Below are 83,159 nucleotides of genomic sequence, written 5' to 3'. Positions count from 1 at the left end.
ACATCTCATGAATCAGACGGTTCATGAGGGGCCGAGACTTCCGGTCATTGTTGCGCAGCAGAACGGTGTAGCGGGTCTTGCGTTCGACCAGCGTCGCCACATTGGCATCGCCTTGAGTTCGCTCAAAGATCATCAAGTCGCCTTCCCAATTCCCAAACTGGCTGCGATCGTTGATCTCGGACGGCCGGTTATGGATGCTTGTTTCCGCAGGAAAAACCCGGTTGCGGGGCGTGCGGGCATAGCGCGGCTTCCGCTTTCGGCGCCGCTCGGGCAGGAGGCGCGCCAATTGCGCTGACTGGCCTTCGGCAGAATAGACATACTGGTAGATTGTCTCATGGCAGAGCCGGTGCGGGGCACCGGGTTCTATCCTGAGCCGACCTGCAATCTGTTCGGGAGACCAGCCTTCCTGAAGGCAGTGGATCACTTCGGCGCGTAAGTCCGGAAGACGCTCGAGCTTGCGCCGGCGGGAACGCCTGCGGTCGGCCTGGGACTGAGCCGTCACATGCCAGTAGCCATCAGCCTGCGGGACATCCTTGTCATGCCACCAGTTCCTTTTGACCTCGCGGGTGATGGTCGAGCGACTGCGGCCGAGCATCTGCGCAATCTTCGTCTTCGGCACCTTGGCCTGCAACAAACGCGCAATCACGCGGCGTTCGTCCAGCGTCAGGTTGGTGAAAGGGCGCCTCATCACATCCTCCTGAATAGCTTCAGGAAACTATCGAGTGATGCATTCCAGAATGGAATGTGCCCCGCTATATACCTTATTCGCTATAAATTTCAAGCGCTGTCACGCTGGATCGTCTTTCAGCAACGTCCAGCTCTGAACGCCGAAGCCCTGCGCCACCCTGTACAGGTTGTCGATAGAGATGTTTTGTTCCGACCGTTCGACCGCGCTGAGGTAGGTCCGGTTCAACCCGCACTCGTTCGCAAGGTACTCCTGCGACCAGCCACGTTCGGCCCGAAGCCTGCGCATGTTGCGCGCTACGATGTCTCGCAGTGGGCTTTTGGGGGTCGCTTTCATGCACAATGTTATTGTGCGTCGACGCTTTTAACTCTACCTGTTTTAACATTCATCCGGCATTTGCGAGCCTGATATGCCCCTACAATTTCCGCATTGCATGAACGAGATACACACCGAGGCGACAACCTGTCCGAGCTGTGGCGCACAGCGCGGCATCCTGAAGCCGGGCTGGTCGGCCGAAAGATGGCGGGGTGCCGCGCAGCTCATGTTCATTGGCGCAAGCATCGCGGCCCTGATCGGCCTCGTCCTCGGCTACTCGGCGGCCACCAGCTCGTGGCAAGTGAACTGGGGCGTCGGCCGAAAAGTGAACTCGTAGCGGATTACATAAGGCGCTTTCAGCAGGTGACGCGAGGGGGCCTCTATGTGGATGGTTTTGCAGCACCACAACGGCGGAACGCCCCTGAGGCCTGGTCAGCAAGGCGGGTGCTTGAGGTAGAGCCAAAGAGGATACGCGGTTTTTGGCTCTTTGATATCGATCCAGGCGGTGTCGAGATGCTCCGAGAGTTGAAATCCCTCCATCACCGTAGTCCCATCTCACGCAAGGTTCGTGTGTTCGAAGGAGATTTCAATAAAGAGGTATTCCACTTTCTCCAGGCCAAGGAACTGCGGCGGGATACGGCGGTTTTTGCCCTCCTGGATCAGCGAGCGACCGAATGCCACTGCGGACGGTTGAACTTCTGGCCCGGCGACGGGGGCGCAGGACTAAAATCGAGATCATGTATTTCTGTCCGACTGCATGGGTCCATCGGATGATCAAGACTCGCACCAAGGCTTCAAGCATCGAGGCGTTGAACTTATGGTGGGGCAACAGCAGTTGGGAGGCGTTAGCTAACCTTACCCAGATGGAGACAGTCAGAGTTTTGGTGAACCGCTTTAAAAGCGAACTCGGATACAAGCATGTGGTGCCATATCCCATTCCACTGCGTCTTAATAGGCGGCGCATTTCCTATCATTTAATCCACGCATCTGATCACGATGAAGCCCCTCGCCTGATGGCTGCAGCCTTTAACGACCGTGTGAACGCCCAAGAGCACGCCGGTCAAATTTCGTTGGCTTTGTAGTCCGGGCACCGGAAAGAAAATGCTGTGGACAGCTGGAGCCTACTGGAGTTGCCGCCGCATCGCGACGAGGAACTGGACGGCTACAGCGAGCAGTATCAGGCGATCGATAACCTTGCAGACATCGATGAGCAGCAGAATACGGTTCGATAGACTTTAGGTGTGCTTCTTCTCAGATGGGCATACTACGTGTTCGGGATCGAACCACAAAACGTCCAGGGTGCCTTCCCGATGGACGAAGAACACCCTCTGTTTTCCAGTCACCCGTATAGAATATACTTCGTCTAGGTCATCAAGCCTGATTTCGGCAAGACGATCCCGCGCCTCCTTCGAAAGCTTCGGGGTTTCGATAAAGTGGCATCCTCGCTGGCCTAACTCGGCTTCCGTCATCGTTTCCAAGGACGCCAGAGATTCGATTACAGATTTGTGATGATGACCATCGTGGAGGTTTGTCCACGCGAAGGGCCCATTTTTGTCAACGGCGCTGAAGCGCCATGCAATAGGCTTCCCACGAAATGAAGGGACCGCGACGCGCGGCGCGGGAACACGCTTTTGGGGAAGTGGCGAAATAACCGTTTTAGGGGTCTTCGCCCCCGTCCCTTGCCCTTCCCCATTTACAGAGAGCCGTAATACTCTGCCATTGCCGCGCAGCTAATAACCCGATTACTGCGGTCGCCAGGGTCCAGCCCCTCCCGCGTCTCCATCCAAGGACGCTCTGAATGAGTGAGATCACTCAGCCATTTTGCGGGCTTATCACCATAGAAACGCAAGACGGCATCAACCGTCTCCCGGGCATCCTTATCGAGGACTTTGGGGTCTCCAGGAATGTCCCCTGGCGCAACAGTGAACATCCCACGATGCGCAGCATACAAATCTGGAACCACAGGGCCGTTCGTCCCAAACTAGCGACCATGCCTGTGCGTAGTAGCACAGCTTTTGTAGCTTCATAGCCGTCATGCCCCCTGCGGCATTCAGAACATATGCAGCAACATCAAAGACAGACATCTTGGCCCCCATTACGTCGCCTGATCTGAACCATTTTCGCTAGATCGTCAAATCAAGTTGTATGTCAGAACTTAGGATCAAGAGGCAAAATGCAAAGACCTTAAGTGCCTCAAAGTAGCATAGAAAACCACTAAACTGATGTAAACCTGACGTGTCAAACGCCAGAAAACTTGGTCTCATCAACGCACAAGCATAGAACACAGACTGGGTGTCAGAAAGGACGCCCGGCATTTTCGACCACGTCCCACTCAGCAAAACCAAACAGCCAACGGCGGAGCAGCGGTCAAAGCTCCCGCCGCACTCCTGACGTCGCCACCCCGCCTAGTCCGCAGTGCGGGGCTCTCTGTCAGATCACCCCGGCGACCGCCAGCACGGCCAGCGGGACGACCACGAACCAGTAGAGAAGCTGGGCATTTATGGGCACGGCCAGAAGACCAAATACCAATGCCGCCGGAAAGATGACAAACCCCGTAGCGATCACGTTCTGCATTCTCCCAGCCCCGCTCTGCCGCTTAGCCCAGCGATCAGTCCCTGACGATCACACGGCCGCGCCGTTCTTCCAGGTAGATACGCACCATCTCCGGCCGCGTGGGCTCAGGGTCCAGCTTTGCGCGTTCGGCGTCCAGCCACGCCAAGAGGTCCGGCTCTATCCTAACACCAACAAGAGTAGCCCCTGTTCGAGGGCGGCCACGGGGTTTTCTGTTGACAGGTATTGTTTCGCTCATGATTATCTGATAACAGATAAGCAGGCCGAGCGAAAGTCCTACCTTTCGCCCGGCCCTGACCGAAACCCGATTGCTGAGGAAATCGAGAATGGCTGACGTTTACGATATCACCCCGCGCTTGCCGAGAAAAACCCAATTTGAAGCCGTAGCAATGGACGCCGGCGCCTTCGATGGAGAGCGCGAGAAGCTTTTCGGGGCGCGAGCCCGTATCACGGCATTGATGCTCGCCAAGACGCAGGCCGAGTTGCGGCACGACTTCGAAGACGACCCGGAAGCCCTTGCCGATCTGGCTGAAGTCTTCTCAGCCCTGTCGGACGAATGCAAGGCGGTCCAGGCGATTGTGGACGCCGCATTGGCCCGGTTGCTGATCGTCGGGAACGAAATGATCTGCGCAGACGCCTGACAACCGCGCCCGGCTTCTGCCGGGCCTACCTCCCGCCCTGCCGTCGGGGGAGACATATCAGACCGAACAAACCCGCATTATTTCTAAGCCGCCTGCTTACATATCGCTTACATGGCTGAGCCGACATGCTTCATCAGAAGCATCATATCACCACCTAAGTCTTTGAAATTTAAGTGGTGGGCGACCCTGGAATCGAACCAGGCATGGGTCTCCCCGGCGGAGTTACAGTCCGCTGCCGCACCTTGCAGCACGTCGCCCGCCGAGCCATCGGCGTGGGGGGTCATTAACGGCCGGGGCGCGAGGCGTCAAGCGGATTTCCGGGCCTTGCGTCCGGGCCTCGGGACGCGCGATGAAGGGGGCTAGCGACAAAGGATCCAGCGCATGACCGAGCGACCGGGCAAGCCCAAGAAACCCGCCTGGGTGATCGACAAGGAACGCGCCCGCCGCGCCGGAGCCGCGGAAACCGTGTGGCTGTTCGGCCTGCACGCCGTGCGCGACGCGCTTGCCAATCCGGCGCGGGAAAAGCTGCGGTTGGTCGCAACCCCGAACGCCGTGGACCGGCTGGGCGATCTGCATGGCATCGCCCCCGAAATCACCGATCCCCGCGTCTTCGGCAAGGCGGTGCCGCTGGCGCCCGACAGCGTCCACCAGGGCGCCGCGCTGGAGGTGAAGCCGCTGAAATGGGGTGGTCTCAGCGATGTGGTGCTGCGGCAGGCGCCGGGAGAGCGGCGGCCGCTGCTGGTCGCGCTGGATCGCGTGACCGACCCGCACAACATCGGCGCCATCCTGCGGTCGGCCGAGGTATTCGGCGCCCGCGCCGTCATCGCCCCCGCCAGGCATTCCGCGCCTGAAACCGGCGCGCTGGCCAAGACCGCCTCGGGCTCGTTGGAGCGCCAGCCCTATCTGCGCGTCCCCAACCTGGCCGAGGCGCTGTCGCAGCTGAAGGGCATGGGCTTCACGCTGGTCGGTCTGGACGGCACCGGCGACCAGCCCCTACCCGACCTGCTGGCCACCCTGCACGGCCGCGCCCTGTGCCTGGTTCTGGGCGCCGAGGGGCCGGGGATGCGCGAACTGACGCTGAAAAGCTGCGATCATGTCGCGCGGATTCCCTTTGCCGCCGATTTCGGGTCTCTGAACGTCTCGAACGCGGCGGCCGTGGGGCTGTATGCGGCCAGCATGGCATAGGGATCACATCCCTGCGACAATAGGCGCGGCGGCGTTGAGAATCGGGTCCGGTGCTGCCAATGAGGCATCCTGCCGTCATAAAACCGCCCGATCCATGAAAACGCTGCTTCTTTCGCTGATCCTGACCTCGGCCCCCGTCCTGCCGGCAATCGCCCAGGACTGGGCCATCGACGGGCTGGATGCGGTAGGCTTCCTGGAAAGCGGCCGCCCGGTCCCTGGACGGGGCGACATTTCGACGCTGTGGAAAGGCCAGGTCTGGCATTTCGCGTCCGAGGAGAACCGCAGCCGGTTCGAAGCCGATCCACGCAGCTTTGCCCCCGCCTTCGGCGGCCTTTGCCCCGTTGCCCTGGCCGAAGGACGGCGGGTCGCGGGCGATCCCCGACATTTCCTGATCATCGGCAACCGGCTCTATCTGGTGGGCTCCGGCAGGGCGGCCCGCAAATTGCAGCAGGCGCCGCGCGACATCCTGGCGCGCGCCCAGGAACGCTGGGACCAGTGAAGCCATCCAGCCGATCGTCCATCACGAATTCGCGATATAGCTGGAACTTTTGGGGGGTGTTGCCCATTTACCATCTGGAACATGACCCCGGAACCGTCATGTTCAGATCACTGTCCCTCGTTCCGCGACTTGCGCCCGGCCAGAATTCTGGACCGGGCGCCTTTTCTATGTAATGGTGCCTACAACTTTTAGACGAGGAGGGGAGACCCGTCATGGAAGTCGATTTCAAGGACGACGAAGATATTGCCCGGATTGCCCGTGGCGTGAAGGTCATAGCGGTTGTGGGCCTGTCGCCGAACGAGGCGCGTCCCAGCTGGGGCGTGGCGCGCTACCTGCAAGCGAACGGCTATCGCGTCATCCCGATCAATCCCGGCCAGGCAGGCGGCAAGATTCTGGGAGAGACCGTCTATGCCCGCCTGTCGGACATTCCGCCGATGATTCCCGTGCAGATGGTTGACATCTTCCGCAAATCCGAGGCGGTCGGTCCCATCGTGGACGAGGCCCTGGCCCATCTTCCCCACCTGAATTCGATCTGGCTGCAACTGGGCATCCGCAACGATGCGGCCGCGTCGCGGGCCGAGGCGCGGGGGATCACCGTGATCCAGGACCGCTGCCCCAAGATCGAATTCCCGCGTCATCTGTAGGACGCGGAACAAGGCCCCGGCGATGCGCTGACCCATTCTGCGCTGTAGAGCACGGATTCTTCCGAAAGTTCGTTTGTAAACCGAACGAAGGCGACGCAAGCGCGTCGCCCTTTCCGTGCATCGACCAACGGAACCTCTGCATGCTGCCGGTCGAAACCTCTCGCCATAATGCGCGCTTGCAGGCCGGGATCGTGCCCTTCTAATGCCGGGCACTCGCCGGGAGGGATGGTGGCATCGGCCCTTCGACGTGCGATGGCGTCATGGCAGCAGACCGGAAGCCTATAGCTCGATCCGTGGGCCGGAAAACAGGGCAGGCTTGCTCATGAGGCTAACCCGACCCGCCGACTTACAAACAGGAATCCCTGAACCGATGGCGTAGTGCAACAAGACCGCTCAACGGTCACGTCTGCATCCCGGAATGAAACTATAGGTTCCCAGACCCTCTCTATCCCGCCGCCTGCAAATCCCCCGTCAGCGCCGCCAGATCCCCCCGCCGGGCGGTCAGCATCGCGGCGATCTCGGCGCGTTCGCTGGCCAGCATGTTCACGCCCTCGATGATGATGTTGAAGAACCTGTCCTGGCCGGACTTGTTCGACACATGCCATTCGACCTCCATCGGCGCCCGGCCGTTCAGATAGGCGACCGAGGTCACGGCGAAGAAGCTTTTCAGCGGCCGGGCGCCCGTCACCTCGATCTTCGATCCGATGAACTCGCGGAACCGCTTGCCGTATTTGCGGCCGATATAGCCCTGGAAAGCCTGGGTATAGGCAGCCAGGGCGCGCGGATCGGCCTGCCGCGCGGCGGGACCGAGCGCGGAACGCGCGATCACCGGCACATCGGCATAGCGCACGAAGATCGTCTCGAACTCGCGATACATCTGCGCCGGCGGGCGGCCGGAATTGATGACCTGATAGACCTCGCCCAAGGCGGTGTCGATCAGCGACCGGGCCTGGACCGCGTCCAGCGCCCAGCCGCGCAAGGGCATCAGCGAGGCCGCCGACGCGCCAGCGAACAGCGCCAGGACGCCGCGGCGGTCACGGGTCGTAAGGGTCGATGACGTCATCTGCGGCGGCGTCGGCATAGGGGTCAATCTCGGTCCCTCCCTGGTTCAATTCGTGGCGGCGGTGCATCAGATAGATCAGCCGCAGTTGCGCATAGCTATCCGCACTGTCTTGCAGAACGCTATCCACCGTGTCCCCGAATCGCGCCCGATCACCGGCTTTTGACGCCGCGCGTAGGCCAAATGCCGCCCATGCCGCATCCCGGTGCAGCAGGTGATAGACAGGGTCGATCAGCAGATCCACGACCTTGCCCGCCGCGTCCCGCTGGGTCGAGGGGCCAAGGACCGGCAGCTCCAGATAGGCGCCTTCGGGGACGCCCCAGACCGCCAGCGTCTCGCCGAAATCGGTGTCGACCTCGGGCAGCCCGAAATCGGTTCCTGCGGGATCCAGCAGACCGCCCATTCCCAGCGTCGTGTTGACGGCAAAGCGGAAAAAATTCTGGATCGCGGGTTCGGGACGCCCTTGCAGCAGGCTGTTGACGACCTTGCCCGGCAGCGACAGGTTCGCCCCCGCGTTGATCACCAGGTCCATGGCACCCGGTTCACCTGCCTCATTCCCGCCCGCCGAGACCCGCCTGGCCACCGGCGCAACCACGCGTTGATCAAAGCCCTTGTTGAAGGCATGGATGCGCCGGTTGCCCGATTCAAACGGGTCGTTGACGCGAATGCCGTCCTGCATCACAGGTTCCGACGTGCAGCCCGCCAGAATCACGCCCAGGGCCAGCGGAACGACAAGGGACAAGGGACGAAGCAAAGGATCTCCTAACCTTTTCGGGATAACACAGAGTCAAGACCGCGATCAGCGATCCTCGAATACTGGCGCACGGGGCCTGAGGCAAGGCGGCACCGATGGCCGAAGATGAAGGATGAAGGAATGAGCAAGTCGCCCGCTTTCCAGGACGGCGCCAAGGAATTACGCAAGGCACGCGCCGCGGGGCTGCCCCTGTTCGCGGCCGTCGCGCTGTTTTCAGCGGTCGTGAACCTGTTGATGCTGACCGGACCGCTGTTCATGTTGCAGGTCTATGACCGTGTTCTGGCATCGCGGTCGGTCGAAACGCTGACCGCGCTGTTCGTGCTGGTGGTGTTCCTGTTCGTGCTGATGGGCTTCGTGGACTTCATCCGCAGCCGGGTGATGCAGCGGATCGCCGCCCGCTTTCAGGACCGGATGGAGGGACGGGTCTTCACCGCCGCGCTGCGCGAAGGCGCGATCTCGGGCGACGAATCGGCGGCGGCGGCCAGCGGGATGCGCGATCTCGATTCGGTCCAGCGACTGATCGCCTCGCCGGTGCTGCTGGCGGTCTTCGACCTTCCCTGGGCGCCGCTGTTCCTGGCGGCGGTCTATATCTTCCACCCGCTGCTGGGGGTCGTGGCGACCATCGGCGGGGCGATCCTGGTGGTCTGCACCCTGGTCAACCGGACGCTGACCAAGACGCCGTTGCAGCAATCCAACATCGCGTCCGCCCAGGCGCAGCGCATGGCGGATCTGTACCGGGACGAGGGCGAGGTGATCGGCGCCCTGGGAATGCGCAGCGCCACCTATGCCCGTTGGCGCAAGGCGCGGGCCGAGGCGCAGGAACAGGCGGTGCGCGGCGCCGACCTGTCGTCGGGCTTCACGGTCTTCTCGAAAAGCTTCCGGCTGTTCCTGCAAAGCGCGATGCTTGCGGCGGGCGCCTGGCTGGTGCTGCAACAGGCGGTGACGCCCGGTGCGATGATCGCCAGTTCGATCATGATGGGCCGGGCGCTCGCCCCGGTCGAACAACTGGTCGGCGGCTGGCCGATGGTGCAGGCGGCCCAGGACGCCTGGGAACGGCTGGCCCGGCTGCTGTCGCGCCAGCCCGCGCAGACGGCCCACACCCCCCTGCCCCGCCCCGAGGCGGTGCTGGAGGTGCGGCAGCTTTCGGTGGCGCCTCCGGGCCAGAATGTCGCGATCGTGCGCGGCGTGTCCTTCGCGGTGGCGCCGGGCCAGGCGCTTGGCGTGATCGGGCCGTCGGGCGCGGGGAAATCGACCCTGGCCCGCGCGCTGATCGGCGCCTGGCCGGTCGGCGCGGGTTCGATCCGGCTGGGCGGCGCGACGCTGGACCAGTACGATCCCGATGTTCTGGGCAACATGATCGGCTATCTGCCGCAGCAGGTGACGCTGTTCGACGGCACCATCGCGGAAAACATCGCCCGGCTGTCGCCCGACATGGATCCCGCCCGCGTGGTGCGCGCGGCCCAGGCGGCGGCGGCGCATCAGATGATCCTGGATCTGCCGCAGGGCTATGACACGCGCATCAGCCAGGCCACCGGCCGCCTGTCGGGCGGACAGATCCAGCGCGTCGGGCTGGCCCGCGCGCTGTATCCCGACCCGGTGATGCTGGTCCTGGACGAGCCGAACTCGAACCTCGACAACGAGGGGTCGATGGCGCTGAACGCGGCGATCCGCCGGATCAAGGCGCAGAACGGCTGCGTCATCATCATGGCCCACCGGCCCGCCGCGATCAACGAATGCGACCTGCTTCTGGTCATGGAACAGGGCATCCGCCGGGCCTTCGGGCCGCGCGACCAAGTATTGCAGGAAATGGTGCAGAATTCCGCGCAGATCATGAAATCGCAGGAAACCGGACGCGCAGGGGGCGTGGCATGAGCGACGAGACCAACAAGCCCGGCGGCCAGAACCCCGCCCCCCGCCCCTCGGGGATCCAGACGGGGATCCTGTCCAGCCGCATCGCCCCGCCGGTCGATGCGCCGATCCCCGGTCCCGCGCCCCGGCAGGCCGCGCCCGCGCAGCCGCTTCCCCCGGTCGAACCGCCCTCGCCACCGGCGCCGCCCCGGCCCATCGCGCCGCCCGACCCGTCCCGCTGGTCGGTGCGCGGCGCCTTGCTGACCGGCTTGATCTCGATCGCGGTGCTGCTGGGCGGCTTTACCGCCTGGGCGATGCAAAGCCGCATCGCGGGGGCCGTGGTGGCCCATGGCCAGGTCGAGGTCGAACAGCAGCGCCAGGTCGTCCAGCACCCCGACGGCGGCGTGGTCGAGGAGATCCTGGTCAAGGACGGCCAGACGGTCGAGGCGGGCCAGCCGCTGATCCGCCTGGACGGCAGCCTGCTGCGCACCGAACATGCCATCGTCGAAGGCCAGTATTTCGAGATCCTGGCCCGCCGCGGCCGGCTCGAGGCGGAACGCGGCGACGCCGAAACGATGCAGATTCCCGACGAGTTGCTGGCGGCAGCCGAAGGCAATGCCGATCTGCAAGCCCTGATCGCCGGTCAGCGCAGCCTGTTCGAAACCCGCCGCGACACCCTGCGCCAGTCGATCGAGCAGTTGGAGAAACAGTCCGAACAGGTCCGCCAGCAGGTCGACGGCATCGACGCGCAGATCGTGGCGCTGGACCGGCAGCGCGAACTGATCGGCGAGGAACTGGAGGACCAGCAGTCCCTGCTGGATCGTGGCCTGGCCCAAGCCTCCCGCGTGCTGGCCCTGGAGCGCGAGGCCGCCAGCCTGGACGGGCAACTGGGCGAGTTGAAGGCCAGCCGGGCCTCGGCCGAGACGCGCCAGACCGAGCTGGACATCCAGCGGCTGCGCCTGGGCGCCGAACGCCGCGAGGAGGCCGAGACCGAGTTGCGCGACCTGGGCTATCGCGAACTGGAACTGGCCGAACGCCGCCGGGGCTTGGCGGAACAGATCAACCGTCTGGACATCCGCGCGCCGGCGGCGGGCGTGATCTACAACCTCATGGTCACGACGCCCCGCTCGGTCATCCGTCCCGCCGATCCGGTGCTGTATGTCATCCCGCAGGATCGCCCGCTGGTGGTCAGCGCGCGCCTGGCCACGATCAACGTGGACGAGGTGCAGGTGGGCCAGCCGGTGGTGCTGCGATTCTCGGCCTTCTCATCGCGCACGACACCGGAAATCGACGGTGTGCTGGGCCGCGTGTCCGCCGATGCGCTGATCGACGAGGCGACGCGCCAGCCCTATTACCGGGCCGAGGTGACGATCCCCGCCGACCAGTTGGCCAAGCTGGGCGATCTGGCGCTGATCCCCGGCATGCCGGTCGAGGTCTATATCCAGACCGGCGAGCGCAGCCCGATGGCCTATCTGGTGAAGCCGCTGGCGGACTACTTCAACCGGGCGTTCCGGGAAAGCTGAGGCCGTGGGGGCTTCGCGCCCCCACGCCCCTGCTGGACATGTCAATAAGGAAGGGTGCGGCTATTTCTTCCGCCGCCGCTTGGTCGCGCGCTTGATCTCGGCCAGCCGCGACTTGGTGGACATCGGCCGGGGGCTGCGGCCGCGCCTGCCCTTTTGCGGACCGCGCGGAAGCGGCTGGCCGTCCAGTTCCAGCAGATCCAAGGTCAGCCCGCCGGTCATCGGGATCGCCTCGGCCAGGCGCACGGTGACACGCTGACCGATGCCGATTTCCAGGCCGGTATCGCTGCCGATCAGCATCTGCGCATCGGGATCGAAGTGGAAATACTCTTGCCCGATGGCGCGGATCGGCAGCAACCCGTCGGCGCCGGTCTCGTCCAGCTTGACGAAGGCGCCGAATTTCTGGACGCCGCTGATCCGGCCCGTCATCTCGGTTCCCACGCGATCGGCCAGGAACGCCGCCAGATAGCGGTCGGTGGTGTCGCGTTCGGCGGCCATGCTGCGGCGCTCGGTCTCGCTGATATGGGTCGCGGTTTCGGGCAGCCGCTCCAGGTCCTGGGGCGACAAACCGTCGCCGCCCTTGCCACCGCCGCCCCAGCCGTGCCCCGAAATCAGCGCGCGATGCACGATCAGGTCGGAATAGCGCCGGATGGGCGAGGTGAAATGCGCATAGCTTTTCAGCGCCAGCCCGAAATGGCCGAAGTTTTCCGGGTGGTAGTAAGCCTGCGTCATCGACCGCAGGGTGCTGATGTTGATCAGCTCGTCGAAATCGGTGCCCTCGGACTGGGCCAGCAGGCGGTTCAGGTGGCTGGTATGCAGCACCTGCCCCTTGGCCAGCGTGAAGCCCGAAGCCTGGGCGACCTCTCGCAGCGCGTCGATCTTGGCGAGGCTGGGTTCCTCGTGGACGCGGAACAGCAGCGGACGCTGGCGGCGGGTCAGTTCCTCGGCGGCGGCGACATTGGCCAGCACCATGAATTCCTCGATCAGCTTGTGGGCGTCGAAGCGTTCGCGGAAATTCACGGATTTGACGCGGCCGTCCGGGGTCAGTTCGATCCGGCGTTCGGGCAGGTCCAGATCCAGCGGCTGGCGGCGCGCGCGGGCCTCCTTCAGCAGGCCATAGGCGTGCCACAGCGGGCGGATCACGCTGTCCATCAGCGGTTCCGTCTGCGCATCCGGCTTGCCGTCCGCCGCCGCCTGGGCCTGCTCATAGGCCAGCGAGGCCCGGCTGTTCATCATGCCGCGATGGAAGTTGTGGCCGATCTTGTTGCCCTGCGCATCCAGCCGCATCCTGACGGCGATCACCGGGCGGTTCACGCCTTCGTGCAACGAACACAGGTCCGCCGACAGCGCCTCGGGCAGCATCGGCACCACGCGGTCGGGAAAATAGGTCGAATTGCCGCGCAGCCAGGCCTCTCGGTCCAGGGCGGAACCGGGGGTAACGTAATGGGCCACGTCGGCGATGGCGACCCAGATGGTGGCGCCGCCGTCTTCCTCGACAAAGGCCGCCACGGCGTCGTCATGGTCGCGCGCGTCCGAGGGGTCGATTGTCACCAGGGCCAAGTCGCGCAGATCCTCGCGGCCCTTCATGGTGGCGGGTTTCGCGCCCTCGGCCTCGGCGATCACGGCGTCGGGGAAATCGTCGGGGATGCCATGCTGGTGGATGGCGATCAGGCTGACCGCGCGCGGCGCGGACGGGTCGCCCAGCCGGTCGATGATCCGCGCCATGGGCAGCCCCAGCCGGCCCTTGGGACCGGCGTGTTCGGCCTGCACCAGTTCGCCGTTCTGCGCGCCCAGGGTGGCGTCGGGGCGGACGCGCCATTCGCGGTCCTGGCCCTTGTCGATGGGGACGATGCGGCCGCCCTCGGCTTCCTTGCGGAAAATGCCGGTAATGCGATGAGGCGCGGCGGTGATGCGGCGGATCAGGCGGGCCTGATATTGGTAATCCTCGCCCTGCACCTCGACCAGGCGGCCTAGGAAGCGGTCGCCCCGGCCAAGCGCGGGGTCGCTGTCGCGGGGGACATAGTGGATGCGCGGCATAGGCCCGTCGCCATGCCATTCCAGCGGTCGCGCGAACAGGTCGCCCGACCCGTCCGGCGGCAGCAATTCCAGCACCGTAACGGGCGGCAGACGCTCGGCATCCAGATAGTGGCGGCGGCGGCGTTCCAGATGGCCCTCGCTCTCAAGCTCTTTCAGCAGGCGCTTCAGTTCGATCCGTTCGGCGCCCTTGATGCCGAAGGCCTTGGCGATGTCGCGCTTGGAATTGGCGTCGGGATGGTCCGCGACCCATTCCATGATCTGTTCCTTGCTGGGAATCTGGGCCATCTTGCGGTCCCCCTTACAGATCGCGGATCATGTCACGATGCGGGATCCCCGCGTCGTCGTAAACCGGGCCGAACGCGGTAAAGCCCAGCTTTTCGTAAAAGCCCAGGGCGTGGGTCTGCGCACCCAGCTTGGCGCGGGTGATGCCCGGCCGGTCCCGCAGCGCGTCGAGCGCGGCCCGGATCAGCGCCGCGCCCAGTCCGGTGCCGCGCGCCTGCGCCAACACGCAGACGCGGCCGATCTTGCCGGTGTCGCCTTGCAGCAGGATCCGCGCGGTGCCGACCGGGCGGCCGTCCCGGCGGGCCAGCAGGTGAATGGCGCCCGCGTCCTTGTCGTCCAGTTCCTCGGCCTCGGACACGCCCTGTTCTTCGATGAACACGGCGCGGCGCAGGGCGTGGCAGGCGGCAAGGTCGTCGGTCTGTTCGATCTTCATTCGAAATATTTTTCCAGAATCCGCTGGTAGATGGTTTTCAACTGCTGGACCTGTGCCACCGGCACGCGTTCGTCCACCTGGTGCATATAGGCGCCGACCAGGCCGAATTCGACCACCGGACAGTGGTTCTTGATGAAGCGCGCGTCGGACGTGCCGCCGGTGGTGGACAGGACCGGCTGGCGGTTGGTTTCCTGCGTGACCACGCTGCGGACCAGATCGACGAAGGGGCCGGGCGCGGTCAGGAACGCCTCGCCCGTCACCTGGGCGGCAATGGTCAGCGACACGCCGGTCGCCTGCGCCACGCGGGCGGCGCGGGCGGTCAGGTCGGCCTCCAGGCTGACGGCGGTGTGCAGGTCGTTGAAGCGGATGTTGACCACCGCCCGCGCCGTTTCGGGGATCACGTTGGACGCCGGGTTGCCGCAGTCGATGCTGGTGATCTGCAAGCCGGTCGGATCGAAATGCTCGGTCCCCTGGTCCAGAGGCGCGGCGATCAGGTCATTGAGGTAAGCCGTCAGCGCGTGCAGCGGGTTCCGGGCCTTGTGGGGATAGGCGGCGTGACCCTGCACCCCCTTGGCGGTGACGGTGAAGGTGACGGAACCGCGCCGTCCGATCTTCATCATCTCGCCCATGATCTCGGGGTTCGAGGGTTCGCCGACGATGCAGGCGTCCATGCGTTCGCCATGGGCCTCCATCCAGTCCAGGATCGCGGTGGTGCCGTCGCGGGACGGGCCTTCCTCGTCCCCGGTGATGGTCAGGATCACGGCGCCGTCGGGCGGCGTTTCGCGCACGAAGTCGATGGCGGCGGCGACGAAGGCCGCGACGCCGGATTTCATGTCGGTCGCGCCCCGGCCCCAGATCACGCCGTCCTCGACATGGCCGCTGAAGGGGGGATGGGTCCAGGATCCCAGGTCGCCGGGCGGGACGACATCGGTATGGCCGTTGAAGCCGAAGCTGCGCGCGCCCTTGGCGCCCCAGCGGGCGAACAGGTTGGGGGTGCCGTTGCGGTCGACGCGGCGAACCTCGAACCCCGCCTGGGCCAGCAGGTCTTCCAGCAGGATCAGGGCGCCGCCTTCATTCGGCGTGACAGAGGGGCAGCGGATCAGGCGGGCGGTCAGGTCGGCGGCGTCGATCATCTCATATCCAGTCGGAAAGGGCGCGGCGGACAAGGTTCAGGCCGGTGACGACCAGCAGGATCAGCGTCCAGCGGCGGAATTGTGCGACATTCATGCGGTCCTGCAAGGCCTGGCCCGCGAACATTCCGGCAAAGGCGGGAATGCACAGCGCGGCGGACAGCGGGATGGTCTGGGCGTTCAGCACGCCCGACATCAGATGCGCCGCCGTCAGCCCGGCGCTGCCCAGCAGGAACACCACGCCCTGCACCCGCATCTGTTCGCGCTTCTCAGCCCCCAGGGACAGCAGCAGGACCACCAGCGGCGGCCCCCAGATGCCCGAGACGCCGCCGTACAGACCGCCGACGATGCCGGTCACGATCTCGGCCCGGCGGCGGTGATGGATGGGCAGCGCCAGCGGCGTCCCCGACAATTGCCACAGCGCGAAGCCGACCACCGGAAAGCCCAGCAGCGCATACATCGCCTGTTGCGGGATCGCCGTGGCGAAGCCCGCCGAGATCGCCATGAACACCAGCACCATGCCGATATGCCAGCGATAATCCCGGATCGACCGCGCCGCCGCCCCCACCCCCTGGCGCAGCGCCTGGTTCACGTTGGTGGTCAGCACCGGCAGGATCAGCGCGGCAAGCGCCGTCTGCGGCGGCAGGATCGACGCGAAGGCCGAGGCCATGATCAGCGGCATGGCAAATCCGATCGCCCCCTTCACGAAGCCCGCAAAGGCCGTGACGGCGAAGATCGTCCAGAATTGCCAGGGATCCAGTCCAAACATGCGCGCACGCTAACGGCTTGTCCGGGAAATGGGAATGGCGGGCACGCTGCCGCAGGGCAGACATATTCGTTCGCACGACACCTTCACAGCGCATAATTGTTGCGCTGCGACTGCGAAGGCGTTACCCATGCTGCAATGCCGCAAGGGGGATTTCCGATGAAAGACATGCCGCAACAGTTCGATCTGGTCCTGTCCGAACTGGCCGACCTGCAAGCCCGCGCCACCGACGCGCTGCGCGCCAGGGTCTCGCCCGGCGGCAAGGTCGATGCCGAGGCGCTGGAGCAGCACCAGCACGCCGCCCATGCGCTGTCCTGGCTGGCGACCTATGTCGAATCGCTGCGCCAGCTTGCCGCATGGTCCACCCGCGTCGGCGGCGAGATCGAGGATCTGATCGCCCGGATCGGGTTCGGCGAATACCTGACCCAGATCGCCGGGGGCATCCCGATGAGCCAGACGGAATTCGCCCGCCTGTCCGATCTGGGCGTGGACTGGCAGCCCTCGGACACGGCGCGCGCGCTGATGGCCGCCAACACCCCCGACGCCCGCGCCCGGCTGGCCGCCCTGATGGCCGAGAACAGGGGCAGCGCGACTTTCGGCGCCACCGGCCTGGACGAGGATCTGGAAATGATCCGCGACCAGTTCCGCCGCTGGGCCGACGACAAGGTGGTGCCCCATGCCCATGAATGGCACCTGAAGGACGATTTCATCCCGATGGAGATCATCGAGGAACTGGCCGAACTGGGGGTTTTCGGCCTGACCATCCCGGAAAACCTGGGCGGCCTGGGCATGTCCAAGGCGGCGATGGTCGTCGTCTCCGAGGAATTGTCGCGCGGCTATATCGGTGTGGGCAGCCTTGGCACCCGCAGCGAGATTGCGGCCGAGCTGATCCTGGGCGGCGGCACCGACGATCAGAAGACGCATTGGCTGCCGCGCCTGGCCAGCGGGGAAATCCTGCCCACGGCGGTCTTTACCGAACCGAACACCGGCAGCGACCTGGGCAGCCTGCGCACCCGCGCGGTCAGGGACGGCGATGTCTGGAAGATCACCGGCAACAAGACCTGGATCACCCATGCCGCGCGCACCCATGTGATGACGCTGCTGGCCCGCACCGATCCGGACACCACCGATTATCGCGGCCTGTCGATGTTCATCGCCGAAAAGACGCCGGGCGATGATGCCGACCCCTTCCCCACCCCCGGCATGACCGGCGGAGAGATCGAGGTGCTGGGCTATCGCGGCATGAAGGAATACGAACTGGCCTTCGACGGGTTCGAGGTGAAGGCGGAAAACCTGCTGGGCGGCGTCACCGGCCAGGGCTTCAAGCAGTTGATGCAGACCTTTGAATCGGCGCGCATCCAGACGGCGGCGCGGGCCATCGGCGTGGCGCAGAACGCGATGGAACTGGGCCTGCAATACGCCCTGGACCGCAAGCAGTTCGGCAAGCCTCTGATCGCCTTCCCGCGCGTGGCCGACAAGCTGGCGATGATGGCGGTCGAGATCATGATCGCCCGGCAGCTGACCTATTTCAGCGCCTGGGAAAAGGACCACGGCCATCGCTGCGACCTGGAGGCCGGGATGGCCAAGCTGCTGGGCGCGCGGGTCGCGTGGTCCAGTGCCGATAATGCCCTGCAAATCCACGGCGGCAACGGCTTTGCGCTGGAATACCAGATCAGCCGTGTGTTGTGCGATGCACGCATCCTGAATATTTTTGAAGGGGCGGCGGAAATTCAGGCTCAAGTGATCGCCCGGCGGCTGTTAGGCTGACGCGATTTCGTCTAGGGTGCCGCAATTCATGCGGAAATTGCCGCACCCCGTTCGATGATCGCCTCAAGGAGTTCCATCATGCCCCGTCTCGGCACATTCGGCGCGCTGGCCGCCGCAGCCCTTGCCCTTGCCGCCTGCGAACAGACGCCCCCCGTTTCCCCCGACGATCGCGGCTTCATTCCGGGCGGCGACTATGCCTTGGTGGGGATGGACGGCGCGACCGTGCCGCTGCGCAACATGACGCTGACGATTTCGGAATCCGCGGTCTCGGGCCGTGGCCCCTGCAACGGCTATGGCGCCAAGAACAACGCCGAACTGCCGCTGGTGGCGCTGTCGCCGCTGCAAACGACCCATGTCGATTGCGGCAAGAACACCACGATCGAGAACCGCTTCTTCCAGGTTCTGCAATCGGCGACCGAGATGGAATATTACGGTGGCGTGCTGAAGGTGAAATCGCCCCTGACCTGGCTGATCTTCGAACGCGGCGTGACCGAGACGCAGGGCCAGGTCACCGCGCTGGATCAGGCGCGTGCGGGTCAGTGACCGCCCTTCGGCTGGCCGCGCGCCAGCCGGTCCACAAGACGCTGGCGGGCTGCCGGGACCGGGCGGCCCACCAGTTCGGCGGCCAGGCGGGCGTTCAGGAAATGCCCGGTGATCGCCAGCCCCTCGGCCAGGCCCTGACCGCGATTGTCGCCCGCCCCGCCCAGGATGCCCGGCAAGGGCAGCAGCCGGTCGGCCCAATCACCCGCCCCTTCGCGGCTGACCGCGCGGCCTGATTTCGGGCTGACATAGGCCAGCCCCTGCGCGGCGCCCGTCACCGCGCAGGCCGACAGGTCCAGGCCGAATCCCATTTCGTCCAGCAGGCGCATTTCCCATCGCAGGTAATCCTGGCTCCAGTCGGCCCCCGCCTCCATCAGATCCAGCAGGCGTTCGGTCGCGCCGACCAGCACCGGATGGGGATCGCGTTCGGGCAGGGCGAAGATCAGCAGCGAACAGACCGCGTTCAGCCCCGCAAGCGCCAGCGGATCGGCCAGCAGCCCCGACCGCAGCCGCACGGGTTCAACCGCGAAGGTGCCCAACTGGTCGTCGCGCCGCGCCCGCCAGCGCAGATCCAGCCGCGATCCGGGTTGCAGCATCGCCGCACGCTTTTGCGACACGCCGCCCGGCACCAGCCCCGAATGGCGCCCGTGCAGGTCGGTCAGCACATCCAGGATCACCGAGGTTTCGCCATGCGGGCGCCGGGCCAGGACCGTGCCTTCGGCCTGCCACTCCATTCAGGCGTCCGGCAGGGTCAGCGACCCGTCCGAATCCAGCGGCCAGAACGGGTTGGTGGCGATTTCCCAGACATGGCCGTCGGGATCGGCGAAATAACCGGAATAGCCGCCCCAGAAAACCTTCTCGGGGCGCTTCAGAACCGCCGCGCCCGCCTCAAGCGCCGCCTGGAACACCGCATCGGTTTCCGCGTCGTCGGCGCAGTTCTGCGCCAGCGTCACCGCCCCGGTTCCCAGACCCGCACCGGGGCGCCCCTGGTCGGCGGCCAGATCGTCCCGCCCGAACAGCGCCAGCACCGCGCCGTTCATCTGATAGAAGGTCACGCCCGGTTGCGAACTGCCATGCGGCGCCCAACCCCAGGCCTCGTAAAAGCGCCGGGCGCGGGCCATGTCGGCCACCCCGAGGGTGATCAGGGTGATGCGCTGGCGGGGCAGCGTCATGGCGTTCATTGCATCCTTCGCGTCAGGTCGCGGTTGGTGCGCCGCCGCGCGCCCGCGCCTTGCAGCAGCGACAGCGAATAGATCGCCAGCGCCGCCCAGATCATCGGGAAGGCGATCATCTGCGCCAGGCCGAACGGTTCACCGAAGACCAGCACGGCGGTCAGGAAGATCATCGTCGGCGCGATATATTGCAGGATGCCGATGGTGGACAGCCGCAGCTGCTTGGCGGCCGTCGCATAGCACAGCAGCGGCACGGCGGTCACCAGCCCGCAGGCCGCCAGCAGGATCGTATCGGCGGCATTGCCCGCCGCGAAATGCGACTGGCCCGATGCCGTCAGCCAGATCACATAGGCCAAGGCCAGCGGCGTCAGCAGCAGAACCTCCAGCGTGAAGCCCTGCGTCGGACCAAGCGGCAGGCTTTTCTTGCAGAAGGCATAGACGCCCCAGGTCAGCGTCAGCCCGATCGCCACCAGCGGCAGGCGGCCCAGTTGCACGGTCAGCACCACCACCGCCAGCGCCGCCAGGGCGATGGCCGCAAGCTGCGCCCGGCTCAGCCGTTCGCGCAACAGCGTCGCGCCCAAGGCAACGCTGAACAACGGGTTGATATAATATCCCAACGCCGCGTCCAGCGCGTGGCCGTTGCCCACCGCCCAGACATAGATCATCCAGTTGACCGAGATCAGCGCCGCCGTGACCAGCGCCATGCCCAGCAGGCGCGGCTGGCGCAGGGCTTGGCCGACCTCGGCCCAGCGGCCCTGCCACAGCAGGACCGCCAGCGCGATCGGCAGCGACCACAGCACGCGATGGGCGATCACCTCGGACGGGGGGACATGGGCAAGCTGCTTCATGAACAGCGGCAGGAAGCCCCACATGACATAGGTGGCGATGGCCAGGATCAGGCCGCGCGGGGAATCACCAGAAGGGGGCGGAGTGCTCATGGGATCTGCATATTCTGCAAACAGGAATCACGCCAGCCCTGGTTCGTCCAGCAGGGTGCGCCCGTCGCGGCTTTCGATTTCCACCACCCACAGGTCGGGATCGAAACCGCGCTGGCGGACGACGGCCTGGTCCACCTCGCGCTCGTCGCCCTGGGCCAACACCTGCCAGGGGCGGGTGTCGCTGTCGAAATCCCATTCGCGCCCGTAAAGCGCGGCGGTCCCGTCCAGCCGGGCGCATTTCACCAGCACCGCGCCCGCCGTCTCGTCCCCCCGCGCGGTGACATAGGCCGGGATATTCGCCAGCCCCAGCCGCGCCAGATAGGCGGAAACCCAGATCCCCGTCGCAAGCCGGGGTTCAGGCATCGCCGTCGCGGAAATCGAGGCCCATTTCGTTATACCGTTCCGCCTCGTCCAGCCAGTTTTCCCGAACCTTGACCTGCAGGAACAGATGGACGCGGCGGCCCATGAATTCCTCCATCTCGGCCCGCGCGGCCTGGCCCACTGCCTTGATCGTCTCTCCGCCCTTGCCCAGCACGATACCCTTGTGGCCGGGACGAGAGACATAGACGATCTGGTCCACCCGGGCGGAGCCGTCCTTGCGTTCCTCCCAAGCCTCGGTCTCGACGGTCAGCTGATAGGGGATTTCCTCGTGCAGGCGCAGAGTCAGCTTTTCGCGGGTGATTTCCGCCGCGATCATGCGCATCGGCAGGTCGGCGATCTGGTCTTCCGGGTAAAGCCAGGGGCTTTCGGGCAGCGTTTCCGCCAGCCAGTCGCGCAACTGGTCGCAGCCATAGCCCTTTTCGGCCGAGATCATGAAGGTCTGCACGAAGGGATAGGCGGCATTCAGTTCCGCCGACAGCGCCAGCAGGCTTTCGGCCTTCACCCGGTCGATCTTGTTGATGACCAAGGCTACCGGCGTCTTGCTGTCCAGGCTTTTCAGGGAATCGATGATGGCGACCACGCCGTCGGACAGCCCGCGATGCGCCTCGACCAGCAGCAGGATGATGTCGGCATCCGACGCCCCGCCCCAGGCGGCGGCGACCATCGAACGGTCCAGACGGCGGCGCGGGCGGAAGATGCCGGGCGTGTCCACGAAGACGATCTGCGCCGCATCATGGATGGCGATGCCGCGGATCCGGGCGCGGGTCGTCTGGACCTTGTGTGTTACGATGCTGACCTTGGCGCCGACCATCTGGTTCAGCAGCGTCGATTTCCCGGCATTCGGTTCGCCGATCAGCGCGACGAAACCGGCGCGGGTGGGGCCGGTGATGGCGGGGTTGGTGTCGGTCATGCACGGCCCTCCAGCCGGTCCAGCAGCGCCTGGGCGGCGGCCTGTTCGATGCTGCGTTTCGTTCCCGCGCCCTGGGCCTGGGCATGTTGTCCGTCGGCCAGCCGGGCGGTGATCAGGAAAACCGGCGCGTGGTCCGGGCCGCTGCGGTCGGTCTGTTCATAGGTCGGCGGCGGCATTCCATGCGCCTGCGCCCATTCCTGAAGCGCGGTCTTGGCATCGCGGGGATCGTCCTCCAGCGTCGCCAGCCGGTCGGCCCAGAGGCGCAGCACGATCCGGCGCGCGGCATCGAACCCCGCGTCCAGATAGACGGCGGCCAGCACGGCCTCCATCGCGTCGGCCAGCAGGGCGTCCTTGCGGCGGCCGCCCGACATCATCTCGGACCGGCCCAGCTTCAGCACCTCGCCCAACCCGATCTCTCGGGCGATGGCGGCGCAGGTCTCGCCCCGGACCAGGGCGTTGTAGCGGGGGGCCAGTTGCCCCTCGCTGGCGGACTGGTCGGCGTCGAACAGCGCCTCGGCCATGACCAGGCCCAGCACGCGGTCGCCCAGGAATTCCAGCCGCTGGTTGTCGGGCCGGGTCGTCGTGGCGATGGACCCGTGGGTCAGCGCGCGCACCAGCAGGTCGGGACGCGTGAAGTCATGTCCCAGGCGGGCCATGAAGGCGCGGATATCGGCGCCCGGTTTCATCGCGGACGGCTTCAATCGACCGCCTTGAAGAAGCGATCCGCCCGCCAGGTCCAGAAATACAGAAGCGAGCGGCCCGCGGACGAGAACATGATCCGGTCGGCGCGGCCGATCAGGTACTGGGCGGGAACGAAGCCTAGGCCGCCGATTTCCTGCGGAAAGCGCGAATCCTCGGAATTGTCGCGGTTGTCGCCCATGAAGAAATACTGGCCTTCGGGAACGGTGAAGGTCGGCGTGTCGTCGGCGAAGGCCCCGTCCTGGATGTTCAGGATGTCGTGGCTGCGCCCGTTCGGCAGGGTTTCGGTGAAGCGCTGGCTGATGCAGTCGCCGCCCTCGGGCACCGGGTCGTTGACGCAGCGCGGCACCAGGCCCTGCGGCCCCTGCTGTTCCTTGATCTCGACGAACTCGCCCGCCGGGGTGATCGGCACTTCCTGGCCGTTGATGAACAGCCGGCCGCCGCGCATCTGCACGGTATCGCCGGGCAGGCCGATCAGCCGCTTGATGAAATCGACGCCGCGCGTCGGGTGGCGGAACACCACGACATCGCCGCGTTCGGGTTCGCTGCCCAGGATCCGGCCGCTGATCGGGCACAGCGCGAAGGGACAGGAATACTGCGAATAGCCATAAGCCATCTTGTTGACGAACAGGAAATCGCCGATCAGCAGCGTGTCCTTCATCGACCCGGACGGAATCCAGAAGGGCTGGAAGAACAGCGTGCGAAAGATGCCCGCGATGACCAGCGCCCAGAACACGGTCTTGACCGTTTCCCAGATGCCTTCCTTTTTCTTGCCCGCCGTGCTGTCGGCCATGATGTCGTCCTTCGTCGTCAAGCGCGGGCGATTGGCCGCATTGGCGCGTTCATGGTCCCCGGCGGGGGGCAAAGTCAAGATTGCGGCGCAAGGGGCAGCGCCTCGATCACCACGAAAGCCTGCGCCCAGGGGTGATCGTCGGTCAAGGTGACGTGAACCACGGCGCGGTGGCCGGGCGGCGTCATCGTCGCCAGACGGTCCGCCGCCCATCCGGTCAGCGCCATCACCGGCTGGCCGGAGGGAAGGTTGCTGACCGCCATGTCGCGCCAGCTGATGCCCATGGCAAGCCCGGTGCCAAGCGCCTTGCTGCACGCCTCTTTCGCGGCCCAGCGTTTGGCCAGAGTCCCGGCCTCGTCCTTGCGGCGCGCGGCCTTGGCCAGTTCGGTAGGCGTGAAGACGCGGTTGCGGAAGCGGTCCCCGAAACGGTCCAGCGTGCCCGCGATGCGGTCGATATTGGCCAGGTCGGTGCCGATGCCCAGGATCATGCGCCGCGTGGTCCCGGCAGGATCAAGAATATTCGGATGAGGAAGGCGCTGCCGGTCACTTCGCGCCCTGCACGGCGATCTCGCCCGTCTGCTGGTTGATGGTCAGGGACAGTTCGTACCAGCCGCCCTCGGGATCCTCGGGCAGGTAGTGCTGCGCGGGCAGGGTCAGGGTCAGACCGCGCGCGGGATCATAGCCGGCGCGCCGTTCGGCGAAGTCCAGGTTATAGAACCCCAGCCCGTTGCCGGCCTGAATCACGCGGCACTGGCGATACCCCACTTCGTCGCGCGGCGGGCTGATGACCAGCAGTTTCAGCGCCCCGCCCGCAGGCTCGATCATGTCGAGCACCGCCACGCGGACCTGCCCCTCGGCATAGGAGGCGATGTTCTCCTCCCACGGCTCGGCGATGCTTTCGGCGGGGGCGTTGTCGCAGGGCTGGACCTGCTGCGCAACGGCGGGGGCGGCGAGGAAGACCAGGGCGAGGACAAGGCGGATCATGCGCGCGCCTCGTCCATCCTGCGCCGCATTTCGCGGATCGCGTCGTCCAGGCCGGTAAAGACGGATTCGGCGATCAGGAAATGGCCGATGTTCAGCTCCTTGATCTGCGGGATCGCGGCGATGGGGCCGACCGTGGCGAAGGTCAGGCCGTGGCCCGCATGAACCTCCAGCCCCAGGCTGTCGGCCAGGCGCGCGCCTTCGACAAGGCCCGCCAGTTCGGCGTCGCGGTCTGCGTGGCGGCCCTCGGTGTCCAGGTCGCAATAGGCGCCGGTATGCAGTTCCACGACCGCCGCGCCGATGCGGGCGGCGGCTTCTATCTGGGCGGGATCGTGGCCGATGAACAGCGACACACGGCTGCCCGCCTCGCGCAGGGGGGCGATATAGTCGGCCAGCATCGCTTCGTTCCCCGCCACGTCCAGGCCGCCCTCGGTGGTGCGTTCCTCTCGTTTCTCGGGGACGATGCAGACGGCGTGGGGGCGGTGGCGCAGAGCGATGGCCTGCATTTCCGCCGTGGCCGCCATTTCCAGGTTCAGGGGCAGCGTCAGGTTCGCCATCAGCGCGTCGATGTCGGCATCGCTGATGTGGCGGCGGTCTTCGCGCAGATGGGCGGTTATGCCGTCGGCGCCCGCAGCTTCCGCGATACGGGCAGCGCGCAGCGGGTCGGGCCAGGGCGTGCCGCGCGCGTTGCGGATGGTTGCGACGTGATCGATGTTGACGCCAAGACGCAGCATGGATGTCCCCCTGTTTCGCGGCAGTCTAGCGGGACGGGGGCGGGGGTGCCAGTTCCGTCGCGACCGCCCACCAGCCATGCTGTTTCAACGCGGCGGCGGCAATCCGGGCCCGGTCGGCGCTGTCGTAGAGCCCGAAGCAGGTGGCCCCGGACCCCGACATGCGCGCAAACCCGGCGCCCGTCGCCCGCAGCGCCTCCAGCACCTGGCCGACGACCGGGGCAATGGCGCGGGCGGGGGCCTCCAGGTCGTTGCGCGTCGCGGCCAGCCATTCCACCAGATCCGCCGGCCCGGCAAAGCGGGGAATGTCGGGCAGGCCGGGATTGTCGCGACGATCCATGGCAGCGAAGACCAGCGGCGTGGACAGCGCCACGCCCGGATTGGCCAGCACCAGCGGGATCGCGGGCAAGGGCGGCAGGGGGGTCAGGATTTGCCCCACCCCCTGCATCCGCGCAGGGGTGGAGGCCAGGCAGACCGGCACATCCGCGCCCAGCCGCTCGGCCCGCGCGGGCAGCGGGTGGCCCAGCCGCGCCAGCGCCCGCAGCACCGCCGCCGCATCTGCGGACCCGCCACCGATGCCGCTGGCGACGGGCAGGTTCTTGGTCAGGGTGATCGCCGCATCCGCCCCCGCCAGCCGCGCAGCGCGCAGGCACAAGTTGTCATCCCCCGACAGCGCCGCCGCGAACGGACCTTCGATCCGCAGCGACAGAGGCCCGGCGTCCAGCGAGACGACATCCCCCACCCCGGCAAAGCCCACCAGCGAATCGAGCAGGTGATAGCCGTCCGCGCGGCGCCCGGTGACATGCAGCGCAAGGTTCAGCTTGGCCGGCGCAGCCTCGGTGACGGGCATCGCCTTAGTTGTTCGCGGCCTGCGGGGCGGACGCGGGGGTTTCGACGGCGCCCGCCGCTTCCTCGGCCAGGACGGCATCCAGGCCCCGGTCCAGCTTGGCGCGGATGCGGTCGGGATCCACGTCGTCGGTATCGGTGGGGTCCAGCGACAGAGCGCGGTGCCACTGGATTTCGGCCTCGCGGTGGCGGCCCACCTTCCAGTAGATGTCGCCCAGATGGTCGTTGACCAGCGGATCCTGGGACATGGTCAAAATCGCCCGCTCCATCGGCTCGACCGCGTCCTGATAGCGGCCGAGGCGGTAATAGGCCCAGGCCAGCGAATCGAGGATATAGCCGTCGTCCGGCGACAGCTCGACCGCCTTCTTGATCAGGTCCAGGGCACGGTCCAGATTTTCGTTCCGGTCGATCCAGCTGTAGCCCAGATAGTTCAGCAGGCTGGCCTGGTTCGGGCGGATCTCGATGGCGGCCAGGAAATCGGCCTCGGCCCGGTCGAATTGCTGCGACCGTTCCAGCGCGATGCCGCGCGCATACAGCGGGAACCAGCGGGCATCGGCGGGGGCGTCGGCCAGCAGAGCCAAGGCCTTGTCATAGGCGGGCACGGCCTGGGCGAATTTTTCCTGCTGGCGCAGCAGGTCGCCCAGTGCGATCCAGGCCTGCGGCAGGTCGGGATAGGCGGCCGTCAGGGACAGCGCGGCCTTGCCCGCCTCTTCGGTCCGACCGGCCCGCGACAGGGTGTCGATGCGCGACAGTTCCGCGACGGGCCGCATCTGGCCCATGCGGCGCAGCGCGTCGAATTCGGGTTCCGCCAGGTCGAACTGCTGACGTTCCTGGAGGATCTGGGCGACCATCAGCCGCGCCTCGGCAGTGTCGGGCGACAGCCAGGCGGCCAGTCGGGCGTGAATCAGCGACAGGGGTTCGGGATCCGGGCTGGAGAGCAGCGCCGATGCGAAGGTCAGGAACACCTGCGCGATGCCGTCGGCGGGCGTCCTGACCACGTCGAAGGCCACCGGCTGGCCGGACTTGATCCGGTCGCGCAGGGCCAGAAGCTGCGGTTCGGCCTCGACGCCCGGAATCGCCTCGATCATGGCCACGGCGTCGTCGCGCCGCTCAAGCTGGGCGAGGATCTGCGCGCGGGCGGTAAAGCCCAGGATATGCGCGCCGGTCATATCGTCGGCCAGCAGCGATTCGGCGCCTTCGTAATCGCCGACCAGCGCGCGGGCCAGCGCCAGGTGATAGTTCACCATCGGCGCCACGCCTGGGACGCGGGACAGGCGTTCGAATTCGGCCAGCGCCTCGGACGCCTTGCCGGCGCCCAGAAGGCCCCAGCCGCGCAGCATGCCAGCCAGCAGGTCGGCTTCCGATTCCGCGTCGCCGGGCGTGCCCACATCGGCCAGCAGCCCGGTCCAGTCGCCGGAATGCACCAGGTCGGCGCGGTGGATCAGATGCGACAGTTCGGTCGGCTCGCCCTCGGAGCCGATGCGGTCGGCAAGGGCCACGGCGCGGTCGATCTCTCCGGCGGATACCAGGGCAACCAGGGCGCTGTCCTGCAAGAAGCGGTCGCCGGGATCATGGGCCACGGCCTGCACGAAATATCGCGCGGCGGCCTGGAAGTCGCTTTCCACCGTCGCCATGCGCGCGGCCAGGAACGGCCCAGCCAACCCGAAGGTCAGCGGCGCGGCATCGGGCTTTGGCGCCTGGGCCGCGGCGGCGTCAGGCGCATCGCCTTCAGGGCGCGGAGCAGGCCGTTCCTGCGCGCCCGCAGGCAGCGCCAGCGCCGCCATCAGGGCGGCGATCAGGGCCAGATTCGGGCGGGTCAGGGTCACGGCGTCCATCCCGGAAAGTCACGAAAACGTTTTGTCGACCCTAACGCGGCGCCACAGGCGGGGCAACGCCTGCCCCCGCCTGCCCGATCACATATTCGGGTAATTCGGCCCGTCGCCGCCTTGCGGGGTGGTCCAGACGATGTTCTGGCTGGGATCCTTGATGTCGCAGGTCTTGCAGTGGACGCAGTTCTGGAAGTTGATCACGAAGCGCGGGCCATTGGCGTCTTCCACGACCTCATAGACGCCGGCCGGGCAGTATCGCTGCGCGGGCTCGGCGTATTCGGGCAGGTTCACCCGGATCGGGACGGTCGGATCCTTCAGCTTCAGGTGGCAGGGCTGGCTTTCCTCGTGGTTGGTGAAGGAAAAGGCCACGTTGGTCAGCCGGTCGAAGGACAGCTTGCCGTCCGGCTTGGGATAGTCGATGGGCTTGAACTTGGCGGCCTTGCCGGTGGCCTCGGCGTCGGTCTTGCCGTGCTTCCACCCGCCCAGGATGTTGCGCCCGGTCAGCCCCGCCCCCCACATGTCCATGCCGCCAAGTACCAGCGACGGCCACAGCCCATAGCGCGACCAGGCGGGCTTGACGTTGCGGACCTTCTTCAGATCCTTGCCGATATCGCCCGTCCGCACCGCGCGATCATAGTCCTCCAGCCGGTCGCCCTCGCGCCCCGCCGCGATCGCCGCCGCCGCCGCCTCGGCCGCCTCGATCCCCGAGATCATGGCGTTGTGGTTGCCCTTGATGCGCGGCACGTTGACCATGCCCGCCGAACAGCCCAGCAACACCCCGCCCGCGAAGGACAGTTCCGGCAGCGACTGGTACCCCCCCTCGCTGATCGCGCGCGCGCCATAGCTGATGCGCTTGCCGCCTTCCAGAAGCTCGGCCACCATCGGGTGGTGCTTGAAGCGCTGGAACTCCATGTAGGGATACAGATACGGGTTCTCGTAGTTCAGGTGGACCACGAAGCCCACCATCACCAGGTTGTCCTCGTAGTGATAGATGAAGCTGCCGCCGCCGGCGTTCTTGCCTAGGGGCCAGCCCATGGTGTGGACAACGCGGCCTTGTCGGAACTTCTCGGGGCTGACCTCCCAGATCTCCTTCATGCCCAGGCCGAATTTCTGCGGCTCGTGGCCGTCGGACAGGTTCAGGCGGCTGATGATCTCTTTCGCAAGGCTGCCGCGCACGCCCTCGCCGATGAAGACGTACTTGCCGTGCAGCTCCATGCCGGGTTCGTAATGCGGGCCGGGCGTGCCGTCGGATTGCAGGCCCATCTCTCCGGCGACGACGCCCTTCACGCGGTCGCCATCCCAGACCACCTGCGACGCGGCCATGCCGGGGAAGATCTCGACGCCCAGTTCTTCGGCCTGCTCGGCCAGCCAGCGGCAGACGCTGCCCATACTGACGATATAGTTGCCGTGGTTGTTCATCAGCCGCGGCATCGGCCAGTTCGGCACCCGCACCTGCCCTGCCTCGCCCAGGACGTAGAAGTTGTCGTCAACCACCTCGGTCCTGACCGGGGCGCCCTTTTCGCGCCAATCGGGGATCAGCCGGTTCAGGCCGACAGGATCCAGCACCGCGCCCGACAGGATATGCGCGCCGACCTCGGACCCCTTTTCCAGCACCACGACCGACAGATCCGGGTCGATCTGCTTCAGCCGGATCGCCGCCGACAGACCAGACGGCCCGGCGCCGACGATGACCACGTCATACTCCATCGCCTCGCGTTCGATCTGCATGTCGTCCGTCATGGCTAGGCTCCCCCCTTGCTTGGCTGCCGTCTGCATGTAACGGTTCTGCCGCAGCGCGGCAATGCTGACGCGACGGCTAAAATCTGCCGCTGCCGGCGCGGGCGGGCTTGCAAAGGCGCGGCAATTGAGGTCACGTTGACGACAACAAGGCCGCGCCCCTGCCATCCGAATGGCGGGGGCGTTGCCTTAGCATTTGGACGGTAACGCATCCCGGAAGGACAGGGCAGCGATGGAAAAGATTCCGATGACCCGCAGCGGCTGCGCCGCGTTGGAACGCGAACTGGGCGAACTGAAATCCAAGGAACGCCCCGCCATCATCCGCCAGATCGCCGAGGCGCGCGAACATGGTGACCTGTCGGAAAACGCCGAATATCACGCCGCCCGCGAAAAGCAGGGTTTCATCGAAGGCCGCATCAAGGAACTGGAATCGATCCTGTCGCGGGCCGAGGTGATCGACACCGCCAAGCTGACCGGATCGGTCAAGTTCGGCGCCATCGTCCACCTGATCGACGAGGACACCGAGGAAGAGCGCACCTATCAGATCGTGGGCGAGGCCGAGGCGAATGTCGAAAGCGGCCTGCTGAACATCCGGTCTCCGCTGGCGCGCGCGCTGATCGGCAAGGATGTCGGCGACAGCGTCGAAGTCGCCACCCCCGGCGGGCAGCGCAGCTATGAAATCCTGGCGATTCGGTTCGAATAAGCCATGAGCCTGGTTGCCCGCATCACCAGCCTGGCGCAGCGGGACGCGCTGACTGTCACCGGCATCGCGCTGACCGCAGCCTGGCTGTTCCTGGTGGCCCTGTTCTGGCTGCTGGTCCCCGAGGCCGAGGGAAGTCCCGGCGGCATCGCCCGGCTGGCCACGGTCATGGGCACGATCCTGCCGCTGGCGCTGATCTGGCTGGCGGTGGGCATGGCCCGCGCCCTGGCGGTCCTGCGGGCCGAGGCCGCCGACCTGCGCCTGCGCCTGTCGCAGATGCGCGACATGGCCGCGACCCGCAGCGCGCCGCCTCGGCCCGCGCTGCCTGACGCGGACGAGGCCGAACCGCAGCCCCGCCCGGCTCCCGCCGCTGTTCCGGTCGCCGCCGCAGCATCCCGCGCCGCGCCCCGGCCGGCTGCCGATCCGCGTCCGCAGCCGACGCGCGGCAGCGGCGAACCGCGCGATCCCATCGATGCGGAAACGCTGATCCGGGCGCTGAACTTTCCCGACGGGGCCGATGACGCGCCCGCCATCGCCGCGCTGCGCGCCGCCTTGCAGGATCCCGGCCAGGCGCGCGTCCTGCGCGCGGCCCAGGACGTGGTGACGCTGCTGGCAGGCCAGGATCTGTACATGGACGATCTGCCCCCCGACCCCGCCCCGGCGGCCGTCTGGCGGCGCTTCGCGGCTGGCGAACGGGGCAGTGCGGTGGCGGCCCTGGGCGGCATCCAGGATCCCCTGGCGCTCGACATCGCGGCCAGCCTGCTGCGCAAGGACGAGATCTTCCGCGATACCACCCATCATTTCCTGCGGCATTTCGACGCCATGCTGACCCGGCACCTGCCGCAGATGGACGATGCGCAGGTCGCCGTGCTGGCCCAGACCCGGTCGGCCCGCGCCTTCATGCTGCTGGGCCGCATCTCGGGGATCTTCGGCTGACGCAACGCCGGTCAGACCGGCCGATGCAGGATCGCCACCGGGCCTGACCAGGGCCAGCCGAAGGCGCCGCGTCCGATCTCGGCAAAGCCGGTGGCGGCATAAAAGGCCATTGCGACGGTGTTGCGGATCTCGACCTCGGCCCGCAGGCCGGGATGACCTCCCCGACGCGCGGCCTGGGCGGCCCGGTCCAGAAGCGCCCGGCCGATGCCCCGGCGCGGGCCGTCGACCACGATCCCGTCGATCACCAGATCGGCCGTCGGGGGCGCCGCGCGGTACAGCGCGCGCGCCAGCCAGGGATGATCCGCCAGAAATCCACCGTTGGCGTCCCGCAGCCCGGCCACGCCGCCCAGGCGGCCGTCCGCGCCGACGGCCGCGATGCCGTGGCAGGCGCGGACGGCGGGCGGACGCCCGCCTGCGAAAGGCGGTGCGAAAGCGGCCCACCACAGCCGCGCGGCGTCGCCCAGAAGCGGGGCGGGAATGGGGGTCGTGATCCGCACGCGGCCTTGCCTTCCGATTGGGCGTCGTGCGACGAAGGTGCCGCGATCCGGCCCCATGCGAAAGCCCCCATGTCCCCCGTTCCCCAACCCCGTCCCGATTCCCGGCAGCCCCTTGCCGATGGCGGTCAACCCTCCACCCTGCGCCAGACCTTCCTGCGCGGCGCGGTGAAGTCCTTGCCCTTCCTGATCGTGATGATCCCCTTTGCGCTGCTGTTCGGGGTCGTCGCGACCGAGGCGGGCATGGACGTGGCGCAGGTGATGGGGTTTTCGGTGCTGGTGCTGGCGGGGGCCTCGCAGTTCACGGCGGTCCAACTGCTGTCCGACAACGCCTCGGTCATCATCGTGATCCTGTCCTGCCTGGCGGTGAATCTGCGCATGGCGATGTATTCGGCCTCGCTGGTGCCCTGGCTGCGCGATGCCTCGGCCGGGCAGAAGGCCTGGGTCGCCTATGCCCTGGTCGATCAGAGCTATGCCCTGTCGATCCAGGAATACGAGGCGAACCCGCGCATGACCCTGCCGCACCGGCTGGCCTTCTTCGCGGGGGTGGTGATGGTGGTCTGCCTGCCGTGGATGGCCTTTTCCTGGCTGGGCGCGACGGTCGGAAAGGCGATTCCCGACGACATCGCCCTGGATTTCGCGATGCCCATCACCTTCCTGGCGATGATCGCGCCGATGCTGCGCACGCCCGCGCATCTGGCGGCTTGCTTCGTCGCAGTGCTGGGATCGCTGGTGCTGGCGGGTCTGCCCGCGGGGCTGGGCCTGCTGATCGCGGCGCCGCTGGGGATGGCGGCGGGCGCCGCCGTCGAATCCCGGTCCCGGAAAGGGGCGCGGCCATGAGCAACGGCATATCCGACCTGACCGTCTGGCTGGTCATCCTGGTGCTGGGCATCGGCACCTTCCTGATCCGCTGGTCGTTCCTGGGCGCGCTCGGCAGCCGGGATCTGCCGGAATGGGTGCTGCGGATGCTGCGCTATACCCCCGTGGCGGTGCTGCCCGCCCTGGTCGCGCCGCTGGTCGTCTGGCCCGCCGCGACCGGAGGCCAGCCCGATCCGGCACGGATGGCCGCCGCCACCGTCACGGTGGCGGTCGGCCTGTGGACGAAGAACATGATCCTGGCGATCGTCGCCGGGGCGATCACGCTGTTCGGCCTGCTTTACATGTTGTAGCCGACGATCTGCCCGTTCTTCTGGCGGATCAGCACGTCGTGGTTGTTGGCCGGATCGCCATCCATATGGCGTTTCGACTGCACGCCCGGCAGGGTCAGGAACCAGTCGCGCAGCTTCAGCGGCGAAAAGCCGGTGGGCGCGCTTTCGAACCCCGGAACGCGCCGCAGGGCCTTGCCCGTATTCACCGCGCAATAGCTCTTGGGCGAGGCGCCCTGCGATTCCACCGCCCGGATTGCGGCGTCTGCGACTTCGCGGCTGACAAGGACCGTATCCTCGGCCACCCAATAGGTCTTGCGGGCGTGATAATCGATATAGAAGTGCTTGAAGTTGTCGGTGATCCCGTACAGCACATCGTTGCGCTCCGGGATGCGCGGATGTTCCCAGCTTCCCGCCGGGTCATAGATCACCCGCTGGCTGCCGTTGATCATCAGGGCCGAATGCCCGCCTTCGCCGCGCGGAATGCCGATCACCGTAAAAAGCGTGATCGAGGGCGGTTCGTCCGAGACAAAGCGCGCCGCGCGCAGTTCCTCGTCCGAATCCCAAACCTTCTGGGCGCCGCAGGCAGCCAGGGCGACGGGCAGCGCCGCCGCCAGAAAGACGCGTCTTTTCATGGAATTCCCGCCTGACCGATCAGCTGTTGACCAGGGCCATGAAGATCAGGACCAGAATCGACAGGATGCCGACCCAGGTCGCGAACTTCAGAAAGCCCGCGAAGGTCCGCTGCTGTTCGGTGATGTCCATGGTGCCGATCTTGTGGTCGGTATCGTGGTGATGATGCGTGGCCATGCGCCTGCCCTCCTGTCCGGTTCGTCCTTGCGATAACGGAAACCGCCTGCGCTGTCACGCCCCCCACAGCGCGGCGCCGTCTCTGGTGCCGACCTGTGTGACGATCCCCAGCCGGTTCAGGTGGTTCACATGGGCCACAGCCTCGACCAGGGCCAGGCCGAATTCGTCCGCGCCGATCCGGCGCTTGAACAGGATGTCGAAACAGCCGACCGCCGTGCGCGGCGCCTCGCGCAGCGCGGCGGTCAGGCGGTCCAGCGCGGAATGGTGATTGTCGATCAACTGCCGCAGCCGCGTGGGCAGGCCGGTGAAGGGCAGCTTGTGGCCCGGCAGCACCAGATGCCCTGGTTGCGCCAGATCCCGCATCCGCTGGCAGCTTTCCAGCCATTCGCCGACAGGGTCCGCCTGGGGTTCGGTCGGATAGACCCCCAGATTGGGCGAAATCGAGGGCAGCAACTGGTCGCCGCCGATCACCAGATCGTCGTCCAGCGACCAGAAGGTCGCGTGGCAGGGGGCATGGCCATGGCCCATGGCGACGCGCCAGCGGCGGCCCCCGAAGCCGATCTCCTGGCCGTCCGCCAGCCGGGTGAAGCCCAGCGGCAGCGGATGGACCACATCGGCAAAGTTGAAGGGCCGTTCCGCCGCCCGCTTTTCCAGCAGGTCGGCAGGCATCCCGGCACGCCGCCAGAAGGCCAGCGATTCAGGGCTGGCGCGGTCCTGCCGGTCCAGCACCAGCATCCGCGCGGTCAGCCAGGCGGTGCGGCTGATCGCCAGTTCGGCCCCGTCACGCGCCATGAACCAGCCCGCCAGCCCGATATGGTCGGGGTGGTGATGGGTGCCGATCACGCGGCGGACCGGCCTGCCTTCCAGCGGCCCGGCCAGCAGCGTCTCCCAGACCTCGCGGCTGACGGGGGTGTCGAAGCCGGTATCGACCAGCGTCCAGCCGTCGCCCTCATCCAGGGCATAGACGTTGACGTGATCCAGCGCCATCGGCAGCGGCAGGCGCATCCACAACACGCCCGGCGCGACCGTCACCGCCTGCCCCGGCTGGGGCGGGGTATCGAAGGGATAGCCGATCACGCCGCGAAATCGCCCGACAGCGCGGCGTCGTCGATGCCGGTCAGGTCGTCCCGCCCCGCTACCGCCTCGGCCAGATCCGAGGCGTGGCGCGGCAGCACACGGGCCATGAAGACGCGCGCCAGGGCCCGATGCGATTCGCCGCCCGCCTGCGCGGCCCGCAGGTGATAAAGCCCGCCCAGCACCCGCGCGAAGGCGGTCAGATAGGGCACCGCCCCCGCGAAGCGTTCGGGCAGGTCGCGGTCCAGCAGAGCCTGGGTCGCCTCGCGCAGCGTCTCGGCCGCCTGCCACAGTTGATTCGCCATCTGCGGATGGTCCGCCTGCGCGGATTTCGCGCCGTCCGCGATCTCGTCCAGCAGGCGCAGGGCGGCGTCGCCCCCGTCCGACAGCTTGCGGCCCACCAGATCCATCGCCTGGATGCCGTTCGTGCCCTCATAGATCGGGGTGATCCGCACATCGCGCAGATACTGGGCGGCGCCGGTTTCCTCGACATAGCCCATGCCGCCATGGACCTGCACGCCGATATCGGCGACGCGGCAGCCCACATCGGTGCCATAGGCCTTGGCGATGGGCGTCAGGAAGGCCGCGCGGGCGGCGTGGACCGCATCGCCCGTGGCGCGCTCGAGGTCGATGGCGGTGGCGCAGGCCAGGCCGATGGCACGGGCCGCGAACACCTCGGCCCGCGCGGTGGCCAGCATCCGGCGCACGTCGGGATGCCGGATGATCGGCCCCATCTGGTTGCGATCCGCCGCATAGGCGACCGCCTGCTGCAAGGCCGCCTCGGCCACGCCGACGCCCTGCATCCCGACGCCCAGCCGGGCGCAGTTCATCATCGTGAACATCGCGGCCATGCCCTTGTGTTCGGCACCGACCAGCCAGCCGGTCGCGCCCTCGAAGCTCATCACGCAGGTGGGGCTGCCGTGGATGCCCAGCTTCTCCTCCAGGCTGACGACCTTCAGGCTGTTGGCCACGCCCGGCCTGCCCGCCGCATCGGGAATCAGCTTCGGCACCATGAACAGGCTGATCCCGCGAGTCCCCTTGGGCGCGTCCGGCAGCCGCGCAAGCACCAGGTGGCAGACGTTCTCGGTCACGTCGCTGTCGCCCCAGGTGATGAAGATCTTCTGCCCGGTGATGCGATAGGTGCCCTCGGCGTCCGGTTCGGCCTTGGTCACCAGCGCCCCCACATCGCTGCCCGCGCCGGGTTCGGTCAGGTTCATCGTCCCCGACCATTCACCGGAAATCAGCTTCGGCAGGTACAGCGCCTTCAACTCGTCGCTGGCATGATGCTCCAGCGCCTCGATCTGGCCCTGGGTCAGCAGCGGGTTCAGCTGCAAGGCCAGGCAGGCGCCCGCCATCATCTCGGCCACGGCCATGTTCAGCGCCTGCGGCAGGCCCGACCCGCCATGGTCGGGATCGGCGGACAGCCCGATCCAGCCGCCTTCGGCGATCGCCCGGAATCCTTCCGCGTAACCCGGCGAGGACCGCACCCGGCCGTTTTCCAGCACCGCCGGATGTTCGTCACCCTTGCGGTTCAGCGGTGCCAGGACATGGGTCGCCAGCTTCCCGGCCTCGGCCAGGATCGCGGCGGCGGTGTCCGGCGTCGCCTCGGCAAAGCGGTCGGTTCCGGCAAGATCGCGGAACGGCACGACATGGTTCAGGATGAAGTCGATCTGCGCGACCGGCGCCTTGTAGCTCATCTGGTCCCCCCTTTGGCGCCTTGGCAATCACAACCGGCGCGACTATCAAACTGTTGTCGCAGATCATCTTAAGAGGCTGCGGACAAGGCTCAACCGAAACCCGGCGTCACGGATGCGGACCGAAAGACTGTTCCCAGACCAGGCGGGCATCGCCCGCGCGGCGGCCCTGCTGGCCCAGGGCCAGGTCGTGGCGATCCCGACCGAGACGGTCTATGGCCTGGCGGGCGATGCCCGCGACGGACTGGCGGTCGCGCAGATCTATAAGGCCAAGGGGCGGCCCAGCTTCAACCCGCTGATCGTGCATGTCCCGGATCTGGACGCCGCCCGCGGAATCGCCGACCTGCCCCCCCAGGCCGACATCCTGGCCGCCGCCTTCTGGCCCGGCGCCCTGACGCTGGTCCTGCCCCTGCGCGCGGATGCGGGCATTGCCTCGCTGGTCACGGCAGGGCTGCCCACCGTGGCGATCCGCGTGCCCGCCCATCCCGTCGCGCAGGCGCTGCTGCGGCTGGCCGGTCCACTGGCCGCGCCCTCGGCCAATGCCTCGGGCCGGATCAGCCCGACCAGCGCCGATCATGTGCTGGATCCCGACGGCGGGCTGGACGGCCGCATCGCCGCCGTGCTGGACGCAGGCCCCTGCCCGGTGGGCCTGGAATCCACCATCGTCGGCTGGCCCGGCGGCCGCGCCACCCTGCTGCGACCCGGCGGCATCCCGGCCGAAACCATCGCCGCCGCCCTGGGCCGTCCGCTTGCGGATCACCAGGCCGATCCTTCGGCCCCGAACGCGCCGGGACAACTGACCAGCCACTATGCCCCCCAGGCCACGCTGCGCCTGAACGCAGCGGCGCCCGCGCCAGGGGAAACGCATATCGCCTTCGCCGCCCCCGGCCCGTTCACGCTGTCTGACACCGGCGACCTGGCTCAGGCCGCCGCGCGGCTGTTCGACACCCTGCGCCGCGCCGACCGCGAGGGCCGTCCGATCGCCGTGGCCCCGATCCCCGACCACGGCCTGGGCGCCGCGATCAACGACCGCCTGCGCCGCGCCGCCGCCCCTCGGGCCTGACCATCTTCTGTGCCCAAATATCCCGGGGGGAGCCGCCGGANCCCAGCCCCTACAATCCCAGCGACCCGTAGACGTTGGAAATCCGCCGGATCGCCACGACATAGCCCGCGGTGCGCATGTCATCGACCTTGGGGTTGGACATCCACACCTCCTTCATCTTCTTGAAGGCCTCGCGCATGGTGTCGTCCAGGCCGGACCGGACCAGATCCAACTCGTCAGCGCCATGCAGGAAGGCCTCCTTGAAGCCCTTGGCCAGTTCGAAATTCGTCCCCGTATCGGCCGAGATCCGCTCCAGCTCCTCAACCAGCATCCGGGCGCGGGCTTCCTCGTGGCGGCGCTCCAGCCGGCCGAGGCTGATCTGCGACAGGTTCTTGACCCATTCGAAATAGCTGACCGTGACGCCGCCCGCATTGGCATACATGTCGGGGATGATGACCACGCCCTTGCGCTTCAGGATCGCGTCGGCATCCGCCGTGACGGGACCGTTCGCGGCCTCGATGATCAGCTTGCACTTGATGCGGTCGGCGTTGTCGGCGTGGATCACGCTTTCCACCGCCGCCGGGATCAGGATGTCGCAGTCGTCCTCCAGCGCGGCCAGCCCGTTCTCGCGGTAGTCCCCGCCGACGAAGCCCTTGACGCCGCCGGTCGCGCGGATATGGCCGCGCAGCGAATCGATGTTGATCCCCTGCGGGTTGCTGATCGCGCCGTCGCGTTCGATCACGCAGGTGATCAGGGCCTTGTCCTCGACCGACAGGAACTGCGCGGCGTGATAGCCCACATTGCCCAGGCCCTGCACGATCACCCGCTTGCCCGCCAGCGTGCCGGTCAGGCCGGCCTTCTTCATCACGTCGTCGTGGCGGAAGAATTCCCGCAGCGCGTATTGCACGCCCCGGCCGGTCGCCTCGACCCGGCCCTCGATCCCGCCCGCATGGCGCGGCTTGCCGGTGACGCAGGCCTTGGCGTTGATGTCGTCAGGATGCAGCCGCTTGTAGGCGTCGGCCATCCAGGCCATTTCCCGTTCGCCCGTTCCCATGTCCGGCGCGGGCACGTTCTGCGACGGAGAGATCAGGTTCCGCCGCGACAATTCATAGGTGAAGCGCCGGGTGATCCGTTCCAGCTCGTCCTCGTTCCAGGCGCGGGGATCGATGCACAGGCCCCCCTTGGATCCGCCGAAGGGCACCTCGACCAGCGCGCATTTATAGGTCATCAGCGCGGCCAGCGCCTCGACCTCGTCCTGGGTCACGTCCAGCGAATAGCGGATGCCGCCCTTGACCGGCTCCATATGTTCCGAATGGACCGAGCGATAGCCGGTGAAGGTGTGGATCTGCCCGCGCAACCGGACGCCGAATCGGACGGTATAGGTCGAATTGCAGACCCGGATCTTTTCTTCCAGCCCCGGCTGAAGGTCCATCAGGCCGGCGGCATGGGTGAACATCCGCTCGACCGAGTCGCGGAAGGATGTGTGGGGGATCGTCATCGGCTGCTCCTGACAGTTGACGCCGGTTATCGACGACCCGAACGCTATGCCAGCCGGACGGCGGGTGCCAAGGGTAATCTGAACAAAAACAAGGCATTTTCTGTTTTTATCGACCAGGCCTTCCGGGACGGGGTGAAAAAATCCTGTGGCCGTACTGCAACCACGACGGGAATTTCGGATTGAACCTCATGCGGTCGGTGTTAGTGATGGCTGACTTAGGAAAGCAAAGATGCCCAAATCCCAGGCAGTTAGCCCAGGCCGCAAATTCGACCAGGTGGTTCGCGGCGCCGCCGCCATCTTTCTGCGCGACGGCTTTGCCGGGGCCAGCGTCGACGACATCGCCCGTGCCGCGCAGGTGTCCAAGGCGACGCTCTACAGCTATTTCCCCGACAAGCCGCATATGTTCCAGGAAGCGATGCGGGCCGAAACCGCCCGGCTCGAGGGCAGCTTCACCCTGGATATCGCCCCGGATCTGGACCCCGCGCAGGCGATCCCGCTGATCGTCGCCCAGGTCGCCGAATGGCTGGCAGATCCCGCCCGCGTCACCCTGCGCCGCGTCCACCTGGCCGAAGCGCCGCGCTTCGCCGACCTGTCGGCCCGCTTTCACGACACCCTGGTCCATGTCCTGCACGGCGCCATCCGGCCCTATCTGGACCGCTGGGTGGCCACGGGGCAGCTGTGCCTGGACGACACCGAAATTGCCGCCGGGCAGCTGATCGCCCTGTCCGGCGCAAGCGTGCCGGATTCGATGCTTCTGTGCCGGAAAGGCAAGGGGCCGGACGACGGGATCCAGCCCGCCGCCGACCTGTTCCTGCGCGCGGCCCTGCCTCTGCAAACGGACGCGCCGCGCCGCTGGACAGGCAGGCGGTGACAGGCAGGCGATGATGCAATCGTGACGGTCGCGACGCCTTCTCAAGCCGGGTCGGCCATTGTATCATCGGCCCGCGAAACCCGCGACAGACGGGAACAAGAACGGGCACACCCGAGGGAAGACAGATCATCATGAAGACGACCACCATCCTGCTGCCGCTGATGGCCGCCGCCCTTGTTTCCGGCTGCATGGCCCCGGCCCCCGCACCCGCGCCGATCCCCGAACCCGCGCCCGTGGCCTATGTGCCGCCTGCCCCGCAACCCGTGGCAGGCGTGGCCGGGCTGACCGAACGGAAGCCAGACCTGTGCGGCGCGACCAAGAACTATGCCTCGGCGGTGGGCCAGCCGGGCAGCGTGATCCCGACGCTGGGCGTCACCAAGGAATACCGGGTCGTCGAATACCGCGGGATCGAGCCGCAGGAATACGACCCCAACCGGATCGTCTTCCGCCTGGATGCGGCGGGCATCATCACCAATGTCGATTGCGGGTGACCATCATGAACGCCAGGATCCTGTGCCTCGGACTGACCGCCGCCACGCTGCTTGCCGCCTGCGAGCCGGTGCCCGTGGAGCCCGCGCCCGTCACGCCGCCCGATGACTGCCGCGCCTCGGCGTATCAGGGGCTGGTGGGCCAGCAGGTATCGGTGCTTGCCGCGATGACCTTCCCCATCGGCACCCGCCAGATCGGACCCAACGACGCCGTGACCTCGGACTTCCGGCCCGACCGGCTGAACATCGAATACGGCGCCACGAACCGGATCGAGAAGGTCAGCTGCTACTGATCCCCGCGCGCCGCCCGTTTTCGGCATTGCCTTGCGGGCGGCGGGCTGTCACCATCCCGTCATGATGAACGCCGGCCCGCCGTTTCACGCCGATCCCGACCGGGTCGTCTTCGACAGGACGGAACTGTCGCTGATCCTGTCGGTCTATGGCCGCTTCGTCGCGGCGGGCGAATGGCGCGACTACGCGATGTCCTTCCTGCGCGACGCCGCCATCTTCAGCGTCTTCCGCCGCGCCACGGAACATCCCCTCTACCGGATCGAGAAACGCCCCCGCCTGCGCGCGGCCCAGGGCGCCTATGCGGTGATCGGCATGGACGGGCGCATCCTCAAACGCGGCCACGACCTGCGCCAGGTGCTGCGGGTGCTGGACAAGGCGCTGATCCGCCCCGTGGATTAGGTGCCTCGCGGCTTGGCCCGCGTGGTGGGATCGGCCTCGCGCGGATCCTCGGGCCAGGGGTGGCGGGGATAGCGGCCGCGCATGTCCTTCCTGACATCGGCATAGGAGGACGCCCAGAACCCCGGCAGATCAGTCGTCACCTGCACGGGCTTGCCGCCCGGCGACAGCAGGCTGATCCGCAGCGGCCGCCCGCCCACCACCGGATGGCGGGTCACGCCGAACAGTTCCTGCAAGCGCAGTTCGATGGACGGCTGCTCGTGGCCATAGTCGATCGGCACCTTGCGGCCCAGCGGCGTGACGAAATGCGACGGAACCTCGCGCTCCAGTTGCTGCTGACCGTCCCAGCCGATCCGCGCCTTCAGCGGCTCGACCAGATCCAGCCCGCGCAGATCGGCCAGCGTGCGGATCCGCCCCAGCCAGGGCAGCAACCAAGCGCCATCGGCCAGCAGGCTGGCATCGTCCACCGCCCCCAGATCCGGCACCAGCGCGATCCGCGCCCGCAGCCGCGCCGCAGCCGGGGTCCAGGGCAGGCCGTCCAGCCGCAGCCCCTCCAGCGCCGCGCGCGCCACCGCCTCCGGCGGAACCTCCGGCCAGGCGCGATCCGACAGGACCAGGGCGCCCAGCCGTTCCTGCACCCGCGCCAGAACCCGCCCCTCGCGCCGCGACCATTCGCAAAGCGCCACCGTCTCGATCCGCCCGCCATGCAGCGCGCGCAGATCGGCCTCGTCCAGCCGCGCCGCCATGCGAATCCGGGCCTCGCGCTGATCGCCGTCCAGGTCGACGGCGACGATCAGCCGCTGCCCTGCCATGGGATCGCCCGCCTCCATGACCGTGCCCTTGCCGCCCGACAACACGAAGCGCGGCTCCTCCCCCTTGCGCCGCAACCCGATCCGGTCGGGATAGGCCAGAGAGACAACGCCGCCCCATTCTTCTTTGCCCAAATACCCCAGGGGGGTCCGGGGGGGCGGCGCCCCCCCGCCGTCGCGGGACGCAACAAGGCGCCGCAGCCGGGCAGCCTCATTGCGGATCTGCTGGATCACCCCCCGGTTCGCCTCATGCGGATACCGGGCCACAAAGCCCCTCGGGTCACGAACCGCCGCCAGCCGCAGCGCCAGATCGACCGGAGCGCCCCGCAGCGGATCGCGGTTCGACAGCAGCGCCGCCAGTTCCGCCGCCCCCTCGCCTGCGCGCAGCAGCATATGCGCCAGCCGGGGATGCAGCGGCAGCCGCGCCAGCGCCCGGCCGTGATCGGTGATCCGGCCCCCGCCATCCAGCGCCTCCAGCCCCGCTAACAGCGACCGCGCCTCGGACAGCGCGCCTTCGGGCGGGGGCGTCAGGAAGGCCAGGTCGCCCGGCACCGCGCCCCAGGCGGCCAGTTCCAGCGCCAGCCCCGCCAGATCGGCCACCGCGATCTCGGGCGGGGCAAAGGCGGGCAGCGCACCTTCCTCGGCCCGCGCCCACATCCGGTAACAGATCCCCGGCGCCACCCGGCCCGCGCGGCCGCGCCGCTGGTCGGCCTCGGCCCGGCTGACGCGTTCGGTCACCAGCCGCGACATGCCGGACCCCGGATCGAAGCGCGCCCGGCGCGCCCGGCCTGCATCGACCACCACCCGCACCGCCGGAATGGTCAACGAGGTCTCGGCGATCGCCGTCGCCAGCACGATCCGCCGCCGCGCGCCCGGTTCCGCCAGCGCCGCGCGCTGCTCGGCAGGCTTCAGCGCGCCATACAGCGGCAGAACCTCGCAGCCCCCGCCAAGCTGGGCCATCACCCGCCGGATCTCGCCCTCGCCCGGCAGGAAGGCCAGCACCGTGCCCCCCATGCCGCGCGTCTCGGCCTCGGCCTGGGCAATCAGCCGCGCGGCCTCGTCCACCAGCCGGGCGCCTGCGGCCAAGGGACGGGGCAGCCAGCGCGTCTCGACCGGAAAGGCCCGGCCTTCGGACCGGATCACCGGCGCATCGTCCAGCAGCGCCGCCACGGGTTCGGGATCCAGCGTGGCCGACATCACCAGCAGCACCAAATCCTCGCGCAGGGCGCCACGCGCCTCCCAGACCAGGGCGAGGCCCAGGTCGGCATTCAGGCTGCGTTCGTGGAATTCGTCGAAGATCACGCAGCCGATCCCGTCCAGCGAGGGGTCGGACTGGATCATCCGCGTCAGGATCCCTTCGGTCACGACCTCGATCCGGCTGCCCGGAACCGATTCGCCGCGCATGCGATAGCCGACGCGCGCCCCCACCGCCTCGCCCAATTGCTGGGCCAGCCGTTCCGCCGCCGCGCGCGCGGCCAGTCGGCGCGGCTCCAGCATCACGATCTTTCCCGCGATCCGCTCAAGCAGCGCCAGGGGCACGCGCGTCGTCTTGCCCGCCCCCGGCGGCGCGACCAGCACCGCCCGGCCATGGGCGGCCAGCGCGTCACGCAGCGCGGGCAAAACATCGTCGATGGGCAACCGATCGGGCATCCCCGCGTTATGTCGCAACGGCGGGCCAAGCGGAACCCCGGCCCGCCGCCCTATGCAAACCCGTCCCCGGAGCCTATCTTCCGGCAAAGACAACGGAAAACGGCAGGCGGAATGGGTATCGGCAGCACATTGATGGCGGGCATCGGCCTGGGCGATCCGGTGATCCGTCTGGGCGTCACCGGCCTGTCGCGGGCGGGCAAGACGGTGTTCATCACCTCGCTGGTGGCCAACCTGATGGATCGGGGGCGGATGCATGCCCTGCGCGCCGCCGCCGATGGCAGCATCAAGGCCGCCTGGCTGCAACCCCAACCCGACGACACCATCCCGCGCTTCGACTTCGAACGCCACCTGGCCGCGCTGACCGGCCCGGAACCGCATTGGCCCGAGGGCACGCGCCATGTCAGCCAGTTGCGCCTGTCGCTGCGGCTGGACGGCCGGGGTCTGCTGGGCGGGCTGACCGGGCCGCGCACCGTTCACCTGGACATCGTGGATTATCCCGGCGAATGGCTGCTGGACCTGCGGCTGATGGAAAAGGATTTTTCCGAATGGTCGGCCGAGGTGCTGGACCGGATGCAGGGCCGCCCCGGCGCCGAGGAATACCAGGCCGCGCTGAACCGCCTGGACGGCGACCGTTTCGACGAACCCGTCGCGCAGCGGCTGGCCCAGACCTATACCGCCCATCTGCACGCCGCGCGCGAGGCGGGCTGGTCCGATTGCACCCCCGGTCGTTTCGTGATCCCCGGAGAGATGGAGGGCTCGCCCGCCCTGACCTTCGCGCCCCTGCCCGCATCGTTCGAAGGCGGGCGGCTGCACAAGGAATTCCGCCGCCGCTTCGACGCCTACAAGTCGCGGGTCGTGAAACCCTTCTTCCGCAACCATTTCGCCCGCATCGACCGCCAGGTGGTGCTGGTCGACGTGCTGGGCGCGATCCACCAAGGCCCGCGCGCGGTCGAGGATATGCGCCGCGCCATGGCCGACATCCTGACCGCCTTCCGCCCCGGTCGCGCGGGCTGGCTGGCCCAGCTTCTGGGCACGCGCCGGGTGGAACGCATCCTGTTCGCCGCGACCAAGGCCGACCATCTGCACCAGGTCCAGCACAACCGCCTGACCGCGATCCTGTCGGCCATGCTGCGCGAGGCCCGCGACCGCGCGGATTTCAGCGGCGCCCGGACCGAGGCCATGTCCATCGCCGCCCTACGCGCCACGACCGAGGATGTGATCCACCAGGACGGCCAGGAATTGCCCGCCGTGCGCGGCCGGCTGCTGGACGGGCGGCAGGCGGCCTTCTATCCGGGCGAACTGCCCGCCGATCCCGCCGCGCTGCTGCACCCCGCCCGCGACGGCGCCGACCGCTGGCTGGACGGGGATTACGCCATCATGAACTTCGCCCCCGCGCCGATGACCGCGCGGCCCGGCGACGGCCCGCCGCATATCCGGCTGGACCGCGCCGCCGAATTCCTGATCGGAGACCGGCTATGAGCGATACGCCCCGCCGTGGCCCCGTCCTGATCGAACTGGACGCGCCGCAGGCCGCCCCCCGCCCCGCCCCCGCGTCCGAAGCGCGCGAGGACAGCCTGAACCCCGCCGACGCCCCGCCGATCGACGCCGCCGATCCGCTGCTGCCGCGCCCCCGCACGATGGAAATGGTGACGCGGCTGGTCGGCCGGCCGCCCTCGAAGCTGACACGCTTCTTCATCAATTCCGGCGTGGCGCTGTTCACCTTTCTTCTGTCCATCGCCGCGCTGAACTTCATCAACGACCTTCTGACCCGCTATCCGGTGCTGGGCTGGATCGGGGTCGGGCTGTTCGCGCTGTTCACGCTGGCGGCGCTTGGCATGGCCTGGCGCGAATACCGGGCCTGGGCGCGCTTCGCCCGCATCGACGCGATCCAGCGGCAGGCGGGCGCGGCCCTGGCCGAGGACAGCCTGGACAAGGCCCGCGCGGTGGCTGACGGCCTGGTCGCGCTCTATCGCGACCGGCCGGAACTGGAATGGCACCGCAAGCGGCTGGCCGACAACCGGGGCGACGCCTTCGACGCGCGCACCCTGCTGACCATGGCGGAAACCGAACTGCTGGCGCAGCTGGACCAGGATGCGCGGCGCGAGATCGAGGCCGCTGCCCGGACTGTCGCCGCCGCCACCGCGCTGATCCCGCTGGCCTTGGCCGATGTCGCCGCCGCGCTGGCCGCGAACCTGCGCATGATCCGCCGCATGGCCGAAATCTATGGCGGGCGGGCGGGCGCGGTCGGCGGCTGGCGCCTGGCGCGCACCGTCATCACCCATCTGGTCGCCACCGGGGCGGTCGCGGCGGGCGACGATCTGGTCGAGACCATCGCCGGGGGCGGGATCCTGTCCAAGGTCTCGCGCCGCTTCGGCGAGGGCGTGGTGAACGGCGCCCTGACCGCCCGCGTCGGCATCGCCGCGATGGAGGTCTGCCGCCCCCTGCCCTTCATCGCCCAGCCCCGGCCCAAGATCGGCAACCTGGTCACGCGCGGGTTGCGCGGCCTGTTCGGCAGCGACGAACGGGGCTAGAACCGGCCCGAAAGGGGACAGGCGATGGCGTTCTTTCTGGGAATCGACGGCGGGGGGTCGGGCTGCCGCGCGGCTCTTGCGGATGCGGATGGCCGGATCGTCGGCCAGGGCCGGGGCGGGCCTGCCAACATCAACACCGATGTGGACGCGGCCGCTCTCAGCATCCTGCAAGCCACCGCCGAGGCAGTCGAGGGCACCGGCGCCGATCCCCGCGACCTGATCGTCACGCTGGGCCTTGCGGGCGGCACCATGACCGCGGCGACCGACCGGCTGGCCGGGCTGCTGCCCTTTGCCCGGATGCAGATCGTCAACGACGCAGTGACGGCGGCGCGCGGAGCCTTGGGAACGCAGGACAGCATCCTGGCCGCGATGGGCACCGGGTCGGTCTTCGCCGTGCAGCGCGGGGGCGACCTCCGCCAGGTCGGCGGGCGCGGCTTCCTGATGGGCGACGAAGGGTCCGGCGCGGTCCTGGGCCGGGCGCTGCTGTCCCTGGCGATGCGGGCCGAGGACGGCTTTGTACCGATGACGCCGCTGCTTCGGGTTCTGCTGGAGGAGATGGGCGGGATCGAGGGGATCATCCGCTTCGGCAATCGCGCCAGCCCGGCGGATTTCGCGCGGCTGGCCCCGCGCATCATCGGCGCGGACGACCCGGCGGCGCGGCAGGTCTTTGATGCGGCCGTGGCCGAGGTCCGCCACATCCTGACCGTGCTGCAAGCCGACGCGCCCCTGCCGGTGGTCTTCGTCGGCGGGCTTGGCCCCGCCTATGCGGCACGGCTGACGGACTGGCCGCAGCGGCCCGCGCTCGGGTCCGGGGTGGACGGCGCATTGCTGATGGCGCGGCAGATGGCCGGGGCGGCATGACGACTCTCGCCGCAACGCGCGTCTTTGACGGGCAGCGGATGCTGGCTGATCATGCCGTGGTGATCGACGGCGACCGCATCGCCGCCATTCTGCCGCTGGCCAAGGCCGGTCCCGCGACCCGGCTGGACGGCACGCTCGCCCCCGGTTTCCTGGACTTGCAGGTGAATGGCGGCGGCGGGCTGATGGTCGGGGGCGACACCGACCCGGCGGCGCTGCGCCATATCTGCGCCACGCATCAGCGGCTGGGCTGCGCGGGTGTGCTGCCGACGCTGATCACCGACACGCCGCAGGCCACCGCGCAGGTGATCGCCGCAGGCATCCGGGCCATAGGCACGCCGGGCTTCCTGGGCCTGCACCTGGAAGGCCCGCACCTGGACCCCCGCCGCCACGGCGCCCACGACCCGGCGCTGATCCGGCCTATGGACGCCGACGACCTGGCGCGGCTTTGCGACGCGGCCCGCGCGCTGCCGGTGCTGATGGTGACGCTGGCGCCCGAATCCGTCACCCCGGACCAGATCGCCACGCTGTCGCGCGCGGGCGCCATCGTCAGTCTGGGCCATACCGATTGCGATTACGACACCGCACGCGCCGCCTTCGAGGCGGGCGCCCGCTGCGCCACGCATCTGTTCAACGCCATGAGCCAGATGGGCCATCGCACCCCCGGACTGGTCGGCGCGGTGCTGGCGGGCGATGCCCAGGCCGGGCTGATCGCGGACGGTATCCATGTCCACCCGGCGGCGATGCGCGCGGCCTTGGCGTCGCGGCCCCAGGGCATCTTCCTTGTGACCGATTGCATGGCCTTCGCGGGCAGCGACCTGGCCGAAATCCGACTGGCGGGCCGCGCGATCCACCGCCGCGAGGGGCGGCTGACGCTGGCAGACGGGACGCTGGCCGGGGCGGACCTGCGCATGGACGGGGCGATAAAGGTGCTGGTCGAACAGGTCGGCATCGCGCCCGAACGCGCGCTTGCCATGGCGGCATCCGAACCGGCGCGCGCCGCCGGGCTGTCGAACGAATACGGCGCGCTGCGGGAAGGCAGGCGCGCCGATCTGGTGCTGCTGGACGATGATTGGCGCCTGCGGTCCGTCTGGATCGCAGGCCAGCCGGTCATTCCGGGATGACGCGCACCGCGCCGCGCGCGGCACTGGTTGTCATCGCCGCATAGGCGCGCAGCGCGGTCGAGATCTTGCGCTGGCGCGGCTTGGCGGGCTTCCAGCCCAGGGCCTCGCGCTGTTCGCGGCGGGCCGCCAGGGTGGCGTCGTCCACTTCCAGATGGATCACCCGGTTCGGGATGTCGATGCGGATCGTGTCGCCCTGTTCGACCAGGCCGATGGTGCCGCCTTCCGCCGCCTCGGGCGAGACATGGCCGATCGACAGCCCCGACGACCCCCCCGAAAAACGGCCGTCCGTTACCAAGGCGCATTCCTTGCCCAGCCCTTTGGATTTCAGATAGCTGGTCGGATACAGCATTTCCTGCATCCCCGGCCCGCCGCGCGGCCCTTCGTAACGGATCAGCACGATTTCGCCCGGCTTGACCTTGCCGGTCAGGATCGCGGACACGGAATCGTCCTGGCTTTCGAAGATATGCGCGGTGCCGGTGAAGGTCAGGATCGAATCGTCCACCCCCGCCGTCTTCACGATGCAGCCATCCTCGGCCAGGTTGCCATACAGCACCGCCAGCCCGCCATCCTGGCTGAAGGCGTGGTCGGCGCTGCGGATCACGCCCGCCTTGCGGTCGGTATCGACCGAATCGTAGCGCCGGTTCTGGGAAAAGGCGACCTGTGTCGGCACCCCCCCCGGCGCGGCGCGGTAGAAGTCGTGGACAGACGCGGCATCGGTGCGCATCACGTCCCAGCGGTCCAGCGCCTCGGCCAGGGAACCGGCATGGACGCTGCCGACCTGCGTATGCAGCAGGCCCGCCCGGTCCAGTTCGCCCAGAATGCCCATGATCCCGCCCGCGCGGTGGACATCCTCCATATGCACGTCGTTCTTGGCAGGCGCGACCTTGCACAGCACCGGCACCCGGCGCGACAGACGGTCGATGTCGGACATGGTGAAATCGACGCCGCCTTCATGCGCCGCGGCCAGCAGGTGCAGCACCGTGTTGGTGGACCCGCCCATCGCGATGTCCAGCGTCATCGCGTTTTCAAAGGCCTCGACCGTCGCGATCGAGCGCGGCAGCACGCTGGCATCGTCGTTTTCGTAATAGCGCCGGGCCAGATCGACGATCAGATGGCCCGCCTCGACGAACAGGCGCTTGCGGTCGGCATGGGTTGCCAGGGTCGAACCGTTGCCCGGCAACGCGAGGCCCAGGGCCTCGGTCAGGCAGTTCATCGAATTGGCGGTGAACATGCCCGAGCACGACCCGCAGGTCGGGCAGGCGGAGCGTTCGATGGCCGCGACATCGGCGTCGGATACCGTGTCGTCGGCGGCGGCGACCATCGCATCGACCAGATCCAGCGCCTTGACCTTGCCGTCTTCCAGCACGACCTTGCCGGCCTCCATCGGGCCGCCCGAGACGAAGACGACCGGGATGTTCAGCCGCAACGCGGCCATCAGCATGCCAGGCGTGATCTTGTCGCAGTTGGAAATGCACACCATCGCGTCGGCGCAATGGGCGTTGACCATATACTCCACGCTGTCTGCGATGATTTCGCGCGAGGGCAGCGAATACAGCATCCCGTCATGGCCCATCGCGATCCCGTCATCGACGGCGATGGTATTGAATTCCTTGGCGATCCCACCTGCGGCCTCGACCTCGCGCGCGACAAGCTGGCCCAGATCCTTCAGGTGGACATGGCCCGGCACGAACTGGGTGAAGCTGTTGACGATGGCAATGATCGGCTTGCCGAAATCGCTGTCCTTCACGCCGGTCGCCCGCCACAGGCCGCGCGCGCCCGCCATGTTGCGGCCATGGGTGGTGGTGCGGGAACGATAGGCGGGCATGGCATAAGTCTCCTGTAGCTGGCGGGTTGGTTTAGCACCATCGACAGCGGAAGGAAATTGCCTGCGGACGCAGCAGCACGCACATTTCATGTCGCACCCGCCGAAAGCGCCGGGGGTTTCACACCCCCGGACCCCCGTGGGATATTTGCACCAAGGCAAACGGGGTCAGGACGCCAGCTTCATCGTCACGATGCCCGCGACGATCAGACCCGCCGCCAGCAGCCGCGCGGGCGTGACGGGATCTCCGAACAGGACGATGCCTATCACGAACGCCCCCACGGCGCCGATGCCGACCCAAACGGTATAGGATGTGCCCAGCGGCAATGTCCGCATCGCCACCGCCAGCAGCCAGAAGGACGCGACCATGCCGACGGCCATGACGGCAGTGGGCAGGACGCGGGTGAAGCCGTGCGATTGCTTCATCGCGGTCGCCCAGACAATTTCCAGAAGACCGGCGAGAACAAGATAGAACCAGGCCATGACGAACCTCTTGCGGGCCGGGTCGTCCCGGCATGGTGCCCTTGGCGGGGAGGTCGTCCTCTGGGCCTCTAGATACGGGCGTGGGCGGCGCTAATCAAGGCGGTCGACCTTGGCGTTCTCGACCAGTTGGGTCTTCACGCCCGCCAGCCGCTCGGCCAGCATCTTGGCGCCCGTGACCAGCAGGTTGCTGCCATCCCACAATTCGGCAGACTCGGGCGTTACCGTGATAACGCGCAGGTCGGGATTGTCGGGGGATTTGAAGAAGGTCTCGTCGCTGAAGCGCCACAGGTCGCGGGCCTTGGCCGGGTCGTGGCTGACGCGGGCCGTGCCGTAGATCACGGCGTAATCGTTCGCGCGTTCGTCCGAAAATGCCAGCGAGACATGGGGATTGGCCTCGATCTGGTCCAGCTTGCAGCCCTGCGTGTCGGTCAGGACATGGATCGCCCCCTCGTCCCGGCGGACGCGGGCAAAGACGGGGCGGACCCGCTGACCCTCGCCATCGCGGGTGACGAACAGGCAGGGGTCCAGCTTGTCGGCCAGGGTCCAGATGCGGTCGATCACGTCGGGGTCGGGACTGGTGTCGGGCATGGGTTCCTCCGGGTCTGTCAGGACAGCAAACGCGAAGGCGGGGGCGATGTTCCGGCTAGCGCATCCCCAGCCCGGCCCGCATCATCAGCCGCCGCACCGGGGCAATGCCGTAAAGCCCACCCAGTGCCGCCGCGCGCAAGTCGCGCAGGGGACGCAAGGACGCCTGGCTGGCGCGGTTCAGCGCGTCGATGCCCAGCAGGCGGGCAAAGGCCTCGGGGCGGCGGGCGCGGTCATAGGCGGCAAGGCTGGCCGCGCTGCCGGGATCGTCGCCGGACAGGTCGATCAGCGCGGTCAGGTCCGCCAGGCTCATGTTCAGGCCCTGGGCGCCTATGGGCGGGACGACATGCGCCGCCTCAGCGATCAGGGCGGTGCGCGGGCCGGTGAAGCGGTCGGCGATCTGGCTGATGATCGGCCACTGGGTCAACCGCGTGGCCAGCGTCAGACGGCCCAGCACCCCGGCGGACCGGGCGTTCAGTTCGGCCTCGAACGCCTCGGGCGGCAGGGCGGCAAGGCGGGCGACTTCACGCCCGTTCTCCATCCAGACCACCGCGGAACAAGGCTGTCCGTCCCGGTCGGGCAGCGGCACCAGCGTGAACGGGCCGCCTGACCGGTGGATCTCGGTCGAGACATTGCCGTGCGGCACGTCATGCGTGACGGCGAAGGCCAGCGCCTTCTGGCCATAACGGAAGGTCCGCACGCCGATGCCCAGGGCCTGGCGCACGGGCGAATCGCGGCCGTCCGCGCCGACCAGCAGCCGGGCGCGGATGCGGCGCCCGTCGGTCAGCGTGACCAAGGCGCCTTCGTCGCGGGCAACGACCGCCGCCGTGCCGGTGCCGGGCTGGAAGCGGACATTCTCCATCCCCGCCAGCCGGGCCGAGATTTCCCGGCGCAGCAGCCAGTTGGGCAGGTTCCAGCCGAAGGGCTGATCGCCGATCTCGGTTGCGTCGAAATCGCGGGTCAGCCGCGCCACGGGCCGGGCGCCGCCCGCATCGACGATGCGCATGATCTGCAAGGGCGTGGCATGGGGCAGCAGGCGGTCCCACAACCCGATCCGGCCCAGCAGGGCGACGGACGGCGTCAGGAAGGCGGTGGTGCGCAGATCGGCGCCCTCGGCCCCTTCCTCGGTCACTGGGGGGGCGGGATCGACGCAGAGGGTCGAAAACCCCTGCGCGCCGAAAGCCGCCGCCGTGATCAGCCCGGCAATGCCGCCGCCTGACACCAGGATGTCGGTCGTCTCGACCTGGCCTGCGATCATATGCCGCGGCCTAGTTGCCAGCCGTGAACAGCAGCATGACTGTGAAAACGGCAACCGTCAGCACCAGGCCCAGCAGGCCAAGCACGGGAAGGCCGAAGGTGGCGACCGCCAGAACGGCAATCACGACAACGACCAGCAGAAGGGCAATGACAAGGAAATTCAGGCGATTTCCGTTTTTATCGGCAGTATGGGTCATGGTGCAGCCTATCGGATTGCGCGTCCGGGGGACATTCTGGCGCAATCAGCGGCCAAGGGCAATCTGGCGCAGGAATGCCGTCAGGTCGTGGATGTGGTGATCGACATGGGCGGGCACCGCGCCCGCCATCGCATCGGGGCCGTGCCGCCCCGGCCCGACCAGGATCGTGCGCATCCCCAGCTCATGCGGAACGGCCAGGTTGCGGGGATCGTCCTCGAAGAAGGCGGCGCGGCGTGGGTCGATGGCGGCATAGCCGATCACCGCCGCATAAGCCTCGGGGCGTGGCTTGGGGTGGAAATGCGTCTCGGCGATGCCATAGATCCCCTCGAAGATCGGCGCGGGGACAGCGTCGTCCAGCAGGCCGAAGCCTCGGGCGCGCAGCACCTTCACCGCATAGGCGGCATCGGCATTGGTATGGACCAGCTTGCGCCCCGGCAGCGCGGCGATGGCCGCCGCCAGATCCGGCGCGGGCAGCAGGGGCGCAAAGTCGATGTCGTGGACCTCGTCCAGATAGGCGATGGGGTCGATGGCATGTTCCGCCATCAGCCCCGCCAGCGTGGTGCCGTGCCGCATCCACCAGTCGCGCCGCATCCGGTCGGCGGCGTCGCGTTCCACCGACAGGGTGCGCATGACGTAATCTGTCATCCGCGATTCGATCTGCGGGAACAGCGCCATCTCGGGCGGGTAGAGCGTATTGTCCAGATCGAAGATCCAGGTGTCGACATGCGTGAGATCCATATCCGCTGCCTAGCCCCACGACAGCGCGCTTGCAATCGCCCGGCGCGCGGCCAATCGTGCGGACCATGAAAGACGCATATTCCCTGATCCTGGCCGCGATCGAGGCCGGCACCTATCGCCCCGGCGACCGGCTGGTCGAATCCGAACTGGCCGAACGCTTCGGCGTCAGCCGCACCCCCGTGCGCGAGGCGTTGCAGCGGCTGGAAACCCAGGCGATGCTCGTCCGCGACGGGCGCAGCCTGATCGTCGCATCGCTGGACCACAACCAACTGGCCGAGCTTTACACCGTCCGCGCGGAACTGGAGGCCCTTGCCGCCCGCCTTGCCGCCCGCCACGCCACACCCGAGGAGGTGCGCGTCCTGGCGCAGATGGTGGCCGACGACCAGCGGGCCATCCGCGACCCCGAGGCCTTGGCCCGCGCCAACAAGCGCTTCCACCACCAGATCCACCTGGCGTCCCACAACCGCTATCTGGTCCAGCAGCTTGACCTGGTGCATCGGACCATGGCGCTGATGGCCAAGACCTCGCTGGCGGCAGAGGGGCGCGGAGAGACCGCGCTTGCCGAACACAAGCGCATCGTCGATGCGATCGCGGCAGGCGACGGGGCGGCGGCGGACAGGGCGCTGCGGCAGCATATCTCGATGGCCTGGGAAACGCGGCTGAAGCTGGAGGCCGCGGTGGACCGTGACTGACGCCCCGCGCCTGATCCGAACCGCCGACGACCTGGCCGAGGGGATGGCCCATCTGGTCGCGGTCTGTCCGGTCTGGGCACGGGTCGCGCCGGATCTTGGCGCCCTGCCGCTGCGGCGGCGCCCCGACGGGTTCGAGGCCATCGCCCACGCCATCGTCGGCCAGCAGATCTCGGTCGCGGCGGCGGATGCGATCTGGGCGCGGATGGGCGCGGCGGGGCTGCTGACGGCCGACGGCATCGCAACGGCGGACGAGGACGCGTTGCGCGCGGCGGGCCTGTCGCGGCCCAAAGCGCGTTACCTCAGGGGGATCGCGGCAGCGGGGCTGGACTGGGACAGCCTGCGCGCCCTGCCCGACGACCAGGCCATCGCGGCGCTTGTGGCCCTGCCCGGCATCGGCGTCTGGACGGCGGAAATCTATCTGAAATTCGCGCTTGGTCGGGCGGATGCGTTCGCGGCGGGCGATCTGGCCCTGCAAGAGGCCGCGCGGGCGATGTATGGCCTGGACGCCCGCCCCGGCCCCGCCGCGCTGCGGGCGATGGCGGAACCCTGGCGTCCCTGGCGCGCGGTTGCGGCGCGGGGCCTGTGGGCCTATTACCGGCTGGCCAAGGGCAGCGAGGGAGTGTCATGAGCCAGTTGAAATCCGCCCGCAAGGGACCATCCAGGGCCGATGCGGTCGTGGTCTTCCTGCACGGCTATGGCGCGGACGGGGCCGACCTGCTGGGCCTGGCCGACCCGCTGGGACCGCATCTGCCCGGTGTGGCCTTCCATGCCCCCGACGCGCCGGAACGCAGCGTCAACAATCCCTTCGGGTTCCAGTGGTTTCCGATCCCCTGGCTGGACGGTTCGACCGAGGCGCAGGCGAAGGAATCGATGGAACGATCCATCGGCTTGCTGAACGGCTGGCTGGACAAGGTTCTGGCGGACGAAGGGCTGACCGCGGACCGGATGGTCGTGGTGGGCTTTTCCCAGGGCACGATGATGGCGCTGCATGTGCTGCCGCGCCGGGACCAGGCGGTGGCCGGGATCGTCGGCTTCTCGGGCCGGTTGCTGGCCCCGGACCTGCTGGCCGAGGCGAAGGTCAAGCCGCCGGTCCTGCTGCTGCACGGCGACCAGGATCCGATGGTGCCGTTCCAGGACATGCAGCTTGCCGGAGAGGCGCTGGAGGCGGCGGGTTTCACCGTCTATGGCCATGTGATGAAGGGTACCGGGCACGGCATTTCCCCCGATGGGCTGTCGGTGGCGCTGAGCTTCCTGAAGGATCGACTGGGGAAATAAGGCGGGGGCNCACCCCCGCGGGATATTTCCGCACAGAAGATTTAACGCCAGATCGCCGGGTCGGCGAGTTCGATCGAATTGCCAGCCGGATCGCGCAGATAGATCGACCGCGCGCCGTTCGGCCAGGAAAAATCGGCCTCGATGGCGATGCCATGGCCGGTCAGGTGGCGGCGCCAGGCATCCAGATGGCCGGGGGCCACGGCCAGGCAGAAATGGCCCGGTCCCCGCGCGCCGTGCGGCGGCACCGGCAGGCGCGCGTCGGGCTTCGGCGGCTGTTCGGTGGCAGAGGGGTTGAAGACCAGCAGAACCTGCGACGGCGCCACGCGAAAGAACACATGCCGCCCCGGCACGGCCTGGAACGGCGCCAGACCCATCACGTCGCGCCAGAAGGCTGTCGCGGCGTCCAGATCCTCGGCGTAGAGGGCGGTTTCCAGCGTGCCAAGCACGGGGGGCGTTCGATCCGTCATGATCCGCAGACTGCCAGCGGCGCGGGCGGAAGGCAATTGTCATGGCCTCGTCACCATCCCGGATTATTCGATCCGCAGAACGGACAGATCCGGGGGCTTGCCAGATGCCGGACGCGATATATAGTCGAAGCCACGGATCTGACGGGGCGCCCCCGGCCACCCATGGGGGCAGGCGGGAAGGCAACATGCTGGATCAGCGACACCAGACGGATTTTCGAACCCAGTTCGTGCGAGAGCCTGCGGGCCTGCGCCATTATCCGGCCCTGGTGCTGAATGCGGATTATCGGCCGCTATCCTATTATCCGCTGTCGCTGTGGCCCTGGCAGGAGGCGGTCAAGGCCGCCTTCCTGGACCGCGTGGACATCATCGCCGAATATGACGAGGTGGTGCGAAGTCAGCGCCAAGCGTTCCGCCTGCCCTCGGTCGTCGTTCTGAAAGATTACGTCAAACCCCAGAAGCGCGTGGCCTTCACGCGCTTCAATCTTTTCCTGCGGGACGAATTCTGCTGCCAGTATTGCGGGCACAAGGGCGACCTGACCTTCGACCATGTGGTGCCCCGGTCGCGCGGCGGCGTCACCAGTTGGGAAAACGTCGTCGCCGCCTGTTCGCCCTGCAACCTGCGCAAGGCCAACCGCAGCCTGCGCCATTCGGGCATGAGCCTGCGCCGCAAGCCCCGCCAGCCGTCACCCGAGGAGATGCACGCGGCAGGCCGGCGCTTTCCGCCGAATCACCTGCACGACAGCTGGATGGATTTCCTGTACTGGGACGCCGAACTGGAAAGCTGAGGCGTCAGGCGTCGTGATCGTGCCGGTCGCCCTGCGCCAGATGCAGCAAGGCGGCGCCGGACAGGGCGATCAGCGCCACGGCCACCGCCGGAACGCCCGCCGCGAAAGAGGCCCACAGTGTCAGGGCAGCGACAAGAATGACTGCGGCGATCAGGATCAGGAAATGCGGCAGGGGCATGGCGGACGTCTCCTCGACCCCAATATGGGGCCGGGGAACCGCTTTGAAAAGACGATGCGGTAAATGCGCGCGAAAATGTCGCGCGCCTTCGCCGTCAGATCAGCCCGGCATGGGCCAGCGCCGCGTCGATCAGGCGGCGGGTCGGTTCGGTCAGCGCCACCAGCGGCAGGCGCACCCGTTCGTCGCACAGGCCCAGCCGCGACATGGCGTATTTCGCCCCGACCAGGCCCGGTTCGACGAAGATCGCGATATGCAGCGGCATCAGCCGGTCCTGGTATTCCAGCGCCTTGGCGTAATCGCCCGCCAGGGTCGCGTTCTGGAATTCGGCGCAGAGCTTCGGCGCGACATTCGCGGTGACGCTGATGCAGCCCACGCCGCCATGGGCGTTGAAGCCAAGCGCGGTGCCGTCCTCGCCCGACAGCTGCACGAAATCGGGGCCGCAGGTGATGCGCTGCTGGCTCACCCGCTCCAGCTTGCCGGTGGCGTCCTTGACGCCGACGATCGTCGGCAGCTTCGCCAGTTCGCCCATGGTTTCCGGCGTCATGTCCACGACCGACCGGCCGGGAATGTTGTAGATGATGATCGGCAGGTCGCTGGCCTCGGCCAGGGCGGTGTAATGGGCGATCAGCCCGGCCTGGGTCGGCTTGTTGTAATAGGGCGTCACGACCAGGGCGGCGTCCGCGCCGACCTCGGCCGCGTGGCGGACCAGGCCGATGCCCTCGCGGGTGCTGTTCGACCCCGCGCCCGCGATGACCGGGATGCGGCCGTCCGCGGCGCGCACGACCTCCTCGATCACCAGGCGGTGTTCGTCATGGGTCAGGGTCGGGCTTTCGCCGGTGGTGCCGACCGGGACAAGGCCGTGGCTGCCCTGGTCGACATGCCAGTCGACCAGCTTCTTCAGCGTGTCCAGGTCCAGCTCGCCGTCTGGGGTGAACGGCGTGACCAGTGCGGGCAGGGATCCCTTGAACATGACACGCTTCCTTGCAGAGAGGTATGGATTGGGCGCCTGATAACGGGCCTGCGGGAACTTGCCAAGGATGTGAATTGCGTCCGGGCCGTGGGACGGCGACACAGGACGGTGATGCGACTTCTGCGCGACATGCTGGCCGCCGGGCTGCTGATGCTCGCCCCCCTTGCCCCGGTTCGGGCCGAGGATGCGGGCGCGATGGCCCTTGCCCTGTCGGCGGCGGATGCGAAGGACTGGGTGACGGCGCGGGACGCCGCCCGCCGGTCAGGCCCGATGGCCGAGGCCCTGGTCGGCTGGCAGGCCCTGCGCGGTGGGCATGGGGACATCGGCGCCTATATCGACTTCGTGCGCGCCTATGGCGACTGGCCGGGGCTGGCCCTGCTGCGCGAACGGGGCGACGCGAAGCTGCGCCCGGACCTGCCCGCGCAGGACATCCGCGACTGGTTCGGGGACCGCCTGCCCGACACGCTGGTGGCGGAAACGGCCTATCTGGCGGTGCTGGACCCCGAGGCGGCCCGCGCCGAACGCGCCCGCTTCTGGACCACCGTGCCGCTGACCGCGCCCGAGGAAGCCGCCTTCCTGGCCGCGCATGGTCCCGAACTGACGCCGCTGCTGACCGCGCGGGCCGTGGCGATGTTGGACCGGCAGGACTGGGCGCAGGCCGAACGGCTGCTGCCCAGGCTGCCCGAACCCGACCGCCCGCTGCTGGCCGCGCGCATCGCCCTGCAAGCCGGGCGGGCGGGCGTGGACGACCTGATCCTGGCGCTGCCCGACGCCGCACGCGCCGATCCCGGCCTGACGCTGGACCGCTTTTTGTGGCGGGTCCGCGCCAAGCAGCACGAAGGCGCGCAGGCGCTGATGCTGGACGCCTCGACCGATGCTGCGGCGCTACGCCTCCCGGAGGCCTGGGCGCAGATGCGGGTGGATTACGCGCGCATGGCGATGCGGGGCGGCGACTGGGCGCGGGCCGAGGCCCTGGCCCGGCCGCATTTCCTGCCGCCGGACAACCGCCATTACGCGGATCTGGAATGGCTGGCCGGCTTTGCCGCGCTGAAGCAGGGCGCGGCGGACCGGGCGCTGTCGCATTTCCGGCATCTGGAAACCGTCGTCGGCAGCCAGATCAGCAAATCCCGCGCTTTTTATTGGCAGGCCCGCGCGCATCAGGCGCTTGGCGACGCCCCGGCGGCAGAGGCCGCCTTCGCGCAGGCGGCGGCCATGCCCGGCACCTATTACGGCCAGCTTGCCGCCGAGCAGGTCGGCGCGCCGATGCCCGCCGATTATGCCGCCCCCGGCCCCCTGCCCGACTGGCGCGGGTCGTCGCTGGGCCACAGCAGCGTCTTCCGCGCCGGGCTTTGGCTTCTGGCGACGGGCCGCGCGGACGAGGCGCAGCGGTTCTTCCTGCACCTGTCGGAAACCGCCGATCCGCAGGACACGCTGCGCATGGCCCGCCTGATGTCCGAGGCCGGGATGCCCTGGCACGGGCTGCGCCTGTCGAAACGCGCGGCCGACAAGGGCGTGATCCACCCGGCGGCGCATTTCCCGATGACCGGCTTGCAGGACGGCGACCACCAGGTGCCGCCGGAACTGGTGCTGTCGATCGCCCGGCAGGAATCCGAATTCAACCCCGCCGCCCGCAGCCCGGTCGGCGCGCGCGGGCTGATGCAGGTGATGCCCGCCACCGCAGAACAGATGGCCCGTCAGATCCGAGAGCCCTTCGACCTGGCGCGTCTGACGGCGGACGGCGACTATAACGCCCGGCTGGGCGCGGCCTATCTGGCGGGGCTGCGCGACCGCTTCGGCGCGTCCACGGCGCTGACAGCCTCGGGCTACAACGCCGGGCCGGGGCGTCCGGCCCGCTGGCTGCGCGATTTCGGCGATCTGCGCCGCGACATGGACCCGGTGGAATGGGTGGAACTGATCCCCTTCGACGAGACCCGCAATTATGTGATGCGCGTGACCGAGGCGATGCCGATCTATCGCGCCCGCATCCACGGCGAACCCGCGCCCATCGTGCCGACCTGGGATTTGACCGGCGGCGGGCTGATGCCGCCCCCGGTGGCACGGCTGACGCTGGCCCTGTCGGCGCGCCCGGTGGAAAAGCCCTTCATCGGGCCGCGGCTGCCCGCAGGATGGCTGCCGCCGGCCGTCGAGGAAGCGGCGGCGCGATAGGCCCTAGCTGTCGGGAAAGCCCAGCCAGGCCTCCATCTCCTCCCATGTGGTGTCCATCGCCCAGGCCTTGCTGATCCAGGGAATCCCGACATGGCCATAGGCCAGCGACAGCTGCCATTCCGCCGCCGCCTCGCCCCGCCCCTCGATCCCCGCGACATACAGCGCCGAGGCCAGCCCGGTGCGGTCGGCGCCGCCCATGCAGTGGATCAGCAGGGGCTTGGGCGCGGCCCTCATCACCGCGATCAGCGCCATCACCTGCGCCTGGTCCAGCTCCTTGCTGGCGGACATGCGAAAGTCGATATGCCGGATGCCAAGATGGTCGGTCAGGGCCAGTTCGGTTTCATACCAGTCGGCGCCCGCGTTTTCCCCGCGCAGGTTCAGAACGCTGGCGATGCCGTATTCGCGCTTCCACCGCGCCAGCGCCTGGCCGTCCATCTGGGCGGCGCGGTAGACCTGGCCGGGGCTGACCTCGTGGAAATTCCCGCTGAGACGCAGGAACCCCAGCCAGGCCGCCGTCGCGAACAGCAGGACGGCCAACCCCAGACCCAGCCGCCTTGCCTTGCGCCCCATGCCACTCCCCTGAAAACCCGCCTCTTTCTAGCGGCCTAGGACCGGCCTGCGTCAATGGATTTCTGCCGCGCGCGCCACAACGTGAACAGCCCTGCCGCGACCACGATGGCGGCACCGATCGCCACGTTCAGGTGCAGCACCTCGGCGAAGACCGTGACGCCGATGACGCTGACCCAGACAAGCTGGGTATAGGCGAAGGGTTGCAGGGCAGAGGCCTCGGCCAGTTCATAGGCGCGGATCAGCAGCCAATGCGACGCGATCCCGCAGGCGCAGAGCAGCGCCATCCAGATCCAGTCGGCGGGGGCCAGCCATTCCCACTGCCGGATCCCCAGGATCGTCACCGTGACCGCCCCGGCGATGCCGGTCCAGAAAAAGCTGACCTGGGCCGGATCGTCGCGCGACACATGCCGCGTCAGCAGCCCATAGACCGCGAACAGCAGCGCGCAGGCGAAGGCCATGCCCGCCCCCAGGTTCAGCGGGGTGCTGCCGGGCCGCAGGATGATCAGGATGCCGACGAAGCCCACGCCGATGGCCGTCCAGCGGCGCCAGCCGACCTTTTCACCCAGGATCGGCCCGGACAGCGCCGCGACCAGCAGCGGATAGGCGGTGAAGATCGCATGCGTGCCGACCAGGCCCAGGCGGACAAAGGCCTCGATCATGATTGTGGTCTCGATCACCAGGATCGCGCCGCGCAGGATCTGGGTCTTGGGCCGCCTGGTGCGGATGGCGCGGCGCAGCCCGCCCGGCTGGCGCGAGACCAGGGCGATCACGAACAGCGCGAACACCCAGTATCGCAGCATGACGATCAGGACCGGGGGATATTCGGACCCCAGCACCCGCGAAAACGCGTCCTGGACGGCGAAGATCAGGCTGGTGGCGCACATCAGCAGGATGCCCAGGCCGGTCCGGTCCCTGGCGCCCTGCGTCACCGGCGGAATCGGCGGCGGCGCGGCCGCAGCGGCCGCCGAGGCGGCATAAGGCAATGGATCCTGATCGTCTGGCATGGCGCGTTCCCTGGATGGGTCCGCCATGCGCCCGTTTCCCCCCCAAGGTCAAGGCGGCCCCGCCCTGCCGGGGCGCAAATCAGTCGCGGCTGCGGATGATCTTGGCCAGCGGTTCGAACACCTGGGTGTTGGCGGCGATCAGGCGGCCCGATTCCAGCGGGTCGTCGCCGTCGCGGATGCCTTCGACAAAGCCGCCGGCCTCGCGCACCAGCAGGATGCCCGCCGCCACGTCCCAGGGCTTGTTGCCGCGTTCCCAATAGCCGTCGTATCGCCCCGCCGCCACATAGGCGAGATCCAGCGCCGCCGATCCCATCCGCCGCACACCCGCCGTCAGCGGCATCAGCCGGGCCAGATCCTGCAACGCCGCAGGCAGCGGACCGCGCCCGGCAAAGGGAATGCCGGTGGCAAACAGCGATTCGTCCAGCCGCCGACGCCCGGAAACGCGCATCCGCTGGTCGTTCATGAAGGCGCCGCCGCCCTTCTCGGCCACGAACAATTCGTCCTTGGCCGCGTCGAAGATCACGGCGGCGACGATTTCCTTCTTGTGTTCCAGCGCGATGCTGATCGCCCAATGCGGCAGCCCGTGCAGAAAGTTGGTTGTCCCGTCCAGGGGATCGACGATCCAGCGGCGGGTCGGATCCTCGCCCGCCTCCTCGCCGGTTTCCTCGCCCAGCCAGCCATAGTTGGGGCGCGCGCCGCGCAGTTCGTCCTTGATGATCCGCTCGGCCTCCTGGTCGGCCTTGCTGACGAAATCGCCCGCGCCCTTGACGCTGACCTGAAGGTTCTCGACCTCGCGGAAATCCTTGACGAGGCTGCGCCCGGCCTTGCGGGCGGCCTTGATCATGACGTTGAGGTTGGCGCTTGCCATGGGATGCTCCGGGAATGGGGGTCGGGGGCGTCATAGGGGCAAGCGGGGGGAATGTGAAGCACATCAGACCACACCGCACCGCACTACACCCCGGCTGGCGAAGGCCATCGCCTTCGCCACAGCGTGACAGCGCCACCCGAACCGCCGGGCCCCCAAGGCCCGGCCAGCGCCCGCCCCGCCCCCGGCGGGCGCTTCACGCCCACCGGGTCGGGCGCCGGCCTTCCCTGGTCGCGGGCGGCACCGTCTCTGATGGCACCGTCGCGCGAAGGGCGGGGAAACGCGGTGCGTTTCCTTGTCCCGCCCGGAGAGGGTTGGCCTAAGCCACCGCCCCGCGCAGCATCCGCAGCGGTTCCGTCCGCGACAGGCGCAGCACATGGGCCATGTAGGGCTGTCCCAGATCCTCGGACCGGATCGCCGCGTAAAGCCGCCGGATGATGCCGCCCTGCGTCAGCGGCAGCATGGCGATTTCCGCATTGGCAGATTCGCGGCGCAGCACCCAGTCGGGCATCACCGCCACCCCGCGCCCGGATGCGACCAGCATCAGCGACACGGCGGTCAGTTCGACCGTGCGCTGCCGGGCGGGTTCCACCCCTGCGGGCGTCAGGAACTGGCTGAACACGTCCAGCCGCGCCCGGTCCATGGGATAGGTTATCAGCGTTTCGCCGGCCAGATCGGCAGGATCGGCATGGCCCTTGGCCACCAGCGGATGATCGGCGGGCACCACCAGCGTGGGCGAATAGTCGAACAGGGGCTGAAACACGATGCCCGCCATCTCCTCGGGGTCGGACGAGATCACCAGGTCGACCTCTTGCCGGGCCAGGGCGGGCAGCGCGCCGAAGGCCAGCCGCTGGCGGATGTCCAGGTCTACCTCGGGCCAAGTCCGGCGGAAGATGTCCAGCACCGGCAGCAGCCAGTCGAAGCAGGCGTGGCATTCCATGGCGATGTGCAGCCGCCCGATGCGGCCCGCCTCGACGCCCTTGAACTCGGCCTCGGTGGCGGCGACCAGGGGCAGCACCTGCTCGGCCAGCCGCAGCAGGCGCATCCCGGCGGGCGACAGCCGCATCGGCTTGGCGCGGCGGACGAACAGGTCCACGCCCGCCTGCTCCTCCAGCGCCTTGACCTGGTGCGACAGGGCCGACTGGGTGATGTTCAGCACCTCGGCCGCGCGGGCCAGGCCGCCCTGTTCATGGATGGCGCGGATGGTGCGCAGATGGCGCAGTTCCAGATGCATGGTGAGGCAGGCTCATGTTGATCTTGAGGATTATGAATTTGTCTCACGAGGCAGCGCGTGGCACAAGCGCCCAAAGCCAAAGGAATCGCCATGCCCCGCCCCCGGATCAGTTTCGAGTTCTTTCCGCCGAAGACGCTGGATGCGTCCTTCCGGCTGTGGGAAACCGCGCGGGCGCTGGCGCCGCTGGCCCCGGATTTCGTGTCGGTCACCTATGGCGCGGGCGGCACCACCCGCAAGCTGACGCATGAGGCGGTGACGACCATCCACCGCCATTACGGCATTCCCGTGGCCGCCCACCTGACCTGCGTCGAAGCCACGCGGGCCGAGACGATGGAGATCGTGCAATCCTATGCCGATGCCGGGATCCGCGAGATCGTGGCCCTGCGCGGCGACGCGCCCAAGGGCCAGGACCGCTTCATCCCCCATCCCGAGGGCTTCGCCAACACGGTGGAACTGATCGAGGCGATCGCCGCGCGCGGCGACATGACGATCCGGGTCGGCGCATACCCTGAACCGCATCCCGACAGCAGCGGCGCGGACGCCGACGTGGCCTGGCTGAAGCGCAAGATCGACGCGGGCGCGACCAGCGCCATCACGCAGTTCTTCTTCGATGCCGAGACCTTCTTCCGCTTCCGCGACAAATGTGCCGCAGCCGGGATCGAGGCGCCGATCATCCCCGGCATCCTGCCGATCCAGGGCTGGGCCGGGGCGAAACGCTTTGCCGCGACCTGCGGCACCAGCGTGCCCGCCTGGGCCGAGGAGGCGTTTTCCAAGGCCGCCGCCGAAGGCCCGGCGGCCGAACGCGCCCTGTCCGAGCAGACCTGCGTCAAGCTGTGCCGCGAGCTGCTGGAGGGCGGGGCGGACCGGCTGCATTTCTATACGCTGAACCGGCCCGACCTGACGCTGGCGGTCTGCGGGGCGCTTGGGGTGGAACCGCTGGATCTGGGGGCGGTGGCCTAGCTGGGGGACTTCACGTCCCCCACTCGGGCCTGCCGGCCCCTTCCTTGCTGAAAAAGGTCCACTGGACCTTTTTCCGGGCGCTCGGAAGCCCCTGTGGGATAGTTAAGCGAAGATGAAAGGCTTCATTCGAAGCCCATCACTGTCGCGCGGGTCATGGCGCCGAAGCCGTTGAAGCGGGTGTTGGTCACGACCGAATAGGCGCCCGCGCCGTGGAAGATGACGTAATCGTCCTCGGCGATGTCGTCGGGCAGGGCCAATTCTCCCGGCAGGCGGTCGACCGAATCGCAGGTCGGGCCGAAGATCACGCGGCCGTTGCGGTCGCCCGTGCGAGGCTTGCCCTGCGGCGTCAATACCTCGATCCGGTCGATATTGCCGATGATGGGCAGTTCGGCTAGTCCGCCATAGACGCCATCGTTCAGGAACACGTCGGTGCCGTCGCGCACCCCCTTGACGCGGGTGATCAGCGCATAGGCGTCGGCGCAAAGGCCCCTGCCCGGCTCGCAGACCAGCGCGGGGGCATCGTCGCCGAAGCATTCCGTGACGGTGTCGGCGATTTCGGTGAAGATGGATTGCAGGTCGGGTTCCACCCCCACCACACGGTGCGAGGGGAAGCCGCCGCCCACGTTCAGCCGCCGCGCCCGGACCCCCGCCATATCGCAGATTTCCCTGGCCACGCGGATATAGCTTTCCCATGCGATGGGGTCGGTGCATTGCGTGCCCGGATGGAAGGTCAAGGACGCGACATAGCCGCGTTCCGCCGCCAGCCGCAGCAGATCCGCCGCCAGATCCGGCGTGGCCCCGAATTTCGATCCGAAGTCATAGGCCGCGCCCAGGACCGGCAGCTTGAAGCGGGGCGAGATCTCGACCCCCTGCCCGTTCCCTTGCGTGGGCACCTGTTCGAACAGCTTTTCCAGTTCGCTGCGGCTGTCCACCGACCAGGCGAGGATGCCCTCGCCGACGCCATGCGCGATTTCCCGGCGCGAGCGGACAGGGTTGTGGTAATGACGCGCGGCGCGCGGCGCGAGACGGCCGATCAGGTCGATTTCGAACGGGGAAGCCACGTCGAAACCCTGGATCCCGGCGGTCACCAGATTCTGGATCACCGCCTCGTCCGGGTTCGATTTCACGGCATAGGTGACAAGGCCCGGAAAGCCGTCCAGAAACTGCCGCGCCCGGTCCTGCAACACCGTGGGCGCGAAGGCCATTACTGGATGGTCGGGCTGAAGATGGCGGATGATCTCGGCCGGATTGTCCCAGACGGTCTTCTGTGTCCCCATTGCATGGGATCCTTTCGCGCGTTGGATGCGGGCGGGTGTCGTCAGGTCGAAGCCCCTTAACCCAGAATGGCGCTTTTGGGTTTCAATTTCACCGATGAAAAGGGTAGATTCGCGCCCCTTGCGCGCTATTATGCCGAACATTGTGTCATTTTGACGAAACAGCGGGGCCTCGCCGATTGGACGATCTGGATCGCAACATCGTGGCGCTGCTGTCGCAGGACGCGCGCACATCCATCGCGGTCTTGGCGCGGCGGCTGAAGGTGGCGCGGTCGACGCTGCAAGCGCGGCTGGAACGGCTGGAAACATCGGGCGCCATCGCCGGATACACCTTGCGCCTGGGCGACGCCGCCAGGCTGGGCCGGATCCGCGCCACCGTCCTGCTGGCGATCGAACCGCGCAGCCAGCCCGCCATCCTGTCGCGGCTGAAGGCAATGTCCCAGGTGGAGCGGATCCACACCACCAGCGGCCGGATCGACCTGCTGGTGCAGATCGTCAGCGGATCGACGGCGGAACTGGACGAGGCGCTGGACCGCATCGGCGCCATCGACGGCATCCGGTCGCATGAAAGCCTGATCCACCTGACGACCAAGCTGGACCGCGCGGTCTAGCGCAGCCGGAACAGGTCCACGAAGTCCTGCGCGGCCCGCGCGTCGCCCGCCAGGCCGATTATCCCTTCGTCGGCCAGACGGGCCAGCGGCACCGGGCCATAGACCGCCCGCGCCAAGCTGTTGCCGTCGCCCTCCAGCGTGAAATCGCCCTGCGGATCGGCCAGGGCCTGGGGCCGCAGCACGCCGTCGCCGGACAGGCGCTGCACGAAGCCCTCGCGCGCGGTACGGAAGGCGGCGGCGACATGGCCCCGCGCGTCGCCGATCATCGCGGTCATGGAAATCATCAGCGCCGTGGGGCTGATGAAGCGCCGCGGATCATGGCCGGGATGGACCGCCCCCCAGCGGCACATCGCCTGCAAGACCGGCAGCAGCGCCCGGCCGCTGTCGGTCAGCGCATAAACGCCCAGGGCCGCGTCATGGGTCAGCACCCCCGATTGCGCCAACTGCCCCAGCCGCTGCGTCAGCACCGTCGCGGTGATCCCCGGCAGGCCCTGGCGGATCATCTGGAACCGCTTGGGCGCCAGCATCAGTTCCCGCACGATCAGCAGCGCCCAGCGGTCGCCGAACACGTTCAGGGCATGGGCCGCAAGGCAGCCCTCGTCATAGCGGATGCGCGTGGTTTCGCCGGCGTTAGTCATTTTTTCATACTATCAGTTGCTTTTTGATACTTCAACTGCCACGCTGCGACTCATCGGGGCCTGACCCCAGGGGAGGAATCAGATGACCTATATTTCCGGCTTCGTGGCCGCCGTGCCGCGCGCGAACAGGGACGCCTTCATCGCCCATGCCAAGGCTGGCTGGCCCTGGTTCCAGAAACGCGGCGCGCTGCGGATGGTCGAATGCCTGGGCGAGGATGTGAAGCCCGGCAAGCAGACCGATTTCTATCGCGCCACCCAGGCCAGGGAAGACGAGGTGCCGCTGTTTTCCTGGGTCGTATGGCCGGACAGGGCGACCGCCGACGCGGCCTGGGCGGGGATGCAGGACGGCACCGACCTGCCCGAGATGCCAGAGATGCCCTTCGACGGCGCGCGCATGTTCTGGGGCGGCTTCGCGCCCATCGTCGAGGAAGGCGAAAGCCGTCCCGGCAGCTATGTCCAGGGCTTCGTGCTGGCGGCGCCGGCGGACAGGAAGCAGGCCTATATCGACATGGCCAAAAGCGCGACCGAGATGTTCCGGGGCTATGGCGCGCATTACCAGGTGGAATGCTGGGGCGACGATGTGCCCCACGGCAAGCTGACCGATTTCTATCGCGCCACCGATGCCCGCGACGGCGAGGTGCCGCTGTTTTCCTGGATCGAATGGCCGGACCGCGCCACCTGCGACGAGGCGGGCCGGAAGATGGAGGCCGAGATGGCCGACATGGAGATGCCCGAAATGCCCTTCGACGGGATGCGGATGTTCTGGGGCGGCTTCACGCCCGTCTTCGACAGCAAGACCGCGTAAGGGGGCGACCATGACCAAGGTTCACGGGCTTCCCGTCTGGTTCGAGCTTGCGACGACCCAGGGGCAACTGGGGGCGGCGGGCGATTTCTATGCCCGCCTGTTGGGCTGGCAGGTCGCCGATGCGGGGATGGAGGGGTTCGCCTATCACCTCGCCTCGTCCGACGGCGACATGGTGGCGGGTCTGATGGAAATCCCGGACGGGATGGCAGAGATGCCGCCGAACTGGACGATCTATTTCGGCGTCGACGATGCTGACCGCGCAGCAGCGGCGGTCGCCGCCGCGGGCGGGCGGATCTGGAAAGAACCGGCCGACATTCCCGGAACCGGCCGCTTTGCCGTCGCGGCCGATCCGCAGGGCGCGCCCTTCGGGATCCTCGCGCCGCTGCCGATGGCGGGCGGCTCGGGCGGCGGGGCCTTCGATCAGCGGAAGGCCGGGCATGGCAACTGGACGGAACTGATGTCCAGCGATCCGGCGGCGGGATTCGCCTTCTATGCGGACCTGTTCGGCTGGTCCAAGGGCGAGGCGATGGACATGGGCGAGATGGGCACCTATCAACTGTTCCGCCACGACGGCGCCGATATCGGCGGCATGATGGGCCTGGGCGATGCGCCGCGACCCTGCTGGCTGGCCTATTTCGGCGTGAACGGCGTCAACCCGGCCATCGCCCGGATCCGCGAAGGCGGCGGCACGGTCCAACACGGCCCGCACGAGGTTCCGGGCGGCGCCCATATCGCCGTCGCCACCGATCCACAGGGGGCCTGGTTCGCCGTGGTGGGTCCGCTGGAGACGGCGGCATGACGCTGGTCCTGACCACCTATGACTGGGTGCCCGACTTTCCGCGCGGCTTCGTGCGCGACCTGCGCGTCCGCTGGCTGCTGGAGGAACTGGGCCGCCCCTATCGGGTCGAAACCGTGCCGATGAAGGACCGCACCGCCGCGCATCTGGCAAGCCAGCCGTTCCACCAGGTGCCCTTCATCCGCGACGGCGACCTGACCCTGTTCGAGACCGGCGCGATCCTGCTGCACCTGGCCCAGGGCACCGCGCTGATGCCCGACGCGCAGCACGCGCAGGTCCAGCAATGGCTGATCGCCGCGCTGAACAGCGTCGAGGTCTGTTGCATTGCCTGGATCCTGGCCAAATTCTTCGACAAGGACGAGGCGGGCGCGGCCCTGCGCGAGCCGCTGGTCCGGCAGCGGCTCGCGCAGGTGCAGGCGGCGATGGCGGGGCGCGACTGGATCGCGGGCGACGCCTTCACGGCGGCCGACATCATCATGGCCGACGTGCTGCGGATCCCGGCGCAGAACGGGCTGCTGGACGACCTGCCGCAGCTTGCCGCCTATCTGGAACGCGCCACCGCGCGGCCCGCCTTTCGCAAGGCCCTGGCCGACCAGATGGCGCATTGGCGGGCGGCGGATGCGCGCCGGGGGGCGGCATGATCCGCCCCGGCCGCAACATCGCCATCAAGGTTCCGCCGCATCGCTGGGACGAGACGGTCGCCTTTTACCGCGACCGGATCGGCCTGCGCGTGACAAGGGAACTGTCCGCCAGCATTGGCTTCGACCTCAACGGCTTCACCCTGTGGAACGACCGCGTTCCGCAGCAATCGCAGGCGGATGTCTGGCTGGAACTGTTCAGCGACGACCCCGACGCGGCACTGGCCCGCCTGGGCAGCCCGCAACGCGACGAACTTGAACCGCTTGACGGCGTGACCGGCCACTGGACCTCGGACCCGGCAGGCGTGGTGGTGCTGGTCCGCAAGCCGAGGGAAAGCGAAGTCTGATCCTCTTTGGCCACCCGTTGTCCAGCTATTGCCAGAAGGTGCTGATCGCCCTGCATGAGTTGGGCGCTGATTTCATCTTTCGCCACATCGACCTGTCGGCCGAGGAGGATCGGCGCCTGATGGCCCGCCTGACGCCCATGGGCAAGATGCCCGCCCTGCGGGACGAGGCGGCGGGGGTCACGCTGGCCGAAACCTCGATCATCATCGAATGGCTGGACCGCCACCATTCCGGCCCCGCGCCGCTGCTGCCCCGCGATCCCGACGCGGCCCTGCCCGCCCGGCAATGGGACCGCTTCTTCGACATCCATGTGATGAACTCCGCGCAGCCGATGGTCGATGCGCGGCTGTTCATGGCCGAGGGCGCGGTGGATGTGGTCGCCCCCTTCGCGCGCAGCCAGCTCGACCGCGCCTATGTCGCCGCCGACTGCCAGCTTGCCGGGCGCGACTGGATCGCGGGCGATTTCGGGATGGCCGATTGCGCGGCGGTCCCGGCGCTGTTCTATGCGGGCATCCTGCATCCCTTCGACACCCATCCGAACCTGTCGGCCTATTTCGAACGCCTGCTGGCGCGGCCCTCGGTCATCCGGGTGCTGGACGAGGCCAAGCCTTGGCTGCACTGGTTCCCCTTCGCAGACCGGATTCCCGCCCGGTTCCGCTGACACTTGGCCTTTGCGCAGCCTTTCGGTAATCCATCCCCAAGCAAGGGGATCGCCGACATGAGCATGGACAAAAGCTTTGACGCCAAGGCCGCCGAGGCGCGGATCAGCGTCCAGTGGGAACAGCAGAACGCCTTCGCCGCCGGGGCCAACGCTTCGCGCAGCGAAACCTTCACGGTCATGATCCCGCCGCCCAACGTGACCGGCAGCCTGCATATCGGCCACGCCTTCAACAACACGCTGCAAGACATCCTGGTCCGCTGGCACCGGATGCGCGGCTTCGACACGCTGTGGCAGCCCGGCCAGGACCATGCCGGCATCGCCACGCAGATGGTGGTCGAACGCCGCATGGCCGAACGCCAGGAACCGGGCCGCCGCGACATCGGTCGCGAAGCATTCGTCGAAAAGATCTGGGCCTGGAAGCAGGAATCCGGCGACACGATCATCAACCAGTTGAAGCGGCTTGGTGCGTCCTGCGACTGGTCGCGCAATGCCTTCACCATGTCCGGCGCCCCCGGCGCCCCTGAGGGCGAGGAGGGCAATTTCCACGACGCGGTGATCCGGGTCTTCGTGGACCTGTATGACAAGGGCATCATCTATCGCGGCAAGCGGCTGGTGAACTGGGATCCGCATTTCGAAACCGCGATCAGCGACCTGGAGGTCGAGAACCGCGAGGTTCCCGGCCATATGTGGCATTTCAAATACCCGCTGGCGGGCGGCGAGACCTATGAATACGTGGAACGCGACGCCGACGGCAACGTCACCCTGCGCGAGGTCCGCGACTATATCAGCATCGCCACGACCCGGCCCGAGACCATGCTGGGCGACGGTGCGGTGGCGGTCCATCCCGACGACGCCCGCTATGCCCCCATCGTCGGCAAGCTGTGCGAAATCCCGGTCGGGCCGAAGGAGTATCGCCGCCTGATCCCGATCATCACCGACGAATACCCGGACCCCGCTTTCGGCAGCGGCGCGGTCAAGATCACCGGGGCGCATGACTTCAACGACTATGGCGTGGCGATGCGCAACAACATCCCGCTGTATGCGCTGATGGACACCAAAGGCGCGATGCGCAGCGACGGGCTGTCCTATGCCGAAAGCGCCGCCTTCGCGTCCCGCGCCGCGCGGGGCGAGGATGTGGGCGACGTGTCCGACGTGAACCTGGTCCCCGAGGATCTGCGCGGCCTCGACCGGCTGGAAGCGCGCCGCCGCGTGGTCGAACAGATCAACGCCGAGGGTCTGGCAGTCACATACCTGCACAAGGAAATCGACGCCGAAACCGGGGCCGAGCATCTGGAACGCCGTCCGCTGGTCGAATCGAAGCCGATCATGCAGCCCTTCGGCGACCGCTCCGGCGTAGTGATCGAGCCGATGCTGACCGACCAATGGTTCGTTGATACGAAGCGCATCGTCGGCCCCGCGCTGGAGGCCGTGCGCGACGGCCGCACCCAGATCCTGCCCGAACAGCACAAGAAGGTCTATTTCAACTGGCTGGAGAATATCGAGCCGTGGACGATCAGCCGCCAGCTTTGGTGGGGGCATCAGATTCCGGTGTGGTATGGTCTGGACATGACCGCCCCCGAGGGCTTTCAGGACGACGAGGGCGACGGCGCCCTGGATGAAGTCGAACTGTTCGAGCTTTTGGTCGACGGGCTGGTCCAGCGTGGCGAGATCCACCACGCCGCCGCCGATTTCAAGGCCGTCGCCGACCGGTTCCGCGCCGATATCGTCGATCTGCCGCAGCCCCTTGAAATCTCGCGCGTGATCGAGGTCGAAGACCGCGAGGCGGCCATCGACGCCCTGGCGCGGGGGCTGGCTGAATACAACCTGACGCAGGATCCGACCAGGCTGGTCTATCCCGTCTGGCGCGATCCCGACGTGCTGGACACCTGGTTCTCGTCCGGCCTCTGGCCGCTGGGCACGCTGGGCTGGCCCGAACAGACCGAGGCGCTGCGCAAGTATTTCCCGACCGACGTGCTGGTCACAGGCTTCGACATCATCTTCTTCTGGGTCGCCCGGATGATGATGATGCAGCTTGAGGTGGCAGGCGACATTCCCTTCCGCACCGTCTATGTCCACGGCCTCGTGCGCGACGAAAAGGGCGCGAAGATGTCGAAGTCCAAGGGCAACGTCATCGACCCGCTGACGCTGATCGACGATTTCGGCGCCGATGCGCTGCGCATGACGCTGACCGGCATGGCCGCGATGGGCCGCGACCCGAAGCTGGGGCCGAAGCATGTCGAGGGGGCGCGGAATTTCGTCACGAAGATCTGGAACGCCACGCGGTTTGCGGAAATGAACGGCGTGCGCGGCGGCGGCGCCCTGCCCCAGCCGACCCACACGGTGAACCGCTGGATCATCGGCGAGGTCGCGCGGATCCGCATGGCCACCGACGAGGCGCTGGCCTCCTATCGCTTCAACGACGCGGCGAACGGGCTTTACGCCTTTGTCTGGGGCAAGGTCTGCGACTGGTATGTGGAATTCGCCAAGCCCCTGTTCGACGGCGACCATGCAAGCGAGACCCGCGCCACGATGGGCTGGGTTCTGGACCAGTGCTATCTGCTGCTGCACCCGATCATGCCCTTCGTGACCGAGGAACTGTGGTCGCTGACCGGCGACCGTCCGAAGATGCTGGTCCATGGCGACTGGCCGGCCTATGGCGCCGAGCTGATCGACACTGATGCGGACCGGCAGATGAACTGGGTGATCGCACTGATCGAGGCGGTCCGGTCCGCCCGCGCCCAGATGGGCGTTCCGGCGGGTGCCAAGCTGGACCTGATCGTGACCGAGGCTGACGATGCCGCCCGCGCGGCGCTGTCCGCCAACGCACCCCTGATCGAGCGGCTGGCGCGGGTCAATGCGCCGGTGGACGGCGCGGCGGGCAAGGGCATGATCGCCGTCGCGGCGCAGGGGGCGAGCTTTGCGCTGCCCATCGGCGACGTGATCGACGCGGGCGCGGAAACGGCGCGGTTGCAGAAGGCGGTGGCGAAATCCGAGAAGGACGCGGACGGGCTTCGCAAGCGGCTGTCGAACCCGAAATTCGTCGAAAATGCCGAGGCCGAGGTGATCGAGGAAACCCGCGAGAAGCTGGCCGCGCTTGACGACGACATCGCCCGTCTGCGCGCGGCCCTGGCGCAGCTGGCGGCGCTGTAATGGTCGGCGGCGGCGCTTGCCGGGAAGGCAGGCGCCTCCGGCGGGGGTATTTGGACAAAGAAGAAGCCTAGAGCGTGGCGAGCGCGCGCGGCAGCGCCTGTTCCAGGATGTCAAGCTCGGCATCCGGGCCGCAACTGATGCGGATGCAGCGGTTCAGGGGCGCGACGCCGGGCATACGGACAAAGACGCCCTGACCGGCCAGGGCATCGACCAGGCGGCGGGCGAAGGCGCCGTCGCGATGCGTGTCGAGCGCCACGAAATTGGTGGCCGAGGGCAGCGCGGTCAACTGGTTCCGGGCGCCGATCGCTGCGATGCGGTCGCGGGCGGCGGCGACCTGCGCGACCCCCTGGGCCAGCCAGTCCTGGTCCTGCAAGGCGGCAAGTGCGCCGATCTGGCTGATGCGGTTCATGCCGAAATGGTTGCGCACCCGGTCGAAGGCGGCGATCAGGTCGGGATGGCCGATGGCATAGCCTACCCGCGCGCCCGCCATGCCATAGGCCTTGGAAAAGGTGCGCATCCGAATGACGCGCGGATCGTCGGCAGAGATGGCCGGGATCGCCTCTGCGGGGGCGAATTCGGCATAGGCCTCGTCCAGGACCAGCAGGCTGTCGGGCGGCAGGGCATCCAGCATCGCGGCAATCGCCGCGCCGTCCTGCCAGCTTCCCATCGGGTTGTCGGGATTGGCCAGATAGACCAGCCGTGCCCCGGTCCGGCGGGCGCGTTCGGCCAGAGCCTGCGGATCCTCGGCATCGTCGCGATAAGGCACCTTGTCCAGAACCCCGCCGAAGCCCGCGACATGGAAGTTGAAGGTGGGATAGGCCCCATCCGAGGTTACCACCACATCGCCGGGCGCGACCGTCAGGCGCACCAGCAGGCCCAGCAGCCCGTCGATGCCTTCGCCCACCATGATGTTTTCGGGCCGGACGCCGTGATGGGCGGCCAGCGCCGCCGTCAGGTCGAAGCTGGTCGGATCGGCGTATTTCCAGACTTCGGCCACCGCCGCCTGCATCGCGGACACCGCGCGGGGGCTGGGACCGAAACCGTTTTCATTGGCGCCAAGCCGCGCGGCGAAGGGGCGGCCCGCCTGGCGTTCCAGCGTTTCGGGTCCGACAAAGGGGACGGTCGTGGGCAGGCCCGCCGGGATCGGGGCAAGGCGGACCATCAGAAGGCGCGGAAGGTCATGGTGGTCAGCGTGCGGCTGATATGGGGAATGTCGAACAGCTTTTCGGACAGGAAGCGGCCGACATCCTCGTCCTCGGGGATATAGACCTTGGCGATCAGGTCGTAATCGCCCGAGGTCGAATAAAGTTCGCTGACGACCTCACGGTCATAGATGGCCTCGGCGACCTGATAGGTCTTGCCAGGCTCGCAGCGGAACTGAACGAAGACGGGTCGCATATTGGCCTCCTTTGCCGGTCGGCGCCACGTTAGACCGCCGCGGCCGGACGGGTCCAGACCCCCCGCGCATGGCCGCGCCAGAACCGCGCCATCAGCAGCACCGCCGCCACTGTCAGCCCGACGCAAAGGCCCAGCCACAGACCGGCGGGCCCGAAGCCCAGCGGGAAGGCCAGCCCCCAAGCCACCGGCATGCCCACCACCCAATAGCTGAACCCGGCGATCCACATCGGCACGCGGGTGTCATGGACGCCGCGCAGGAAGCCCAGGGCAATCACCTGGAAGGCGTCGGTCAGCTGGAACAGCGCGGCATAGACCAGCAGCCCCGCGCCAAGCGCCACGATGGCGGGCCCGCGCGGATCGGCGGGATCCAGATACAGGCGCACCAGCCCCTCGCCCGCCAGCAGGTAGACGGCGATGGCCAGGGCCGCGAAGGCCAGAGACATGCCGATCACCGTGATCGCCGCGTCGCGCATCCAGGCGGCGTCGCCGCGCCCCTTGGCTTGGCCCACCCGGACCGTGGCGGCGTTGGACAGGCCCAGATGCACCATGAAGGTGATCGAGGTGATTTGCAGCGCGATTCCATGCGCGGCCAGTTCCTGCGTGCCGATCCAGCCCATCATGATGTTCGATCCGACGAACAGCCCGCCCTCGGCCACCAGGGTCAGGCCGATGGGCCAGCCCAGGCGGAACACCTGGCGCAGGGCGGCCCAGTCGGGTTTCCAGAACCGCTGGAACAGATGATACTTGCGCGTGGCGGGCAGCCAATGGGCATAAAGCGCCAGGACCGCAAGCTGCATGGTCTGGACGATCACGCTGGAGATGGCGGCGCCGCGCACACCCAGTTCGGGAAAGCCCATGTTGCCGAAGGTCAGCAGCCAGATCAGCGCGATGTTCACCGGCAGCCCTGCCAGCGTCACCCACATCACCACCTGCGCCCGCTCCAGCGCCGCCAGATAGGAATTCAGCGCCAGCGCGCACAGCATCGGCAGCAGGCCCCAGCCGGCGATGCGCAGGAAATCCTGCGCCAGCGCGGCCACGGTTTCGGTCTGCCCCAAGGCCAGCAGAATCGGGCCGGAGAACCAGAACAGCGGCAGGCACAGGATCGAATGGATCGCCGACAGCCACAGCGCCATGCGGGCGGCGCGGCGCACATCCGTTTCGTCGCCCCGCGCGACAGCGGTCGCGATCAGACCCATCACGCCGGTGCCATACCCCATGCCCAGGAAATACAGGATGTGGATCATCGACGTGGCGATGACCAAGGCCGCCAGCGCCTCGACCCCGTACCAGCCCAGCATCACCGTGTCGCTGACATGAATGCCCATCCGCGCCAGATGGCTGCCGATCAACGGCAGGCCCAAGGCCAGGGTCGCGGCGATATGGGGGACGAAGCGGGACATGGAACCCCGCTTAGCGCGGCGCGGGGCCGTTCACAATCTGCAAGTCAGCGGGGCAGTTTACCCAAGACATTGAAAGCGGGCGTTGTTCGGATAAGGCGATGCAGCAGCCCGCAGGGGGACAACCACCTAGCCCTTCTCGACCCTCACGATCCGCAGCCGCCGGACCGATTTCTGGATTCGTCCCCGCACCTCGTCGGGTTCGGTGGCGACGGCCTGGATCAGCGCGCGCATGTCGCCGCGCGCGGTGTTCAGCTGGTCGATCAGCGACATCACCATGGCCAGGGAATCCGAGGGCAGGTCGTAGAAATCCGACAGGTCGCACAGCAATTGCAGCCGCGCCAGGTCGGTTTCCGTATAGGCGGCGCCCTGCGGGGTGACGACAGGCGTCACCACATGGGCCGACACGAAGGACCGCAGGCGGTCCAAGTCCAGGCCGTCCAGGATCGCCACGACCTCGGCTTCGGAATAGTGACGGGCCATCGCTTATCCCTCCGCTTTCATCCCGGCGCGCGGATCATAGGGGTGATCCTTGCGCCACTGCTCGAAGAACCGGGCCAGGTCGTCGTCGACCTTGGGCGGCATCACGACCTTCAGTTCCACATGCTGGTCGCCGCCGTTGATGCCGCGCCCGCGCAGGCGCAGCTTCTGGCCCGTGGTCGCCCCCTTGGGGATGGTCAGGTTCACCGGACCGTCGATGGTGGGGGCGGTGACCTTGCCGCCCAGCACGGCCTCGGGCAGGCTGATCGGCAGGGTCAGCAGGATGTCGTCGCCCTCGCGCCGGAAATCGGGATGGGGGGCGACGCTGATCGTCAGATAGGCATCGCCCGCGCCGCCCTGGCCCAGGCCCTTGCCGCCCTTGCCCTTCAGCCGGATGGTCTGGCCGTCGCGGACCCCCCTGGGGATCGTGACCTCCAGATCGCCGCCTTCGGGCAGGGTGATGCGGGTCTTGCCGCCCCGCGCGGCGGTCAGGAAATCGACCTGGAGCGAGAATCGGTAATCCTGCCCGCGCACATGGAAATCGCGCGGATCGTCATACTCGTGGCCGCGATGAAAGCCGCCGCGCCGCCCGAACAGATCCGAGAACACGCCGGACAGGTCGGGGTCGCTGTCGAAGCCGTAGCTGCGGGCATAGGGGTTTCCCGCCGCCTCGGCATGGTCGCGCCAGGCGCGGCGCTGCGGGCGTTCCTGGCCCTGGTCGTCGATCTCTCCCGCGTCGAAGCGGCGGCGCTGTTCGGGATCCTTCAGCAGGTCATAGGCGGCCGAGGCCGCCTTGAAGCGCGCCGTCGCCGCGGGATCGGGGTTCAGGTCGGGATGATCCGCCTTGGCGATCCTGCGATAGGCCTTCTTGATGTCGGCGTCGCTGGCCGATTTCTTCAGTCCCAAGGCTGCATAAGGATCGCCCGCCATGACCTGTCCTCGTTTCCGTGCTTTCGGATCAAATAGATAGGCAGGACGCGGCGTTCATCAATAGGGCATCGGATATTGCTTGTGCAGCCGGTCGATGGCCTTGCGCAGATCGTCGGGCACCGCCTTGCCCAGGCCCGCCAGCAGGCGGTCCAGCTGGTCGATGCGCGTGGCGCCGATGATCGGCACCACCTTGAAGGGCCGGGTCGACTGCCAGGCGATCGCCATGTGCATCGGATCCCAGCCGTGTTCGGCGGCAAGGGCGTGATAGGCCTCGGTCGCGGCCACCCCCTGCGGGGTCTTGCGCCCGCCCAGGTTGCCCAGGCCGCCCGTCGCCCTGTCCACCGCCGCGCGGCTGCCGTCGGGCATCGCGCCGCCGGAATACTTGCCCGACAGCAGCCCGGCGGCCAGCGGGGAATAGGCCAGCAGCGTCACATCCTCGTTCACGGCGACCTCGGCCAGATCGGTGTCGTACAGGCGATAGAGCAGCGAATATTCATTCTGGATCGAGGCCATGCGCGGAGCACCCAGCCGGTCGGCCGTGTCGCACCAGAGGGTCAGGCCCCAGGCGGATTCGTTCGACAGGCCCACCGCCCGGATCTTGCCCGCCTGTCGCGCAGCCGACAGCGCGCCCAGCACATCGGCCATGTGGTCCAGGTTCTGCTGTTTCGATTGCTTCGAGGGGTCATAACCCCAGTTCTGCCGGAAGGCATAGCTGCCCCGCACCGGCCAGTGCAGTTGATAGAGGTCGATCCGATCCGTTTGCAGCCGTTCCAGCGAGGCGTCGATGGCCGCCGCGACGATGGCGCCATCGAAGGGCGCGCCATCGCGCACCATCTGGCTGGGTCCCATGATCTTGGTGGCGACTTCCACCCGGTCGCGGTTGCCGCGCCGCGCCAGCCAGGTGCCGAGGATGGTTTCGGTCAGGCCGATGGTCTCGCGCCGGACAGGGTTCACGGGATACATCTCGGCCGTGTCGAGGAAGGTGATCCCCGCATCCAGCGCGCGGTCGATCTGGGCGTGGCCGTCCGCCTGGGCCGTCTGGTTGCCGAAGGTCATGGTGCCAAGGCAGATTTCGCTGACCTCGACATCGCTGCCGCCCAGTGTCACGCGCTTCATGGGGAATCCTTTCGTCCGTTCGCGCGCACGTTAGCGATCACGCGCCGAGGCGCAAGGCCGCGCCGCCGCCGGTATCGGGCGTTCAGGCGCGTTGGTACCCGGCCGAGGCGGCGATCAACTGCCGGGTATAATCCTGCCGCGCGGCCCCCCGGCGCAAATCCTCGACCGTCATTACCTCGACGATGCGGCCCTGCTGCATGAGGGCCAGCCGGTCGCACATATGGCCCACCACGGCCAGGTCGTGGCTGACCATCACATAGGTCAGCCCATGTTCGGCGCGCAGGTCCGACAGCAGGTTCAGGATTTCCGCCTGCACGCTGACATCCAGCGCGCTTGTGGGTTCGTCCAGCAGCAGCAGGCGCGGCTCGGCCGCCAAGGCGCGGGCGATGGCGACGCGCTGGCGCTGCCCGCCCGACAGCTGGTGGGGATAGCGAAAGCGGAAGCCGCGCCCCAAGCCCACGTCGTCCAGCAGCCGGGCGATCCGGCGGTCGATGTCGTCCATGCCTTGCAGGCGCAGCGCTTCCGACAGGACCGCATCGACCGAATGACGGGGATGCAGGCTGGCATAGGGATCCTGGAAGACCATCTGCACGGTCTTGTAGAAGGCCCGGTCGCGGCGGCGGGCGGCGACGGGTTGGCCCGCGACCTCGATCCGGCCGGACCATGTGTCGATCAGGCCGGCGATGGCGCGCAGGATCGTGGACTTGCCGCTGCCGGATTCGCCCACCAGGCCGAAGCTTTCGCCCTGGGCCACGGTGAAGCCCGCGTCCTTCACGGCATCCACGCGGGCCGGGGGATGGCCGAACCAGACGTTCAGGTGTTCGACCGTCAGCATGGGCGGGACCGTGGAGGCTGGGTATTTGGGCAAAGAAGAAGCATCAAAGCCCTCCAGGAAATTCGGTTTCCAGGCTTTCGGCGATCGGGTCGCCGTCGCGCCAGCTGTCCTGGCGTCGCAGGATCGGCAGGCGGTCCTGCGGCGCGTCAAGGCGCGGCAGGCTGTTCAGCAGGCCGCGGGTATAGGGGTGGCGGGCCTGGTGCAGGTCGCGCGCGGCCAGCGTTTCGACGATCCGGCCCGCATACATGATCAGCACCCGGTCGCAGAATTGCGCGACCAGGTTCAGGTCGTGGCTGATGAAGATCAGCCCCATGCCCCGGTCGCGGACCAGGCGGTCCATGATGTTCAGAACCTCGGTCCTGACCGAAACGTCCAGCGCACTGGTCGGCTCGTCCGCGATCAGGATTTCCGGATCGGGGGCCAGCATCATCGCGATCATGATCCGCTGGCCCATCCCGCCCGAGACCTCGTGCGGATAGGCCCGCATCACCCGTTCGGGGTCGCGGATCTGCACCGCGGCCAGCATGTCCAGCGCCTTTTGCCGGGCCGCCGCGCGGGCGCCGCCGGCATGGAGGCGATAGGCCTCGACGATCTGGTCGCCGATGGACATCACCGGGTTCAGGCTGAATTTCGGATCCTGCATCACCATGCTGATCCGCCTGCCCCGGATCTTGCGCATCCTGCGTTCGGGCAGGTTCAGGATGGACTGGCCTTCAAGCTGCATCCGGTCGGCGGTGACGAGGCCCGGCGGGCGGACCAGGCCCAGGATCGAGCGGCCGGTCATCGACTTGCCCGACCCCGATTCGCCCACCACGCCCAGCCGTTCCCGGCCCAGGTCGAAGCTGACGCCGCGCACGGCCTCGAATGTGCCCTGCCGGGTCGGAAAGGTCACGCGCAGGTTCCGGACGGACAGCAGCGTCATGACTTGGCCCCCTTGGGATCCAGCACGTCGCGCAGCCCGTCGCCCAGCAGGTTGAAGGCCATCGAGACGATGAAGATCGCGATCCCCGGCATGGCGGCGACCCACCAGAAGTCCAGGATATAGGTCCGCCCGTCCGAAATCATCGCCCCCCATTCCGGCATCGGCGGCTGCGCGCCAAGGCCCAGGAAGCCAAGGCCCGCCGCCGACAGGATGATCCCCGCCATGTCCAGGGCCACCCGCACGATCAGCGAACTGACGCAGAGCGGCCAGATATGTCTGACCAGCAGCCGCAGCGGCCCCGCGCCTTGCAGCCGGGCGGCGGCGATATAGTCGGCGTTGCGGATCGTCAGCGTTTCCGCCCGCGCCAGCCGGGCATAGGGAGGCCAGGCAGTCAGGGCCAGCGCCAGGACCGCGTTGCCGATGCTTGCGCCCAGGGCCGCGACGAAGGCCAGCGCCAGGATCAGCTTGGGGAAAGCCAGGAAGATGTCGGTGATCCGCATCAGCACCTGATCGACCCAGCCGCCCGCAAAGCCCGCCACAGTGCCGATGAACAGACCGATGACCGGCGCGATCAGCGCCACGGTGCCGACGATGAACAGCGTGATGCGGGATCCGTGGATCAGCCGCGACAGGATGTCCCGGCCCAGGTGGTCGGTGCCCAGCCAATGCGCGGCGGATGGCGGTTGCAGCCGGTTCGCCAGGTCCTGCGCGAAGGGGCTTTGCGGCGACAGCCAGGGCGCGAGGGCCGCCATCGCGATCAGCAGGATCAGCACGATCAGCCCGAACATCGCCAGCTTGTTGGCGCGAAAGGTCAGCCAGCCCTGATACAGCGCGCCCAGCCGGGCCTGCCTGCGGGTCTGCGGCGCGTCGGAGAGAAGCCAGTTCCGGCGTGCGGCGTTCATTTCGACCTCGGGTCAAGGAAGCGATACAGGATATCGCTGAGCAGGTTCAGCGCCACGAAGCAGGTGCCGATCACCACGGTCCCGCCCAGGACGGCGTTCATGTCGCCCGACAGCAGCGCCTTGGTGATGTACTGGCCCAGGCCGGGCCAGGAAAAGATGATCTCGGTCAGGACGGACCCTTCCAGCAGCGACCCGAAGGACAGCGCGATCACGGTGACCAGCGGGATCGAGATGTTGCGGAACGCGTGGCGCCAGATCACCGCCCGTTCGGACAGGCCCTTGACGCGGGCGGTGGTGATGTATTCGGCCGACAGCTGTTCCAGCATGAAGCTGCGGGTCATGCGGCTGATATAGGCCAGGCTGTAATAACCCAGCAGGCTGGCGGGCAGGATGATATGGCTGAACGCGTCCTTGAACGCCGCCCAGTCGCCCGCGATCAGCGAATCGACCAGGATCAGGCCGGTCACGGTCGGCACCATGCCGTCATAGATGATCCCCTGCCGCCCCGGCCCTCCGACCCAGCCCAGGATGCCGTAGAACAGCAGCAGCCCCATCAGCCCCAGCCAGAAGATCGGCATGGAATAGCCGACAAGCGCCACCACGCGGGCCACCTGATCCACGATCCCGCCCCGGCGCGCGGCGGCGATCACGCCCAGCGGCACGCCGACGAAGACGCCGATCAGCGTGCCCAGCGTCGCCAGTTCGAAGGTCGCCGGAAAGACGCGCAGGATGTCGTTCACCACCGGCTGCCCGGTGGAAATGGAACGCCCGAAATCGCCGGTCAGCACGTCGCCCAGATAGCGCGCGAACTGCACATACAGCGGCTGGTCCAGCCCCATCGCCTGATAGGCGGCGTCGTATTGCGCCTGGGTGGCGCGGTCGCCCACCACCTTCAGCACCGGGTCGATGGGCATCACCCGGCCGATGATGAAGGTGACCAGCAGCAGGCCCAGCATCGTCAGGACCAGCGACAGCAGTGTCCCTCCGATGCTGCGGACGCGGCGGCGGCGGGCGGCGGCGCGGTGGTCGGGGGGCGGTGCCGCCGCCCCTCCGTCGGTGTCGGTCACGGCCAAGGCCTATTCGCCCTTCGTCACCTGGCGATACATGACCGAGGCGACCGACCGGCCCGAGTTCCAGTTCTGGACGTTCTCGCGCAGGCCGGTGGGTTCGATCCGCTGGAACAGCGGCACGATCGGCGCCTCGGCCTGATACTGCTTCTGGATGTCGATATACATCTGGGCGCGCTTTTCGGCATCCTGCTCCAGCGTCGCGGCCAGGGTGGCCTCGTTCATCGCCTGGGGCACGGCATAGGCATTGCGCCAGGCCAGCAGGCCGGTGGCCTTGGCCTCGTCGCTATTGTCGGGGTTGAAGGCGAAGGTCGCGGCATTGGTGTTCGGGTCCGAATAATCCGGCCCCCATTCGCCGATGAAGACCGGCACCTCGCGTGCGCGATAGGCGTCCAGAACCTGCGCGCCGGTCATCTGCTGGATTTCCAGGGTCAGCCCGGCCTGGGCCATGGATGCCTGCAGTGCCTGCGCCACGTCGGTATATTCGCGCAGGTCGCGGACCTTGGTGACGATGGTCTTGCCCGACATGCCCGCATCGTCGATCAGTTTCTTGGCCTTCTCGACATCATAGGTCCAGGGATTGTCGTCCAGCGCGCCCAGATAGCCCGAGGGCAGGAAGGACTGGTGCGGAACGAACATGCCTTTCAGGAAGCTGCCCGCGATGCCGTCGTAATCGACCAGATGCTTCATCGCCTCGATCACGGCGGGGTTCGACAGCACCGGATCCTTCTGGTTCAGGCCCATATACAGGATCCGGCCGCGCGGCTCGTCCTGGATCTTGACGCCCTCGACGCTGGCGATGGAATCGACATCGGTGGGCGACAGGTTGCGGGCCACGTCGATG

93 protein-coding genes and 1 tRNA gene (1 of these 94 running past the window's edge) are annotated in these 83,159 nt (G+C 67.8%); 38 read left to right on the top strand and 56 right to left on the bottom strand.

What is annotated here, in order from left to right; translation table 11 throughout:
• Together ACTJI6_RS05805 and ACTJI6_RS05800 are read right to left on the bottom strand one after the other, a co-directional pair.
• The coding region (locus ACTJI6_RS05805; RefSeq protein WP_440798635.1) for an IS30 family transposase at positions 1-688 on the bottom strand (688 nt) is incomplete at its 3' end.
• A gap of 99 nt (positions 689-787) precedes the next feature.
• On the bottom strand, positions 788-1,021 hold the full coding sequence (locus tag ACTJI6_RS05800; protein WP_440798633.1) for a helix-turn-helix domain-containing protein: 234 nt from the start codon (positions 1,019-1,021) through the stop codon (positions 788-790).
• A gap of 97 nt (positions 1,022-1,118) precedes the next feature.
• Between ACTJI6_RS05800 and ACTJI6_RS05795 the strand changes: the two genes are divergently transcribed.
• From ACTJI6_RS05795 to ACTJI6_RS05780, 4 genes are read left to right on the top strand one after another with little or no spacing between them, the layout of a single operon-like run.
• Positions 1,119-1,337 (top strand): hypothetical protein, encoded by a 219-nt coding sequence (locus ACTJI6_RS05795; RefSeq protein ID WP_440798661.1) that lies wholly within the window; start codon positions 1,119-1,121, stop codon positions 1,335-1,337.
• Complete coding sequence (tcmP, locus tag ACTJI6_RS05790) at positions 1,295-1,774, top strand: three-Cys-motif partner protein TcmP (protein WP_440798631.1); 480 nt, start codon at positions 1,295-1,297, stop codon at positions 1,772-1,774. Before ACTJI6_RS05795 ends, tcmP begins: the two co-directional genes overlap by 43 nt.
• Positions 1,771-2,082 (top strand): hypothetical protein, encoded by a 312-nt coding sequence (locus tag ACTJI6_RS05785; RefSeq protein WP_440798629.1) that lies wholly within the window; start codon positions 1,771-1,773, stop codon positions 2,080-2,082. Before tcmP ends, ACTJI6_RS05785 begins: the two co-directional genes overlap by 4 nt.
• 24 nt (positions 2,083-2,106) lie before the next feature.
• Positions 2,107-2,232, top strand: a complete 126-nt coding sequence (locus tag ACTJI6_RS05780) for a hypothetical protein (RefSeq protein ID WP_440798627.1) — start codon at positions 2,107-2,109, stop codon at positions 2,230-2,232.
• A 1,198-nt stretch (positions 2,233-3,430) separates the two neighbouring features.
• On the opposite strand, the gene ACTJI6_RS05775 is transcribed toward ACTJI6_RS05780, so the two are convergent.
• A complete protein-coding gene (locus ACTJI6_RS05775; RefSeq protein ID WP_440798625.1) occupies positions 3,431-3,574 on the bottom strand; it encodes a hypothetical protein in 144 nt (47 codons plus the stop codon).
• A 323-nt stretch (positions 3,575-3,897) separates the two neighbouring features.
• On the opposite strand from ACTJI6_RS05775, the gene ACTJI6_RS05770 reads away from it, so the two are divergent.
• Positions 3,898-4,212, top strand: a complete 315-nt coding sequence (locus ACTJI6_RS05770; RefSeq protein WP_440798623.1) for a hypothetical protein — start codon at positions 3,898-3,900, stop codon at positions 4,210-4,212.
• Positions 4,213-4,386: 174 nt separating this feature from the next.
• Here ACTJI6_RS05770 and ACTJI6_RS05765 read toward each other — a convergent pair.
• Positions 4,387-4,470 (bottom strand) — tRNA-Tyr (locus ACTJI6_RS05765).
• A gap of 123 nt (positions 4,471-4,593) precedes the next feature.
• On the opposite strand from ACTJI6_RS05765, the gene ACTJI6_RS05760 reads away from it, so the two are divergent.
• The 3 genes from ACTJI6_RS05760 to ACTJI6_RS05750 all read left to right on the top strand — a co-directional run bounded on the left by ACTJI6_RS05760 (position 4,594) and on the right by ACTJI6_RS05750 (position 6,540).
• A complete protein-coding gene (locus ACTJI6_RS05760) occupies positions 4,594-5,397 on the top strand; it encodes a TrmH family RNA methyltransferase (RefSeq protein WP_440798621.1) in 804 nt (267 codons plus the stop codon).
• A 94-nt stretch (positions 5,398-5,491) separates the two neighbouring features.
• Positions 5,492-5,896, top strand: coding sequence for a YHS domain-containing (seleno)protein (locus ACTJI6_RS05755; RefSeq protein WP_440798619.1), 405 nt, complete (start codon positions 5,492-5,494; stop codon positions 5,894-5,896).
• A gap of 212 nt (positions 5,897-6,108) precedes the next feature.
• The gene (locus ACTJI6_RS05750) at positions 6,109-6,540 is read left to right on the top strand and encodes a CoA-binding protein (protein WP_440798617.1); all 432 of its coding nucleotides are present in this window, start codon (positions 6,109-6,111) and stop codon (positions 6,538-6,540) included.
• 445 nt (positions 6,541-6,985) lie between these two features.
• Here ACTJI6_RS05750 and ACTJI6_RS05745 read toward each other — a convergent pair whose 3' ends face one another.
• Positions 6,986-7,603, bottom strand: a complete 618-nt coding sequence (locus tag ACTJI6_RS05745; protein ID WP_440798615.1) for an MlaC/ttg2D family ABC transporter substrate-binding protein — start codon at positions 7,601-7,603, stop codon at positions 6,986-6,988.
• The gene (locus ACTJI6_RS05740) at positions 7,575-8,354 is read right to left on the bottom strand and encodes an MlaA family lipoprotein (protein WP_440798613.1); all 780 of its coding nucleotides are present in this window, start codon (positions 8,352-8,354) and stop codon (positions 7,575-7,577) included. Before ACTJI6_RS05740 ends, ACTJI6_RS05745 begins: the two co-directional genes overlap by 29 nt.
• 120 nt (positions 8,355-8,474) lie before the next feature.
• Here ACTJI6_RS05740 and ACTJI6_RS05735 point away from each other — a divergent pair, with 120 nt between their 5' ends.
• Positions 8,475-10,226, top strand: a complete 1,752-nt coding sequence (locus tag ACTJI6_RS05735; protein WP_440798611.1) for a type I secretion system permease/ATPase — start codon at positions 8,475-8,477, stop codon at positions 10,224-10,226.
• The gene (locus ACTJI6_RS05730) at positions 10,223-11,725 is read left to right on the top strand and encodes an HlyD family type I secretion periplasmic adaptor subunit (protein WP_440798609.1); all 1,503 of its coding nucleotides are present in this window, start codon (positions 10,223-10,225) and stop codon (positions 11,723-11,725) included. The genes ACTJI6_RS05735 and ACTJI6_RS05730 overlap by 4 nt, the downstream gene beginning before the upstream one ends.
• Before the next feature lie 60 nt (positions 11,726-11,785).
• On the opposite strand, the gene rnr is transcribed toward ACTJI6_RS05730, so the two are convergent.
• From rnr to ACTJI6_RS05710, 4 genes are read right to left on the bottom strand one after another with little or no spacing between them, the layout of a single operon-like run.
• Complete coding sequence (gene rnr, locus ACTJI6_RS05725) at positions 11,786-14,044, bottom strand: ribonuclease R (RefSeq protein WP_440798607.1); 2,259 nt, start codon at positions 14,042-14,044, stop codon at positions 11,786-11,788.
• Positions 14,045-14,057: 13 nt separating this feature from the next.
• Positions 14,058-14,474 carry a GNAT family N-acetyltransferase gene (locus ACTJI6_RS05720; RefSeq protein ID WP_440798605.1) on the bottom strand — a complete coding sequence of 139 codons (417 nt, stop codon included), beginning with the start codon at positions 14,472-14,474 and terminating at the stop codon, positions 14,058-14,060.
• On the bottom strand, positions 14,471-15,607 hold the full coding sequence (gene dapE, locus ACTJI6_RS05715; RefSeq protein WP_440798603.1) for a succinyl-diaminopimelate desuccinylase: 1,137 nt from the start codon (positions 15,605-15,607) through the stop codon (positions 14,471-14,473). The genes ACTJI6_RS05720 and dapE overlap by 4 nt, the downstream gene beginning before the upstream one ends.
• 1 nt (position 15,608) lies before the next feature.
• Positions 15,609-16,373 (bottom strand): sulfite exporter TauE/SafE family protein, encoded by a 765-nt coding sequence (locus ACTJI6_RS05710; protein ID WP_440798601.1) that lies wholly within the window; start codon positions 16,371-16,373, stop codon positions 15,609-15,611.
• A gap of 135 nt (positions 16,374-16,508) precedes the next feature.
• On the opposite strand from ACTJI6_RS05710, the gene ACTJI6_RS05705 reads away from it, so the two are divergent.
• Positions 16,509-18,137, top strand: a complete 1,629-nt coding sequence (locus ACTJI6_RS05705) for an acyl-CoA dehydrogenase family protein (protein ID WP_440798599.1) — start codon at positions 16,509-16,511, stop codon at positions 18,135-18,137.
• A 78-nt stretch (positions 18,138-18,215) separates the two neighbouring features.
• A complete protein-coding gene (locus ACTJI6_RS05700) occupies positions 18,216-18,680 on the top strand; it encodes an META domain-containing protein (protein WP_440798597.1) in 465 nt (154 codons plus the stop codon).
• Here ACTJI6_RS05700 and recO read toward each other — a convergent pair.
• The 13 genes from recO to ACTJI6_RS05635 all read right to left on the bottom strand — a co-directional run bounded on the left by recO (position 18,674) and on the right by ACTJI6_RS05635 (position 29,694).
• Positions 18,674-19,411: a DNA repair protein RecO gene (gene recO / locus ACTJI6_RS05695; protein ID WP_440798595.1), complete on the bottom strand. Its 738-nt coding sequence runs from the start codon at positions 19,409-19,411 to the stop codon at positions 18,674-18,676. The two genes, ACTJI6_RS05700 and recO, sit on opposite strands and share 7 nt — an antisense overlap.
• Positions 19,412-19,843: a VOC family protein gene (locus ACTJI6_RS05690; protein ID WP_440798659.1), complete on the bottom strand. Its 432-nt coding sequence runs from the start codon at positions 19,841-19,843 to the stop codon at positions 19,412-19,414. It lies immediately after the preceding gene.
• Positions 19,844-19,854: 11 nt separating this feature from the next.
• Positions 19,855-20,787, bottom strand: coding sequence for an EamA family transporter RarD (gene rarD / locus ACTJI6_RS05685; RefSeq protein WP_440798593.1), 933 nt, complete (start codon positions 20,785-20,787; stop codon positions 19,855-19,857).
• Between the two features lie 27 nt (positions 20,788-20,814).
• Positions 20,815-21,150, bottom strand: coding sequence for a DUF1491 family protein (locus tag ACTJI6_RS05680; RefSeq protein ID WP_440798591.1), 336 nt, complete (start codon positions 21,148-21,150; stop codon positions 20,815-20,817).
• Complete coding sequence (gene era / locus ACTJI6_RS05675) at positions 21,143-22,078, bottom strand: GTPase Era (protein ID WP_440798589.1); 936 nt, start codon at positions 22,076-22,078, stop codon at positions 21,143-21,145. Before era ends, ACTJI6_RS05680 begins: the two co-directional genes overlap by 8 nt.
• Positions 22,075-22,764, bottom strand: a complete 690-nt coding sequence (gene rnc, locus ACTJI6_RS05670; RefSeq protein WP_440798587.1) for a ribonuclease III — start codon at positions 22,762-22,764, stop codon at positions 22,075-22,077. The genes era and rnc overlap by 4 nt, the downstream gene beginning before the upstream one ends.
• 11 nt (positions 22,765-22,775) lie before the next feature.
• The gene (gene lepB / locus ACTJI6_RS05665) at positions 22,776-23,570 is read right to left on the bottom strand and encodes a signal peptidase I (RefSeq protein WP_440798585.1); all 795 of its coding nucleotides are present in this window, start codon (positions 23,568-23,570) and stop codon (positions 22,776-22,778) included.
• A gap of 74 nt (positions 23,571-23,644) precedes the next feature.
• Entirely contained in the window at positions 23,645-24,055 is a 411-nt protein-coding gene (gene acpS, locus ACTJI6_RS05660) for a holo-ACP synthase (protein ID WP_440798583.1), read from the bottom strand.
• A 55-nt stretch (positions 24,056-24,110) separates the two neighbouring features.
• Positions 24,111-24,551 carry a hypothetical protein gene (locus ACTJI6_RS05655; RefSeq protein ID WP_440798581.1) on the bottom strand — a complete coding sequence of 147 codons (441 nt, stop codon included), beginning with the start codon at positions 24,549-24,551 and terminating at the stop codon, positions 24,111-24,113.
• Positions 24,548-25,282, bottom strand: a complete 735-nt coding sequence (locus ACTJI6_RS05650; protein WP_440798579.1) for a pyridoxine 5'-phosphate synthase — start codon at positions 25,280-25,282, stop codon at positions 24,548-24,550. The genes ACTJI6_RS05655 and ACTJI6_RS05650 overlap by 4 nt, the downstream gene beginning before the upstream one ends.
• A 25-nt stretch (positions 25,283-25,307) precedes the next feature.
• On the bottom strand, positions 25,308-26,129 hold the full coding sequence (locus ACTJI6_RS05645) for a 4-(cytidine 5'-diphospho)-2-C-methyl-D-erythritol kinase (protein ID WP_440798577.1): 822 nt from the start codon (positions 26,127-26,129) through the stop codon (positions 25,308-25,310).
• Between the two features lie 4 nt (positions 26,130-26,133).
• Entirely contained in the window at positions 26,134-27,951 is a 1,818-nt protein-coding gene (locus ACTJI6_RS05640) for a tetratricopeptide repeat protein (RefSeq protein WP_440798575.1), read from the bottom strand.
• An 87-nt stretch (positions 27,952-28,038) separates the two neighbouring features.
• The gene (locus ACTJI6_RS05635) at positions 28,039-29,694 is read right to left on the bottom strand and encodes an electron transfer flavoprotein-ubiquinone oxidoreductase (RefSeq protein WP_440798573.1); all 1,656 of its coding nucleotides are present in this window, start codon (positions 29,692-29,694) and stop codon (positions 28,039-28,041) included.
• Positions 29,695-29,923: 229 nt separating this feature from the next.
• On the opposite strand from ACTJI6_RS05635, the gene greA reads away from it, so the two are divergent.
• Complete coding sequence (gene greA / locus ACTJI6_RS05630) at positions 29,924-30,394, top strand: transcription elongation factor GreA (RefSeq protein WP_126152965.1); 471 nt, start codon at positions 29,924-29,926, stop codon at positions 30,392-30,394.
• A gap of 3 nt (positions 30,395-30,397) precedes the next feature.
• On the top strand, positions 30,398-31,327 hold the full coding sequence (locus tag ACTJI6_RS05625) for a hypothetical protein (RefSeq protein ID WP_440798571.1): 930 nt from the start codon (positions 30,398-30,400) through the stop codon (positions 31,325-31,327).
• Positions 31,328-31,338: 11 nt separating this feature from the next.
• On the opposite strand, the gene ACTJI6_RS05620 is transcribed toward ACTJI6_RS05625, so the two are convergent.
• On the bottom strand, positions 31,339-31,824 hold the full coding sequence (locus tag ACTJI6_RS05620; protein ID WP_440798569.1) for a GNAT family N-acetyltransferase: 486 nt from the start codon (positions 31,822-31,824) through the stop codon (positions 31,339-31,341).
• Positions 31,825-31,893: 69 nt separating this feature from the next.
• On the opposite strand from ACTJI6_RS05620, the gene ACTJI6_RS05615 reads away from it, so the two are divergent.
• Both ACTJI6_RS05615 and ACTJI6_RS05610 read left to right on the top strand, forming a co-directional pair.
• The gene (locus tag ACTJI6_RS05615; RefSeq protein WP_440798567.1) at positions 31,894-32,661 is read left to right on the top strand and encodes an AzlC family ABC transporter permease; all 768 of its coding nucleotides are present in this window, start codon (positions 31,894-31,896) and stop codon (positions 32,659-32,661) included.
• The gene (locus ACTJI6_RS05610; RefSeq protein ID WP_440798565.1) at positions 32,658-32,990 is read left to right on the top strand and encodes an AzlD domain-containing protein; all 333 of its coding nucleotides are present in this window, start codon (positions 32,658-32,660) and stop codon (positions 32,988-32,990) included. Before ACTJI6_RS05615 ends, ACTJI6_RS05610 begins: the two co-directional genes overlap by 4 nt.
• Here ACTJI6_RS05610 and ACTJI6_RS05605 read toward each other — a convergent pair.
• The 4 genes from ACTJI6_RS05605 to ACTJI6_RS05590 are packed head-to-tail and all read right to left on the bottom strand — an operon-like array spanning position 32,978 to position 36,547.
• Positions 32,978-33,601 (bottom strand): hypothetical protein, encoded by a 624-nt coding sequence (locus ACTJI6_RS05605; protein ID WP_126152970.1) that lies wholly within the window; start codon positions 33,599-33,601, stop codon positions 32,978-32,980. The two genes, ACTJI6_RS05610 and ACTJI6_RS05605, sit on opposite strands and share 13 nt — an antisense overlap.
• Before the next feature lie 19 nt (positions 33,602-33,620).
• Positions 33,621-33,776, bottom strand: coding sequence for an aa3-type cytochrome c oxidase subunit IV (locus tag ACTJI6_RS05600; RefSeq protein WP_126152971.1), 156 nt, complete (start codon positions 33,774-33,776; stop codon positions 33,621-33,623).
• A gap of 54 nt (positions 33,777-33,830) precedes the next feature.
• Positions 33,831-34,850 (bottom strand): MBL fold metallo-hydrolase, encoded by a 1,020-nt coding sequence (locus ACTJI6_RS05595; protein ID WP_440798657.1) that lies wholly within the window; start codon positions 34,848-34,850, stop codon positions 33,831-33,833.
• On the bottom strand, positions 34,850-36,547 hold the full coding sequence (locus tag ACTJI6_RS05590) for an acyl-CoA dehydrogenase (protein WP_440798563.1): 1,698 nt from the start codon (positions 36,545-36,547) through the stop codon (positions 34,850-34,852). The genes ACTJI6_RS05595 and ACTJI6_RS05590 overlap by 1 nt, the downstream gene beginning before the upstream one ends.
• A 112-nt stretch (positions 36,548-36,659) precedes the next feature.
• Between ACTJI6_RS05590 and ACTJI6_RS05585 the strand changes: the two genes are divergently transcribed.
• Complete coding sequence (locus ACTJI6_RS05585) at positions 36,660-37,607, top strand: L-threonylcarbamoyladenylate synthase (RefSeq protein ID WP_440798561.1); 948 nt, start codon at positions 36,660-36,662, stop codon at positions 37,605-37,607.
• Positions 37,608-37,656: 49 nt separating this feature from the next.
• On the opposite strand, the gene ACTJI6_RS05580 is transcribed toward ACTJI6_RS05585, so the two are convergent.
• A complete protein-coding gene (locus ACTJI6_RS05580; RefSeq protein ID WP_440798559.1) occupies positions 37,657-39,084 on the bottom strand; it encodes a Glu/Leu/Phe/Val family dehydrogenase in 1,428 nt (475 codons plus the stop codon).
• Positions 39,085-39,313: 229 nt separating this feature from the next.
• Here ACTJI6_RS05580 and ACTJI6_RS05575 point away from each other — a divergent pair, with 229 nt between their 5' ends.
• From ACTJI6_RS05575 to ACTJI6_RS05560, 4 genes are all read left to right on the top strand, one after another.
• On the top strand, positions 39,314-39,955 hold the full coding sequence (locus ACTJI6_RS05575) for a TetR/AcrR family transcriptional regulator (RefSeq protein ID WP_440798557.1): 642 nt from the start codon (positions 39,314-39,316) through the stop codon (positions 39,953-39,955).
• A 131-nt stretch (positions 39,956-40,086) separates the two neighbouring features.
• Positions 40,087-40,446, top strand: a complete 360-nt coding sequence (locus ACTJI6_RS05570; RefSeq protein ID WP_126152976.1) for a hypothetical protein — start codon at positions 40,087-40,089, stop codon at positions 40,444-40,446.
• 5 nt (positions 40,447-40,451) lie between these two features.
• On the top strand, positions 40,452-40,736 hold the full coding sequence (locus ACTJI6_RS05565; protein ID WP_440798555.1) for an I78 family peptidase inhibitor: 285 nt from the start codon (positions 40,452-40,454) through the stop codon (positions 40,734-40,736).
• A 64-nt stretch (positions 40,737-40,800) separates the two neighbouring features.
• The gene (locus ACTJI6_RS05560) at positions 40,801-41,133 is read left to right on the top strand and encodes a DUF2794 domain-containing protein (RefSeq protein ID WP_126153007.1); all 333 of its coding nucleotides are present in this window, start codon (positions 40,801-40,803) and stop codon (positions 41,131-41,133) included.
• On the opposite strand, the gene hrpB is transcribed toward ACTJI6_RS05560, so the two are convergent.
• Entirely contained in the window at positions 41,130-43,589 is a 2,460-nt protein-coding gene (hrpB, locus tag ACTJI6_RS05555; protein WP_440798553.1) for an ATP-dependent helicase HrpB, read from the bottom strand. The two genes, ACTJI6_RS05560 and hrpB, sit on opposite strands and share 4 nt — an antisense overlap.
• Before the next feature lie 111 nt (positions 43,590-43,700).
• Between hrpB and ACTJI6_RS05550 the strand changes: the two genes are divergently transcribed.
• The 4 genes from ACTJI6_RS05550 to nagA are packed head-to-tail and all read left to right on the top strand — an operon-like array spanning position 43,701 to position 48,102.
• Positions 43,701-45,068 (top strand): YcjX family protein, encoded by a 1,368-nt coding sequence (locus ACTJI6_RS05550; RefSeq protein WP_440798551.1) that lies wholly within the window; start codon positions 43,701-43,703, stop codon positions 45,066-45,068.
• Complete coding sequence (locus ACTJI6_RS05545) at positions 45,065-46,120, top strand: YcjF family protein (protein WP_440798549.1); 1,056 nt, start codon at positions 45,065-45,067, stop codon at positions 46,118-46,120. The genes ACTJI6_RS05550 and ACTJI6_RS05545 overlap by 4 nt, the downstream gene beginning before the upstream one ends.
• Positions 46,121-46,144: 24 nt before the next feature.
• On the top strand, positions 46,145-46,981 hold the full coding sequence (locus ACTJI6_RS05540) for a BadF/BadG/BcrA/BcrD ATPase family protein (protein WP_440798547.1): 837 nt from the start codon (positions 46,145-46,147) through the stop codon (positions 46,979-46,981).
• Entirely contained in the window at positions 46,978-48,102 is a 1,125-nt protein-coding gene (gene nagA, locus ACTJI6_RS05535; RefSeq protein ID WP_440798545.1) for an N-acetylglucosamine-6-phosphate deacetylase, read from the top strand. The genes ACTJI6_RS05540 and nagA overlap by 4 nt, the downstream gene beginning before the upstream one ends.
• Here the strand turns inward: nagA and ilvD are convergent.
• The 6 genes from ilvD to ACTJI6_RS05505 form a co-directional block, all read right to left on the bottom strand.
• A complete protein-coding gene (gene ilvD / locus ACTJI6_RS05530; RefSeq protein WP_440798543.1) occupies positions 48,089-49,927 on the bottom strand; it encodes a dihydroxy-acid dehydratase in 1,839 nt (612 codons plus the stop codon). The genes nagA and ilvD overlap by 14 nt on opposite strands.
• A gap of 165 nt (positions 49,928-50,092) precedes the next feature.
• Positions 50,093-50,407 carry a DMT family transporter gene (locus ACTJI6_RS05525; RefSeq protein ID WP_126152984.1) on the bottom strand — a complete coding sequence of 105 codons (315 nt, stop codon included), beginning with the start codon at positions 50,405-50,407 and terminating at the stop codon, positions 50,093-50,095.
• 90 nt (positions 50,408-50,497) lie between these two features.
• Positions 50,498-50,995, bottom strand: a complete 498-nt coding sequence (locus ACTJI6_RS05520) for a pyridoxamine 5'-phosphate oxidase family protein (protein ID WP_440798541.1) — start codon at positions 50,993-50,995, stop codon at positions 50,498-50,500.
• 55 nt (positions 50,996-51,050) lie between these two features.
• Entirely contained in the window at positions 51,051-52,250 is a 1,200-nt protein-coding gene (locus tag ACTJI6_RS05515; RefSeq protein ID WP_440798539.1) for a UbiH/UbiF family hydroxylase, read from the bottom strand.
• Positions 52,251-52,260: 10 nt separating this feature from the next.
• A complete protein-coding gene (locus ACTJI6_RS05510; protein WP_126152987.1) occupies positions 52,261-52,446 on the bottom strand; it encodes a hypothetical protein in 186 nt (61 codons plus the stop codon).
• Positions 52,447-52,491: 45 nt separating this feature from the next.
• Positions 52,492-53,184 (bottom strand): pyrimidine 5'-nucleotidase, encoded by a 693-nt coding sequence (locus ACTJI6_RS05505; RefSeq protein WP_440798537.1) that lies wholly within the window; start codon positions 53,182-53,184, stop codon positions 52,492-52,494.
• A 65-nt stretch (positions 53,185-53,249) separates the two neighbouring features.
• Between ACTJI6_RS05505 and ACTJI6_RS05500 the strand changes: the two genes are divergently transcribed.
• From ACTJI6_RS05500 to ACTJI6_RS05490, 3 genes are read left to right on the top strand one after another with little or no spacing between them, the layout of a single operon-like run.
• Entirely contained in the window at positions 53,250-53,876 is a 627-nt protein-coding gene (locus ACTJI6_RS05500) for a GntR family transcriptional regulator (RefSeq protein ID WP_440798535.1), read from the top strand.
• Between the two features lie 43 nt (positions 53,877-53,919).
• Positions 53,920-54,504, top strand: a complete 585-nt coding sequence (locus ACTJI6_RS05495) for a DNA-3-methyladenine glycosylase family protein (RefSeq protein ID WP_440798655.1) — start codon at positions 53,920-53,922, stop codon at positions 54,502-54,504.
• Positions 54,501-55,151: an alpha/beta hydrolase gene (locus tag ACTJI6_RS05490; protein ID WP_126152990.1), complete on the top strand. Its 651-nt coding sequence runs from the start codon at positions 54,501-54,503 to the stop codon at positions 55,149-55,151. The genes ACTJI6_RS05495 and ACTJI6_RS05490 overlap by 4 nt, the downstream gene beginning before the upstream one ends.
• A 41-nt stretch (positions 55,152-55,192) precedes the next feature.
• On the opposite strand, the gene ACTJI6_RS05485 is transcribed toward ACTJI6_RS05490, so the two are convergent.
• Positions 55,193-55,618, bottom strand: coding sequence for a VOC family protein (locus tag ACTJI6_RS05485; RefSeq protein ID WP_440798532.1), 426 nt, complete (start codon positions 55,616-55,618; stop codon positions 55,193-55,195).
• Between the two features lie 185 nt (positions 55,619-55,803).
• Here ACTJI6_RS05485 and ACTJI6_RS05480 point away from each other — a divergent pair, with 185 nt between their 5' ends.
• A complete protein-coding gene (locus ACTJI6_RS05480; RefSeq protein WP_126152992.1) occupies positions 55,804-56,403 on the top strand; it encodes an HNH endonuclease in 600 nt (199 codons plus the stop codon).
• 4 nt (positions 56,404-56,407) lie between these two features.
• On the opposite strand, the gene ACTJI6_RS05475 is transcribed toward ACTJI6_RS05480, so the two are convergent.
• Both ACTJI6_RS05475 and dapA read right to left on the bottom strand, forming a co-directional pair.
• Entirely contained in the window at positions 56,408-56,581 is a 174-nt protein-coding gene (locus ACTJI6_RS05475) for a hypothetical protein (protein ID WP_164555113.1), read from the bottom strand.
• Between the two features lie 94 nt (positions 56,582-56,675).
• The gene (gene dapA / locus ACTJI6_RS05470; protein ID WP_440798531.1) at positions 56,676-57,551 is read right to left on the bottom strand and encodes a 4-hydroxy-tetrahydrodipicolinate synthase; all 876 of its coding nucleotides are present in this window, start codon (positions 57,549-57,551) and stop codon (positions 56,676-56,678) included.
• Between the two features lie 111 nt (positions 57,552-57,662).
• Here dapA and ACTJI6_RS05465 point away from each other — a divergent pair, with 111 nt between their 5' ends.
• On the top strand, positions 57,663-59,717 hold the full coding sequence (locus ACTJI6_RS05465) for a transglycosylase SLT domain-containing protein (protein WP_440798529.1): 2,055 nt from the start codon (positions 57,663-57,665) through the stop codon (positions 59,715-59,717).
• Positions 59,718-59,720: 3 nt separating this feature from the next.
• On the opposite strand, the gene ACTJI6_RS05460 is transcribed toward ACTJI6_RS05465, so the two are convergent.
• The 4 genes from ACTJI6_RS05460 to ACTJI6_RS05445 form a co-directional block, all read right to left on the bottom strand.
• Positions 59,721-60,287 carry a dual specificity protein phosphatase family protein gene (locus ACTJI6_RS05460; RefSeq protein WP_440798527.1) on the bottom strand — a complete coding sequence of 189 codons (567 nt, stop codon included), beginning with the start codon at positions 60,285-60,287 and terminating at the stop codon, positions 59,721-59,723.
• A gap of 35 nt (positions 60,288-60,322) precedes the next feature.
• Positions 60,323-61,291: a DMT family transporter gene (locus ACTJI6_RS05455; RefSeq protein WP_440798525.1), complete on the bottom strand. Its 969-nt coding sequence runs from the start codon at positions 61,289-61,291 to the stop codon at positions 60,323-60,325.
• Positions 61,292-61,370: 79 nt separating this feature from the next.
• Complete coding sequence (locus ACTJI6_RS05450; RefSeq protein ID WP_126152997.1) at positions 61,371-62,159, bottom strand: inositol monophosphatase family protein; 789 nt, start codon at positions 62,157-62,159, stop codon at positions 61,371-61,373.
• 316 nt (positions 62,160-62,475) lie between these two features.
• On the bottom strand, positions 62,476-63,390 hold the full coding sequence (locus ACTJI6_RS05445; RefSeq protein ID WP_440798523.1) for a LysR family transcriptional regulator: 915 nt from the start codon (positions 63,388-63,390) through the stop codon (positions 62,476-62,478).
• A 90-nt stretch (positions 63,391-63,480) separates the two neighbouring features.
• Between ACTJI6_RS05445 and metF the strand changes: the two genes are divergently transcribed.
• The gene (gene metF, locus ACTJI6_RS05440) at positions 63,481-64,350 is read left to right on the top strand and encodes a methylenetetrahydrofolate reductase [NAD(P)H] (RefSeq protein WP_440798521.1); all 870 of its coding nucleotides are present in this window, start codon (positions 63,481-63,483) and stop codon (positions 64,348-64,350) included.
• A 122-nt stretch (positions 64,351-64,472) separates the two neighbouring features.
• Here the strand turns inward: metF and ACTJI6_RS05435 are convergent, their stop codons facing one another.
• Positions 64,473-65,627, bottom strand: a complete 1,155-nt coding sequence (locus ACTJI6_RS05435) for a type III PLP-dependent enzyme (protein WP_440798518.1) — start codon at positions 65,625-65,627, stop codon at positions 64,473-64,475.
• 176 nt (positions 65,628-65,803) lie between these two features.
• Here ACTJI6_RS05435 and ACTJI6_RS05430 point away from each other — a divergent pair, with 176 nt between their 5' ends.
• Positions 65,804-66,235, top strand: a complete 432-nt coding sequence (locus ACTJI6_RS05430) for an Lrp/AsnC family transcriptional regulator (RefSeq protein ID WP_126154208.1) — start codon at positions 65,804-65,806, stop codon at positions 66,233-66,235.
• Here ACTJI6_RS05430 and ACTJI6_RS05425 read toward each other — a convergent pair.
• Positions 66,232-66,873, bottom strand: coding sequence for a winged helix-turn-helix transcriptional regulator (locus tag ACTJI6_RS05425; RefSeq protein ID WP_440798516.1), 642 nt, complete (start codon positions 66,871-66,873; stop codon positions 66,232-66,234). The two genes, ACTJI6_RS05430 and ACTJI6_RS05425, sit on opposite strands and share 4 nt — an antisense overlap.
• Positions 66,874-66,955: 82 nt before the next feature.
• On the opposite strand from ACTJI6_RS05425, the gene ACTJI6_RS05420 reads away from it, so the two are divergent.
• The 6 genes from ACTJI6_RS05420 to ACTJI6_RS05395 are packed head-to-tail and all read left to right on the top strand — an operon-like array spanning position 66,956 to position 73,268.
• The gene (locus ACTJI6_RS05420) at positions 66,956-67,678 is read left to right on the top strand and encodes a DUF1428 domain-containing protein (protein WP_440798514.1); all 723 of its coding nucleotides are present in this window, start codon (positions 66,956-66,958) and stop codon (positions 67,676-67,678) included.
• Between the two features lie 10 nt (positions 67,679-67,688).
• Positions 67,689-68,477, top strand: a complete 789-nt coding sequence (locus ACTJI6_RS05415; RefSeq protein ID WP_440798512.1) for a VOC family protein — start codon at positions 67,689-67,691, stop codon at positions 68,475-68,477.
• The gene (locus ACTJI6_RS05410; protein WP_440798510.1) at positions 68,474-69,115 is read left to right on the top strand and encodes a glutathione S-transferase family protein; all 642 of its coding nucleotides are present in this window, start codon (positions 68,474-68,476) and stop codon (positions 69,113-69,115) included. The genes ACTJI6_RS05415 and ACTJI6_RS05410 overlap by 4 nt, the downstream gene beginning before the upstream one ends.
• The gene (locus ACTJI6_RS05405; RefSeq protein ID WP_440798508.1) at positions 69,112-69,459 is read left to right on the top strand and encodes a hypothetical protein; all 348 of its coding nucleotides are present in this window, start codon (positions 69,112-69,114) and stop codon (positions 69,457-69,459) included. Before ACTJI6_RS05410 ends, ACTJI6_RS05405 begins: the two co-directional genes overlap by 4 nt.
• A complete protein-coding gene (locus tag ACTJI6_RS05400) occupies positions 69,396-70,118 on the top strand; it encodes a glutathione S-transferase family protein (protein ID WP_440798653.1) in 723 nt (240 codons plus the stop codon). The genes ACTJI6_RS05405 and ACTJI6_RS05400 overlap by 64 nt, the downstream gene beginning before the upstream one ends.
• A gap of 57 nt (positions 70,119-70,175) precedes the next feature.
• A complete protein-coding gene (locus ACTJI6_RS05395) occupies positions 70,176-73,268 on the top strand; it encodes a valine--tRNA ligase (protein WP_440798506.1) in 3,093 nt (1,030 codons plus the stop codon).
• A gap of 67 nt (positions 73,269-73,335) precedes the next feature.
• Here the strand turns inward: ACTJI6_RS05395 and ACTJI6_RS05390 are convergent, their stop codons facing one another.
• From ACTJI6_RS05390 to ACTJI6_RS05340, 11 genes are all read right to left on the bottom strand, one after another.
• Positions 73,336-74,430, bottom strand: coding sequence for a pyridoxal phosphate-dependent aminotransferase (locus ACTJI6_RS05390; RefSeq protein WP_440798504.1), 1,095 nt, complete (start codon positions 74,428-74,430; stop codon positions 73,336-73,338).
• Positions 74,430-74,666 carry an Lrp/AsnC ligand binding domain-containing protein gene (locus tag ACTJI6_RS05385; protein ID WP_126154199.1) on the bottom strand — a complete coding sequence of 79 codons (237 nt, stop codon included), beginning with the start codon at positions 74,664-74,666 and terminating at the stop codon, positions 74,430-74,432. Before ACTJI6_RS05385 ends, ACTJI6_RS05390 begins: the two co-directional genes overlap by 1 nt.
• 29 nt (positions 74,667-74,695) lie before the next feature.
• Complete coding sequence (locus ACTJI6_RS05380; protein ID WP_440798502.1) at positions 74,696-76,066, bottom strand: MATE family efflux transporter; 1,371 nt, start codon at positions 76,064-76,066, stop codon at positions 74,696-74,698.
• A gap of 126 nt (positions 76,067-76,192) precedes the next feature.
• Positions 76,193-76,546, bottom strand: coding sequence for a hypothetical protein (locus ACTJI6_RS05375; protein WP_440798500.1), 354 nt, complete (start codon positions 76,544-76,546; stop codon positions 76,193-76,195).
• Positions 76,547-76,549: 3 nt separating this feature from the next.
• Entirely contained in the window at positions 76,550-77,473 is a 924-nt protein-coding gene (locus tag ACTJI6_RS05370) for a DnaJ C-terminal domain-containing protein (RefSeq protein ID WP_440798498.1), read from the bottom strand.
• Positions 77,474-77,530: 57 nt separating this feature from the next.
• Positions 77,531-78,589, bottom strand: coding sequence for an aldo/keto reductase (locus ACTJI6_RS05365; protein ID WP_440798496.1), 1,059 nt, complete (start codon positions 78,587-78,589; stop codon positions 77,531-77,533).
• Between the two features lie 82 nt (positions 78,590-78,671).
• Positions 78,672-79,424 (bottom strand): ABC transporter ATP-binding protein, encoded by a 753-nt coding sequence (locus tag ACTJI6_RS05360; RefSeq protein WP_440798494.1) that lies wholly within the window; start codon positions 79,422-79,424, stop codon positions 78,672-78,674.
• A gap of 43 nt (positions 79,425-79,467) precedes the next feature.
• On the bottom strand, positions 79,468-80,346 hold the full coding sequence (locus ACTJI6_RS05355; protein WP_440798492.1) for an ABC transporter ATP-binding protein: 879 nt from the start codon (positions 80,344-80,346) through the stop codon (positions 79,468-79,470).
• Entirely contained in the window at positions 80,343-81,248 is a 906-nt protein-coding gene (nikC, locus tag ACTJI6_RS05350; protein ID WP_440798490.1) for a nickel transporter permease, read from the bottom strand. Before nikC ends, ACTJI6_RS05355 begins: the two co-directional genes overlap by 4 nt.
• Positions 81,245-82,237 carry an ABC transporter permease gene (locus ACTJI6_RS05345; protein ID WP_440798651.1) on the bottom strand — a complete coding sequence of 331 codons (993 nt, stop codon included), beginning with the start codon at positions 82,235-82,237 and terminating at the stop codon, positions 81,245-81,247. The genes nikC and ACTJI6_RS05345 overlap by 4 nt, the downstream gene beginning before the upstream one ends.
• A gap of 87 nt (positions 82,238-82,324) precedes the next feature.
• A protein-coding gene (locus ACTJI6_RS05340) for an ABC transporter substrate-binding protein (RefSeq protein ID WP_440798488.1) crosses the window boundary here: on the bottom strand, positions 82,325-83,159 show its 3' portion. It continues 761 nt past the right edge of the window; 835 of the gene's 1,596 nt are visible here — the last part of the coding sequence; its start codon lies off the right edge, out of view; the stop codon is at positions 82,325-82,327.

This window comes from Paracoccus sp. 22332 (genome assembly GCF_052045125.1).
GTDB classification, from domain to species: Bacteria; Pseudomonadota; Alphaproteobacteria; order Rhodobacterales; family Rhodobacteraceae; genus Paracoccus; species Paracoccus haematequi_A.
The sequence above is the reverse complement of the archived record's forward strand: the minus strand, read 5'-3'. Positions and strand labels throughout refer to the sequence as shown.

What these genes read in the sequence shown, in the direction of transcription:
- ACTJI6_RS05800 (WP_440798633.1), bottom strand. Translation starts at nt 1,021, where the DNA reads ATGAAAGCGACCCCCAAAAGCCCACTGCGAGACATCGTAGCGCGCAAC.
- ACTJI6_RS05795 (WP_440798661.1), top strand. Translation starts at nt 1,119, where the DNA reads ATGAACGAGATACACACCGAGGCGACAACCTGTCCGAGCTGTGGCGCA.
- ACTJI6_RS05785 (WP_440798629.1), top strand. Translation starts at nt 1,771, where the DNA reads ATGATCAAGACTCGCACCAAGGCTTCAAGCATCGAGGCGTTGAACTTA.
- ACTJI6_RS05775 (WP_440798625.1), bottom strand. Translation starts at nt 3,574, where the DNA reads ATGCAGAACGTGATCGCTACGGGGTTTGTCATCTTTCCGGCGGCATTG.
- ACTJI6_RS05770 (WP_440798623.1), top strand. Translation starts at nt 3,898, where the DNA reads ATGGCTGACGTTTACGATATCACCCCGCGCTTGCCGAGAAAAACCCAA.
- ACTJI6_RS05760 (WP_440798621.1), top strand. Translation starts at nt 4,594, where the DNA reads ATGACCGAGCGACCGGGCAAGCCCAAGAAACCCGCCTGGGTGATCGAC.
- ACTJI6_RS05755 (WP_440798619.1), top strand. Translation starts at nt 5,492, where the DNA reads ATGAAAACGCTGCTTCTTTCGCTGATCCTGACCTCGGCCCCCGTCCTG.
- ACTJI6_RS05750 (WP_440798617.1), top strand. Translation starts at nt 6,109, where the DNA reads ATGGAAGTCGATTTCAAGGACGACGAAGATATTGCCCGGATTGCCCGT.
- ACTJI6_RS05745 (WP_440798615.1), bottom strand. Translation starts at nt 7,603, where the DNA reads ATGACGTCATCGACCCTTACGACCCGTGACCGCCGCGGCGTCCTGGCG.
- ACTJI6_RS05735 (WP_440798611.1), top strand. Translation starts at nt 8,475, where the DNA reads ATGAGCAAGTCGCCCGCTTTCCAGGACGGCGCCAAGGAATTACGCAAG.
- ACTJI6_RS05730 (WP_440798609.1), top strand. Translation starts at nt 10,223, where the DNA reads ATGAGCGACGAGACCAACAAGCCCGGCGGCCAGAACCCCGCCCCCCGC.
- rnr (WP_440798607.1), bottom strand. Translation starts at nt 14,044, where the DNA reads ATGGCCCAGATTCCCAGCAAGGAACAGATCATGGAATGGGTCGCGGAC.
- ACTJI6_RS05720 (WP_440798605.1), bottom strand. Translation starts at nt 14,474, where the DNA reads ATGAAGATCGAACAGACCGACGACCTTGCCGCCTGCCACGCCCTGCGC.
- dapE (WP_440798603.1), bottom strand. Translation starts at nt 15,607, where the DNA reads ATGATCGACGCCGCCGACCTGACCGCCCGCCTGATCCGCTGCCCCTCT.
- ACTJI6_RS05710 (WP_440798601.1), bottom strand. Translation starts at nt 16,373, where the DNA reads ATGTTTGGACTGGATCCCTGGCAATTCTGGACGATCTTCGCCGTCACG.
- ACTJI6_RS05705 (WP_440798599.1), top strand. Translation starts at nt 16,509, where the DNA reads ATGCCGCAAGGGGGATTTCCGATGAAAGACATGCCGCAACAGTTCGAT.
- ACTJI6_RS05700 (WP_440798597.1), top strand. Translation starts at nt 18,216, where the DNA reads ATGCCCCGTCTCGGCACATTCGGCGCGCTGGCCGCCGCAGCCCTTGCC.
- recO (WP_440798595.1), bottom strand. Translation starts at nt 19,411, where the DNA reads ATGGAGTGGCAGGCCGAAGGCACGGTCCTGGCCCGGCGCCCGCATGGC.
- rarD (WP_440798593.1), bottom strand. Translation starts at nt 20,787, where the DNA reads ATGAGCACTCCGCCCCCTTCTGGTGATTCCCCGCGCGGCCTGATCCTG.
- ACTJI6_RS05680 (WP_440798591.1), bottom strand. Translation starts at nt 21,150, where the DNA reads ATGCCTGAACCCCGGCTTGCGACGGGGATCTGGGTTTCCGCCTATCTG.
- era (WP_440798589.1), bottom strand. Translation starts at nt 22,078, where the DNA reads ATGACCGACACCAACCCCGCCATCACCGGCCCCACCCGCGCCGGTTTC.
- rnc (WP_440798587.1), bottom strand. Translation starts at nt 22,764, where the DNA reads ATGAAACCGGGCGCCGATATCCGCGCCTTCATGGCCCGCCTGGGACAT.
- lepB (WP_440798585.1), bottom strand. Translation starts at nt 23,570, where the DNA reads ATGGCCGACAGCACGGCGGGCAAGAAAAAGGAAGGCATCTGGGAAACG.
- acpS (WP_440798583.1), bottom strand. Translation starts at nt 24,055, where the DNA reads ATGATCCTGGGCATCGGCACCGACCTGGCCAATATCGACCGCATCGCG.
- ACTJI6_RS05655 (WP_440798581.1), bottom strand. Translation starts at nt 24,551, where the DNA reads ATGATCCGCCTTGTCCTCGCCCTGGTCTTCCTCGCCGCCCCCGCCGTT.
- ACTJI6_RS05650 (WP_440798579.1), bottom strand. Translation starts at nt 25,282, where the DNA reads ATGCTGCGTCTTGGCGTCAACATCGATCACGTCGCAACCATCCGCAAC.
- ACTJI6_RS05645 (WP_440798577.1), bottom strand. Translation starts at nt 26,129, where the DNA reads ATGCCCGTCACCGAGGCTGCGCCGGCCAAGCTGAACCTTGCGCTGCAT.
- ACTJI6_RS05635 (WP_440798573.1), bottom strand. Translation starts at nt 29,694, where the DNA reads ATGACGGACGACATGCAGATCGAACGCGAGGCGATGGAGTATGACGTG.
- greA (WP_126152965.1), top strand. Translation starts at nt 29,924, where the DNA reads ATGGAAAAGATTCCGATGACCCGCAGCGGCTGCGCCGCGTTGGAACGC.
- ACTJI6_RS05625 (WP_440798571.1), top strand. Translation starts at nt 30,398, where the DNA reads ATGAGCCTGGTTGCCCGCATCACCAGCCTGGCGCAGCGGGACGCGCTG.
- ACTJI6_RS05615 (WP_440798567.1), top strand. Translation starts at nt 31,894, where the DNA reads ATGTCCCCCGTTCCCCAACCCCGTCCCGATTCCCGGCAGCCCCTTGCC.
- ACTJI6_RS05610 (WP_440798565.1), top strand. Translation starts at nt 32,658, where the DNA reads ATGAGCAACGGCATATCCGACCTGACCGTCTGGCTGGTCATCCTGGTG.
- ACTJI6_RS05605 (WP_126152970.1), bottom strand. Translation starts at nt 33,601, where the DNA reads ATGAAAAGACGCGTCTTTCTGGCGGCGGCGCTGCCCGTCGCCCTGGCT.
- ACTJI6_RS05600 (WP_126152971.1), bottom strand. Translation starts at nt 33,776, where the DNA reads ATGGCCACGCATCATCACCACGATACCGACCACAAGATCGGCACCATG.
- ACTJI6_RS05590 (WP_440798563.1), bottom strand. Translation starts at nt 36,547, where the DNA reads ATGAGCTACAAGGCGCCGGTCGCGCAGATCGACTTCATCCTGAACCAT.
- ACTJI6_RS05585 (WP_440798561.1), top strand. Translation starts at nt 36,660, where the DNA reads ATGCGGACCGAAAGACTGTTCCCAGACCAGGCGGGCATCGCCCGCGCG.
- ACTJI6_RS05580 (WP_440798559.1), bottom strand. Translation starts at nt 39,084, where the DNA reads ATGACGATCCCCCACACATCCTTCCGCGACTCGGTCGAGCGGATGTTC.
- ACTJI6_RS05575 (WP_440798557.1), top strand. Translation starts at nt 39,314, where the DNA reads ATGCCCAAATCCCAGGCAGTTAGCCCAGGCCGCAAATTCGACCAGGTG.
- ACTJI6_RS05570 (WP_126152976.1), top strand. Translation starts at nt 40,087, where the DNA reads ATGAAGACGACCACCATCCTGCTGCCGCTGATGGCCGCCGCCCTTGTT.
- ACTJI6_RS05565 (WP_440798555.1), top strand. Translation starts at nt 40,452, where the DNA reads ATGAACGCCAGGATCCTGTGCCTCGGACTGACCGCCGCCACGCTGCTT.
- ACTJI6_RS05560 (WP_126153007.1), top strand. Translation starts at nt 40,801, where the DNA reads ATGAACGCCGGCCCGCCGTTTCACGCCGATCCCGACCGGGTCGTCTTC.
- hrpB (WP_440798553.1), bottom strand. Translation starts at nt 43,589, where the DNA reads ATGCCCGATCGGTTGCCCATCGACGATGTTTTGCCCGCGCTGCGTGAC.
- ACTJI6_RS05550 (WP_440798551.1), top strand. Translation starts at nt 43,701, where the DNA reads ATGGGTATCGGCAGCACATTGATGGCGGGCATCGGCCTGGGCGATCCG.
- ACTJI6_RS05545 (WP_440798549.1), top strand. Translation starts at nt 45,065, where the DNA reads ATGAGCGATACGCCCCGCCGTGGCCCCGTCCTGATCGAACTGGACGCG.
- ACTJI6_RS05540 (WP_440798547.1), top strand. Translation starts at nt 46,145, where the DNA reads ATGGCGTTCTTTCTGGGAATCGACGGCGGGGGGTCGGGCTGCCGCGCG.
- nagA (WP_440798545.1), top strand. Translation starts at nt 46,978, where the DNA reads ATGACGACTCTCGCCGCAACGCGCGTCTTTGACGGGCAGCGGATGCTG.
- ilvD (WP_440798543.1), bottom strand. Translation starts at nt 49,927, where the DNA reads ATGCCCGCCTATCGTTCCCGCACCACCACCCATGGCCGCAACATGGCG.
- ACTJI6_RS05525 (WP_126152984.1), bottom strand. Translation starts at nt 50,407, where the DNA reads ATGGCCTGGTTCTATCTTGTTCTCGCCGGTCTTCTGGAAATTGTCTGG.
- ACTJI6_RS05520 (WP_440798541.1), bottom strand. Translation starts at nt 50,995, where the DNA reads ATGCCCGACACCAGTCCCGACCCCGACGTGATCGACCGCATCTGGACC.
- ACTJI6_RS05515 (WP_440798539.1), bottom strand. Translation starts at nt 52,250, where the DNA reads ATGATCGCAGGCCAGGTCGAGACGACCGACATCCTGGTGTCAGGCGGC.
- ACTJI6_RS05510 (WP_126152987.1), bottom strand. Translation starts at nt 52,446, where the DNA reads ATGACCCATACTGCCGATAAAAACGGAAATCGCCTGAATTTCCTTGTC.
- ACTJI6_RS05505 (WP_440798537.1), bottom strand. Translation starts at nt 53,184, where the DNA reads ATGGATCTCACGCATGTCGACACCTGGATCTTCGATCTGGACAATACG.
- ACTJI6_RS05500 (WP_440798535.1), top strand. Translation starts at nt 53,250, where the DNA reads ATGAAAGACGCATATTCCCTGATCCTGGCCGCGATCGAGGCCGGCACC.
- ACTJI6_RS05495 (WP_440798655.1), top strand. Translation starts at nt 53,920, where the DNA reads ATGGCCCATCTGGTCGCGGTCTGTCCGGTCTGGGCACGGGTCGCGCCG.
- ACTJI6_RS05490 (WP_126152990.1), top strand. Translation starts at nt 54,501, where the DNA reads ATGAGCCAGTTGAAATCCGCCCGCAAGGGACCATCCAGGGCCGATGCG.
- ACTJI6_RS05485 (WP_440798532.1), bottom strand. Translation starts at nt 55,618, where the DNA reads ATGACGGATCGAACGCCCCCCGTGCTTGGCACGCTGGAAACCGCCCTC.
- ACTJI6_RS05480 (WP_126152992.1), top strand. Translation starts at nt 55,804, where the DNA reads ATGCTGGATCAGCGACACCAGACGGATTTTCGAACCCAGTTCGTGCGA.
- ACTJI6_RS05475 (WP_164555113.1), bottom strand. Translation starts at nt 56,581, where the DNA reads ATGCCCCTGCCGCATTTCCTGATCCTGATCGCCGCAGTCATTCTTGTC.
- dapA (WP_440798531.1), bottom strand. Translation starts at nt 57,551, where the DNA reads ATGTTCAAGGGATCCCTGCCCGCACTGGTCACGCCGTTCACCCCAGAC.
- ACTJI6_RS05465 (WP_440798529.1), top strand. Translation starts at nt 57,663, where the DNA reads ATGCGACTTCTGCGCGACATGCTGGCCGCCGGGCTGCTGATGCTCGCC.
- ACTJI6_RS05460 (WP_440798527.1), bottom strand. Translation starts at nt 60,287, where the DNA reads ATGGGGCGCAAGGCAAGGCGGCTGGGTCTGGGGTTGGCCGTCCTGCTG.
- ACTJI6_RS05455 (WP_440798525.1), bottom strand. Translation starts at nt 61,291, where the DNA reads ATGCCAGACGATCAGGATCCATTGCCTTATGCCGCCTCGGCGGCCGCT.
- ACTJI6_RS05450 (WP_126152997.1), bottom strand. Translation starts at nt 62,159, where the DNA reads ATGGCAAGCGCCAACCTCAACGTCATGATCAAGGCCGCCCGCAAGGCC.
- ACTJI6_RS05445 (WP_440798523.1), bottom strand. Translation starts at nt 63,390, where the DNA reads ATGCATCTGGAACTGCGCCATCTGCGCACCATCCGCGCCATCCATGAA.
- metF (WP_440798521.1), top strand. Translation starts at nt 63,481, where the DNA reads ATGCCCCGCCCCCGGATCAGTTTCGAGTTCTTTCCGCCGAAGACGCTG.
- ACTJI6_RS05435 (WP_440798518.1), bottom strand. Translation starts at nt 65,627, where the DNA reads ATGGGGACACAGAAGACCGTCTGGGACAATCCGGCCGAGATCATCCGC.
- ACTJI6_RS05425 (WP_440798516.1), bottom strand. Translation starts at nt 66,873, where the DNA reads ATGACTAACGCCGGCGAAACCACGCGCATCCGCTATGACGAGGGCTGC.
- ACTJI6_RS05420 (WP_440798514.1), top strand. Translation starts at nt 66,956, where the DNA reads ATGACCTATATTTCCGGCTTCGTGGCCGCCGTGCCGCGCGCGAACAGG.
- ACTJI6_RS05415 (WP_440798512.1), top strand. Translation starts at nt 67,689, where the DNA reads ATGACCAAGGTTCACGGGCTTCCCGTCTGGTTCGAGCTTGCGACGACC.
- ACTJI6_RS05410 (WP_440798510.1), top strand. Translation starts at nt 68,474, where the DNA reads ATGACGCTGGTCCTGACCACCTATGACTGGGTGCCCGACTTTCCGCGC.
- ACTJI6_RS05405 (WP_440798508.1), top strand. Translation starts at nt 69,112, where the DNA reads ATGATCCGCCCCGGCCGCAACATCGCCATCAAGGTTCCGCCGCATCGC.
- ACTJI6_RS05395 (WP_440798506.1), top strand. Translation starts at nt 70,176, where the DNA reads ATGAGCATGGACAAAAGCTTTGACGCCAAGGCCGCCGAGGCGCGGATC.
- ACTJI6_RS05390 (WP_440798504.1), bottom strand. Translation starts at nt 74,430, where the DNA reads ATGGTCCGCCTTGCCCCGATCCCGGCGGGCCTGCCCACGACCGTCCCC.
- ACTJI6_RS05385 (WP_126154199.1), bottom strand. Translation starts at nt 74,666, where the DNA reads ATGCGACCCGTCTTCGTTCAGTTCCGCTGCGAGCCTGGCAAGACCTAT.
- ACTJI6_RS05380 (WP_440798502.1), bottom strand. Translation starts at nt 76,066, where the DNA reads ATGTCCCGCTTCGTCCCCCATATCGCCGCGACCCTGGCCTTGGGCCTG.
- ACTJI6_RS05375 (WP_440798500.1), bottom strand. Translation starts at nt 76,546, where the DNA reads ATGGCCCGTCACTATTCCGAAGCCGAGGTCGTGGCGATCCTGGACGGC.
- ACTJI6_RS05370 (WP_440798498.1), bottom strand. Translation starts at nt 77,473, where the DNA reads ATGGCGGGCGATCCTTATGCAGCCTTGGGACTGAAGAAATCGGCCAGC.
- ACTJI6_RS05365 (WP_440798496.1), bottom strand. Translation starts at nt 78,589, where the DNA reads ATGAAGCGCGTGACACTGGGCGGCAGCGATGTCGAGGTCAGCGAAATC.
- ACTJI6_RS05360 (WP_440798494.1), bottom strand. Translation starts at nt 79,424, where the DNA reads ATGCTGACGGTCGAACACCTGAACGTCTGGTTCGGCCATCCCCCGGCC.
- ACTJI6_RS05355 (WP_440798492.1), bottom strand. Translation starts at nt 80,346, where the DNA reads ATGACGCTGCTGTCCGTCCGGAACCTGCGCGTGACCTTTCCGACCCGG.
- nikC (WP_440798490.1), bottom strand. Translation starts at nt 81,248, where the DNA reads ATGAACGCCGCACGCCGGAACTGGCTTCTCTCCGACGCGCCGCAGACC.